This window comes from Phenylobacterium sp. LjRoot219 (genome assembly GCF_964252995.1).
Lineage (GTDB): Bacteria > Pseudomonadota > Alphaproteobacteria > Caulobacterales > Caulobacteraceae > Phenylobacterium.
Genome location: NZ_CAXUQI020000003.1, coordinates 1 through 112,571, shown reverse-complemented (window position 1 = coordinate 112,571; position 112,571 = coordinate 1). Strand labels below are relative to the sequence as shown.

The window sequence follows — 112,571 nt, the reverse complement described above, 5'->3', positions numbered from 1 at the left end:
GGACGCGGAGATGGCCCAGGTGGCCGACTTCGCGGCGTCGCTTGGCGTCGTGGAGCGGGCGGAGATCCTGCCGTTCCACCAGATGGGCCGCTACAAATGGGAGCGGCTGGGATTGGACTACGCCCTGGCTGATACTGCCCCTCCGACGCAGGAGGCGGTGACACACGCCGTGGGAATCTTCCGGGCGGCAGGTTTGCAGGCGCACTAGCGACGGCGAGCGGCCGCGCTCGGAGTCGATAGCGCTGGAGTCGCTCGGCGAGCGCTCGGTAGGCGGCGCGACCTGACGACCGAGAGACGCGACGGCGGCCGCCTTATCGCAACCTGAGCCCGTTCCGACCACCCCTAGTCAGACTTGCGGCCGCCTTGGTGAAGCCTTGCGCCACGACCGGAACTCCCCTCACCTCCAAGATACGAAGGTTCCCGACGCCGATGTCGTACGTACAACACCCCTGCTCACAGGGCAGCGCGCGCCAGGAGCGGACTTGAGGACCGCTCCAGGAACGCGACGCTCCTGGGCGGGCTTCGCCTCAGACCTAAGATGTCGCGAGGTAGTCCTTCTTGCCGAGCTCCACCCCGTTGTGACGCAGGATCGCGTAGGCCGTTGTCAGGTGGAAATAGAAATTCGGCATCGCCTGCAGCAGCAAATAGGGCTGCCCCTTCACCACGCTGGTCTCGCCACGACGCGTGAGCGTGATGTCCCTGTCCGCCGCCCCCTCGAACTGCGACGCTTCGAAGGTGGCGAGAAAGGCCAAGGCGGCCTCAACGCGAGCCGAAAGCTCTGCGAAGGACGTTTCCACATCGTCATAAGAAGGCGGCTCGACACCGGCGAGACGCGCCACCCCGCCCCTAGCGAAGTCCGTTGTGATCTGCACCTGGCGCTGGAATGGGAACATGTCGGGATACAGCCGGGCCTGGAGTAGCGCCGCGGGATCGATCTTGCGCTGCGCGACGTAGGCGTCCGCCTTGGCCAGCGCCTTCAGAAGGCCCTTCAGGCCTTGGGTGAAAACCGGCGCCGAGGCTTGGTACATTGAAAGCGACATTACGACTCCCGTGGGGGATCAAAGGTGGGTCGCTTCTACAGCCCGCGCGAAGTCCTGTCTCAGGATCGTCAGGCGACCGCCGGCGCGCAGGCCGCGAAATTCGAGCCCCGCTAGGTCCGAGCGGCGCCAGAACCGGAAGTCGCGGTGGCTCCCGAATGCGGAACTTGGGAATTCTCTGCGACGGGGCCTCACGGGATTATCCCGCGACTTCCTGCGGTGGCGCTGGCCAGGTCTCGCGCCGGCCGTTTCCCCAGTCCTGCGGCACCTCTACGTGCAGCACCGTGTAGCCTGACCTAACTACGAGCTCGCGCACCGCCTCGACCAGCGCCGGATCGGCGGCGCGCCAGTCGCGGTACTCGGCGAAGGTGTGCAGAGGGCGCGTGCCGAGCGTCGGCCCAAGGTGAATGCTCCCGGTTAAGCCGTCATACTCTTCGAGCAGCTCTACGAAGCGCTCCTGCGCTTCGGCGAAGCTCGCGGCGCGGCTGATCACGCTCGACGGCATGCGGGCGAGCAAGACGCGGAAACGCTGATCGCTGTTGACCTTGCCGACAGGGTGGCCGCTCCAGTCCTTCTCGGCATTGATCGCGATCGCGGCCGTCGCCGCCAATGCGAACGGCTTGTCGAAAGTTGTGCGAGCGAAGACCTCGAGCTCCGCCCAGGCGTCCTCGTCCGGATCCTTGTGCGCGCGGGCAGAGGCGAGCTGCGCCCGTAGATCCGCGACGAGCGCCTGCTGCTCCTTGTATGGCGCGCAGATCAAGTTCCACGCCAACAGCAGCGCGCAGGCGACGAGCAGGTACGCGATCCCAAGCGACGCTGAGGCCCACCATTCCGTCAGCGCGACCGTCATGGCCTGGCCGGATTTGCGGTGCTGGTAGGCGACTGTGGCCGGGCCGCCGAGAAACGAAACGAGGCCGACGAAGACCGATTGCTTCGGGCCGTTCATCACGGCGCGGATGGTGGCGCGAAGGGCTGACTTCAAGTGTCGGAACATCGTGCCAAATGAGCCTGAGTCCTGGGGTCAGCGAAGAGGGCGCAGGTTCGCAAGCCCCGCGCCAGATGCGGAACTTCGACCGCCGCGCCCGAAACGCGAAGTTCACAGCGGCGACCACGACCACGGCAACAGCCCGCGAGACGCGCGGAGACTCTACGATTTGTGAAGATCCTGACGGCAGGATGCACCCCGAGATGAAGCAGGGGGAAATTCGATGCGCGTCTACCTACTCGGCCTTACAGCCGCTCTTGCGCTGGGTGGGTGTGCCTCCGTGAATTCACTGCCCCAATCTGCTGCTCAGGCGAACATCGGTTCTGGGGCCGTCGGCAAAACGGGCTGGTCCGAATATCAGGACGTGATGTTCGTCCGGGGGATCGACCGCGACACTGCGTTCTTAGCTGCAAAAGAGGGCCTTGCCGCTGCGACCTTCACGGTCAAGCGGGGAAGTGCCGGGGAAGGGATGGTAATTGGTTCGCGGGGGATGACTGCATACGACTGGAATGTCGTGGCAGGTGTCTACTTCGCGCCCGAACGGGATGGCTATCTCTTCAAAGTCATCGCCGAGGGCTCCAAAGATGTCGGTTTCTGGGGCGATCACACTTCGGCCAGTTGGCCGCAGGACGTCCTGAGAGGCATCCGTCGTTACATCGCAGAGGAATCCTACATTGGGAATTCGGATCCCGGCGTTTTCCAGGTCCGCTCAAATCCCGCAGCCAACTAAGCCGAGGCCGGCATAGCGATCTGGGCTTCGCTGCAGGTTTCCTGAAGCCGGGGACGAAAGGGGATTCTGTGAGATTGATCGTTCTAGCGGCCACCTGTGCCGCGCCCGTGCTCGCGCATGCGGAGCCGCTGGACCTAGTGTGCAGCGGGACAGCTCTGCACAAGGAAGCGACGCAAACCTACGCCACTGCGACGAACACCTACGGTGATAGCGCTTCGGGTTCAGCGACGACGTTCCGACAGGCGCGCACGACCGAATTGATGCGGATCAGGCTGGACGGCGCGGGAGGTGGAAAGCTTAAGCTGCCCCCTTCCCTCATTCCTCCGATTTAGCATCGGGAAGGAAGGCTGGTGGGACTTCGTCAAACTAGACACGAGCGAAGTGGTCATCAGAGGGCAGATCTCTTTGAACGCGCTCAACAAGCCCAAGATTGTGATCGATCGACAATCCGGCGAGATCGACATGAGAGGCCTTGGGATGTCGTTCCAAGGCACGTGTGAACGCGCGCCCGAGGCAACGGCAGAACGCAAGTTTTAGCTTGGGTCTGTGACACGCGGGCGCTTAGCCGCCGTTGGCGCAGTATGGGGCATCTGGGGGATGGGACATGAACTTCGAATTCCGGGTTGCTGAAGCGGCCGTTGAACAAGCGCAGGGCCTCGCTGCCCGATATGGTCGTAGCTTGCAGGACGCCCCGGACGACACGGATCTCGCGGAGCCGGCCGAGGCCACTCCGGTCCTTCCGACCGCAGTCCACATTGTCTACAAGGGATCGGCTGGCGATAGCGCGAGGGTCGTCACGCTTCTCAGCGCCTGGCGGACTGACGAATTCGTCTACTTCAGGGGTCGGTGCCACCTTCGGCGCGCCGTCCGGACCTTCCGCGCTGATAAAGTGCTCGAGCTCATCTGCCTTGTGACGGGTGAGGCGCCCGACGATGCTGCCCGCTGGATCGCGCACCACGCGCTGTTCGAAGGCGAACGAACAGCCGACTACACGCCTCGCGCGTTGCAGAACTGCCGCGATGAACTCGCCCTCATGGCTTTTGTGGGCGCGTCGGACGGCGTGTTTGACGACGACGAGGTCGAGGTCGCCATCGACTACGTCATGATGTCTACGGAGCGAGAAATCGACCGCGACCGCGCTGCCGCCTACATCCGTCGGCTTTCGCCATCGATCGCAGACCTCGGCGATCATCTGGGGGCGCTCAGCCGACACCCGGAACGCTGGCCTACGCTCACGCGCGCCATGCGGCGCCTTGTCGACGCAGATCGGGTGATGGCAGTCGAAGAGCAGACCGCCTGGGCCGAAATTGACTCTCGCTATCAGGCAGAAATTGACGCGCGTGCGGCGGAAGCCCTGCCGGATCTCGAAGAGCTTATTGCGGGAGGCTCGATCGCAGTCCGGTTCGAGCTGGGAAGGCCGGAAGTTCGAGACATGGTGGCTGCGGCGCTCAAAGGTCGGATTGAGCCCAGCTGCTAAAGGCGTGGACGCCACTAGCGGACTTGAGGAGCGCTTCAGAAATCTATCGTTCGCGGCGGGTACAATTGCCTCGCGCGGGGCGCAGGCCAAGGCTCCCTGACGTGTCCGCGCAGGTCGACGCCTCCCTGGAGGTGGCGATGACATCGTTCAATTGTTGCAGCGGCTTAGCCTCCCGGTTGGCCGGCTAGTGCGCGGCCCTGTGGATAGCGACCACGCCGGCACATGACGAGGCCGTCTTCGAGCGGTACGAGCGTCCACATGACCAACCCCATCGCCACCGTCAGCTTGGAGGGCTCAATTTCCTTCCTCCGGTCCACAAAGCCGGACGCGGAGAGGTGCCAGTGTTGCGTCGGCCCACACATCTTCAGTAGTGCAGTCGAGCTTGAGCGCGGCGTCAGCGTCTCAAAATTCGTGAACGACTTTGCGACGATCAAGCGGGACGGCAAGCCCGTGTTCGAGGGTAAGCGGGTCCGTGTCACCGTGGAGATCATCGAGCCCTGAAGCCGGCTTCACCGTCCAGGTTGCGGCGCCAAGACCGGGAGCAGCAGCATTGGCCAGAGCGCCGGGTACGAACGCCGCGTCCGAGGCGTAGCGACGCGTGGTTCGGCAAAGACCCAACGGCAATCTACGGCACGACGAGTACCCTGACATTGCAGCGGGTTGATGCACGCTAAAGGTGGCGCAGAAAAATCTCGCCACTTCTCGTATAACTCCGTCACCTCTACCATGGATAGGATGCGAGTCGGCGTGACAAGATGCCTAGTGTGATGCGATTGACCCGGTTCCGGGACGTGGATCTGGCCGACCCCTTCTTTGACAGCCTGAAGGCAGCCTACGCCGAGTTTCCGGCCTGGTTCGCCAAGAAGGCGGATGAGCCCGTGTATGTCAGCGAGGGCGCTGCGGGCGTCCTTCAAGGCTTCCTTTACCTAAAGAAGGAAACAGGCGCCGTCACCGACGTAGATCCGCCTTTGCCCCCGGCGGACCGGCTGAAAGTCGGCACGCTTAAGATCGTGGCCCACGGATCGAAGCTCGGCGAACGGTTCATCAAAAAGATCTTCGACAATGCCGTCGAGCAGGGCGTTCAGGAGATTTACGTAACCGTGTTCGAGGAACATGCCGGTCTGATCCGGCTCCTAAAACGGTACGGCTTCAACCAGCACTCGACAAAGACCACGCCAAACGGCACTGAGCTTGTGTTCGTCCGGTCGTTGGTGGCGCTCACTGGCGACATCCGTCGAGACTATCCGCTGATCCACACCAGGGGCCGCAAAAAGCACCTTCTCGCAATCTATCCGGTGTTCCATACGCGGCTCTTCCCGGACTCGATCCTCGACAACGAGAACCCATCGATCGTCCAGGATCTGTCGCAGACCAACTCGATCCATAAGGTCTACATCACCTTCACTCAGGTCGGTAAGCTCAAGCCGGGTGACATCGTGGTCATATACAGGTGCACGGACCACAAGGCTCCGGCGAAGTACCGCTCCGTCGTCACGTCCGTTTGCGTGGTCGAGGAAGTCCGACCTCGGAAGGACTTCTCGAGTTTTGGGGATTTTCTCAAGTACGCTAAGCCTCACAGCGTGTTTACACGAGAGGAGCTTGAGGAAGACTGGTGGAATTCCGACAAACCCTTTAATGTGATCCGCATGACGTACAATGCCGCGTTCGGCAAGCGCACGACTCGCGGCAAGCTGCTCGATGAGCTCGGCAAGAGCCCGCGCGCCTACATCAATTTCTATCCGCTCACCGACACTGAGTTCGACAAGGTGATCGAGATGGGGAGAGTAAATGAAAGTCTTGTTGTCGATTAAGCCCGAGTACGTTGAGCGAATATTTGATGGCACTAAGAGATATGAGTTTCGTCGACGCCCCTACACGAACCGCAACGTGAAAACGGTCGTGGTCTACGCGACGAAGCCCGTCGGCAAAATTGTTGGTGAGTTCGATGTCGACGACATCCTAGGACAGGCGCCGGACGACCTCTGGAGGGAGACCGCGGCGTTGTCGGGCATCTCCCGGGACTTCTTCGACGCCTATTTCGAAGGCCGCGAGGTCGCCTATGCGTTGAAGATAGGCGCGGTGCGCGCCTATGCCGAGCCGATCGCACCGGAAGCGGTGATGGAGAACTTCACCGCACCGCAATCTTATATGTACCTCTCCGATCAGGCACCGGCGGACTGGCGCCCGAGCCAGCCGCAACTTATCTGAGCGCGTGCGCCCAGGACCGACCCTCATCATCTTTGGCATCTCCGGCGTCGGAAAAACGACCGCGGCGCAGGCGATGCTGGACCGTTTTGCCGGGCTCCGCCACTTCCAAGCCAGCAGTCTTTTGAAGGCCGCGCACGCGCAGTCGGGAGAGGAGCTTCGGACCGCCCCCGCCGAGCGCATCGCCGAAAATCAGACGGTCCTTTCGCGAGCGCTCGCGGATGCCCGCAGCGGTTCCCCGGGGGCACCCGCAATCTTGGATGCCCACAGCGTCATCGATAATGATCGCGGTTTGGTCGACTTGCCTCTTCAGACCTTCGCCGCGCTTGAGCCGGACGCCATAGCCTTCCTCCGTGCCGATCCTAACGCGATCGTTGCTCGACGCCTCAGCGACGCACGTCACCGCCCAGCGCGCTCAGCCGCACAACTCGCGGCCTATCAAGACCGCGCGGAAATGGTAGCTGCCGCGCACGCTCGAGCGCTGGGGATTCCATTCCAAGTGGTCGAGGGCGGCGACCATGAGACGCTCGCCAGGTTTCTCGCTGATGCGCTGCATCTAAATACGCCGGAACCGCGGGGCCGCCTCTAAGTCGCGCGTGCTGCCCTTGGGGCCCGTCTGCGGCATCGGGAGCCAAGACGGCATTTGAGGGTTCTCACGGATAAGATGCCGTGGACCCTGGCCATACGCTTGGCCAGGGTTCTTGCAGCGGCCCCGTAAAGTCTAGCTAATGGGCTTGTCCTGCGCGCCGATTCGGGAACCGGCTGATGTCCGCCATCAACGAAATCCAGAAGGTCGGATTGGCGATGGTCGAAGCCGGCAAGCTGCTTGTCGTGCGCAAGAGGGGCACCAAGCTGTTCATCCTCCCCGGGGGCAAGCCAGAAGGCACCGAGGCGGACCTGGACGCCCTCCACCGCGAGCTTATGGAAGAACTTCATTCCCGGCTGGGTCCTACGACTTACGAGGGTGCCTTCGAGGACGTCGCCGCCGAGCGAGCGAATACGCGCGTCGTGGTTCGGCTCTACGTTGGGCAGCTGTTAGACCGTCCGGAACCGGCTTCAGAGATTGAGGAATTCGCCTGGGTTCCGCTGAGCAAGCCCGGTGCGCTACCGCTGGCACCCAGCATCGTGAACAAGATACTTCCGTACCTCTGCGCCCGCGAAAGCGCTAGCGGCCACCGTCGCGCCAGGTCGCAGCGAGGGCGCTCAGATCGGCTTTGAAATCGGCGAGTTCACCGTTGTTGGAAAGCCGATGGTCTGCAGCAGCCAGCACGTCGAGCAGGCGAAACGTCTCACATTCGAGTCGATCGCGGGCGACAAGATCCTCGCGGTCAAGCGGCTTTTCCGGCCGGGACGCCGCCCTCGCGGCCCGCTTTTCGAAGTCGGCCTCGATGGCCAGGATCACGAGACCCCCGCTCAGTTCCCGTCGATAACGATCGGCCTCCTCACGCACGCAGATCGCATCGATAAGCGGCGCTCCGCTGAGCTTGGACTGCCGCAGGCTCTCCAAGGCACGCGCCGCGAAGACGTCAGCCCCCTCACGACGCCGGAGTTCCTCACGGACACGCCGTTCGTTGGCTGGCGTCAGAGTCAGGCCCTGCTGCCTGACAGCCTCATGCACCAAGCGGCCCACATATAGAACGCGGCCGACACCGAGCGCCTCGAGGTGTTCGACCGCCGTCGTTTTGCCCGCCGCGGAGAGACCGGCAACCGCGACGAGCAAGGCCGGCCTAGAGCTCGCCCGGCCGGGCGATGCTGAGGATGCAGTAGTCAGGGTTGAGCGCGCCGTTCGAAAGGGCGCAGGGCTGCTCGGCCGAGGTGACATAGGTCACGTGGACCATTTGGTCACGTCCCGTGTAATCATCGGCGACGGGATCGAATTCGCGCAGCCGAAGGGTATCGCCGACCTGGAAGTCGCGGTCGGAGGCGCGACGCAGGTCGTGCCGCTTTCGTCCCTCGGCGATCGCCTCAAAAAATTGCGGCCAGCACTTCAGCTCATGTTCCTTGGGAGCCCGTTCGCTGGCGCCGACCACCTCGTCACGCGCGGACATCGGTTGAGAGGTCATGGCGTTTCCAGAGCACGGATGTGTGGGGATCGGCAAGCTCATTCGAGGGGCGTGAGATCCGAGTGGTCGAAGTTGAACTGGAAAGGCTGTTTGGTCGCGGGCGGCTCATTCGGCAGGGTTTCGAAGGCTTTAGCCAGGGAGGGACCGAGCGACTCAGCCGCGGCCGCAACGGTTTCGACCCGGGTCAGCTGGACATTCCGGATTCGGTCGTAGGTCTGCGGCGGGGTTTTTTCCAAGCTGCAAACTGCCGTCTGGATGATTCGGCACAGGTGAACGACATCCTCGTCGCCGAGCCAAAAGTCGGCGACCGTGCTGTCGAGGTAGAGCACTCCCGCCACGGGGCTCGGCGTGAAGAAGTTGTCGAGAGGTTGGAGGATGGGGATTGCCAGGACATACCCCACGTCTTTGTTCATCGCCTGAGCTGTTGTGGCACGTTCCAAGCCCTCGGTCGCATCCCGGAGCTCGGGCGGCGAAATGGCCCTTACCGAACGCACCACCCGCCGCGTACGGTAGGCCAAGCCGATCGTCATCGCGGTCGCCTGCAGAGTGCGTCCGGAGCTTGAGCGATTTCGGGGGCCGAGCCCCCGGCCCACGTAGTCGCAAGCCTGCTGCAGGCAAGCGTCTGTGCCGATGCTCACCGACCTGTGCAGCGTCACCCGCAGGCGCCCAGAGTCAGGATGTTTGCCCAACAGAAAACCCGCGACGCTGCCGCAAAGGGTGCGCGCCACGAGAGCTGTCGGCCCCGGCAGATATTCTTTGCGCCAGCTCTTCCGCTGCGCATCGCTGACCTCCTTGAGGTCTGCTTCCTTGCCGTGGAATCCGAAATAGCCGCCCGGCCAGCGGATGTGTACGTCTGGCTGTCTCGGCCGATCCACCTCGAGCTTAATCGGGCTCCAAAGGTCCGTCGAGAGGATGCTACTCACCTGCTTTGCGGCATCCGGCCCATGGCGGCGCACGATCTCGCTGGAGCGGACCCCGATCATCGACGTGAGCTCCTTGTCGACCATCGCCGTCGGGGTGAAGCCGCCGCACCGGTACAAAAGGTAGACCAACAAGGCGTTCTGAAACGATACGCGACTGTGCTCGCCGTTCAGCAGTGACGCGATATCCTTCTTTCTGAGCCTGAGCACGGCGTCGGTGTCGCGGCGCAGGCGCTGACGGAGTGAATCCAAGACGCCACGGAATTCCGTCTCCGCGGTCGCACTGACAGCCGCCAGCGCTTCGAACCGATCGAACAGCGGGATGCCGCGGTTCGCTTCGTACTCGGTTCGCAGTCCATCAATGGCCGCGCGTAGCGCGAGGCGCCGGCCGAATAGCTCGTCAAGAATCCGGTCTTGTCGATACTGGGAGATCCGGACCCGCAAGAGGTCGATTAGGGCGCCGTCGCCACCGCCGGAGATCACCCGCGTGAGCCGCTGGTGGTTGAGGCCGGGCTGGCCGAAGGTCTCGTTGCGCCAGTAGTAGTCTGTTGTGTCGCGCTCGAGTCCGAATCCCACCGTCAGGAAGACGACGTCGAACTCCTCCGAACGCCCCTCTGCATGGGCGTGCGCGTCCGCAGCCGAGTTGCCAGTCTTCGCTTCCCTGCGCTCCCCGACCCACTCAATCTTCAGCGGTTCCCCTGTCGACCCCGCTGATTGGATCTGCAGATGCCGGGTGTTGCAGTAGAGCCGAAGGGTTTCCTCAGACACGTCAGAGTCGTCGAGCAAATTGGCCCAGCTGGCGAGCGTTTGGACGGCCACGTCCGATGCGCGGCCCGCGGTCCAATTCAACACGGGCAGCATCGCTGCGTCGGCTTCGCTCCCCTCGCCCGGCCAGTCGTAGATGCGCGGGTGCAGCCAGCGCGTATCGCTCCCTTGCTGGAGCGGCAGAAGCGTATCACGCTGCTCCAAGATCGTGATCGGCGACGTCACCCCCTTGCTGAGCAGCCCAGCCGCGAGGGTCAGGCCCGCAAACCCGCCTCCGACCACGGCGACGCGTCGCGGCGGTGCCCCGGCTCCCAACAGACCTTCTTCGATCAGGGCATAGGCCAAGTTCAGCGCGCGGATCTGCTGACTCATCACCGTCCCGTTCTTATCGAAACACCCGACGACGTAGAGGTTGGGCGCGGACTTGGTGACGTATTCGTTCAGGATCGCGGCAGGCCCAGGGGATACAGCGGATGTCAAAGCCAGGCTCCCGCCTGTGGCCGGAGGCGCGCAAGCGCGCCGCCATTTTCGTCATAGGTCTTCGCCCCGAAGGGCTTCTCCTCCGGCCCTTTGTTAACGGCCCGCAAGCCGAACTCGCGGGCCAGCAGCCATCCCAACGTGGTCTTGCCACTACCAATCGGGCCGGTGATCTCGTTGCGCAAGGGCTGCTCCGAATGACCGCGCGGTTGCAGAATCGGCCGACAGGTAGCCTCACACGCGGCTCGTGTCACCGCCCGAACACAGGGAGATGTCCTGGCGTCGACGCCAATCTGCGGTTCCTGCGGCGGGTGCCCGCATCGACCCGGGACGAGCCTCACGGCCAGTAGGGGTATGGCGCAGCTTCCGCGGAGCGGACGTTCCCAAGGTCAGCGATGGGGATGTTGCGCACGTTCGATCACGAAGCTGGGCCGGCGCCGGAGGTCACGACCGTCGGCGCGGTGATCCTGGATCCTTGGTGTCAGGGGCGTTCCGACCCGCCCGCGCTCGATCGGTGGCGCGCTGCCTCAGAATCCTGATCGCCTTCACGAGCTGGTTGCGCTGGGTGACCGGCGGCGGCATGGCGGCGACATACGCTCGGACCTGCTCCCCCAGCGCTTGGTCCTTCGCGTCGACCGAACGCATCAGGGCATCTGCCGTGGCCACATAGGCTTCGCGCACAAGGCGCTGCCGCTCGAGAATCCGACGCTCCCATGGTCGCTCGACTTGCGCTCCGTCCACGATCTTCGAGGCGTCTTCGAAAGCCGCCCGGATCACCCGTGGCGGCGGCGCGCCCCCGGCCTCATGGCGCTCGCGCAGCTTTCGCACCGCGATGCGCTCCGCCTTTCGGACGATCCCGCGCGACCTTCGGGGCGTGGCTTCCGCCTCGACGCCGCGATTCCGAAGTTTGCGCGCGAATGTCTGCCGCCATTGTTCAAGGTCCGCTTTCCGTGGGTTGAGCCGCACGCCGTCCTCACCGAGCGATCGGACCGCCAGGTGCACGTGCGGGTGCCCGGCATCGGTGTGCAGCGCGAAGACATAGTCGAAGCGCTCGCCGAAGACCTCCTGCGCGAAGGCGCGGGCGGCGTCACGCGTCCCGACGATGCTGCTGCCCGGCGGCATAGACAGCACGATCGACAGTGACATCGCAGCGTTCTCACGCTTGCGGAAATCCTCGACCGCCCAGTCGGTGGCGAGTTCTTGCACGTCACGGAGGTCGGACAGGAACTCTCCGTCCCGTCCTTCGAGCGGCAGCGCGCCGTCCCGGCTGATGTATTTCAGGTGCGCCTGGAGGTGCGCACCGTCCCGCGTACGCCCCGTGATTTTCACCATCACCTCAGGTGCGCGGGATGCGATCCGCACCAGGCGGGCTTTCGTATCCGCCCCCACTGCCCCGGCAGCCGGCAGAACGCCACGATCGGGAACCCGCCGCGGCCGGGCGACCGGTCGCCAAAGGTCCTCGAACCCACGGACCGTCGCGAAGTCCGTCACGCCTCGCTCTCCCAGAACTCGAGGTTGCCGTCGATCGCTGCACGGACACCCTCAAGCTGCGCGCGGACCTCGCTCTGGAAGCTCTGGATGGCGGCTATGTCCGCGGGCGTAGCGCCGTCCTGCTCAGCCATCTTCCGTGCCAGCTCCCGCAGATTGACGCCGATCCGGCGCAGCTCACGCCGGGTCTCCAGCAAGGCGAGCGCCTGCGCCTCGGAGAACTGCGGCTTCGCGGTAAGCCGGCGCCGCGCGCAGGCGACCAGCCATTCCGTGCGGCGAAGACCGGCCTCAGCAGCGGCTGCATCGAGCGCCGCCAGGTCCTCGTCCTTGAGCCGAAGCGTGACCTTGTTCGATCCGCCGCGCGAGACGCCCGGCCCCTCTCCTTCGCCAGGCGGCGACCTCGTCACGGCCTCCACCATGGCCCGGAGCACCCGCGACTTCCCGCCCCGGGTCGCCGCTACCGCCTCAAACCGGGCGGCCAGCTGATCTGTGACGCGAAAGCCAATGAACGCCATGCCATAAGGCTGGTGTTAAACAACGCTGGCGGCAAGCCTATCCTGCCCTCAACCCAAAATCGCATTCTTCGCGGTCCGCTGTTTGGTCAACCAAACAGATGGGCTGCAGGTCGGCCGGGGTAAGGACCCGCCCTCGCCAGGATGAGCGAGCGAGTCTCAGCCGCCGTAAAGTCGCGTGAGCCCGGCTAGGCGACGCGCAAAAAGAGAGCCTGACGCTCCCCTCAGAATGGTGGAGGTCCGAGGACCTGGTCCGCCGTTCCGGCGTCGAACCACTCGCAGGCGGCCTCCTCCTGGAAACCGGCAAACCCAGCAGCCTGGCCAACGATCTGCGGGACATCTCCGCGAGCCCACCGCGGCATCAGCACCCGATAGTAGCGGTGATAGCCTGCATCTCCCGCGTCGAGGCCCCTGAGGAACGAGCCCCATTCCCGCAGCTGCTCACCGTGGGACAGCTGCATCCAATCGAAATCGAGAGAAGCCATGGCGCGATCTCCGCTCCTGCCGCTCCCGTTGAGCGGCGACGGCTCTTCGCGACAGGCCTGGGCGCCCGTCAGTCACCGGAGCCCTCGACACCGGCGAGGGCGGAGGGAAACGGCGCAGCCGTTGACTTACGGGCTGGCCTGGCACGATGGGGCGACGACGCGCGGCGCCTGCCCCTCCAGCTAGTGCTCCACACGACCCAACCGCGGCGCCGACGTGTGAAGCATGAAAAAACCCCGCCCGGATGACCGGGCGGGGCTCAGCTGAGGCGGCTTCGGCGGCTTAGAAGGGGACCTCGTTGTCGAGGTCCGGCGAATGATCCTCGGCGGCCTGGCCGGTCCCATCGGACTCCGCCGCGTCGCGGCGGCTGGCGAGCTTCTCGATGCGGTGGCCGGCGCCGGTGACGGCGATCTTCGTCGCGCGGCGCGTGGCGCCCTCGGCGTCCTGCCATTCCTCGTTCCGCAGCATGCCGACCACCTGGATCAGGTCTCCCTTGCCGACATATTCCTCGAGAAATTTCACGGTCCCGGGGGCGTAGGTCACCACGCGGTGCCAGGTCGTGCGGGACTTCTTCTCGCCGGAGTCGCGATCCTTCCAGCGCTCCTCGGTCGCGAGGCTGAAGTTCGCGACCCGGTCGCCGCTGTTGAGCGTACGGATCTCCGGGGCGGCGCCAGTGCGGCCGGTGAGGACGACGAGGTTCATGGGACAGTTCCTTCAGGCTCGGCCGGCCAGACCGTTTCTGACCGGCTCGCGGTCATCGCCGCGATCACGGACCGGCACGGACCGAAGCCCTGAGGGCGCGGGGAAAGCCCGCGGCCGCGGAAACCGGCCTGCACGCGCCCGGCCGCAGAGCCGGGAAGGAAGGCCGGAGGGTCCGCGAGAGGCCGCGCCGAGCTGGCGAGGTCGGCTTTCGCCGCGCCCGGCTTCGGTCAGGCACGTGATGGAGAGCGGCGCCCGCGGCCGATCTGAACCGCCGGCCCGAGCCCGCCGGAACAGCACGCCTCGGCCTGCGGCTGCGCCCCGCCACCCCGGACTTCGCCGCGAAGCGCCTCAGCGTCCAGTCAGCCCTGCGCCTATGCGCCGGTCGCGCTCCGGCGACCTCCCGCACGCGCAGCACCTTCGTAGCGATCCGCGCTTCCCGAGTGAGGTTTGGCGCTAACGGCAGGGGCGGGGCCTGCTCTGGCGTGCGGAGATCTTACAAGGGGCGCGACGGCTGGGGGCGCCTCCAGCCGCGCTCCAACACGATCGTCAGACCCGTCCTGCACGAGGCGACACGGGCGGCGAAGTTCAGAGCCTCCAGAGGGCCGGAACGGACGCATCCCATGGCGGGGACAAGGCGGGGCCACCCGCTACGTCGTTCCGGCTGGCGAGAGGGAGCTGCCAGGTCGTTCCGGTGATCAGGCGGATCCGGCCCAGCGCGACGCCTCACGCGACGGGGAGCATACGAGGCGTCGTGAATCGCGGAAAGAGCGGCCGCGACGTCGCGGCCGCCCGCGAGCGGATCAGCCGCCCTTCCGAAGGCTGATGGCGAGATGGCGCACGCCGTCGGCTTCGGCCTTCTGGCCAAGGTTCAGCGCCGGACCAAACGGCCGGGCCTCGCGAGCGCGCGCCGGGTCCAGGCTGCTCGGCAGGGTCAGGGCAAGGACCGGCTCCAGCGCCAGCATCTGATCGTTGGCTTTGAACGGCGCCGCCGCTTCGAAGCGATCGAAGTCGGGCTTGGCGGCGATCAGGTCGACGCCCTTCTGCCGCGCCCACTTCATCGCCAGGCGCTCGGCGCCGTGGAGCCCCGTGGTCGCGAGCTTCATCTGCGGCCATTCGCCCAGCGCCCAGTTCAGCGCGTCGAAGACCCGGCTGGCGTCGGTCGCGGTGTCGGCCTGGGGCGCGCCGCGGAACACCACGACGAAGGCGCCAGGATCGACCGCCGCATGCGCCTTCGCGCGCTTGGCGCGGAGCGCCTCGCGCGCCTCGATCTGCGCCGCAGTGGAGCCGCTACGGCGCGTGCCGCCGCGCCAGGGCGTCCACACCTCCCCGGTGGCCAGGGTGTAGGTCTCGCTGGCGCGGTCGCGGATCAACTCGACGGCCCGTATCGCGGACTCCGCTGCGTGGGCGCGCCGGGTCGCCGCCTGCAGTTCGACGTCGGCCACCTCGGAGCCGTCGAAGTCCCTTGAGAGCCGTTTCACCTCGTCGGCGGCGCGGTCCCAGTCCCGCTGTAACCGCAGCGCGATGGACTGGAAGGCCCCGATCAGGCCCTCGGCAATGGCTGTCAGCTGATCCTCGAGCGCGGTGTCGCCGATGACGTCCAGGGTCTCGGTCATCAGCACCTGGCCGAGTTGCTCAAGCGCGGCGGCTTCCGGGTGATCCCGCTCATCGGCGGCCGCGTGTCGCAGATCGTCGTAGGTGGAGAGGTCGGGCGTGAGATGGGGCATGGGATGGACCTTGGCTGGAGGGCCGGAAAGCTCCGGGAGGCCGGCTCGGCCGCGCCTCGGGACCGCCAGCGCCCCGCCCCAGGACCGGCCGCCGGGGGCCGCGCCAGCGGCTCGCGGGCGACGCTCCGCCAGGAGCGCCCTTGCGGCGGGTTCGGGGGCGGGGCGAGGTCCAGCGAGGGCGCAGGCCGCACGGATCGCGGGCCGGCCCCGGCCGCCAGCCCGCCTGCCCGTGCTCGGCTACATCAACCCCGCGGCGCGGAAGCTCACCACCTGGTCGCCCGCGACCAGGAAATGGTCATGAACCGCCAGGCCCAGCGTCCGGCAGGCCTCCACGACCTGGCGGGTCATCTCCACATCGGCCTTGGAAGGGCTCGGATCCCCGCTCGGGTGGTTGTGCGCCAGGCAACAGCTGGACGCGGCCAGCTCGAGCGCACGACGCGCGACTTCCCGGGGATAGACCGGCGCGTGATCCACGGTGCCTGCGCCCATCAGCTCGTCGGCGATCAGGCCGTTGCGCCGGTCCAGGAACAGCACGCGAAACGACTCCCGGGACTGGCCGCTCAGGCTGATCCGTAAGTAGTCCGCGACCGCCGACCAGGAGCTGAGGATCGATCGCCGGCGCATCGGAAACTCCAGGACTCTTCGGGTAGCGTCCTGCAGCAGCTTCAGCTCCAGCGCGACGGACTCGTCGACCACCTGCAACAGCTCAGGCAGGCTGGCGCCGAGGACGTGCGCGAGCCCGCCGAACCGGACCATGAGACGCTCGGCGAGCGCCGCCGCCCGCCGGGGCGCGGCGCGCGCGACCAGCAGCTGCAGGGTCTCCATCTCGTCCAGCGCCTGCAGCCCGTGCCGGACGGCGCGGCTGCGCAGCTCCCGGGCGGCCACGGCGCAGCCGCTGGCGTCGAAACAAGGGACAGCCTCCTGGAGGCCGGCGCGGCGGCGGCGGGTGGGATGTTGGCTCATGCTCCCCTCCCTCACGCCGGCTGCCGGCGGGATTCCGCCGCGCTATCGCGTTGCGTCGCCGTCCTCGGCGCATGCGCCGCGCGATTGTGTGATGCGCAGTAGGGGCTGCCGGGCCTGGCCGGTCGTCCGCAGAAGCTGAAGTCCGCCGCCTGCGGGTCACCAAGCGGCCACCGGCAGTCGCCACGCCCAAGGCTCCGCAGATTGCGGACCAGGCCATGCTCGACCACGACGGGCTCAGGCGTCTGCGCCGTAGGCCGACCATGGGAGCGCAGCGCCCAGCGTGAAGGGGCTGCGGGCGATCGCTTCGCCGGCCTTTGCTTCGGCGCCGGTCGAACCGCCGCGATCCGCGGACCAGTCAGGCCGAGCCGATGCAGCTTGCCGATCACCGCGCTGCGGCTGACGCCGCCGCCCAGCCGTGCGGCGACCTGGGACGCGCTCAGGCCGTCTATCCAGAGGCGCTTCAGGGTCGCAACCCGATCGTCGGTCCATCCCAAGGATGTCATGGCGGTGCTCCGTTCACGCGCTCCAATCGAGCGCGCCCGACACCGCCCTCCCCTTCCCCTTTCGACCGCTTCGGACGCGGGCGTTTGGTTGACCAAACACCCAGGCCTGCGCTGCACGAGAAGACCCCGCCGGCGTCGCCGACGGGGTCCAGGAGCGCCTTCAGGCGGCGAGATCGGCCTCCGGGGCGTCGCCAGCCTCTTCGGGAGCCGAAGCCGCCTCCTCCGGCGTCCGCCAGCCAACCGCCCGCGGCGCCCACCTCCGTTCCGCCGCAGCCTCCGCAACGAGCTGGACGAGCTCGTCCTTCTTCAGCGTCGTCGCGCGTAGATCCTCCACCTGCATCTCCTCCAACAGGCCGAGCAGTTGCTTGCGCGAATGGACGCGGAGATAGCCGGGGTCCGGGGTCCAGTGCGCCGCTATATCGGCTCCGCAAAGCGCCGCGATCTCCGCCGCCTCCGCCCGCGCCGCGGCTCGGAGACTGGTGGTGCGCGCCTCGCGCAGGTCGAGGCTGATGGCGGTGAGCTCGGCGAGCAGCCCCATCTTCTCGTCTTCGGCCAGGCTTCCGACCCAGGGGATCGGCCGCAGGCCCGAGGCCCTGTAGGCCGCAAGCCGCGCCCCGAGCCTCGCCCGCACCTCCCCGTCGAGCGCAGCGATCGGCGGCCGGCGGCCGCAACTATACGCAGTGGCGGCGACGCTGAGCGCCGCGCCGCCGGCGCCGGCGCGAGCCGACAGCGCCACCTGCTTGAAGAGCTCAGCGACAAGCGCCGTGAGGGCGGCGGCGGGATCATCCGCCAGGTCCCGGATCAGCCCGCGGGTCGCGAGGTCCGTCCGGGTCTCGTGCAGCACGTGGCTCGCGCCCTCGACGTCCACCTCCACGTCCGGGACGGCGATCTCGGACGCCGCGTCGGTGCGCGCCAGCGCCCCCTGATCCGCCGCTCCAGCGTCGTCGGTTTCCGGGGCCGGCGTTGCGAACCAGAAGGCCTGGACCCCGAACTGGCGATCGGGCGCCAGGATGACGGCGCCGATCTCCTGGTGCGTGAGCGCCGCTTGCGCGGCCGCCTTTTCCGCTTCGAACAGCTGCAGCAGGCGGGCCGGCGCGGTCTCGGAGGTCAGACCCTCGGATTCCAGTCCGAGGGCCGCAGCCTCGGCCTCGACGAGCGCCTGCGCGCGAAGCGTCCTGGCCGGCTCGGGAAGGTTCCCGGAATAGACATAGGGCAGGCGCTCGTAGCCCTCCGGAGCGCGGAAACCGCCGTCGCGCCCGAGGTGCGCGGCAAGCCCCTGCGCCTGCAGAGCCGACGCCACAGGCTCGACCCGGGTACGCCAGAGGTCCTGCAGGATTTCCGGATCGAGCAGCCGGTCAGGCATTTCGCCAAACAGGTCCGTCTCCACGCGGCCGCCGGCCGAGGCGTAGCGCTCGAGGCCGACCAGCACGAGACGGGCGTCCTGTGCGTCGACCTTGTCCTGCGAGACGAGCTGCTGCAGCTGGTAGTCGTGGAAGTAGCCGCCGAGCGCGGTCTCCGCGATCTCGCCTTGCGCCTTGCGGTCCGCCAGGCGGGCGAAGAGCCGTACCTGGCGCAGGGTCAGGGAGCCCTGGCGGAACGCCTTCAGCACATTGGGATGAACCGTGGCGAGCTTCTCCAGCCGCCGGATCTCGAGCTCGTCGTAGCCCAGGGCCCTGGCGATCGTCGCCGTGTTCATCTTCAGCTTCCGCAGCTTGCCGATCGCCGCAATCACGTCGGCGGTGTGCACCGGCAGCTGCTCGGTGGCGGTGAGCACCGCTGCGGCCGCCTGCGCTTCCGGGCTCTCGAACAGCTCGCAGCGCACCGGCTGATCCGGGCCGATGGCGCCTTCCGTCATCAGGTCCTCGAGGCAGAAGAAGCGCCGCCGGCCATCGAGCACCATGTACGGGCGCTCTCCGCTCCGGCCGGGCCGCACGCACAGCGGCAGGACGACGCCTGCGGCGCGCACCGTGGCCTTCAGGCCGGCGATCCCCTCGTCCCGGGGCTCCTTGGCCCGCGGGTTCTCGGGCGCGATGCCGAGGTCCTGCAGGGCGACCACGATCGGGCGAGGCTCGGTCTGGACGTGATCTTGGGCGGTCATGGCGAAGTCTCCAGCGCCCGGCAGGGCCCATCCCCGCTCCTGGCGCGCCCTGCCCCGTCCTCACCTTCCCTTTCCTGCAGCCGTCGTCCCGATTGCAGCGTCGTTCCAGTCACCGAAGGGCGAAGGCGGAAGGCGCACCTCGGCGCGTACGCCCGCGCGTCTCAGCCGGGACGCCAGCACCTCGGCGGAAGCCTCGCCGTCGGCGCCGCGATCTGCGGCGATCACCACCCGCCTGACGGTCTCCGGCGCCCACCAGCCGCGCAGATTGCCGGTCGACAGTAGCGCCCAGGCCGGAAGCGCCAGCCGCTCGCTCGCCGACAACGCCGTCACGACCCCCTCCGCCACGAGCAGCTCCGGGCCTGCGGCGTCCAGGCGGACCGCCGAGCCGCGCCCCATCCGTCCGACGGTCTTGCGCGACACCCGTGGCCAACGCGCCCGCATCCCGCCCGCGTCGAGGTAGACGATCTCGATCGCCGTCACGCGACCTGCAGTATCGCGGACGCCGGCCAGCATGGCGGGCTTGGTGAGCGGGCTCGCCGCGTAGACGGCGACCGGCGCCGATCCATGGTGGCGCAAGGCCACGTCTCCAGGCAGCCGCCGCGCCACCTTTCGGATCCGCAGGTAGCTCTCCGAGAGCGTTCCGCCGATCTCGTCGCCGGCGTCCCAAAGCGCGAGGGCCACCGCTTCGCGTTCCCTCTTTGTGAGGTCCGGCTGGGCTGGCGGCCTGGCCACCTGCCGATCACAGGGGAGCCGGCTTTCCTCATCGATCAGGCCGAGTTCGCGCAGACTGGCCAAGGCGTCCCGCCAGTCGGCCCCGCCGAAGGCGTGGGCGATCACTCGCCCTTCGGTCCAGAGCAACGAGATTGAACGATCATGGGCGCTGTGACCGGGCGCCGGGATGTTGGCGCGCCGGCCGCCGGCGTACAGCTCGCCCCCGCAGGCGCGCACGATGGGTCGCAATGTCATGGGAGCTCCAGCAAACCGAGAGGCTATTGCCGGAACCGCCCTCCCCTAGCCTTTCGGCGGCCGAACGCGCCGGATGCTCAGCGTCGCCACGGCGACGGACTGAAGCTGATCCGCTCCCTCGAAGCGCACCCAGGCTTCGCCGTCTCGAAGCGGCGGCCGCCGCAGCTCGAGCAGGCCGGCGCGGCCCTCGGACATAACCTCGACCTGGCAGGCGCCTGCGTCCGTGACGCGCGCCCGTCGGGGTCGCGACTCGCTGTTGCGCTTCGCCGCACTCGCAGAGCCAGGCAGATCCACTGGAGGCGCGGTCATACGGGCGGCGAGATCACGCGCCTCCGCCTGGGTGACGCTCGCGCCCGATCGGCCGCTCAGCCACGCTTCCGTCGCTTCTGCGTCGGCCTTCCAAGCGCCGAACAGGGAGTAGAGCGTCCTGGCTCCAAGCGCCGGCGCCAGCCGCTGAAGCACAGGCGGCATCCGTTTCACCGCCGCCAGCATGGTGATCACGTCCGTCGGCTGGCGAAGCGCGCGTGCGATCTCCGCCTGGCTGAGGCCCAGGCCGAGCAGTCGCTCGACGCCGCGGGCGCGCTCGGCGGTGCTGAGCGCCGTGCGCTGATCGTTCTCCAGCACCTGTTCGATCAGGACCTCGGCCTCGCTGGCGTCGCCGCCGCGGACTAGCGCGCTGACCTCGACCAGGCCGGCGAGGCGCGCCGCGCGAAGACGCCGCGCGCCGAACCGGACCATGTAGCGCCCGTTCGCGTCGGCCGGCCGCACGACAATCGGTTGAAGCAGGCCGTGCCGACGCACCGTCTCTGCAAGGTCGCGAAGCTCGCCCTCGTCGAAGATTTCGCGCGGTTGCTGCGGATCCTCATAGATCAGGTCGGGCGGCAGCCGAAGCACGCCCTCGTCGGCGCCGAAGGCGGCGTTAAGTTCGGCGAAGGCGTCGAGAAAGTCGCCGCTCATGCAGGACCTGGCAAGTTGTCGAGGCGCTGCTTCATCGTCGCGAGCACGCGGCGAATCTCGCGGCCAGCCTCCTGAGCCGCAGTTTTGCGGATCATCCACACCGGCGTGCGCAGGTCCAGCGCCTCGGCGTAGCCCTGGCGCTGGGTAAGCACGCCCTGTCCTGGATACATGATCCGCGCGCCTTGCTGCCGCAGCAGCGCTTGCAAGCTGTCGCGCTGCCGAGGCGACTGGCTCTGGAACCGCGACGGCAGCAGGCCCAGGAAATCGATCGGCCGGCCCTGCCGCGCCGCCTTTTCGACGCTCCCCTTCTGGGCCAGCAGCTGTTTCACGCCCTGGAGCGCGTAGGTCTCCAGGTCGATCGGCGCGATCAGGCTCGTGGCGACCATGAGGGCCGCATAGTTTCGGCCGCTCCAGGTCGGGGGCGTGTCGATGACCACATAATCGAACCCGCCCGCGACCCGGTCGAAGGCTGTTCGGAACGCCGGCACCGTGCGGGTCAGCTGGGCGTCAACCGCATCGAGCTCTCGGTCTCCCGCCAGGATCGTCACACCAGGATGAGGCTCCACCTGCACGTCTGGCTTGAAGAACAGATCGGCGCTGGATCCTCCCGGTCGCGCATTCGACAGCGTGTAGGAAGCGTTCGCCTGCGGATCGAGGTCGATGACCAGCACGCGTGCGCCCGATTCCGCCAGGAACCAGGCCGCATGCACGGCGAGCATGGTCTTGCCCACCCCGCCCTTCTGGTTGTTGATCACGAGCGTCTTCATCCGGATCCCCGGTCGAGCTTGGCCTTGGATCGTGACCAGACTTAGCCGCGGCCGAATGGTCCGTCCCGCAAGCGGCGCTCGTAGAGCTCGCGACCCGGCCGGGGCGGCGGCGCGATGATGGCGCCGAGAAACGCAAAGCCTGCGAACGCGCAGACGATGATGAAGATGGCCTCCATGGCGCAGCCTCCTGGTCGGCGGCGCGGCAGGCTCGACGGTTCGGGGTGGTGGACGCAAGCGATCTGTTTGGTCGACCAAACGCGGCGCGGCTGGGTCTCTATTCCCCCGTGAAATTCTTGAACGACGCCCGCTGCGTTCAGCAGCGGGATTTCTAGATTCCTCGATTCAGATTCAGGCCGGTAAATCTGAAGCCTGTCCAAACGCTTAGCGTCGCTCACCTGACCGGACGGGGGAGTGTTCCTGACCCGTTGGGGGTAAGATCCTGACCGGTTGGGGGCGGATGCCTGACCTGCTGGGGTTATCCTGACTTCTGGGGGCCCAGCGCCGCCAGGTCTGTACGCTGGCCGCCTATCCTGACTTGCCATTCAATCCGAGGTCAGGAAAGATTTTACCCTCACCGCGGGGATTCGGGCTGCAAGAGATCGACGACAGCACAGACGCCGAGGACGGTCCGGAGGAGACTCCGGGGCGGGCGATGCGTGCTGCGCACGCGTTGCAGGCCCGGGACGGCGATGAGTTCGCCAAGCCGGGCACCCTTGTCGAGGTCCGGTTTGTCAGAGGGCAGTCGCTGAGCCTGACCGCAGCCCGGTTGCTCGCGCTGATGATCCTGACAGCCGGCGGCGACGCCTGGCGTCCGGTGGCGCACCGGATGCGAAAGGCGGATATCCGTCGAGGGCATAAGGGCAATGAGCGGATCGCCGACATGCTCGAGGAGCTCCATCGGACGCTCTTCGCCGTGGACGACCTTTCCTGGCGCGGCCGCAAGGCCACCAAGCGCTTTCCGCTGATCCAGTCTTCGCGCGAGGAGGCTGAGGAGGAGGGCGGCGAACGCGGCTGGATCGAATGGGAGTTCACGCCGGACGCCCGGCGACTGATCCGCGAGTCCGAGACCTATGCGGTGCTGAACCGCCAGGCCGTCCTCGGCTTTCGGTCGAGTTATGCGCTGCGACTCTACGAAATGGGCGCCTTGCGGATCCACCGGAGGCAGTCGGTCTGGCGCGGCGACATCACGGCGATCCGCGCGGCCTTCGGCATCGCCCCGGAGCTCTACAAGGACTACGCGCAACTGCGTCGCAAGGTGCTGGAGAAGGCCAAGGCGGAGATCGACCAGCTGGCGCACTTCACCGTTGAGTGGCGGGAGATCCGCCGCGGCCGCGCTGTGGTCGAGCTGGAGTTCAATTTCCAGGCGAAGAGCGCCCCCGCCCAGCTGACGACGGTCGAGGAGAATGAGCGCCATGCGGCGGGCCGCCGCGCGCGCCGCGAGAACGCCGTCGAGGTGGTCGTGGAGGACGCCCCTCCCCGCCTCGCCGCAGGCCCGGCCGCGGCAAAGCCGGCGACAACGCCGCCCAGCAGGACCACGACCAAGGCTGCCGGGTTTCCCGAAGGGAGCCTGAGGTACGCCGAAGGCCCCTTCGGCGATATCGCCCGCGACCATGGCGGCGGTTGGGACAAGGACATCATCGCCCAGGCTTATCGCGAGCAGATGGGCGATCGATTGCCGGGCCTCACCGGGGCAAAGCTCGTGAAGTCCTGGACTGGTTTCTGCCAGGCGTTCGCGACGCGGAGAGGCCGTCCCTAGGCCCGAATTGCACCGGTGCAATTCCGGTCTGTTTCGCCCGGCTTCCCTACGCACCGAGCCCCTGGACACCCGCGTCGGCGTGGCGATTGCACCGGTGCATTTCGTCCTCCCGCCGCGTCGGCTCGGCCATTGCGGAGCGAGCGCGGCGGCGTCGAACTCTGCTTGGTGCCAACCGCTTTCAGCAGCTCCGCGAGTCGCTTGACGGCCCCCGTTACATTGCCGTCTAGCCGATCCTGATGGTCCAAAGCTCCGGTCTGGAGAGGTCAACATGGACGCCGGAGAGAATGGATCGTCAGGTCTTCGGGACACAGCGTGCGAACCGGCCACGGCGAGATGCGTAAAGTCGTGAGGCGGGCCAAGCTTCGGTCGACCGGCGAGCCCGGCGCAATCGCTCGTGAGCTCGCAATTGCACCGGTGCAATTGACGCTGGGTGATACGCCCCCAAATGGTCAGGATAGGCGGCCCAGGCGTCACCTCGATAGTGGTCACGGCCTGCCACGCGCGGATCGCGGACCTTCCACGCGAGCGGGCAACGGAGCGCAATTGCACCGGTGCAACTGCGCCGCCGACCAGTCAGAACAGGCGATCGGCCGGCCGGACGACGTCATGCGGTGATCGCAAGCGTGTGCCGCCGCCGAGAGAAAACGGCGGCTGGCCGGAGCGTATCGGCAGAGCTTGGGGCGCCGGATGAGTTCCTGAAGGCGCAATTGCACCGGTGCAATTTCACCTTCTTGCCTTCGATCGTTGGATAAGGCCCACGCATCCCAGTTCCCGTCGCTGAGACCATGAAACGCGCGCAGTGGACCGGACGCTCGGCGCTGAAAAGCGCCAAGGCGCTACACAGGAGGGCCTGTGCGCTGATCGGGCAGCGGGAATTGCACCGGTGCAATTCCCGGCCCGGCGTCTGCTTGGCGCGACGTGAACCCTGCCCCCAATCGGTCAGGATAGGCGGTCCAAAAGTCGGCCTAGTCGAAATTGGCCAGGGCTTCGCGCGCGTGGATCGATGCCGTCGAGCGAAATGGGCAGCGGTGCGCAATTGCACCGGTGCAATTGCGCCGCCCGGCCTCAAGGGACAGGAGATTGGCCGGAGGACGACATCATGCGACGATTCCTGCATGTCCCGCCGCCTTCAGACAACGAGGCGGGCCGGAGCGTATCGGCAGCGCCTGAGGCTCCGTGAGCGCGTGAAGGTGAAATTGCACCGGTGCAATTTCACCCCCTCCTGGCCTTCCATGGAGATATGGCGCGCGCATCCCCCGGCTTCCGCCGTTGAGAGCACGAGCGCGCTGTGGGCCGGATGCTCGGTTTAATAAGCGCCAATGCACCGCCGAGGGGGCGGGACGCGCGTAACGCAAGCCGACCAGACAAGGCAGGGCAGGGCCGGGTGAGGCGGAATTGCACCGGTGCAATTCCCGGCCCGCGTCCGCCAGACGCGACTTAAACCATGCGCCCCCAAAAGGTCAGGATGAGGCTTCGACGCCATCCATCATGCCTCCAGGGCTGACCATGGCTCCGCCCCGGACGGCGGCCTGGACATAGATCAGAGGTGACGCCCAGCGAATTGCACCGGTGCAATTGCCCTTGGGAGGCGAGCCTGCTGCTAGGCCGTTGGGTATCGGGGAGGGGCTTGACCGCGCCCCCACAAAACGATGGCCAAGGGGACGCTCTAACAGGGCTTAGGCGCCGCGCAGTGGAGTTCCTATGGTCGCAATTGCACCGGTGCACTTCTGGGCCATGCGGCGGCCGCCGGTGAAGCTGTGCGCGGCGATCCGACGACGAATTGCACCGGTGCAATTCGGCAGTGCCCCCCTCGGCGGGGAGCCGCGAATCGTGGTGCGGTTCCTGCTCGGGAAGGCGGCGCGCGCCGCCGCCGCGCAAGGGCGGTCCATGATCGCGTCAAATCCGGCCAACCGCCCCCAGGAGGTCAGGTCGGAGACTCGCCTGGCCCGCAGAATCGCGATCTTGCTGGGCTCGCAGCGTTAACGCGGCCTTTAGGAAGCGCAATTAGAGCCAAGGGGGCGCGACTTTCGAATTTTGCGGCGATGCCGGCGGATTTTCGAAAGTCTGGTTGCTGCGGAAGGAACGAAGATGTCGAACCTCGCGGAGGTGCAGGCCTCCTCGCTCGCAGGTCCGATCGCCCAGCTCTCCCGGAGAGCCTCGGCTGTCGTGGCCAATCTCCGCGACGGCGCGCGTGCGGCGCGCTCGGGAGCGCGTCGTGAGCCCACGTTCTCGATCGGCGAGGCCGCGGATCTCGTGGGCCGGACGCCGGCGGCCATTCGAGAGGCCGAGAAGGATGGCAGGCTGCCGCCGCCGCCACGAACAGAAACCAACCGGCGGGTCGGCTACACCCTGGCCCAGGTCAACGACATGCGCGGCGTGTTCGGCACCCGGCCGTGGCGCGCCCCGGACGACCCTTGCTCGGTCATCGCTGTCCAGAACTTCAAGGGCGGGGTCGGCAAATCGACCCTTTCGGTCCACCTCGCGCAATACCTGGCCATACAGGGCTACCGGGTAGCGCTGATCGACTGCGACAGCCAGGGCTCGGCGACGACGCTGTTCGGGTATGTCCCGGACCTCGATCTGACCGAGGATGACACCCTCTATCCGTTCCTCCGGCATGACGACATGCGCTCGCTGGACTACGCGCTGCGCGACACGCACTTCGATGGGCTCAAGCTGATCCCGGCGAACTTGCGGCTGTTCCAGTCGGAGTATGAGCTGGCCGCGCGCATGGCGCGCGGAAGCGGGCGGCTCCTTGACCGTCTCGCTCAGGGCATCGCCTCGATCGCCGACCAGTTCGACGTGGTGATCCTCGATCCGCCGCCGGCGCTGGGCGCCATCTCGCTCTCGGTGCTGCGGGCGGCCAACGCCCTGGTCGTGCCGGTCCCGCCCACCGTCATGGACTTCTCGTCGACGGCCGCCTTCCTGGCCATGCTTGACGAGACCCTGGCCGAGCTCGCCTCGCATGAGCTTGCGCCCGAGCTGAGCTTCCTGCGGGTGGTGGCCTCGAAGGTGGACGAGAACAAATCCATGCAGCGGGAACTGCTGGCGCTCATGCGCCAGGTGTTCGGCCTGTCGATGGTCCGCACCCCGCTGAAGGATTCCGCGGAGATCGACAACGTCACGGCCCGCCTGATGACCGTCTATGAGCTCGACAGTCCGATGACGAGCAAGTCCGTGCGGGACCGCTGCCTGACCTACCTGAACGGCGTCAACGCGGAGCTCCTCGTCGACATCCGTTCGACCTGGCCGAGCCACGTTGAGCGGCTTCGGAAGGAGGGTCTCGCATGAGCCGTGAAGCTCGAAATTGCACCGGTGCAATTCTGGTTCGGGGGAAGGGACGATGAGTTCCAAGAACCGCGGCTTCGCCGCTGGTCTGGCGGGCGTGCTCGAGGAGGCGGCGCCTCAGTCCGACGCCCCGACCAGGCTGGGAATCGGAACCCTGGCCGGCCGTACGAACCGGCTGGCGGAGCTGGCGTCAGGCGCCTTGATCTCACGCGCTGTCGAGTTGGTGGATCCCGTCCGGTGCCGGATGTGGAGCGAGCACAACCGCGACTACGCCAAGCTCGACGATAGCCGCTGCGCGGACCTGATCGAAAGCTTCAAGGCGCAGGGGCGCCAGGAAGTGCCGGCCATCGTCAGGCGGGTGCGTGGCGATCCCGACTTCGACTTTGAAGTGATCTGCGGCGCGCGGCGCCATTGGACGGTCAGCTGGCTGCGGGCGAACAATTATTCGGACTTCCGCTTCCTGGTGGAGGTGCGCGACCTCAGCGACGAGGAGGCGTTCCGGATCTCCGATCTGGAGAACCGCGCCCGGGAGGACCTGAGCGACGTCGAGCGGGCCCGGGACTACCTCCGGGCGCTGGAGCGCCATTACGGCGGACATCAGAAGTCGATGGCCGAGCGGCTTAATGTCTCCGAGGCCTGGCTCAGCCGCTACCTGGACCTGGCGCGCCTGCCGGCGGAGCTGCTCGGGGCGTTCCCCGATCCGCACGCGCTCAGGATCAAGCACGTGACCCTGATCAAGCCGCTGCTCAAACCGGACGATCGCGCCCGCCGGGTCCTTCAGCGTGCAGCGGAGCTGGCGGCGACGAAAGGGGAGGGGAGTGTTCTCTCGCCTCAGGACGTGATCCGCGACCTCACGGCGGCCGCCGACGGCGCCCCCAGGAAGTCAGGATCCCCCAAGAAGTCAGGATCGGCCCCCGCGCAGGTCATGAGCTCCGCATCTGGGGCTCCCGTCCTCCGCGTCGACGCCCGCAAGCGCAAGGAAGTGACTGTGACGCTGCTACTGGCTGCGGGCGCGACCCGGTCCGAGGCCGAGGCTGTCCTTGGCCAACTCCTCGACGCTCATTGGCCGGCCAACGCCGCCGCGGACTAAGGCCGAGACAGAGAGAGCGGAGGACGCCCCGGGCGCAGTCATTGCACTTTTGCAGTTATTGAGCTATTTACTGCAAAAGTGAGATCGCAAATGCCTGCCGCTCAACCGCAGCATCGACCCGACCTTCGTGACGTCGACCCGGTCAAGGCGTTGGCCGGCGCCTTCCTGATCCTCGAGAGGTGGGGCGTGTCCGCAGAACAGGCGCGCGTCCTTCTCGGCTCGCCAGCCGAGCGGACCTTCTTCTCGTGGAAGTCGGGGAGGGCGGTACGCGTGCCCGCCGACACCCTTCGCCGGATCGGCTACCTGGCCGGCGTCTACAAGGCGCTTCACATCGTCTACTCGGACCGCGAGCTTGCGGACAGCTGGGTCCATCGGCCGAACGCTGTCTTCGGCGGCCAGACGCCGATGCAGCGGATGCTCGCCGGCGACGTGACCGACCTCGCGGCCGTGCGAGCCTATCTGGACGCTGCGCGCGCGCCCTGGAGCTGAGCTTGGTCACCCGTCGTGTAGCGTGGACGCGCGGGTGGCGCGTCATCGCATCCAGGTATCCCCCGATCGATCTTTTCGAGGGGCTGACACAGGACCCTGCAATCTGGGACGCCCTGATCGAGCTGGAGCAACTGACCAATCCGCGCATCCGCGACGAGATCGGCGCCATTAATCTTGTCCCGCCTGAAGACCGGATCGTCGGGCCGGGCGCGAGCTACGTCATGGCCGCGTTCACGCACCTCAATCCAAGGGGCTCGCGCTTCAGCGACGGCAGCTATGGTGTCTACTACGCCGCCCGCGAGCTGGAGGCCGCCATCGCCGAGACCATCCACCACTTCGAGATCTTCGCCCGTGACAGCGGCGATCCGGTTCGGACCGAGGCGATGCGCGTGCTTGTCGGTGAGGTCGACGCGGACTTCGAGGAAGTCGGCTCCGTCCCCGAGCCCGATCGCAGCGCCATACTGCATCCGCAGAACTATGCGGCGTCTCAATCCTATGCCGCGGCGCTGCGCGCCGACGGCGCGATGGGCCTGGTCTATCCGAGCGTTCGTCGCGAGGGCGGAGAATGTATCGCCGCCTTCAAGCCGAAGGCGGTGCGCATCCCGCGGCAAGAGCGGCATCTGCAGTACCGATGGAACGGATCGCGCGTTGATCGTTACTTCGACCACTCGATCGATCAGTGGATCATGCTGTAGCGATCATCGAAGAGCGGATTCGCCGTCCGGCGTTGAAAGCGCGGCCTTACGCAACTTCTTGAAGATTCGTGCGGGGCCTTGGCTTCCTCCGCAGCCAGTTGCTTGATCGAGGGTTGCTGGTCTGTCCCCGGGTGGGCGCGACCGGTTCGGCCCCGTTGAATGCGGTCAAGCGTCCACCTACTAGCGCTGCAATCTCCAGAAAGGGGTTCGCTGTAGCGCCAAACCCTTCCTCCTAAGTAATACGTTGACCAGGTAACCGATTTAGTCGCCTGTCTGGGATATCGTTGAAGCGGGTTGTGTGGAGGTTTTCTACGGTGTCAGAGGACGTTGATCTTCGGAAGTTGGTGGCGGACGTCGCGGCGGCTTATTTCAGCAACAGCCACGTCACGCCGACGGATATCCAGACCGTCATCAATCAAATCGCCAGCAGCTTGTCCGCGGTCGGAACAACGCCTGCCGTTGAAGCATCATCGCCGGAGGCGCCGGAGCAAATCCAGCTCACGCCCGCGCAGGTTCGCAAGTCGATCACGCGGGATGCGCTGATCAGCTTCGAAGACAACAAGCCGTACAAGACTCTGCGTCGCCATCTGGCGGTGCGGGGCCTCAGCGCCGAGCAGTACCGGGAGAAGTGGGGCCTGCCGAAGGACTATCCGATGGTCGCGCCGTCCTATAGCGAGGCGCGTTCGAAAATGGCCAAGGCGCTGGGGCTAGGCGCCCGGCTTAATCAGGCCCGCACGCCGCCGCCGCCCGCGCCGCCGCCCGCTGCGCCGGCGAAGGCCGCAAAAGGCCGGCGCGCCAGCCCAGCGGCGCCCCGCCGAGGCAAGGCGGCGTCGAAGAAAGCGGGCGAGGGGGCCTGACGCCGCCCTGAGCCGCTTCTCGCGCTGTCAGACGAGATGCGGCTCAACGGCTGCGTAGATCTCAGCGTCAGGGTGATGTGCGGCGAGGTCGGCGTGTTCGGCCTCGCGCACGGCCCGCGCAATGTTCAGGCGCGTGAACAGCGCAGCGCCTTTCAGGCGCTCCGCAAGCTGTTCGGGCGCACGGCTGAGGTCATCCGTGACGCCCAGCCCTTCGATCTTCCGGCCGCGTTCAATGACGACCACGAAGTTGCCGGCGATCGGCCGATGCAGACCCGCGCCGGGCCAGCGGCGGAAGCGGTAGGCGGCTCCTGAGGCGCCAGGGACGTCGATGAAATCCATGGCCTCAGCATAGCTGCGCTTGGCCTTCAGACGAAGCCTCACGGCGTGCCGGATTAATCACGTTCGTTCGATGCAAAGAGCGCCGCCCTGTCTAGCGGCGGCCTGGCGATGGAACATCGGCCCTCACCGTCGGTTGGCGTCAGCGCCGCGATGCGCCCATGACCGCCAGCACGCCCGGGAACCACGCGGGCGAGCGGCAAGCCGGCGACGGGTCACTGGCACAGGCAGCAGTAGGAGGTTTCATGGTTGAAGTGACCACGCCCCGCGGCTCCGTCAGAGCGCCGGGCCATCAGGTCGTCAAGGCGCGTGACCGATTGTTCCGCCTGTCTCCCGAGCGCCGCGCCGTCGTCGCAGATCGCGCCCGTGCGGCGCTGGATCGGCGGGACAGCCGCCGCGCCGCGGCCATCGTCGCCGCCGCGGCCGCCTTGGCGGCGCTCGCGGTTCCTGTGGTGGCGCTGTAGCTGGTACGCAGGGCGGCTCGGTCGGCGTTCGGGAGCGACTGCCGCTGGCTGCGCCGCCTGCTCGGCCAGCTGGGGGACCTTCCCCTACCTTGATGTCTCGGCGCCAGGGTCGCTACGGAGAGCGGGGCGTGGGCTAAACCGAACTCCTGTGGAGGCCGCGCGACACCTGGGCTCGGCCCAAGAGCGGCTCTGGTCAGCAAGGGTCGCCCAGTCCTGACGCTCTCGTTCGATTAGAGATCTCCGCTTCGGGTCCAAGGCCCGATTGAGCAAGCCGGCGCAATAGCCGGCGTGCTTGCGATAAAGCATCGTCCGATCCAATGGCGTCTCCATCCCTGTCGCTCGCCCGGGGCGAGTCATTGTTTAGGCGGGATCTTATGCGGCGTTCGCGAGGTGTCTGTACGCTTCCGGACACTCGGCGCGACATCTCAGGACGGTTCAGGCGACGTCGGGGTGGCGCACTTGCAACGGGTCGAAAGCAGAGGTCGTTCGAGGCCGGCAAGCGCATCTTCGCTAAGCGCCGCATCCGGGGCCGCCGCGAAATGGCGAACGATCCATCTGAGAAACTCCCCAAACGTCCGCTGGCCGGGCTTTGACCGTGGAGAAGAGGGAAGCCTGGCGCGCGGGGGCTTTGAGGGTGCGCGCCAGGCTTCGCAGCCGACCGAGGGGGCGGGTGGTCGGGTGAGCCATATGGCTCATATATCGCATACCGCGTTCGCTGACGGTTGATCAAGCAAACAGCGATGCGCAGGCCTTCCCGTGTCAGTCGGGTGGGTTTCGCGAGCGAACGTCCGATTTCGGAAAGACCGTTGGCGCTCGGCGGCGCTGCCTGCGCTAGAGCGAAAAGCCCCCGGCCCCTGAAGGCCGGGAGCTTGCTAGGCGAACGAACGCGCTACCCGCGTGGGAGCGGATCGGGCGGCGGCTCATCCCCGCAAGGCGGCATAGTGCCAACTCAGCAAGCCCGCGGCTACGGTTAGGGTGCTCATAATGCGGGGGCTAAGCCGGCACGTTCCACATGCTGCGGGAAGAGGCGCCGGCAAGGCGCAAGTCGAGCGCGCCAGCGGGCTGGCGGGCCATGGAATTAAGGAGCTGAACTGCCGGGAGGGTGGAGCCAGGCCCGTTCGGCGACGCCTTAGATCCGAAGCGCGCGCCACGTTCGTCGACCCGAGTTCTGTCTGCGCGCGGACAGACGTGGCGTTGGACAAAGTCCACTTTGCTGCAGCGCAACATAGCGTGCCGCTGATCGGGCAGACGCCTTCAGCAGAAAGGTTTGTCGTGCCTGAAAATCCGGTCGAAACCCTGACGGTTCCCAGTTCGAAAACGACAAGGAAGCTCAAGGCCTCGCAGCTTGCGCTTGAACGTGAGGCGGCCAGCTTCGCGTCTCACGCTGCCTCCGCCGAGACGTTGATCCTGCTCGCGAACAAAGGTCCTGCCGCAAGCGATGGCCGAGCGGCCAGCCCGGCGCCATTCACGCCGCTGTTCAATCCCGACCCGCTGAACCTCTGGCCAGCGCTGTGGGACGGGTGCTGCGCGACCTTGACCTCGCCCCAGGCTCTGCAGTCCGTCACGACCGTACTGGTACAGACTGGGCTCGATCTCTGGACCGCGTGGCTCGGCGCGCTGGTCGGCGCTGAAGCGCCGCGCGACCGGCGGTTCAGCGAAGCGGCCTGGACTCAGCCTGGCTTCGACCTGCACCGCAGACTCTACAGCGCCGCGGGGGAGGGCGTGCGGGCGCTCGCCGGCGCGCTGCTGTTCACGGAACCGCTGCACGAGAAGCAGGTGAATTTCTTCGCGAGCGCGCTCGTGGACGCCGCGGCGCCGTCGAACTTTCTGGCGACCAACCCGGTGGCGATTGAGACCGCGCTGAACACGAACGGAGAAAGCCTGCTGCGCGGCGCGCGCAACTTCGCTTCGGATCTCGAACGCGGCGGCGGCAGGCTTGCGATCAGCCAGACGGATGCGAGCCGCTTTCAGCTCGGCGAGAACATCGCCACCACGCCAGGGAAGGTCGTGTTCCGCAACGAGCTCCTGGAGTTGCTGCAGTTCTCGCCGGCCACCGCGCAGGTTCACGCGGTCCCGCTGGTGATCATCACCCCGGTGATCAACAAGTACTACATCATCGACCTGCGGCCAGAGAACTCGCTGGTCCGGTGGCTCACCGAGCAGGGATTCACCGTTTTCGTCACGTCCTGGGTCAATCCCGACGAGGGTCTCGCCGACAAGGGCCTTGAAGCCTACATGCGTCAGGGCGTGCTGACGGCGCTGCTCAAGGCCATGGAGCAGACCGGGCAGCCGAAGGTCAACGCCGTCGGCTATTGCATTGGCGGCACCATGCTGGCCGCGACCATGGCCTACCTGGAGGCGCTGGAGATCGAATCCCCGATCGCCTCGGCGACCTTCTTCGCGGCGCAGCAGGACTTCAGCCGCGCCGGCGACCTTCAGGTGTTCTGCAACGACGCCTGGATCGCCGACGCCGAACGCCTGATCGATCGATCGGGCGGAATCCTGCCGGGACAGGCCATGGCGTCGGCCTTCAACCATCTGCGGCCGCGGGACCTTGTCTGGTCCTACGTCACCAACAACTATCTGCTCGGCAAGACGCCGCGGCCGTTCGACCTTCTATACTGGAACAGCGACGCCACCCGGCTGCCCAAGCGGCTGCATCTCGGCTACCTGCGCGAGTTCTATCAAAAGAACGCGTTCGCCCGCGGCGAACTGGAGATCGACGGCGTTCGCGTCGACCTGGGCAAGGTGAGGACGCCGGTCTACGTGCAGGCCTCCAAGGAAGATCACATCGCGCCCTTCGACAGCGTCTATCGCGGCGCGCGGCTGTTCGGCGGTGAGGTGATCGTGACGCTCGCAGGATCGGGCCACATCGCCGGGGTCATCAATCATCCCGCGGTCGGCAAGTACCAGCACTGGACGAACGCGGCGTTGCCGGAAACCGCGGAGGCCTGGTTCGCCGCGGCGGAGGAGCACCCCGGCTCGTGGTGGCCGCACTGGGCGGCCTGGCTCGCCCCGCACTCCGGCGAGATGGTCCCGGCGCGCGACCCCGCCGCCGGCCCGCTCGGGGCGCTGGCGGAGGCGCCCGGCGACTACGTCAGGGTTCGGGCCTGACGCAGTCCGCGGCGAACCCTTGAGCGGGCCGGCGATCGCCGCTGGCTAATCGCCGGGGCCGGGAACGGGCGCGCTCGTTCGCTGGCGGCTTACCTGACGATCCCCGCGATCGCGCAGCCGCTGGCTGCCAGCTTGATGTGAGCCGGCGATGCCCGACTCCTTCCTCTCCTGTACCCGTGAGGATCAGGCGACGGCGCAGCGCTTTGCGGAAGCCTTCGGGGCGGACTGGCCCGGTGACGGCGAAGCTGGGCGCAGGCTCTCGCGGCGACGGCGCTCACGACGGTGCACGGCGTGGGTGGGGAAACCCCTGGGCTGGCAGGCGTGCGGGGGCCCCGGGGAGTGGCACGTGCCAGATCGGACCTCGTTAGTCCGCCCCGGGCGCCGGACCATTCGCGCCGTAGTATGGACCGATCAGCCGCTCGCGGTTCTCCTCGGACTGGGATTCGATGCCCAACGTCCGCCCTCGCTGCACGGCCGGACGCGCTGAGACAGCGAAGAACCAGCGGGCGACGGACGGAAAATCGTCCAGGTTCTGACCATGCATTCGATGGTACCAGACCCAGCCCCACGAGGCGATGTCGGCGATGCTGTAGGCGCCGCCGGCCAGCCACGCGTTGGAGGCCAGGTGGCTCTCCATCACGCCGTAGAGACGCGCGCTCTCGTTCACGAAGCGATCCGTCGAGTAATCGTTGCCGGGCGGGGCGTAACGGCGGAAATGATGCGCCTGCCCGGCCATCGGGCCCAGGCCGCCCATCTGCCACATGAGCCAGCCCAGCGCCTCCGTGCGCGCGGGACCCGCGGGCGCGAGGAAGCGCCAGGCTTCTCCGCCAGATAGATCAGGATGGCGCCGGACTCGAAAACCGGCTGCGGACCGTCCGGCGCGTCGTGATCGACGATCGCCGGGATGCGGCCGTTGGGATTGATGGCCAGGAACTCGGGCTTCTTCTGATCCCCCTCCATGATGTCCACGGGGATGACCCGGTAGGGCAGCCCGCACTCCTCGAGCATGATGCTCGCCTTCCAGGTATTGGGCGTCGGCGCGTAGTAGAGGTCGATCATCAGAAATCCAGCGGCAGGTTGACGTGGCGCTGGTACACGCGGTCGCGGTGCTCCAGCAGGATGGGATCGAGCCCCGCCGCGAGTTCGGGCGTCAGATGGGTGTAATTCTCGCGCATGAAGTCCGGCATCAGGCACCGTTCCGGCTCGAGGGGCGAGACGAACAGCGACAAGGCCGCCCAGTGGATGTCGCAGGCCGAGAGCCGCCGGCCGACGAGATAGTCGGATCCGGCGGCCTTCTGATTGTGCAGTTGGGTGGCGAGCCCCTTCATGATGGAGACCATTCGCGGGCGCGCAAGCGATCGCCGCAGGGGTCACGCCGCGGTCGGTCAACCGGCTGCGCCCGAACATGTGCGCAGTGGTCGCCGACCTGCTGGATGAATGGGCTCCGAAGGGCGCCTTCGACTTCGTCGAGTTCGCCGGCCAGTTTCCGATCCGGGTCATGTTCGGCCTGATCGGCGCGGATCCGGCGGTGATCCCGAGCATCCAGAAGTCGATGGAGATCCATGGCGGCAGCTTCGATCTGGACCCGACCAGGATGGAGGAGATTGAAGGCGCCAGCATCTGTGGGGTTTTGTGGACGGATTGATTGTCGAGCGCGGCCCGAACGGATCGAACGACGATTTGCTCGACCAGCTCATCGCCGCGAACACCGCGGGCAGGCTCAGCGACACCGAGCTGCGGCAAATGCTTATCCTGCTGTTCGCCGCCGGTTTCGACACCACCAAGAACACCTTGAGCCTGATGCTGCACGCCATGATCGACCATCCGCAGATCTGGGCGCGCTGCGCGCAGGAACCAGCCTACTGCGCCAAGGTGATCGAGGAGAGCCTGCGCTTCGCCAGTCCGTCATGCACCTACCGCGTGGTGACGGAATCTATCGACTACCGGGACATCAGTCTGGCTGTGGGCGACATGCTGATCTTCCCGGTCAGCATCGCCGGGCGGGACCCCACCGCCTTCCCGGAACCGATGACGTTCGACCCGGAGCGCTCGCTCTCAAACCGGCATCTGGCGTTTGGCCGCGGCATGCATATGTGCCTGGGCCAGTTCATGGCCCGGGCCAATATCGAGGAAGGCGTGCACCTGATCGCCCAGCGGATCACAAATCCGCGGCTCGACGGCGAGGTGACGTGGCGGCCTTTCCCTGGAACCTGGGGGCTCAGGAGCCTGCCGGTGTCCTTCGACCCGATGCCTGGCAAGCGGCGACCGGAGCCCGAGGTCGCGCACGGCTGAGGCTAAGGCCTCTGTGGGCCGGGCGCACAGACTGGGCCCCGCGCTGGATCCGTGAGGATAAGCTGTTGACGCGGCTCAAACGCAGCAAGCGCCGCAGAGCGCCACCGGTTATGCGGTCTCGGAACGCCGCCCGAAGAGGCCGAGGCGACCCGGAATCCTAGCCCGAGCCGGTTTCGTTGCCGCCGCCGGTTCCCCCAACAGCGCCGGTGGCTCGGCCTCCCGCACCTCGGTCGGCGCCCGACGAGGTGGTTCGTGCGACGGCTCAATGGACGACGCTGCGGCCGTCGGCGTTGCCGCGTTCGTCGGAGCGCCGCTGGGTGCGGCCTTCTTGCCAAATCCAGAGCCGATTGCGGCGGCCGAGCGCGCGGCCGACAAATTGGCCGCCACCATCGGATAGTCCGGAGGCAGGCCCCATTTGGCGCGGTAGTCGTCGGGCGTCATCCCCCGGGCGGTGAGATGCCGCTTTAGTTGCTTATAGGGCTTGCCGTCCTCAAAGCTGATGAGAGCCTCAGGCGTCATCGATCGCTGGATCTGAGCGCTGGTCAGCGTTTCGACCGAGGTTGTCGGCGATGCGGGCGGCGGTCCTACGGCCTCCAAGTTGGAGCGCATGGCCATCGTGCCGGCCTCGCGTTGGATGGGGCTAACCGACGCCTGGGCGTAGGCCGCGGTTGGGGCGGCAGACAGGGGCGCCGCCTCGACGGGGCGAGCCGCGTTCCCTTCGCGAACGGTCGGCGGCTTCGTCGGGGCTGAAACGCGGCTCCCCAGGCCGATCGACCGAGCCATCTCCGCCCGAGCCTCGCTGTAGCTGGGCGCCGCCATGGGGTAGTCTTTCGGCAGCCCCCACTTTTCGCGGTATTGCTGCGGCGTGAGGCCCTTCGCAGCGAGATGCCGCCGCAGCGTCTTGTAGGGCTTATTGTCCTCGAAGCTGATGAGCGCGTCGCGCGTGATTGATTTGCGGATCTGAGCCGACGTGAGTTTCGGCGCGTCGGCTTCCGGTTCGGCGGGGTGCGTCGTCGCCACCCCGACAGAGCTCAGACTCGTCGCAATCCGGCTGATCACGGTGGGGATTTCCGGCGGTGTCACATGGTTCTTTGCGAAATACGCGGCAGCGACCTCGGCGACGAGGGCTTTAAACTCATCTGACAATGCGGATGCTCCGGTTTTGATAGTCGCCACGAACAGGAATGAAAGCTGTGAGTCAACGCGCCACGCGCTTGCCTCAAGACCTGGTCTAAAAGTGGCCACGGGCGAAAATGGGAGAGGGATGGCGCCAACATGACGGCGTGCGCAGAAACTCAGCCCTGGCCGCCGTCTTGCGTGATCAGCTGCGGGTCGCTTGCCGAGGAGCGGGCCTGCGCTGTAACGCCACGGAGAACTGATGGGGCTCGCCGCAACGATGTCTCGCTGCCAATCCTCTTGGTAAGCCCAGCGTGCCCCCGCGCGCCGGGGCGTTTAGGCAGTTATGGTGCACTGGGCCCCAGAAGAGCCGATGCAGCTCAGCGACGCAAACGTCCTTATCGTCGACGAGAGTGGCGCCGGCCGCGATCGACGGGCTCGCCGGACATCCTGAGAGCCGGTCGTGTTTCATGATCCTCTTCCGGCTTGGTTGGACAAAGCAGAGCGGGCTGCGCGCACGCTGAAGGCGACCACGCGACACGCGAGGGGAGCAGGACATTCGGTCTATGTCCTCCTGTTGTACGACGAGCGACGGGCGGAGCCCTGGGGCCTGTATGTCGGCCAGACGTCCCGCGACCCAGATTTGCGCTTCGACCAGCATAAAGCTGGGTACAAGGCGAGTGGAGCCGCCCGCAGGTTCGGCGTGCGCCTGCTTCCGGACCTCGTTCAGCATTTGAATCCGATGCGTCGGTGGGAATCGCTCGACCTCGAGGCCGCGCTGGCGGAGGCGTTCCGAGCCTTTGGCGTCTCGTGGGTGGAGGGCGGCCACTGAGGGATTATGGCGCAACCTCTGGCCTAAGGTGCGATAAGACCGGGGCACGCTCGGATCTCACAGCCCAAAGCGTCGGCACCTCTGTGCGCTCAGTCCAGCAATGCCCCATAGAGCGAAGGACGCCGCCACAGACCATTGCGATGATGGAGGCGGCGCCCGGACCCGATACCAGGCGAACGCGACGCCGGTCAGCGCCAGTACGCCGCCGAAGACTGCAAGCGCAGCCACATGTCGGATCGATGCGCCGCGCGGCGGCAGTCGAACACCGCTGATCATTTCGTCCTAACGCCAGAAACGCGCCGGGCGTGAAAAAGCCCGCCATCACAGACCTCAGGCGACTTCGCGCGCGGCTTGCGAACCCTGGGAGTCTTCGCCGCCAGCCTCCGCTGGCGGCCTGCCGCCTTGGCCGAGACCCATGCTCATTGCCAACGCTGAACACTTGGCGGCGGCCGCCAATGTAGCTTGTTCCGTGCGCCTGCCGCCGCGCGGCTGTTTGGCGGTGAGGTGACGGTCACCCTCGCTGGGTCGGGGCCCCGTCGCCGGTGTCATCAATCATCCCGCGCTGGGCAAGTACCAGCACTGGACGAACGCGGCGTTGCCGGAAACCCCAGAGGCCTGGTTCGCCGCGGCGGAGGAGCAGCCCGGCTCGTAGTGGCCGCATTGGGCGGCCTGGCTCGCTCAACGCTCCCGCGACATGGTCCCGGCGCGGGACCCCGCCGCCGGCCCACTCGGGCCGCTGGCGGAGGCTCCCGGCGATTACGTCAGGTGCGGCGAAGTTTGCGTTGCCGCCGCGCAGCTTGTCGACGCTCGGACTGATCTCGGCGTCCGTCGTCGAGCGTCCTGAATCGAAACCGCCGATCTGTCCAGGCCGGGACAGACGCGCCCGGGTTCGAGGTTACCTTCTGGGGATGGTGCACGGCGATCGACCTGGAACAGCAAAGGCTGGCTGGCGCGCGGTTCGACGCAAGGGGCCGTTTGACCGCCTGAACCTGCGAGGCGCGTGTGGAGCGCGCAGAAGCTCCCAATCCGCCGTGCGCCGCCGACCCGCAAGGTTTGCGGCGTCTCGGGCGGCAGGTCTCTGGTCGCCTGTTCAAGGCATGTGCACGACACGCGCGGGGTCGCGACACCCAGTCGAGGAGGCGGAGGAGATGCTGGACGCGAAGTCGGATAGGTGGGCCTCACGGTGAGGCTCGACCAGGAAATCGATCCCTGGCTCGACGTCTTGGACGAGCTGCCTGTAGCGGTGACCATCGTGGAGGCGCCCGCTGGCCCCTTCGTCTGGCACAACAAGGCGGCCATCCAGATCCTCGGGCTCGACTCCGTATCCTCGACGAGCCAGCCGCCGCCCCAGCACGGCGCGCTCCATGCCGATGGAAGAGCCTACGAGCTGCATGAGTACCCACTGTGGCGCTTGCTGCTCGAAGGCGCGGTTGTGAACCGCGAACCCATGCTCTACCGCCGCACCGACGGTCGTCTGCTGAGACTGGAGGTCAGCGCGTCACGCGTGCAACCTCAAGGGCGACAGCTCGGCATATGCACATTCCAGGACGTCTCAGCGGAATACGAAGCCCGACGTGACCTGACGGAAGCTGCGGAGCGCGTGGAGCTTGCGCTGCACGCCGGCGCCATCGTCGGCACCTGGATCTGGAACATCCCGGAGGATCTGATCACGGCAGACGAGCAATTCGCCCAGTCGTTCGGCCTCGATCCCGCACGCTGTCGCCTAGGCATGTCCTCCAAGGAGACGCTGGCGAGCGTGCATCCTGACGACTTGGCCGGCGTCGAGGCCGCCGTGGCGGACGCCATTGCGCGGGGTGGTCCCTACCGTCACCGTTATCGGGTGCGGCAGGTTGACGGCCTCTATCACTGGGTCGAGGCCAGCGGCCGGGCGGAACTGGATCCGGAGCGCCGGCCCGCGCGGTTCCCAGGCGTGCTTCTGGACATTGAAGCCTCGAAGCAAGCCGAAGAGACCCGCGATCTGCTCATGCGGGAAGTTGATCATCGGGCCCGCAACGCCCTTGCGATGGTGCAGTCCATCGTGCGCCTCACCGATGCCGCCGATCCCGCCAGGTTCCGCGAGGAAGTCATCGGTCGGGTGGACGCGATGGCCCGGGCCCAGGGGACCTTGTCCCGCAGCAACTGGGAGGGCGGCGTGCTCGCCGACCTCATTCGGGAAGAGCTCTCGACCTATGCGCCGGAGCAGCGGTTCGTCCTCACTGGACCACACCTCTCCTTGCCTGCCGACCAGGTGCAGCCATTCAGCATGATCATGCATGAGATGGCCACGAATGCGGTCAAGCATGGGGCGCTATCCACTGCGGCTGGCAAGGTGGAGGTCTCGTGGCGCAGCGACCCGGGGCGGAAAATCGAGCTTGCCTGGCGAGAGCGCGGCGGGCCGTCCGTTGAGCGGCCATCGCGCACCGGATTCGGCTCCCGTTTGATCGAACGGCTCACCCGGCAGCTGGGCGGCGCGCTTGACCTAGACTGGCGAGCCGATGGCTTGTTGGTGCGGTTGGTGTGGATCCCTTAGCCGATCCCGAGTCCGCAGCCGTCGTCCCCAGCTGCTTCGCCGGCCGCCGCCGCCGGCGGATGACCCTATGAGCGATTTGACATCCCTGGTCAGCTGTCCCATGGTCTCGCCGCTATGGGCGTTCATATGAACAACTTTAAGCGCGCGGACAGCATTCGCGCAGCGGTCAAAGAGTCGTAGCCCCGTACTCTTCCCGGCACGTCCGGACGAGTTCGGGGGCGACCTCTCGCATTCAACTCAAAACATCCCAAACATAACTTGGCGCTCGCTGGGCGGGCGCGGAGTAGGTCTATGTGGAAGACAAGTGACCGTCGCCGACCTTCGGGATCAGCGGGGTCGAGCCGTCAGCGCGCGCACGGCGAGGCGCGACGGCGTGGAAGCGGCGCGGCCGAGGGGCCGAACACGCAGCGCAGCCAGAGCGCGGCCGTCGCCTACTGTCGCGCCGAGACGGGTGAGCCGCGGGTCCTGCTCATCACATCGAAGCGCACCCGCCGCTGGGTGCTGCCGAAAGGTTGGGCCAAATGCGGGGAAGGCTTGGCGGCGGCGGCCGAGCGAGAGGCCTTCGAGGAAGCCGGCGTGATCGGCCGGGCGCTCAGCGAACACCCACTCGGCGAGTACGCGTACGAAAAGCGCCTCGGGCGTGGACTTGTCGGCTGCCGGGTGGCCGTTTTCGCCGTGTACGTCACAGCGATCGCGCCAGTCTGGCCCGAACGCGGGCAACGCGCCCTTCGATGGTGTTCCCCCGAACAGGCGGCGCGCCTGGTGCGCGAGCCCGCCCTTGGGGCGATCCTGGCCAGGTTCGATCCCCCGCACCGCGTCGACAGCCAGGAGCGGCTCCCTTTCGGATCCACGTCGAACTGAACCACGGAGAACCAGATGCCAAACCTCAATGACACGATGTTCGCGCGTCCCACTGTCTACGCGTCCGAGGCGGACGCTCTGGAGCTGCAGGCGTTGGCGAGCCACGCCGGTCTGGCGAACCCCGGGGGCGCCCTTCTGCGCGAGGAGGTCAATCGCTTCTCCGTCGGGGCGCCGGAAGGCCTCGATTTCGTGAAGCTCGGAAGCTGGGCCGCTTATCGCGATCTGCGTAGCAAGCGTGAAAGACGCGTCCGGATCGTTCGTCCTGAGCAGGCGAACCCCGAAGAAAACTACATCTCCGTGCTCTCGCCGCTCGGCGCGGCGCTCATCGGGCTGCCCCAGGGCGCAATCTTTCGCTGGAGCGCGCCGGACGGCCAGTTGCGGGCGGTGAAAGTCCTCGAGGTCCTCCATGAAGATCCCGTCGGCTTCGGGGCATGACCATAAGGCCTGTGTCGTGCGATCGCGGCCGCCGCTGAGTTCACCTGGCCGCTGAGGTTGTGGCTGAACCTTGAAGAGTGACGATGACAGATCTGAGCCTTCCCCGCTTGCCACGCCCGCAGATCCTGGTCTGCGCGCCGGAGCACGAGCGCCTCCTCGACGTCGTCTCGTCGATCGAACCCGCCACCCATGGCATGGCGTTGCTCTGGTGCGAGGTGATGCGGGCAAACGTCATCCCCGAAAGCTGCGCCCCGCGCGAGCTCGTTCGCCTGAACTCCCGGGTGCGCTACCGGGACGTCGTCACGCGCGAGGACTGCGAGGTCGTCGTCGCCCATCCGCGCGAGGCTGCAGGCGAGAGGGCAGTCAGGGTCGACAGCGAGGTCGGCGCAGCCCTCATCGGGCTCCTCCCTGGAGATGTCTTCGGATGGACCGACGCGCTGGGCCGCACCCGGTTGATCCGGGTGGAGAACGTCGCGCCTGCGCAAGCCAGGGTCGGCGCGGTCTCCGCCAGTTCCTGAGGCCAAGCGCGTTGACACCGCGCCGGCTCGACAACAGCATGCGGGCCATGCCGCTCTGCGCCGAAATTCTGATGTTGGAGGCCCGCGCAGGGCGTCTGGTCGCAGGCCAGTGATCCCCGCAGCCATCGGCTGTCGGGGTTGATTTCAAGCTGAACGGAACGTTGCGGGGCGTCCTTATGCGCCATGCGATTCCGCCTTCCCGCCAGATAGTCGGAGCCGCAGAGCCGCGCCGTTCCGGAGGTGCGATGATCAACCGCTATGGCCGGCACTATATCGTCGGCGACGAGACCGGCCGCCCACGGCCTATTGTCTACCTGCACGCCGGCTGGCGCCTGCGGCGCTTCAGGGGCCGACAGGGCGCGTCACGGCGGCTTCGTGTCGTTCTGCCCGGCGCGCTGACTCTGATTGCGGTCTTGTGGATCGCGGCCCGGCTCTGAGGCGCGCATCGACACCGCGGGCTGAGCACGCCGGGCGTGTCGCCGTGAGGGCGGCCGTCCAGGCCGAAGACGGCCGCTCCGTCCAACCCCCTCCCATTGTCTGGGTGGCGCGTACGGAGCCAGGCGCCAGCCGCACCGCAGCCGTGCTGTCGCGCCTCGGCCATGCTCCCGCGGTGGCGCCCGTCCTGCGGGTCGAGGCCCTGCGCGCGGAGTTGTCGTTCGCCGGCGTGGGGGCGCTGGCGTTCACCAGTCCCAACGGCGTCACAGCCTTCGTCGGCCGGAACGGTTTGCGCGACTTGCCGGTCTACGCCGTCGGAGACGCCACGGCCGAGGCCGCCCGAGCCGTGGGCTTTCACCGCGTTCAGTCCGCCGGCGGCGACGTTCGCGCCCTGGCTGAGCGACGTTCGTTTTATGGAGCCGTTCTGCGCCCTGGCGCACTGGAGCCCGCCGGGGACCTTGTCGGCGCGCTGCGCTTGAAGGGGGTGGAGGCCGTCACCGCAGCCCTTTATCGCACGCGTCCGGTCTTATGGACGAGCGACCGAGGTCCCACCGGGTACGCCCCTGCTGGGCGGCTGCGCTGGTGCATTCGCCCAAGGCGGCCAAACAGCTGGCGGCGCACGCCGGCGGCCTCCCGAAAGGACGGGCCTGCGTGTGCATCTCGCAAGCCGCAGCAAAGCCCTTGATGGCCGCGGGATTCGAACGGGTCTGCGTCTCCGCCCCGCCTGGCGAGCCCGCCTTGCTGGACGCGCTGCGGGACGCGCTCGCCGACAGGAGGAGCGAGTAAGCCGTCGTCGCCGCCCCGCCGACGTGCGTCCCGCCGGGCGGCGGCGCAGGCTTCATGCCCGGCGCTTGCGCACCTGGGGCCGCAGCGGCGGCTCGACCCTGTCGATGCGCAAGGTTCGAACCTCGCCGGCCGGGTCGACCCAGCTGAAGACGTCTCCGGGCCGCAACCCCAGCAGCGCAGCTCCGATGGACGAGGTCACCGGCACGAAGACCGGAGTGGAGGCCTCCTCGGGATAGACCAGATGCACCATCCGCGACTCCCGGCGATCCAGATCGGTGAAGTGAACGCGGGATCCCATCCTCACCAGATCCGCGGGCGCCCGCGTGCGGGGCGACAGGGTGGCGCGGCCGAGTTCGCGCCAGAGCAGCGAGAGGCCAGCCGTCGTGCGCGCGGCGCTGCAGATAATATCCGAGAGATCGGTGTATTCATCGTCCAGAACGACAATGCTGGGATTGTCATTTGATAATTCGCTAAGCATGAAGAACCTCAAGGTGCTTCAATCAAAAGATATTGCGCATTGATGAAATGAGGTACGGCGCCCGCAATTGGCAGGCGCCCGCCTAGGGCCGGACAATGAGTTTTTCGGTCAACAAATGGCGGCAGCTAGTCACATCCATAAGGATAGTAATTGTCGGCGGAGTTTCAAGTCGAGGGCCGGCAAACTGATGGGAGCCAGGCGGCCCGGGATGCCGACGGTGATCTGGCGCGCGCGAGCTCGAGTCGTGGCCGCCGAAGCGGCCTTGAGAGCCATTGACTTCCTACCGGGGATTGCCGAGCCTGGGCTCATGCAGCTCCATGATGGCGCCGCGGGCGATCGCCGCCCCGTCTGTCTCATCCCAGGCTCCTAGCCCTGGTCCGATCCTGGCGACCGCGCCGTTCGGGCCAGGGAACGCCAGCGGCGTCGTCCACGGCCGAACTCGGCCGTTAGGTCACTCACCACGCTTTGCTGAAGCGATCGCGGTGCAACCTCGTGCGCGTTGCCGCTGCGCAGTTGCGAGTGCGCGCGATCGCCCTGGAGCTCACGATGGGCAAGAAGAACCGTTCCGGAAACAGAGAACCCCGCAAGCCTAAGCAACCCAAGGTGGTTCAACGGCAGGCGTCTTCGCTTGCAGATCTCGTGAAACCTCGCGCCTCGACGTCCTCTGGCGCGAAGTAGGCCTCAGGTCTCCTGAGGTCCGGACGCCCCTTCCGGCCTTGCGCCCCCTCGGCCGGGAGGGGCGTCATCCTTTGCGTGCGCAGCCCGCCCCTTCGTCCGGCGTCGGCGCGTCGCCGTCGCGGGCGTCGCGGGATCGAGTTCCAGGGGATCCGCAAATATGGCCGCAGGATGCAGCCATTCTATACTTTGCGTTGCGGCCCGCCGTGTTCGACGTTAGCGGCGGCCAGTCACTCGGAACCAAGCGCATGACCCAGATCGACGAGAAGCTAGAACCCATCCTTGCCGAAGTGGTGCGCCGAAACGCCGGCGAGCCTGAATTCCATCAGGCGGTGCGGGAGGTTCTGGAAAGCCTGGGACGGGTCATCGCCAAGCACCCCGACTATGCGGATGACGCGCTGATCGAGCGCATTTGCGAGCCGGAGCGGCAGATCATCTTCCGGGTGCCGTGGGTGGATGACCGCGGCCAAGTGCAGATCAACAGGGGCTTCCGCGTCCAGTTCAATTCTGCGCTGGGCCCGTACAAGGGCGGGATTAGATTCCATCCTTCGGTGAACGTCGGGATCGTCAAGTTTCTCGGGTTTGAGCAGACCTTCAAGAACGCGCTGACCGGGTTGCCCATCGGCGGGGGCAAGGGCGGATCCGACTTCAACCCGCGTGGGCGTTCCAACGGCGAGGTGATGCGCTTCTGCCAGTCCTTCATGACGGAGCTGCACCGGCATATCGGCGAGTACGTCGACGTGCCGGCCGGCGACATCGGCGTCGGCGCCCGTGAGATCGGCTACATGTTCGGCCAGTACAAGCGCCTCACCAACCGCTACGAGGCCGGCGTCCTCACTGGCAAGGGTCTCGTCTACGGCGGCTCGCGAGCGCGCAAGGAGGCGACCGGCTATGGGGCTGTCTACTTCGTGGATCGGATGCTTGGGACGCGGGGCCGCAGCTTCGATGGGCTGCGCGTCGTGGTCTCCGGCTCCGGCAACGTGGCGATCCACACGATCGAGAAGGTCATCGCCTTCGGCGGACGGGTGATCGCCTGTTCCGACTCCGGCGGATATGTCGTCGACGAAGAGGGCGTCGACCTGGCCTTGCTGCAGGAGATCAAGGAGGTCCGCCGCGAGCGCATCTCCGAGTACGCGCGCCTCAAAGGCGCCGGCGTGACCTATGTCGAAGGCGGCTCCATCTGGGACGTACCCTGCGACATCGCCATGCCGTCGGCGACCCAGAACGAGCTCACCGGCAAGGACGCCAGCACCTTGGCGAGCCACGGCGTCGTGGCGGTCGGCGAGGGGGCGAACATGCCCTGCACGCCGGAAGCCGTGCGCCTGTTCCAGGACGCCGGGGTTCTCTTTGCTCCCGGCAAGGCGGCGAACGCCGGCGGCGTCGCCACCTCGGCGCTGGAGATGCAGCAGAACGCCTCGCGCGACAGCTGGACCTTCGAACAGACCGAAGAGCGGCTGGCGGCGATCATGTGCAATATTCACGACGCCTGCGCGGAGACCGCCGAGGCCTATGGCGCCCCGGACAACTATGTGCTGGGCGCAAACATCGCCGGCTTTGTCCGCGTGGCCGAATCGATGCGCGCTCTGGGCGTTATCTAAACTGCTCGTCGGTCCCCAGGCGCACGATCGGGAGCGGTCACGCTGACCACCAGGATCGTCCGCGGCTTCCCGTCGCCTCCCGTCCAGCTGAACACGTCGCCTGGGCAAAGGCCGATCAGGGCGGCGCCGAGCGGGGAGGCGACGGACACCTTGCGCGCGTCGGGGCCGAACGCGTCATGCGTTGCGAGCGTGATGCGCTGGATTTGATCCGAAAGGAAGTCGACGTACTCCACCGCCGAGCCGAGTCTTGCGAAGCCCCGTGGGAACTCCTCGTCGGACAGGACGATCGCGCGCCTGAGTTCTTCCCGCAGCAATGCGGCGGCCGGCGTGAAATCCTCCCGCGCGATCTCGGCCAGCTCGCCGAGTTCCTTCTCCCGGACGAAGACGGTGGGTTGGGCGTGAGGCTGCAAACAAGGAACTCCTTTCGATTGCGGAGCGACGCCCGTTGGCGGCGTTGCCCCGACATGGGGTTTGCTCTGGCGGCGAGTGAGCCTGCTCGCGTCCTGCGCGCGCCTCAACGCAGTCCGGCGTAGGCCTGAACCCTCCCGAGCAGGCGACGCCACACGTTCTGCGGCGGCGGCGCGAGCGGCTGCTGCAGCCGCGGCGCCGCCGCGGGCGAGAGGCTCAGCTTCCGCTGAAGGTCTGCGGCGACAGCGCGCATCAAGCGTCGGGCCGACGGCGAGGCTGCAAGGCGCGGGTCATCCCAGAGCGTTTCCTGCAGAACCCCCTCGCGGTGGATGAGCTGAGGAAACCGCCGGGCCGCGGAGAATGCGTCCTCCTCGTCGGCCAGGACTCGGGCGATGACCGTCCGGCTCAATTCGCGCGCCGCCTCGTCATCCTCGGGGTCTGGCGGGCCCACCTGAAGACGTAGGGCGAGCCGCTGCGCCGTGGACGGCCGGCTTTCTTCGTCGACGAAGGTCGACCAGTTCGCCAGCGGCGGCCGCCCCCAGGAGACGTCGTCCGCCGCCCGGTCGAGAGCCAGGCTCTTGATCTGCTCGAATGCAATCCCGGAGGCGGACAGCTCCTTGGCCTGGATGCGAAGGCGAGCGATCACGCCGGACCGCCCACGCGAGCCGAACAGATCGACGACTTCGTCTTGAACTTGCACAATCGCCGCCGCGGCCGCGCGCGCGACGACCTCGGCCCCGAGGGCCTCTGTGTGTATCGTCATTGGATCAGCCTCTCGCACGAGCTGGGCGCGCCAAGTCATGCAGCGCCCGGCGGCCAATCGTCCTCGAACGCGCGTTTCACCGAGCGCTGCGACGGCAGGCGCACCACCTTCGGCGAAGGTGTGTCGTCGCCTTCCGGCTCGGATCGGCGCCGCTGGTCCTCGTCCCCAGGCGTTGCGCGGCGGCGCTCCTCGTCAGATGTGTTCATGGGGGTCTCCTTCTCGACGCACCGAAGCTTTGATGAGGCCGGCTTGGTCGGACGCTTCCGCGAGCCGCCAGCGGCCGGCCATTTCACCGCCAGCACCGCCAGGCGATCGATCCCGCCCAGCCGGTCCGGCCAGTCGACGGATTGGCCGGCACGAAGGCCGATCAGGCCGGCCCCAAGGCTGTTCAGCACCGAAAGCCGCCCGCGCAACGGATCAGCTTCAGCTGGCGTGACCAGGCGCACCTGTTCCGGCCGGGTCGTCGTCGATGCGTCGCCACGGATGAATGTGACCCAGGCGCCGAGCCCGACGACGTCGGCCGGAACCTGATCGTCCGGCCGGATCTCCGCCCTTCGGAGCGCATCCAGCAGGGCTCCGGCCGCGCGCGGCGCCGACAGCAGCCCGCGCATCGCGATCTCGTCGAGGAGATCGGCGTCCCGTCGCCGGATCAGCAGGCCCGTGTCCTCGTTTGCCTTCGTCCCGCCGCCCTGGCTGGTCATGTCCGGTATGGCGCGAGACGTGCGCCCTCCAGGCCCTGCAGCAGGGTGGCTGCGCCAGATCTGCCGCCCACCCGCAGCTTCCGTATGGCTTCGGCGACGGCGGCCTTCTCACGCTCCCCCGCCTCGATGACAATTCGCCGAAGCGCATCGAACGCGATCTCCAGATCCTCGATGCGTCGTTCATGGTCGTGCAGGCTGAGCGCCATTGCGGATCTCCTGTTTGGGGTGGGCAAGGTTGGTGAAGGCCAGCAGCAGGCGCCCCGCGTTTGGTGGCGAAAGCTCGACAGCCCGGCTCTCGAGCCGGGCGGCGCAGGCGAGCATGGACGCACGCACCGAAGGCTCCGCCGCCAGGCCGGGGTGGTCCCACAACGCGCGGTTCAGGCCGGCCGCGGAGACCAGCCGCGCGGCCACCTCGTCCGGATCGCCGGCTCTTCGCCGAGCGCTGCGGCGTTCCTCCCGAGCCGCGGCGCCGGCGATCAGTTCGCCGTTGTGGTCGCGTCCGGCGGCCAGCACCTGCATTCTGAGCGAAAGCTGCGCAAGCGGGTCCGGCGCGCGCAGAAGGCACCGCAATTCCAGTGCCCGGCAGCTCCTCTCGCCGTGGTCCGCGGCGGCCGCCAGCGCGTGCCGGAGAAGCTGCTCGTATCCGGACGGCGAGAGCGCGAGCCTGCGAGCCTTGCGCCGCAGCCGCTGGGCGACGCTGATCGGCGGCAGCCGGCGGGCGAGATCCAGCCGTTGATGATGAGCGTCGGCCAAGGCGCGTGAGACCCACGCCTTGACGTGGTGTTGGAGCGGGAGGTCCATGCTGGTCCAATCGAGGTGGTCGCGAGACGCGCCAGGACGACCTGGCGCCGGCTCGGCGGCTACCGACGTGGTGGGGAATGGATGGGCTTGTCGTGACCCGAAGACGGGTCCCCCGAGCTCGCGCTCTGCGCGTTAAGCTCGGGGAGGCTAGCCTTCGACGCGCTGTCCCGCGCGGTCAAGAAGGCCGAAATGGGCTCGGCGCATCCACATAGCAAGGCAGAGATTGGTCTTGTTGTCGGGGAAGTCAATGCCGCCGCCGCCGGGCCGTCGTCGCCCGCGAACCTTTTGACGCGTCCGCGGTTCTTCTTCCTTTCATCCGTCCTGACGCGCATGGATGCGGTCGGTGTGTTCACGGACGGGTCGGCGTGTTCAATGAGGAGGCCGTGCCTACACCCCCGAAGAGTCGGCGTCATGGTTGCAGATCGACCCCCGGACCGGCCATGAGTTCGCCCTCCGCGTCGCTCAGGGCGCGATCGCCCTGTCGAACCCGGCGAGGCTGGCGCGATCCTGAGGAAGGCTTTGGGGATGATGAAGCGGACGGCCGCCGCAGAGGTGACGTGCAGGGCTGCTCAGTCGACGAAGAGCTGGAGCAGAGTTTCCCAGCAAGCGACCCGCCATCCTGGACTTTGGGGCGGTCTCGCACCAGCTCGTAGCGTGCGGATTGCGCGCGCGTGGCGCTCGCACAGGGGCCCTCGTCTAGGGTTAGGACGCCAGGTCTTTGGAGCGGGGCCGCATGCCGGAGGGACGATGGAGAGCGGTGTGACCCGGCTGAACGCAAGCGGGTCCGGACTCGTTTCGCCAGCATGGAACGGGACAGGAGCCTGAACTCCGCATCCGGGGCGGCCGAGGCGGAACTCCAGTTCCGCGCTATGGCTGATTTCCTGCCGCAGCTCGTCTGGCTGACGGACCAGCACGGCGGCACGGTCTGGTACAATCGCCGCTGGCACGAGTTCACCGGCGCGACCCTGGAGGAGATGGAGGGCTGGGGCTGGACGACGGCGGTGCATCCTGACCATGCGGTGCGGGTCACCGAAGGCTTCCGTCGCGCCTGGGACGCAGGCGCCGATTGGGAGGACACCTATCCGCTTCGTCGGTTCGACGGAGAATATCGCTGGTTCCTGTCGAGAGCCGCGCCCCTTCGGAACGAAGAGGGACGGCTGATCCGCTGGTTCGGGACGAACACCGACATCACTGACCGCATCGAAGCCGAGCGGCTGCAGGAGCTGCTCACGCAGGAGATCAGTCATCGCGTGAAGAACAACCTCGCCCTGATCTCAAGCCTGCTGACGATGCAGGCGCGGGAGGTCGAGGGGGCGGCGCGCGAAGCCATCCGTGAAGCCGCGCTTCGCGTGAGCACCGTCGCCCAGTTGTACGATCTGTTCTGGCGCAGCACGGCCGCGGAAACCATCGACCTGTCCCAACTCCTCGGCGAACTCTGCCATGGATTGCAGGAAACCTGGCCGGTCCACCCCCTGAGGTGCGAAGCGGAGCCCATCGAGGTTCATGTAAGCAAGGCGATCCCCCTGGCGCTGATCGTGAACGAGCTTGTCACCAACGCCTTCAAACACGCCTACGGTGATACGGAAGGAGGAGAGGTTCGGGTCAGACTAAGGATGACGCCCTCGGGCGAGCTTCGCCTCGAGGTCCGGGATTTCGGTCGCGGCTTGCCGCAGGATTTCGATCTTGCAGATGCTCAGGACAGTCTTGGAATGAGGGTGCTCATCGCCTTGGCGCGTCAGCTCAAGGGAAGTTTGCAGATCGAGAGCGTCGCGCCGGGCGCGTGCTTCGTCCTGCAGGCGCCGAGCGACGCCGTTGTCGAGACCACTTGAGGCAGGACGGTGAGAGGCGCGGCAGCAGTTCAAGCGCATCGCTAACGCCGGTTACGGGACGTTCGACGAGGTGACCTTCGCCGCCTCTCTCTCTCGCGCGCGCGCGGAGTGCCGTGAGGGCGTTCGAGCCTTCGCCGAGAAGCGTCCCCCGGAGTGGGTTCCGACCGCGCTTCGCTCACAAGGTCGCGTCTAGCGGGCGCGCGCGCCTGTCTATTTCAGCCCGGCAGGAACAGCTCTTCGACCCCTAAGGCTATTGGCGGTCACGGACTCCATCGCGCATCTCTCCCATCGGCACGTCGGCGCCCTCGAAGCGGTCGCGGGCCAGGGCGGCGCGCACCACGAGCATCAGGCTGATCGGCGTCGTCAGGGTGAGGAAGACCGCGATCAGGATCTCGTGGAAGACGACCTGGCCGCGGGACACCGAGAAGAACAGGATCGAGCTGCAGAGGATCAGGAACATCCCCATGCTGGCGCCCAGCGTCGGGGGGTGGACGCGCTGGTAGAAGGACTTGAGGCGGACCAGGCCGATCGCCCCGGCCAGGGTCAGAAGCGCCCCGGCGAGCAGCGTGGCGGCCACCACGATCGCGATCGGCAAGGGAATGTCGGCCGCGTGGTTCATTCGATCACCTCGCCGCGCATCAGGAACTTGGCCAGGGCCACGGTGCTCGCGAAGCCCAGCAGGGCGATGATCGCGCTGGCTTCGAAGTAGAGCGTGCTGCCGGTGCGCATGCCTAGGGTGATCAGCAGCAGCATTCCGGCGACGTACAGGGCGTCCAGGGCGACGACGCGATCCTGGGCGCGAGGGCCGCGGATGATCCGGAACATGCACAGCCCCATGGCGGTCGCGAGCAGCAGCTGCGCTGCCGAGATGGCCGTCGCCAGGATCTGGGCGCTCATTCGAATATCTCCCTCAAGGGACGCTCGTACCGCTCGGTGATCGTCCGGATCCACGCCGTCTCGTCGATCAGGTCGAAGACATGGATGAGGAGCACGTTGTCCCGCGAGCGGTAGCTCATCCAGATCGTGCCGGGCGTGGAGGTGATGATGCAGGCGAGGACCGCCAGGCCATAGGGATTGGTCAGTTGTAGCGGGATGCTGACGAATCCGGAGGTGACCTTGCTGGTCCTGCCGCTGAGCAGGACCCACAGCAGGGCGAGATTGGACCGGACGATGTCGCCGAAGACGCGGACGGCGAGACGCAGAAGCAGGCCCCGGCGGCGGATTCGAAGGGGCGGCGGGTCGAGCCTGACGAACAGGAATCCGGCCGCCGCTGCAAGCGCCGCGGCCAGCACCAGGTGCCCGGGCGCCAAGCTCTGGTTGAGCACGAGCCAGGTGGCGAACACGAACAGGCTCATGGCCGGATAGGGCAGCCAGCGTCTCATGTCCCGCTCCCGCGGAGCACCGGCTCGATGTAGCGTGCGGGCTCGAGCGCCTGGTCGGCCGCCCGCCTGAGGAACGCCAGGGGCGGCTCGACGGCGAGGGTCAGGACCAGGCAGGCCAGGAGCAGGGCCGCCACCGGCGCGGCCTCCACCAGTCGGATGGTCGGCGGGACGCGCCGCGGCTCGGCCCACCAGATCTGAACGCCCGCCCGGGTCAGCGCCAGGAGCGCGAAGAAGCTGGAGGCGATCAACAGGCTCGCCAGCACGGCCGCAGCGGCGGGCGTCGGGCCAGCCGGGCCCTGCAGCAGCGGCTGTAGCATCGCGACCTTGGCGAGATAGCCGGGCAGGGGCGGTATCCCGGCGATCAGCAGGGTGCAGATGAGAAAGCCCGCGCTGAGCACGCCGATGGGTGCGGGGATCACGACGGCCGTCTCGTCCTCCTCCGTGAAGGCGTCCTCCGTCTCGGGATCGTAGGCCTCGAGCAGCGAAGGTTCCTCGAATTCGTCGCCGCCGTCGGGTCCGATCAGTCCGCTCAGCAGGTAGAGCGCCGCCGCGCCTAGGGTGGAGACGACCATGTAGAACAGCGCGCCGGCGAGAACCGCAGGGTTGCGGAACACGATCGCCGCGAGCAGGACGCCCGCCGAGACGAGGACGCTGTAGCCGGTGAGGCGGCCAAGGTCCCGGGCGGCGAGCATGCCGGCGATCCCGACGATGATCGTGGTCGCGCCGGCCAGGAACAGCCAAAGGTCGCCGAAGCCGGCCGAGGCGGCGGCCCCGGCGCTGAAGCAGAGCAGCCCCAGGCGCATGATCGCGTAGACGCCGACCTTGGTCATGATCGCGAACATCGCCGCGGCCGCCGGAACCGCGGCGTCGTAGGTGCGCGGCAGCCAGAACCCCAGCGGCCAGGCGGCCGCCTTGACGAGGAAGGCGACGCCGAGGATCGCCGCGCCGACCTGGAAAAGGCTGCGCGTCTGGGCCGGCAGCGTCGCGACCTGCTCGGCGAGCACCGCCATGTTCAAGGTTCCGGTGACGCCGAAGATGAGGCTGACCCCGATCAGGAAGAGCAGCGACGCCGCCAGATTGATGACGATGTAATGCAGGCCCGCGACCACCCGCTTGGCGCCCGATCCATGCAGCAGCAGGCCATAGGAGGCGGCGAGGAGGATCTCGAAGAAGACGAATAGGTTGAACAGGTCTCCCGTCAGGAAGGCGCCGTTCAGGCCCATCAGCAGGAATTGCGAGAGCGCGAGGTAGTAGGGGCCGAGGCGCGACCAGCGGCTGAAGGCGTAGAGGGTGTTGACGAGCCCTAGCACCGCGGCGAGCAGCATCATGACCGCGGCCAGGCGGTCCGCGACCAGGACGATGGCGACCGTGGTCGGCCAGTCGCCGAGCCGGTAGACCAGGGTTAGCCCGCTTCCGCGATCCGTCGCCGCCGCCAGGGCGGCGGCGACGGCGAGCAGCGCCAGGCTGGCGGCGATCGCCAGAGCGCCGCTCAGCCTCTGACGCGGAATCAGCAGCAGGGCGGCGGCCGCGGCCAACGGGATCAGGATCGGCGCTATGATCAGGTGCGCGGTCACGACTCGTCCGCCTGTCCGTCGACGTGGTCGCCGCCGCTGAAGCCGCGCGCCGCCAGGATCACCACCAGCAGCAAGGCGGTCGTGGCGAAGCTGATCACGATGGCGGTTAGGACGAGCGCCTGGGGCAGCGGATCCGCGTAGTCGGCCAGGCCGCCTGAGGCGCCTTTGAGGATGGGCTCCGCGCCCGTCCGAAGACCACCCGTGGAGAAGATGAACAGGTTCACGGCATAGGACACGAGGGTCAGTCCCATGACGACCTGGAAGGTGCGAGGGCGCAGCAACAGCCAGATCCCGCAGGTTGTCAGCACCCCGATGGCGGCGGCGAGCACGATCTCCATCATGGGTCTCCGGGACTGAGTTCCCGATCCGTCGGAGACGGCTGGGAGCGCGGTCGCCGAAGCGACTGATGGGCGATCGCCGTCAGGATCAGGGTGGTCGCGCCCACCACCAGGATCAGAACCCCCAAGTCGAAGAGCATGGCGGTCGCCGCGGGCATGCGTCCCAGCGGACCGAAGTCCAGATAGGTCGAGAAGGAGGTCAGGAAGGGGTATCCGAACGCCCATGAGCCGACGCCGGTCCCCAGGGCGGTCAATAGGCCGAGCGCGATCCAGCGGACCGGCGCGACCCGCACCCGCCCCTCCACCCAGCGCACGCCGTTGGCCATGTACAGCAGGATCAGCGCCACGGCCGCCGTGAGGCCCGCGGAGAACCCGCCGCCGGGCAGGTCATGGCCGCGCAGAAAGAGGTGGACGGCGAACAGCAAGATCACCGGCACCATCAGCTGGATGATCAGGCCCGGCACCCGCAGGTACTCGGCCGCCGTATGCCCCCGCCCGCGTTCCTGGCGCTCCTCGTCCATGGCGTCCTGGACGCGTCGCTGCGCCGGGGGGGTCAGGCTTTCCTGGCTCGGCCGGAAACGGCGCAGCAGCGCGAACACGCTCAAGGCGACGATCGCCAGCACGGTGATCTCGCCGAAAGTGTCGAACCCGCGGAAGTCCACCAGAATGACGTTGACCACGTTGTGGCCGCCGCCTTCGACATAGGCGCGGGCGAGGAAGAACTCCGAGATGGAGTCGTCCACCGGGTGCGTCATCACCGCGTAGGCGAGGCCCGCCATGCCGAGGCCCGCGAGCAGGGCGATCAGCGCGTCCCGCCAGCGCCTGAGCTTTATCAGCAGGGGTCTTGGCTCGTCGATCCTGATGCGGGGCGGGAGCCAGCGCAGCCCGAGCAGCAGCAGGATGGTGGTGACCACTTCGACCAGCAGCTGGGTGGTCGCCAGGTCCGGGGCCGAGAGCCAGACGAAGCTGATGCAGGAGATCAGTCCGGCGCCGGCGACCAGGATCAGCGCGGCGAGCCTGTGGAACTTTGCGGCTGCGGCGCCGGCAAGGGCGCAGGCGCCGCCGATCGTCCACAGGATGGCGAAGGCGGGATCGATGCTCGAAACCGCGGCGTCCGTGTGACCAAGGTGCGCGCCGCCCAGGGCCAGAGCCGCAGCCGCCAGCGTGGCGACCAGGATGAGCATAAGTTGCGGCTGCAGCCGCCCCTCCGGGAACCGGCGTTCCGCCCAGGCGGGCAGGGTGTCGCTGACGAACTGCAGGATGTGGTCGAACACCAGCTTGGCGTTGATGCGCTGGAACGGTGGCCGGCGCATCGCCAGCAGGCGACGGCGGAAAACAACGTAAAGCGTGGCTCCGGATCCGAGCGCGACGAGGCTCATCGCCAGCGCCGGGGTGAACCCGTGCCAGACCGCCAAGGTGAATGCGGGAACGCTGTCCCCCAGGACCGAGCCTGCGGCCCGGTGGAGGAAGGGCCCGATGGTCGCCCCCGGGAGCACGCCCACCAGAACGCAGATCAGCGCCAGCAGGGCGATCGGAGCCACCATCCAGACCGGCGGCTCGTGGGGACGCCGCGGCAGGTCGTCCGGCGCAGGCCCGAAGAACGCCCCGGCCACGAAGCGCAGGGAATAGACGACCGAAAAGGCGGCCGCCACGACGGCCAGGGTGGTGGGCGCAACGTCAATGGCGAGGCCGCGTCGGGCGGCCAGCGTCTCTTCGAAGAACATCTCCTTGGAGAGGAAGCCGTTCAGCAGCGGCACGCCCGCCATCGCGCCGGCGGCGATGGCCGCCAGGGCCGTGGTGACTGGCATGTAGCGCACGAGTCCGCGCAGCCGGCGAAGGTCGCGGGTCCCGGTCTCGTGGTCCACGGCCCCCGCCGCCATGAACAGCGACGCCTTGAAGATGGCGTGGTTGGCGATGTGGAAGATGGCCGCCACACAGGCGAGGGGGCTGTTGAGGCCGAGCAGGAAGGTGATCAGGCCGAGGTGGCTGATGGTGGAGTAGGCCAGCGCGCCCTTGAGGTCGTTCTGGAACATCGCCAGGAAGGCGCCGAGCGCGAGGGTGATGATCCCCGCGCTGGTGACGATCCAGAACCACGCCTCCGTGCCGGAGAGCACAGGCCACAGGACCACGAGCAGGAAGACCCCCGCTTTGACCATGGTGGCCGAGTGAAGATAGGCCGACACCGGGGTCGGCGCGGCCATCGCCTGCGGCAGCCAGAAGTGGAAGGGGACCTGAGCGCTCTTTGAGAAGGCGCCCAGGAGCACCAGCACCAGCGTCGGCAGGTAGGTTGGGCTTGCGCGGATCGCGTCCCCGGACGCGAGGATCGCGTCGAGGTCGGTGCTGCCGGCGATCTGGGCGATCAGCAGCAGGCCGGCGAGCAGGCAAAGTCCCCCGGCCGACGTCACGGTCAGCGCGGTGCGCGCGCCTTCCCGCGCGGCCGCCCCATGATGCCAGTAACCGATGAGCAGAAAGGACAGGATGCTCGTCATTTCCCAGAAAATGATGAGCTGGATGACGTCGCCCGAAAGCGCGAGGCCGATCATCGAGCCCGCGAAGGCGAGCAGCAGCGAGTAGAAGCGCGGCACTGGGTCGGCGGGAGACATGTAGTAGCGGGCGTAGACGCTGACCATCAGCCCGATGCCGCAGACGAGGATCAGGAACATCCAGCTGAAGCCGTCGACGCGGAGGCTGAACTGCAGGCCGAGGCTGGGGGACCAGGGCGCGGTAAACGCCAGCGGGGCGTCCGCCGTGATCAGCCCGGAGAGCGCGATGACGATCGCGAGGCTCGCGGCCATGGCGGCCACGCCGAGGGTGGCGGCGAGGTTGCGGGCGTGCGGTCGCAGGAAGGCGGCGGTCAGGCTCGCGGCGAAGGGGATGGCGAGCACCAGGACAAGCGCGGCTTCGGCGCCGAACATCGAACGGTCGTCTCCTGGGGCTGCCGTGGTCCGGCCGGGCGGGCCGTCTGAGCTTCATCCTTCCGTTTCCGCGCCGACGGTTCAAGCCGTAGCTGCGGCGTTCAGAAAGAAATATCAGAGAAAGTCGCAATCTTTCGACCTTGTGATGCCCGGCGGTCGTTGACGAACGTAAAAGATATACTAGGTCAATGTTTTCCGACGGATGCGTCGGCAAGGCTCAGCTTCTGAAGAGGAGAGTGAGTTTGCCCGAGGTGAACTGGCCGGCGACGCCGCCGAAGAAAATCCTTTTTGCGACTGATCTTACCGGCCTGAGCGATCGTGCGCTCGACCGCGCCGCCCAGCTTGCCAACGCCTGGGGGGCGGAGCTCCTGGTCGTGCACGCCATAGAGGGCCCGGGCCTTGGCCTGCCGGACCACGACGCGCTTCCCTCCTGGAGGCGGGCTCCGCCGACAGCCTCGTTTCTTGAACAGCAGATCAAGGATGATGTGCGCGGCCTGTGCCCGCGGTTTGAAGTCCACGTCGAGCGCGGCCCGGCCGTAAAGGTGGTCCTGGACGCGGTCGAGCGCGAGATGTGCGACCTGGTGGTGCTGGGGGTTGGACGGCACAGGCCGCTCGGGGGCCTGGGGCGAACCATCGAGGAGCTGTTCCGCCGCTCGCCCGTGTCGGTCCTGGTCGCAAAGCGGCGGGCGAACGGTCCGTACCGCCACGTGCTCGTCGGCACGGACTTCTCCGAGGAGGCCAGGTATGGCCTCGAAGCTGCGATGGCGCTCTTCCCCGAAGCGAGCTTTGCGCTCATGCATGCCTACGAGATGCCCTACCGGGCCCTCTTGTCGGACAGCCAGCTCGGTCGGGACTTCGGCCAGATGGAGAAGGACACGATCCGCACCTTCCTCGACGGTGCGAGCCTCCCCGACGCGAAGCGCGCCCAGATCGAAGTCCTCATCGAGCATGGACCGCCCGAGGCGATGCTCGGAACCTATGTGCTGGAGAGGGGCGCGGACCTGACGGTGATCGGCGCCTACGAGCGCAGCCGGCTTTTCCACCTGGTCATCCGGGGGAAGGGGCCGCGGATCGTCGAATCCACCCCCAGCGACGTGCTGGTCGTCAGGGCGGAACGTCCAATCGAGCAGGATTAGCCGGGGCGAACGCGATTTCTGAGCGCGCGCGGCGGCTCATGAGCCGGCGCTCGCTGAGAGCCGCCAGCGCGTTCAAAAGCCACGCGGTCCACTGCGATGATGCCCGAATGGTTCGTGGTCTGTGGGTCCAAGGTTCACTCCGTATCTGTCGCGTCGTGCTCAGGGCTTCGCCCGCCTGGCCTCCCGGTTGAGCCAAAGTGCGACCAGTGTCGCGAGCGCGCCCGAGAGCAGGTAGGCGCCCGAGGCGATCAGGTCGAACCGGGTGGAGAGGACGAGGGCCGCCAGCGGCGCGAAGCCGGCGCCGAACAGCCAGGCGAGGTCGGAGGTCAGCGCCGAGGCGGTGTAGCGATTGGCCGGCGAGAAGCTCGAGGCCACCGCGCCAGAGGCCTGGCCGAACGATAGACCGAGCAGCAGGAAGCCGGAGATCATGAACATCGCCTCGCCGGCCGGACCACCGTCGAGCAGGTGTGGAGCGAAGCCGCTGAAGGCGGCGATCCCGGCGGCGGTGGCCGCCAGGAGGGCGCGGCGCCCGTAGCGGTCGGCGAGCATGCCGGAGCCGAGGATCGCCGCCACGCCGACCAGGGCTCCCAGAAGCTCGATCATCAGGAAGCGGCCGGGCGGCTCGCGGGTGAACAGGAACACCCACGACAGCGGGAAGACCGTGACCATGTGGAACATGGCGAAGGAGGCGAGGGGAGCGAAGGCGCCGATGACGATCTTCCAGCCCTCTTCACGGATCGCCTGGCGCACCGGGGTGGGCCTGAGCTCCGTGGTGGCGAACAGCATCTGGAAGGCGGGCGTGACGACGATCCGCAGGCGCGCAAACAACGCCACGACGTTGATCGCAAAGGCGACGAAGAACGGATAGCGCCAGCCCCAGTCGAGGAAGTCGTCGGCCGACAGCACGTCGAGGAAGTAGGCGAAAAGGGCGCTGGCCACGATCAGGCCGATCGGCGCGCCGAGCTGCGGGATCATGGCGTACCAGCCGCGCCGGTTGGGCGGAGCGCTGAGCGCCAGCAGCGACGGCATTCCGTCCCAGGCGCCGCCGAGCGCGAGACCCTGGCCGATGCGGAAGAGGGCGAGCAGCACCGCCGACCAGGCGCCGATCTGGGCGTAGCCCGGCAGGAAGGCCACCGCCACGGTCGAGATGCCGAGCAGCAGGAGCGCGGCGGTCAGCTTGGTCCCGCGGCCGAAGCGTCGGTCGATGGCGATGAACAGGGCGGTGCCGAACGGCCGGGCGATGAAGGCCAGCGCAAATACAGCGAACGATAAGAGCGTCCCGCCCAACGCCCCGGCGTAGGGGAACACCAGCCTGGGGAACACCAGCACCGAGGCGATGGCGTAGACGAAGAAATCGAAGAACTCCGACGTTCGGCCGATGATGACGCCAATGGCGATCTCGCCGGCGTCGACCTTGCCGTGGCGGGCGGTCACGGCGGCGGCGTCGCGCTCCAGGGTTTCCGACGACGGCGTGGCGCTGTGGGCGGACATGGTCTGGGTGGCTCTCTCGATGGCTCGTGAGGCCGCGAGGCCTCGTTGAGGGTCATTGGCGTCAACTGGCGGCGCGCGGGGATTGGACCGATTGTCCAATGTCCCCCCTTCCCACGGTCACCTAGGGGTCTGGCCAAGGCGGCCTCTGCCGTCTTTCGGCAACCTCAGGACCTGTGACCGTTGCGCCTGCGTCCCCTTTCCCTCGTCCCGCTGCTGCTTGGCCTGAGCGCGTGCAGCTTCGTGGTGCTCGATCCGGCCGGCGACGTCGCCGCCCAGCAGCGCGATCTGCTGGTCGTCTCGACGCTGCTGATGCTGCTGATCATCGTGCCGGTGATGGCGCTGACGGTGTTCTTCGCCTGGCGCTACCGCGCCTCGAACAAGTCCGCCCGCTACGAGCCGGAGTGGGATCACTCGACTCATCTGGAGCTGGTGATCTGGGCCGCGCCGCTTTTGATCATCATCTGTCTGGGCGCGCTGACCTGGGCCGGCACGCACCTGCTTGACCCCTACCGGCCGCTGGCGCGCATCAAGCCGGGGCATGACGCCGCCGCCTCGGCCGAGCCGCTGCAGGTCAATGTCGTCGCGCTCGACTGGAAGTGGCTGTTCATCTACCCGCAATACGGGGTGGCCACGGTCAACGAGCTGGCCGCGCCGGTCGACCGGCCGATCCGCTTCCACATCACCGCGTCCTCGGTGATGAACTCCTTCTACATCCCCGCGCTGGCCGGTCAGGTCTACGCCATGCCCGGCATGGAGACGAACCTGCACGGGGTGATCAACCATGCGGGCGTCTACCAGGGCTTCTCGGCCAACTACTCCGGCGACGGCTTCTCCAACATGCGCTTCGCCTTCCACGGGCTGGATCAGGCGGGCTTCGACCGCTGGATCGCCCAGGCGCGCGAGGGCCGGACGCTCGATCGCGCGCGCTACCTCGAACTCGAACGGCCGAGCGAGAAGGTCCCGGTGATGCGCTTCGGCCAGGTCGACGCAGGCCTCTGGCAGGCCATCGTCGGCCTCTGCGTCGAGCCCGGGAAGATGTGCATGGGCGAGATGATGGCCATCGACCGCCGCGGCGGCCTGGGCCTCAAGGCCGTGCACAACACCGCGCCGCTCGCCTACGACAAGCATGCCCGGCGTGGCTCCGCGGTGTTCGGCGTGGACGACGCCTTCGTGCTGGCGCTGTGCAGGCCCCAGGACGCGCCGCCGAAGGCCGGCAAGGCCGCCGAGGATCGGGCGCCGGCCTTCAGCGCGCCCACGCTGGGCGCTGGCCTCTCCCGCATCTCCGCCCTCGAGCGGTTCGATCTGGGCGCGCTCGCCCCGGCCGCCGCCCCGAACAGCTGACGGTCCTTTGAAGCCATGGCCATCGCCGAAACTCCCGTGTCCCCGCTCCTCGGCCGCCTGACCTGGTCGGCCCTGCCGTTGCACGAGCCGATCCTGGTCGGCACCTTTGCGGTCGTCGCCCTGGGCGGCCTCGCCACCCTGGCGCTGCTGACCAGGTTCAAGCTCTGGGGCTATCTGTGGCGCGAGTGGTTCACGACCGTCGACCACAAGAAGATCGGCATCATGTACATGGTGCTGGGGATCGTCATGCTGCTGCGCGGCTTCGCCGACGCGGTGATGATGCGGCTGCAGCAGGCGATGGCCTTCGGCGGCTCCGAGGGCTACCTCAACGCCCACCACTACGATCAGATCTTCACCGCCCATGGCGTGATCATGATCTTCTTCGTGGCGATGCCGCTGGTCACCGGGCTGATGAACTACGTCGTCCCGCTGCAGATCGGCGCGCGCGACGTGTCCTTCCCGTTCCTCAACAACTTCAGCTTCTGGATGACGACCGCCGGGGCGGTGCTGGTGATGATCTCGCTGTTCATCGGCGAGTTCGCGCGCACCGGCTGGCTGGCCTATCCGCCGCTGTCAGGCATCGGCTACAGCCCCGGCGTCGGCGTCGACTACTACATCTGGGCGCTGCAGGTGGCTGGCGTCGGGACGACCTTGTCCGGCATCAACCTGATCGCGACGATCGTAAAAATGCGCGCGCCCGGCATGTCGCTGATGAAGATGCCGGTGTTCACCTGGACCTCGCTGTGCACCAACGTGCTGATCGTGGCGTCCTTCCCGGTGCTGACCGCGGTGCTGGCCCTGCTGTCGGCCGACCGCTATCTCGGCTTCAACTTCTTCACGAACGACTTCGGGGGCAACCCGATGATGTACGTGAACCTGATCTGGATCTGGGGCCACCCGGAAGTCTACATCCTGATCCTGCCGCTGTTCGGCGTCTTCTCAGAAGTCACCTCGACGTTCTCCGGCAAGAAGCTCTTCGGCTACACCTCGATGGTCTATGCGACGGTGGTCATCACCATCTTGTCTTACCTCGTGTGGCTGCACCACTTCTTCACCATGGGCTCGGGCGCCAGCGTGAACTCGTTCTTCGGGATCACGACCATGATCATCTCGATCCCTACGGGTGCGAAGATCTTCAACTGGCTCTTCACCATGTACCGCGGCCGCATCCGCTTCGAGCTACCGATGAAGTGGACGGTCGCCTTCATGCTGACCTTCGTCGTCGGCGGCATGACCGGGGTGCTTTTGGCGGTGCCGCCGGCGGACTTTGTCCTGCACAACAGCCTGTCCCTGATCGCCCACTTCCATAACGTGATCATCGGCGGCGTGCTCTACGGCCTGTTCGCCGGCATCAACTACTGGTTCCCCAAGGCCTTCGGCTTCAAGCTCGACGAGAAGTGGGGCGAGATCAGTTTCTGGTCCTGGGTAGTCGGCTTCTTCCTGGCCTTCATGCCGCTCTACGTGCTGGGCTTGATGGGCGTGACCCGGCGGGTGCGGGTGTTCGACGACCCGTCGCTGCAGATCTGGTTCGTCATCGCCGGGATCGGCGCGGCGTTGATCGCCGTCGGGATCGTGGCCTTCCTGATCCAGATCGGCGTCAGCATCAAAAACCGCGAGCGCCTGCGTGACACGACCGGCGACCCGTGGGACGGCCGTACCCTGGAGTGGGCCACCTCCTCGCCGCCGCCGGCCTACAACTTCGCCTTCACCCCGCTGATCCACGACAACGACGCCTGGTGGGATATGAAGCGTCGCGGCTATCAGCGTCCGGTCTCCGGCTTCCGCCCGATCCACATGCCGCGGAACACCGGCACGGGGGTGATCATCGCCGGCTTGAGCATCACGCTCTCCTTCGGCCTGATCTGGTACATCTGGTGGCTGGCGGCGCTGAGCTTCGCAAGCATCGTCGTGACCGCCATCGCCCACACCTTCAACTACGACCTCGGCTACGAAATCCCGGCCGAGGAGGTGCGCGCCGTCGAAGGCGAGCGCACCCGCGAGCTGGCCTCGGCCGGAGCCTGACCAATGAACGCAACGACCCTCGAGCCCGCCGACCGCGCGCCGGTCTTCCACCCGCGGGACGAGCCGCACCACCCGGAAGGCTCCAGCACCCTGTTGGGCTTCTGGCTCTACCTGATGAGCGACTGCCTCATCTTCGCGATGCTGTTTGCGGCCTTCGGCGTGCTCGGCGGCTCCTATGCCGCGGGACCGGCGCCGAAGGACCTGTTCGAGCTGCCGCTGGTGGCCCTGAACACCGCCTTCCTGCTGGTCTCGTCGCTGACCTACGGCCTGGCCATGCTGGCGATGGAGAAGGGCGAACAGGCCCGGACCCTGGCCTGGCTGGCGGTCACCGGTCTGTTCGGCCTCAGCTTCCTGACCGTCGAGCTTTACGAGTTCGCCCACCTGATCCACCTGGGCGCGACGCCGCAGCGCAGCGCCTTCCTGTCCTCCTTCTTCACCCTGGTTGGCACGCACGGGCTGCACGTCGCCTTCGGCCTGATCTGGCTGGCGACCCTGATGATCCAGGTCCATCGGCGCGGCCTGATCGCCGCCAACTGCCGGCGGCTGATGTGCCTGTCGATGTTCTGGCACTTCCTCGACGTCATCTGGATCGGCGTCTTCACCTTCGTTTATCTGCTGGGAGTGCTGCGATGAGCGCCGCGACCCACGCGCACGACGCTGCGCACGGCCACACCGCTGGGCATGATCACGACCACGGCCACGCCGCCCCGCACGGCTCGCTGAAGAGCTATCTGATCGGCTTTGCGCTCTCGGTCCTGCTGACCGCGGTCCCGTTTGGCCTGGTGATGGCCGGCGTGCTTTCGCCGGCGGTCACCGGCTACCTGGTGGTCGCCTTCGCCGCTGTGCAGATCGTGGTCCACATGATCTTCTTCCTGCACATGAACGCCAAGTCGGAAGGCGGCTGGACCATGCTGGCGCTGATCTTCACCGTGGTGATCATGGCGATCGTGCTCTCGGGCTCGTTGTGGGTGATGCACCACCTGAACACCAACATGATGCCGATCCACGACATGAGCGACATGCCCTGACCATGGCCCTGACCTCCGCCGCGACGTCGCGGCGCGACACGCCTCGAACCGCCGGCGCCGCCGGCATGACCGCGGGGGCGACGCTCATTGCGGTCATGCTGTTTGCGGTCTTCGTCGCGCTCGGCCTCTGGCAGCTGCAACGCCTCGCCTGGAAGACCGAGCTGATCGAGCGGGTGGAGGCGCGGATCCACGCCGCGCCGGTCCCCGCCCCAGGGCCGGCGCAGTGGCCGGCCGTCACGCGCAGCGCCGACGAGTACCGCCGGCTCCGCGTGCGCGGCGTCTTCCTGACGGGCCAGGACACCTACGTTCAGGCGGTCACAGGGCTGGGCGCCGGCTACTGGCTGCTGACCCCGCTGCGCACGGACGGCGGCTTCATCGTGCTGGTGAACCGCGGCTTCGTGCCGCCGGACCAGCGGTCGTCGGCAGCCGTGCGCCCGCAGAACGGCGAGCAGCAGGTCACCGGCCTGCTGCGGATCACCGAGCCGCACGGGGGCTTCCTGCGCGCCAACGAGGCGGCGGCCGACCGCTGGCGCTCGCGCGACGTGGCGGCGATCGCCGAGCGCCGCGGATTGGGCGAGGCGGCGCCCTACTTCATCGACGCCGAGGCGAACGGGGCGGCGAGCGGCTGGCCGCGGGCCGGGTTGACCGTGGTGCGCTTTTCGAACAGCCATCTCATCTACGCAGCCACCTGGTTCTGCCTGGCGCTGGCCAGCGTCGTGGGCTGGCGCATCGTGCTGCGCCAAGGGTGGGGAGGCGGCCAGTGACCTCCTCTTTCCCGGCGATCATCCGCCTGTTCGGCGTCGACGACCGGCGCGATCGGGCGCGCACGCCGGAGAGCGCCAACCAGCGCAACATGATGCTGCTGATCCAGCTGCGCTGGCTGGCGGTGGCGGGGCAGCTGGTGACGATCGTGGTCGTCGAGTGGGGGATGGGGCTGCGGCTGCCGGTCTGGTGGCTGCTGCTCGCCCCGGCTCTGCTGGCCGTGGTCAATCTCGCGAGCGCCGTGCTGCTGCAGCGCCGTCGGCCGATCGTCTCTGACGCGCAGCTGTTCGCCGCCCTGCTGCTCGACGTCGCGGCGCTGACCTGGCAGCTCTACTGGAGCGGCGGCGCGACCAACCCGTTCGCCGGCCTCTTCCTGATGCATGTGGTGCTGGGCGCGGTGCTGCTGACGCCGCGCAACGCCTGGCTGCTGATCGGCGTCACCACCGCATGCTTTGCGGTCCTGGGCCTCGTCTACCGACCGCTGGTGCTCCCGGGGACGGGCGAAGGCATGCTGCTGGACCTGTATCTGCAGGGCAGTTTGGTCTGTTTCGCGCTCACCGCGGTGCTGCTGGTGTTGTTCGTCACCCGGATTAATAGCAACCTGAAGGCTCGCGACGCCTATCTGGCGGACCTGCGGCAGCAGGCGGCTGAGCAGGGCCACATCGTGCGCATGGGCCTGCTCGCCTCGGGGGCGGCGCACGAGCTCGGCACCCCGCTCGCCTCGCTGTCGGTGATCCTCAGCGACTGGCGGCGGATGCCCGCCTTCGACGATCCGGAGCTGGCTCACGACATGGCGCAGATGCAGGCTGAGGTGGAGCGCTGCAAGGCGATCGTCACCGGCATCCTGATGTCGGCCGGCGAGGCCCGCGGCGAGGCGCCGGTGCGTACGACGGTCCGCGCCTTCCTGGCCGACACCGCCGCCGAGTGGGAGGCCAACCATCCCGGCGTGGTGATCGAGCGCCGCGACGGCCTGGCCCGTGATCCTGCGATCATCTCCGATTCGGCGCTTCGACAGGTGTTCAGCGCCCTGTTCGATAACGCTCTGGAAGCCGGGGCGCGCCGCATTGAACTCTGGACCAGCCTGGCGGACGGAACCTTGGTGATCATCGTGGCCGATGACGGCCGTGGGTTCGATCCCCAGATATTGGAACGGCTCGGGCAACCGTATCAGTCGACCAAGGGCCGACCCGGAGCCGGCTTGGGCCTGTTCCTGCTGGTCAATGTGCTGCGCACCCTGGGCGGCGCCGTGGAGGCGACGGGCCGGCCCGGCGGGGGCGCGGAGCTGCGCCTCACCCTGCCGCTGGCGGCCCTGGCCGCAAAGGAGATCTGAGCCGTGGCCGACGCCCGCCCGACCTTGCTGATCGTCGAAGACGACGCCTCGTTCGCCGCGACGCTGCGCCGGTCGTTCGAGCGGCGGGGCTACCAGGTGATGTCCGCCGCCAACCATGAGGAGCTGGCGGCGCTGCTGGAGACCTGCCGGCCAAGCCGCGCCGTGGTCGACCTCAAGCTCGCCGGCGCGTCGGGCCTGGCCTGCGTGCAGACCTTGCACGCCGCCGATCCGACGATCCGGATCGTTGTGCTGACCGGCTTCGCCAGCATCGCCACCGCCGTGGAGGCGATCAAACTGGGCGCCCGCCATTACCTCGCAAAGCCCGCGAGCACTGACGACATTGAAGCGGCGTTCGAGCGCGACGCGGGCGATCCGGAGATTGCGCTCGCGGCTCGGCCGACCTCGATCAAGACGCTCGAATGGGAGCGCATCCACGAGACTCTGGCCGACGCCGACTTCAACATCTCCGAGACCGCGCGTCGCCTCGGCATGCACCGGCGCACGCTGGCGCGAAAGCTGGCCAAGCGGCGCGTGACCTGAAGCGACCAGAGCCGAACAGGCCGTGTCGTTGGCCACACGCATCGCGGCTAAGCTCAACGACGCACGGAGCCGCGCGCATCGTTCGTAACAGAGAAGCCTCTACGGCCGGTCCCGTTGACCCGGCGTCAGACCGCTTGCCGATCGTGACCGCTTGAGAATAGCTCCGCTGAGTCAGCCCAGGCGCGGATCTGCTCGGCAAGCAGTTGGACAAGTCGTGAAACTTGGACCCGAAGCGGAGCGACGGCGCGCCGGACGCGCTCTGCGACCCTCCGCCAGGCGCTCTGCGGCTCAGTGCTGTAATTCACAGGCTGTGCAGTGCGGACCAGCTCTGGAGGGGTCGGGTCCGCCGCGGGCGGCGGCGGGCGCGGTCCGCCGGAGAGCATGTCGACTGTCTCGACGATGTACTTCGCGTGGATCACGATCCCGATCTCCAGGCGCTCACGGTCAAGCTCGACTTGCTGGATGAGCATGCCGGCGATCGGCGGGCGCGGCGCGCTGTCCGAGGTTTTGGCGAGTCGCGACGTCAGGAAAACGGGGCCGCCGGAGTTTCCGGGAAAGACCGAGAAATCGAGAAGGAAGGTCGGCGAACGACTCGGCGCGATGGGAAACGACGCGACCCGCCCAGCTCGCAAGATCGGGAAGCCGGCCGCGTTTGCGGCCAAGCCGCGCGGGTAGCCGAGGACCAGGAGTTCGTCGCCGGCCGTCAGGTTCCGTTCCACCCAGGCGTCGTCGGCGGCCAGGTAGCTTTGTGGGATCGCCGCACGTGCAAAGGCGGGTGGCGCTTGGATTGTAATGGCGGCGATGTCGTGCCGTGGATGTTTGGTCCAAAGCGGCGCGCCGTTGTTTTCTCGGATCGCCAGCTCAGCTGGGGTGTATGTCCACCCTCCATCGCCGTCGATGGATCGGAAGCCGATCCGGGCCTGCCTCGCCTTCATGTCCTCCAGCACATGATTTGCCGTGACGAGAATTGTGCGGGGCGATCCATCCGCCTTATTCGCCGAAATCAGAAATCCAGTGCCGGCGACGCGGCGTCCGCTATCGTTGTTCTGTTCGATTTGAACAGTGGCCATAATCAGATCTATCGGGGAGTCCAGCAAAGTCCTGATCTCGAAAAAGCACTTGATTGTTTTGACATCAATATGGGTGATCTTGTCCCTGTTTCAGCTTTCGAGGGGGTAACATTTGCGCGAAGAGCCTGCGGGGGGGCCGCCTGCGCTGCGGAGCAGCAGCCTCCGCAAAAGGCTGGCTTCCGCTCTGCTGCGCCAGGCGCGAGCGCCGCCATCCATGTTGTGCCGAGTCCGGCGAGCCGGCTCAGGGACCCAACGGACCAAAGTAGCGGGCGCAGTTGCAGGCCACCAATGGAAGCGGATCGGCAGGGAGAAAAGCAGCGCGACTATAACCGGAGGTTATCGAAGGCGCCACGAGCCGGCATTAGACATCATTCTTAGTGTCCCTAAGCTGGTGACAAGCAGCGCGAGATCCCGCCCTCTCCAAGGAGCGCTCATGGCCACGACCGTCGCCCAACCCACCTTCACGCGCTTTTCCGTGGAGCCGCTGACGCCGAGGATCGGCGCCGAGCTGCACGGGATCGACCTGGTCCGACAGTTGCCGGACGAGACGATCGCCGAAATTCGCCGAGCGCTGTTGACCTACAAGGTGATCTTCTTCCGCGACCAGGACATCACTCAGGAGCAGCACATCGCATTTGCCCGCCGTTTCGGCGATCTCGAGGTGCATCCGATGACGCCTGCAGATCAGCCGAACCCTGAGGTCTTCCACCTGAAGGCCGGCCCCCAGGGCGGACGGGGCGCCGACATGTGGCACTCCGACGTCACCTGGCGTGAGGCGCCGTCGCTGGGCTCCGTCCTGCGCGGCCGCATCATCCCCGAGGTTGGCGGGGACACCCTGTTCGCGGACATGGTCGCCGCCTACGAAGGCCTCTCGCCGGCCATGAAGGCATGGGTCTCCACCTTGACCGCCGTGCATGACGGCGGCGTCTTCGCCACGCTGCAGGGGCGTCCGGTGTCGGATTTCCACGCGAAATTCCCCCCGCAGGAACACCCCGTCGTGCGCACGCATCCCGAGACAGGGGAGCAGGCGCTCTACGTCAACGTCAGCTTCACGACCCACATCAAAGGGCTGAGCAGGAGGGAAAGCGCTTGGCTCCTGGAGCATCTGTTCGCCCAGGCGGCCATTCCGGAATACCAGTGCCGCTTCCGATGGCGGAAGAATTCGGTGGCCTTCTGGGACAATCGCGCCTGCCAGCACTACGCCGCGGGTGACTATTTCCCAGCGATGCGAGAAATGGAGCGGGTAACGATTGTAGGCAATCGGCCGTTTTTCCGCGCGGAAGGATGACCTGACGCCGAAAGTGGCCGGTGAGCGGCGTGTCTACGCCGGTTAGAGATGTCGCGATCGGCGCCGGATAGAAATGTCAGGGCAGGGGCGTTCGGGGTCGGCCGACGGGCGGGCGCGCAGCCCTCAACCCGCGCAGCGGCCGACCGCCCGGCCGGCGCACGGGAGACGATGACGGCGGGTTTTCCGAAGCGCGCCGGCAGGCGCGCGAGGCACGGAGCGGGAAGCCAGGAAGCAGCATTCAGAGGCTTGATCGGGGCAGTAGAGCGGACATTGATAGCTCTGCTGCTATATTGCCGCTTGGAGGCATTGCCATGTCGCGCCGAGAAACGGCAGCCAGCGCATTCGGGGTAACAGGCGCCGTACTTTTCTGGACTGCCACGTTTCTTGAGGCGTGGTGGGCGGGCGAACTGCCGGTCGGCTTAGGCCGCGCGCTGCTTCTAGTCGGTGTTCTGTGCGCCGCAATCGCGGGGTTCTTAACGCGGCGAGGGCACCGTGAAGTTCTTCGATCGAGCCGCATCTACCCGGCTCGCGAAATTACTGCAGTCCTTCTCTTCGTGAGCGTGGCGCTAGCCTGGTTCGCCTGGTTCGCCTGGTTCATCACAGATGAGCGCATGAAAACCATCACGATCTGCGTCGCGTTCGTGTTGTTCATCGCCACCGGAATTGCGGCGAGGCGTCTGGGTAAACGCTCGAGGGCGGAGCTGAGCTAGTTAGCCGACGCTGAACCGGTGTCCGGTCTGGTCGCGCCGCTTCGGCGCCTTGGACGTGCGCTTCGGCGGCGGCTGGGTGTCCTGATAGGCCTTGATCATCTCCAGCAGTCCGCCGAGCCGCTTGTTCTCGACAACGGCGGCCTGGTTGACCCGCCGGATCTTGTCGAAGGTGCGGTAGGCGAGCTCCTCGCCCTGGTAGCGGATGGCGATCCGCCCGTCGGGGTAGTCGACGACGGTGACGCGCCTGCCGATCGCCGATTGGGCCGTCTCCGACGGCTCCACGATGAACAGCACCTTGTCGTACTGGGGCTCACCTCAAGGTTTGCGCCCCAGAGCACGCTAAGGAGAACAACCCACGAACTGTTTGGCGCATAGCCGCGCCTTTGAGATCTGCGGCGCCACTCTCGCCGATTGCTCAGGCAACCCGCGTTAGCTTCTGAGCGGACTCATTGAGCGGCTTGAGACCCGTGGAGGCAGCGGCGTCCGCCCAGAGGTAATCGCCGGTGAGGCCGACGTGGGCCCAGCTCATCGGTGACAGGTGAGAGAGCAGCTCATCAGGCGCGGCCACGCCGCTCGCGCGAAGGTGCGCGACGGCGCGGTCCATGTGGATGGAGTTCCACAAGGCGATGGCGGCGAACACCAGGTTCAAGCCGGAGGCCCGGTGCTCCTGGTTCTGAAGGGTCCGATCGGCGATCCGCCCCTGCTTGTGCACGAAGACCGCTTGGGCGAGGGCGTGTCGGGCTTCGCTCTTGTTGAGCCCGGCTTGGCAACGTCGTCGCAGCTCGGGGCTCTCGAGCCAGTCGAGCGTGAACAGCGTCCGCTCGATCCGACCGACCTCGGCGAGCGCCAGGTCGAGGCGGTTCTGGCGTTTGAAGGCGGCGAGCTTCTTCAGCATCGTCGACGGCGCTACGTGGCCCGCCTTGATGGACGCGGCGAGGCGGACGATGTCGTCCCAGTTCTCCTCGACCACATCGACCCTGATCGGACGTCCCGGGAGCGGCTCGAGAAGGCGATGGCGCGGCTTCGTGCCGACGACCGCGAGGCGCCGGTCATCCAGGTCGCGCAGCCTGGGCGCGAACCTGTAGCCGAGCAGGTGGCAGAGCGCGAAGACGTGGTCGCTGGCGCCGCCGGTGTCGGTATAGTGCTCGCCGGTTCCACGACCGACCAGTCCATCGAGCACAAAGGGCGCCTCGGACGACGTGGCGGAGAGCACCTTGGTGTGGAAGGAGCCGTGCATGTCCGAGAGGTGGGTGTAGAGCCGCAAGCCAGGTTCGGGCCCGTACTTCGCGTTGATCTCGCCGGTGCCGCCGCGCTTTCGACCCGAGCGGAAGAACTGGCCGTCGGACGAGGAGGCCTGTCCATCGCCCCAGTGTCGGGCGAAGGGGAGGGCATGGTGATCATCGATGATCTTGGCCAGCGCGGCGCGGTAGTTCTCCTCGCTCAGGTACCAGCTCTGGGTCCAGGCGAGCTGGGCATAGGTGACGCCCTGGCTTGCGTTGGCCATCCGCTCGAGACCGAGGTTCGTGGCGTCCGCGAGCACCGCCGCGAGAACGCAACTGGGGTTCTCGTGCGCGCGGCCCGACCTGAGCTCGCGAAACATGGTCGAAAACCCGGTGAGCGCATCCACCTCCCGCAGGAGCTCCGTGATCCGGACGCGGGGCAGGAGGTTGTCGACGGCGCGGTCGAGCGCACGCGCCTCATCAGGTGCGGCCGCCTTGACCGGCGTGACGGACAACTGGCCGCCCTGCAGCGCGACGCCGACGAGATCGCCGCGCGCGAGCCGCCGCGCGAAGGTGGCGAGCCGCTGGTCAAGGAGGCCAGCCCGCTCCGCGAGGTATGGGCCCAGCTCCACATTGATTGGCAGGGCTTCAGCCTCGGCCCCCACAGCGGCGGTCGGCGGCAGATAGTCGCTGAAGCGGCGATATGCGCGCGAGCCTTCGACCCAGACATCTCCCGATCGCAGCCGATCGCGCAGCGTCGCCGCGACGGCGGTTTCATAGAGGCGGCGGTCGATGCGGCCGCCTGATCGCACCAAACCCTTCCAGTGCTGTGAGGCGAAGGGCATCAGGGCGCTGGCCGGCACCTCGCGTCGGCCGGAGCGGTTCAGCTCGCGTCTCGATCGCGCTGAGGGTGGGCGCTCCGCCGCCGCTCGCCTTGAACCGGATGTGCTCCAGGAAGGGCGGGAAGAAGCGCCGGAGCGATACGTAACGCTCCGCCGCGCTGACCAGAGGATCCTGGACGGCGAGAGCCGCCAGTTGCTCGATACGCGGCTTGACGGCCTGCACCCTCCACCAGCCTACCTGTGTTTCGAGCCGATCCATCACGTCGGCACCGTCATCAAGCGCACCGTCGACGGCGCCGATGACCTGGGCGAAGAGGCGCATGAGCTGGCTCACCTCGCGGCTGCTCGCCTGGAATTGGCGCTCCCGGCCGCGGCGGCCCCGGGCGAACAGCGAGCCCACCATGCGGTCAAACATCTCGACGGCGGCGTCATTGTAGCGTTGCTCGAGGTCGACCAGGGCCGCGGCAAGCGTCGCTCTGCGACGGCGCACGCTGTAGCCGCTCAGAAGGTACGCGGGCGCGACCGCGCCCTCGCGCGCGAACTGATCGAACCGCTGAGGCTCGATGGCCTCACTGATGCTTGGGTCGATGCCGATCGCGCGGACGAACGCCAGGCGTTCGGTGATGGCGGACATCGCCGTGGCGCTCGGCGTTTCGGGAACGTCCCGCAGCCAGCCCAGCCGCGACATGCCCAAGCCAGGATCGTTCGCCAGCAGCGCCTCGACCTGCTGGAGCTGGTGTTCCATCAAAGCCGCGACCACCTCGTTCGCGGCCGTGTGACGCGCCTCGGCGCGTCCGGCCAGCGCAATGCGCTCCAGTTTGTCTGGCGGTGGGAGCACGAAATTGCGCCGCCTCAGCTCTCGCATGAGAGCCTCCACGATTGGCGCTCCATTCTCCGTGCTGCGGGCGGCTGCCGCAGCGATCCCAATGGCGGCTCGCACGTCGGCCCGGGTGAAGACCCGCAAACCCAGGCGCGCGTGCAGTTCTCGGATGTGTTCTCGGCGAGTCTGACCCCGCCGGGCGTACTCGGGGAGCAGCTCTGGCGAGACCCCGACTTGCATTGCAAGAAAGGTCAGGATCGCAGGCTGGACCTCTTCGCCGCTGCGCAGGCCGAAGCCGGGGTGCCGGAGGAGGGCGAGGTGAACGGCTGCACCGAGCTGGTTCTCGGGCCGCCGGCGCGCCTCGATCCAGGCTAGGTCTTCCGGTTCAAGGGTGTAGCGTTGAGCTATCTCATGCGCGCTCGCGGGAGGGTCGAAGAGCCGGCGACGCTCGTCTGCAGTCAGCAAGCTTCGGCGCGCCATCGATGTCCCCTCCACCGCTTCTGCGGCTGAGGTGACGTTAACCTTTTCGCCAAGGATCGACAGCAACCGATCCCGCAAGCGCGTGGCGGCGGCGGGGTCGAACAGGGTCCGGCGCATCGCTGGCCAGATGGCCGCTGACGCGGCGGTCAGGACCGATCAGCGCCCAGGTGGCGAAGGCCAGGAGCGCGATCAGGATCACCGCGGGCACGAAAACGCCGGAGACCTGGTCGGCCATTCGCTGAATGGGCGCGCGGCTGCGCTGCGCCTGGGCGACCATCGGCGCGATCTGCGAAAGCAGGGTGTCCGCGCCGACTTTTCGATGTGCCCATCGCACTTCCTTGGTGCTGCCGGCGTGAAGCCGCGGCTTTCGTGCTCGACCGGCGGGGCTGGGCGCACAGATGTCCGGAGCCTGGAGGTGTCGCCAAGGTCCACTCCCTTCAGGCTGCTGTGCGGCTAGGCCGTCGAGCCCACTAACGTCGCTCAGCGCCTCGGCTCATTCGCCTGTGATCGCGCGCCGCACTCAATGCGAGGTTGCGCCAAGTCTCAGCGACCGCGAAGAAGACCTCGCGCGCGTCGTCGCTGGTCGCCTTCCGCGCCTCCGCCTCAGCCTGGCACGCGTTCTCGCGGAAGGTCATGACCGGTTGAAGATAATGAATATTATCAGACATGATGCAGATCTCAGCACACGTATTTCTTCAGTTCATAAGTGGTCGACGGCTCTTGCGTCGAGCTGATCCCGCACGCGATACGTGTATTCAATGATACAAGCAGAATTAGCACTTGCGCACGAACTCGGCTCTGAGCACCAAGCCCTTGATGCCTTCGTAGCGGCAGTCGATTTCCTGCGCGTCGCCGGTTAGGCGGATCAATTTGATCACCGTGCCGCGCTTGAGGGTCTGGTTCGCGCCCTTGACCTTCAGATCCTTGACCAAGGTGACGCTATCGCCGTCCGCCAGCCGGTTGCCGACCGAGTCGCGAACCTCAACCGCTGTGGCCGCCGATGTGGCGCCGACATCCTCGGCGCTGACCCATTCGCCAGTCGTCTCATCGTAGACGAAGTCCTTGTCGGCCCCAGGGCTCATCTTGAAACTCCTCAGTGTTGATGGTGGTCGACGAGACCAGCGCGTCTTTCATGACTTCCCATCGGGTGGGGCGCCCTCTTCTTGGTATTCGCCGTCCAGGGCGAGGTCCGGATGACGTCGAACAAGGTCCGAACGGACCTCGGCGAGCTGCTCCCAGGTGGCGGCCATCTCCAGGAGCTGCTCCAACTGGTTCGCGCTCATGCCGTATGCGAGCGCTCGGCATTCCGCCGCGTGCATCCGGTATTCGCAGGCTTTCTTCACGTACGGCATCCTGTTGGCTGACCGGCGATCGGCAGCGGCGTGGCTGATCCTCGGATCATCAACATCCGGCACGGGAAGGGGTTATCTGCGCCACGGGGGCCGATGAGATCACGCCTGTGTCATGGACCCGCTCGGCGCGCGCGCCGGGCGCGCAAGTGCGGCTCGGATGACTGAGGCTGCCGCTCAACATTGGCGGCCTCAAGATCATCATCGCGAGCGGGGCGGCTGCAATGAGCCCGGCGATCGCCACTACGAGCAGCCATCCTGCCTCCGTTAGCACGGTGTTGCTCCATAGGCGCCGCTGGCGGCGTCGAAACAGGCGCATGTTAGGCGCTCGGCGCCGCAGCCAGCGCCCTCGCTGAACCGACGGCCGCGTCCCGCTGCTGGCTCGCAAAGGAGTCCAGCGTCGCCAGGTCGCCGTCGTGGGCGCAGAGGGTGGCCATCTGCAGGATCCGCGAGACCGAGGCCGACAGCGGACAGATCTGCACCGGCTTGGCCAGGCCGAGCAGCAGCGGGCCGATCACGGTGGCCCCGCCCAGCGCCTGGATCAGCTGGGTGGAGATCGCCGCCGAGTGGATCGCCGGCATGATCAGCACATTGGCCGGGCCCGACAGGCGCATGAACGGGTAGTTGACCCGCGCCTCGGGGATCAGCGCCAGCTCCGGCGGCATCTCGCCTTCGTACTCGAAGTCGATGTCGGGCATCTCGTCGAGCATGGCGACCGCCTCGCGCACCCGTTCGGAGCGCTCGCCCATCGGGTTGCCGAAGGCCGAGTAGCTCATGAAGGCCACGCGCGGCGTGTAGCCGAGGTTGCGGACCGCGCGGGCCGCTTCGCAGGCGATTTCCACCAGCTCGTCGGCGTCGGGCAGTTCGGTGACGTTGGTGTCGGCGATGAACAGGGTGCGGCCCTTGGCCAACACCACGCTCATGCCCATCACCCGGCCGCCGGGGGCCGGGTCGATGACCCGCAGCACCTCGTCGAGCACCTGGTCGAAGGCGCGGGTGACGCCGGTGACCATGCCGTCGGCGTGGCCCGCCGCCACCATCGAGGCGGCGAACGAGTTACGGTCCTGGTTGATCAGCCGCTGAACGTCGCGCTTCAGGAAGCCCTCGCGCTGCAGCCGCTCATAAAGGCTGTCGACGAATACGTCGTTCCACTGCGAGACGCGGGCGTTGACGATCTCGAGCTTCACGTCCTTCGGGTCGAGGCCGACCAGCCGCATGTTGTTGTGCACCAGCTCCTCGCGGCCGACCAGGACGGCGTCGCCCAGGCCACTGGACTGGAAGGCGTAGGCGGCGCGGATCACGCTGGGCTCCTCGCCCTCGGCGAAGACCACCCGCTTCTTGGGTCCCGCCAGCACCGCGCCCTGCAGCTTCTGCAGGAAGGCCGCGGTCGGATCGAGCCGCTGGGCCAGCGACGCGCGGTAGGCGTCCATGTCCTCGATCGGCTTGCGCGCCACGCGGGTGTCCATCGCCGCCTGGGCCACGAACGGCGGGATGTAGGAGAGCAGCCGCGGGTCGAACGGGCTCGGGATGATGTACTGCGGCCCGAACCTCAGCTGGGCGCCGTGGTAGGCGGCGGCGACCTCGTCGGGCACGTCCTCGCGGGCGAGCTGCGCCAGGGCGTTGGCGCAGGCGATCTTCATCTCCATGTTCACCCGCCGCGCCCGCACGTCGAGCGCGCCGCGGAAGATGTAGGGGAAGCCCAGGACGTTGTTGACCTGGTTGGGATAGTCGCTGCGGCCGGTGGCGACGATAGCGTCGGGCCGAACCGAGTAGACCTCTTCCGGAGTGATCTCCGGATCCGGGTTGGCCATGGCGAAGATGATCGGCTTGGGCGCCATCGCCTTGACCATTTCCGGCGTCAGGGCGCCCTTGACCGAGAGGCCGATGAAGACGTCCGCGCCCTGCAGAGCTTCGGTCAGGGTGCGCGCGTCGGTTTCGATGGCGTGCGCGCTCTTCCACTGGTTCATGTCGTTCGGGCGGCCGCGCCAGATCACGCCCTTGGAGTCGCAGGCGATGACGTTGCTGGACGTCACGCCCATCGCCTTGATCAGGTCGAGGGTGGCGATGCCCGCGGCGCCGGCCCCGTTCAGCACCACCTTGATCTGCGACATGTCGCGGTCGGTGATGGCGCAGGCGTTGATCAGGCCGGCGGAGCAGATGATCGCCGTGCCGTGCTGGTCGTCGTGGAACACCGGGATGTCGAGCAGCTCCTGCAGCTCGGTCTCGATGCGGAAGCACTCAGGGCTCTTGATGTCCTCGAGATTGATGCCGCCGAAGGTCACGCCGATGTTCTTGGCGACGGTGATGATCTCGTCCGGGTCGGTGGCCGAGCACTCGATGTCGATGGCGTCGACGTCGGCGAAGCGCTTGAAGAGGACGCCCTTGCCCTCCATCACCGGCTTCGAGGCGAGCGCCCCCAAATTGCCCAGGCCCAGGATCGCCGTGCCGTTGGAGAACACCGCCACCAGGTTGCCCTTGGACGTGTAGTCGTAGGCGCTCTCGGGATCCTCGGCGATCTTCAGCACCGGAATGGCCACGCCGGGCGAATAGGCGAGGCTCAGGTCGCGCTGGGTGGCCATCGGCTTGGTGGCCGCGATGGCGATCTTTCCGGGCTGGGGCAGGCGATGGAAATCCAGGGCGTCCTGTTCGGCTCGAGCCAGCCGTTCTTGGGCGTTCATCGCTGCGTCCTTCCATCGACGTGGGATCTTCCGAGCGCCCAAAGGACGCCGATCACCCCGCCTTTGACGATCGGAAGAAAGATTAGAATGAGGGCGGTCAAGCTGGGCAAGACCGTCGCCAAGAGAAGGCTGGCCGGCCAGGTCAAGATAAAGCGAAACGCCAGAAGCGGGGCCACAACCAAGTGGCCGACGATCAGGATCGTAAAGTACGGGGGCGCGTCGTCTGCTGGATATCGGCTGTTGTCATTTCCGCAGGCGCCGCAGGGCGACTTGACCTTGGGGTAGGCGCGAAACAACCGGCCCTGGCCGCAGTTCGGACAACGGCCTCGGGCGCCTCGCCGCAAGCCCGTCCCCACCGCGCGAGGTTCTGCGGCCACGGTCACGACTTCCGTTCTCCGGTCATGCAGCTTCCAAAACGATGAGGCGCGGCTGCGGCCGAGGCGTTGCGACTTGTAATTGCTTCGCCGTGGCCCCTCGCAGCGGTCAGCCATCTCCTCACGATGGGCTCGTCACGGCGGGCCATGACGAACCTCTGAGGCGCTGTTGTGGAATTGCAGCGCGATCAGGATGGCCTTGAACGGCCGCAAGGAGCCCAAGGTCATGATGCAGATCAGTGGCAACCAGACGATCAGCTCCAGCCAGATCGGCCACCTGAGCGCGAACTCGGTGTACAGCAGGCCGCCGCATCCGATGGCGCCGACGATCAGCAGGATGAACACGACCGGACCGTCGCCCGAATCCGCGCGCGAAAGATCCTGCCCGCACGCCTCGCATCGCGGCGCGACGCGCAAGTAGCCATCGAACAGCGGGCCCTCCCCGCAGTTCGGGCAGCGACAGCGGAGGCCCGCCAGAAGGGGATTAACATCGGCTCGGCGATTGGGCTCGGGTGGCGAGGTCATGACGTCACTGGAATCCTGACCGTCTGCCGAGCTTCGCGAAATCTCCGCTGCAGGGCGCTGCGAAGGGCGGGCTTGGCCGCCACCAGGCGGATGTGTCGCGACAGCTTCGCCCCGTCGAACGGTTCGGTCAGCACAGCGAGGCCCGGAGGGCAGGATGCTCCGTCCGATCCAGCCTGTTGGGTGAAGACGATTTCCAGCCTAGGTGCGGCGGTTCGCGCTTGGCTTATGAGTTCTAGAACGGCCAGCGGTTCGTCGTTGGCCTGAGTGACCAGCATGGCCACCGTCGGCGACTGCCGCAAAGCCGTAAGCGCATTTCCGATCCGGTCAAACTCGCGGACCGCCATCCCGTCCTGGCGCAGGCCGGCCGCCCACTGGCGCCGTCGTTCGGGGTCGGCTTGGACAAGCCAAACACAGGGTGAGTCAGCGTCGCTCATGAGGCGCTCCGGCAGGACCGCAGCCTGCATCGCTGGGGGTGTGGCATTTGCGTTGTGATGTTTCAAGCATCATTGGCGGTATCTGGCTAATCAAATATATCGCCTGGGGCTGCTCGGTGACTGTCCGGGGGTGGTTGGGCGGCAGCGGTTCGATGCGTCCAAGTTGGTGCTGGCGCGCCCCCGATCGAGCGGGTATGGCGGCCGGCCGGCCGACGCTGACAGCCTGGGCGAGGCATCGGCCGAGCGACACGAAGGCGGAGGCGGGGTTAGAGCGCGGCGGAAGCCGGGCGCTGGTCAGGATGTCGTGGGGAATGGCCTCGACCTGGCCGCCAGAATCCGCGCTTGCTGATGGCCCATACCTCATTATAGATGGGCTGATGATCACTGGCGCACAAATGAAGGCGGCGCGCGCGCTGCTCGGGATCGACCAGAAGGAGCTTGCCCGGCTCTCTGGCGTGTCACTCCCGACCATCCAACGGATGGAAGCTAGCGACGGGATTGTGCGGGCCGTTGTAGATAGTCTGCAAAAGGTCGTCAACGCGCTCAACGAAGCCGGCGTCGAACTGATCGCCAGCGGCGCCCGAAGCGAAGGGACGGGGCGAGGGGTGCGCCTGTTGGAGCGAAATTAGCGCAGAGCGCATGATGGCTCACACGTCAACTTAGGTGCTTTAAGTCGACGTCAGCCATGCTGCATGCTACTGCCGACGCATGTCTCCCCACGTGCAGCGCCCTCAATCGCCTGTGCTCCGACCGGGTACGCTGGCAAGGAGGGAGGACTGCGCGGAGGGCGCTACCCCAGCGTCCTCAAAGCCGCCGAGCTCCAACACACGGCGGGGGGCCGTTCTGGTTCGGTTCCCAGTGCGGCGATCCGCCCGGCGAACGCGCGTCCTCTTCGTCTGCCGCTCGCACACCGTGTTGAGCCCCATGGCCGGAGGCTTGGCCCGGGAGGCTTATCGGCGGCTGGAGATAGACGTCCGGAGCGCCGGACTGGCAGCTCGCCCAGTGGACCCACGAGCCGTGTTGACCATGGCTGAGGTGGGCATCGATATCAGCCACACGATTCCGACGCTGGTCTGTGACCTCGACCTGGCGGAGTTCGACGTTGTGGTTTCGCTTGGAATGCACAAGCTTGGTCTTGCCCGCCAGCAGACCGCCGTGGCGTGGGATGTTCCGGAATTCACGCGCGTCACGGACGCGACAGCCCTGCCAAGGCTGCGGGATCTTCGGGCGCAGCTGTCGGCGCGGGTGCATGCGCTGGGCGCTATGCTGACCGCCACCCATCGCGCTTAGGGGCAATGCCCGCGTAGACAGGGGTGCCCCTAGGCCGCGGAGCTCAAATCGTCATCGACGGCACGTGCGGCTCCGCGACCGCCGCGAACGGCTGTGTTCTTGCAGACCACCAGGGTGTTGCCGACGTCGCAGTCCAGGACCGACACCGTGGCCGGCGCCAAGCCTTCGCGTTGCAGCGCCTTAACGATCCGACGCGTTTCCCAAGACTGAGGGCTGTCGGCCACGTTCCAGACGATCAGACCTCCTTGGGCCGTACGGCTCGCCAGGAGCGCGCCGATGTCGCTGGTAAGTATGGCCTCGGGAATCTCCGTGCCGTGAAAGACATCCACCGCGATCGCCGACCATTGCCGGGTCGTACCGCGAAGGAACTCCAGAGCGTCGGCGTGCACGCACTCGACTTGCGATGGAAGGTGGAACCATCGTTTGGCGATCTCAAACGCTTGCGGCCAGTTGTCGACGGCTGTGACTGCTGCGCCAGCGCGACTGAGCAAGGTCGCCAACGCGCCGCCGGCCGTCCCGAGCAGAAGAACGTCTTCCGCGCGCGCGAGCACCCGCTGCATGGCTGCGATGTAGTTGAGCAGATTGTTCCCATCTGCATCGACGTGAGTATAGAGCGCGCCGCTATCAAAATAGAGCCGCGAACCGTCCCGACGCTGCTCTAGAACCCGGATTCGACGCGCCCCTTCATCATCCGCGAGCAGAACTTTCATTAGGCTAGGTTCTCCCGTGCTGACTATGGTTGGCGGCGCGCAATGGGCCACCTTCAGGGCTGAGGCGGACTTCGGGCGCGCCGATGCTGGCCGGGATTGGGGCGGCAGGACCGGCGACGATTCTGAACATATGAGTTGATGTAGGAGCCATCAATATACAAGGTGAGATCGTCAGGTAAGAGACTCTAGCGCCGGGCGCGCAGGCCCGGGGCGTGACAAGGATCGGCGTGCTTGGCTCCGTCTGGTAGCCGTTCCGGCCTAGAACCTGCGCAGGGAGGGGATGGATGCCCACCCTGCCAACGGCCACACCCCGACATGCACGGGGGCCGCGCCATGCCTCGGCCCCCGGCGCTGGGGATATTGTCCTGGCGGGCGCGGTGCTCAATTTTTGCTACTACGGCTTTATCATCCACGCTCTGGCGAACCCGGACGGCAAATTTGGCGGCGTCGTTGCGACCTGGGTGCAGAGCGCTCGCGTGATCCTTGCGCCCGCCTACCTCGTCGCGGGGCGCGTCGGCTGTGGCGGGGCGGAGATCCGCCCTTTCGTCGCTCGCGCCTGGGCGTTCGACGTCCATCTGATCGCGGTCAACCTCATCGTGGCGGCGGTTCTGTTCGTCGCCTCGCGCCGGTACTGGACCGCCTGGTCGCAACAACTCCATGGCGACTCAGGCTTGCACATCGGCGACGACCGCCAACGGGTGGCCGGGTCCAGCTTTGGAGCGGTGCTCTGGGGCGCCGTGGCGGCGCTCTGGTGGCTGATCTTGGAGAACGATCTCTTCGACAGCGCCGCCCACTGCAGGTGGCTGCAACCCTGGTTCCTCTTTCGAGAGCCCTTGCTCACCACTTTCGTCCACGGCTGCGCCACCCTAGCCGCCGCTCTGTCCCCCGCCACCAAAAATGTTGGAAAACCCCCGTGATGCCGTAGACATCATGATCGATGTAATTATACTCACTTGAGGCGTGCGACCACGAATGCCGATCTTGGTCTGACGCCTGTCGGGCTTGCCGCAAGGCTGAATGGGTTCAGGGCGCGAGGCCAGCGGACACAACAGGGGAGGACGGCTCTGGGGACGCCCGATCAAGACCTGATGCGGCGGCGCAGGTCTCGCTGACAGCCGATCTCCGGGTGATCCTTCCGATGCCGAGACGGGCATGAACCTCAGTGTCTTGACCGCCGAAATCTGGTCGATTGTCGCCTTGCTGGTGATCGGCGGGGGCGCGGCTGTGGGCGTTCGAACCCGCGCACCCAGCCTGGTGGTCTACCCGCTGTGCGCTCTGGTCACTGCAGCAATGGGGGCCCTGGCGCTGTGGAGCCTGTTGCAAGGGCATGACGAAAGCCTCGTCCTGCCGCTCGGAGTGCCGTGGGTCGGTTCACACCTGCGGCTGGACAGTCTGGCGGGACTCTTTCTGGCCATCGTCGGCTTCGGCGGTTGCGCCGCCAGCGTCTACGCCATCGGCTACGGACGTCACGAGCGATCACCTGAGAGGGTGCTTCCCTTCTTCCCAGCGTTCCTGGCGGGGATGAGCCTCGTCGTTCTGGCTGGCGACGCCTTCACCTTCCTGGTGTCCTGGGAATTCATGTCGGTGATGTCGTGGGCGCTGGTGATGGCGCACCACAAGGAGCCGGGCGCCACGCACGCCGGCTACGTCTATCTGGTGATGGCCAGCTTCGGCACGCTGGCGCTCCTGCTGGCGTTTGGTCTCTTGGCGGGACCACAAGGCCACTACGACTTCGCGACCATCCGCACCGTGGTCGGTCCCCGCCCGCTCGCAGGCCTTGTACTGATCCTGGCGCTGGTCGGGACCGGTTCGAAGGCGGGCCTGGTCCCCTTGCACGTCTGGTTGCCGCTCGCCCATCCCGCCGCGCCCAGTCATGTCTCGGGGCTGATGAGCGGGATCATGACCAAGGTCGCGATCTACGGCTTCATCCGGATCGCCTTCGATCTGCTCGGCCCGCCGCAGTGGTGGTGGAGCGTCGCCCTGCTAGCGACGGGGGCCGTCACCGCCGTCGTCGGACTGCTGTACGCGCTGCTGCAGGATGACCTTAAGCGTCTGCTGGCCTACAGCACCGTCGAGAACATTGGCATTATCTTCCTGGGTCTTGGCCTGGCGCTGGCGTTCAAAGCGAACGGCCTGACCGAAGCCGCGGCGCTGGCGATGACAGCCAGCCTGCTGCACGCGATCAATCACGCCACCTTCAAGACCCTGCTCTTCTTCGGGGCTGGCTCGGTGCTGTCCGCGACGGGCGAGCGCAACCTCGGCGCGCTGGGGGGACTGATCCATCGCCTGCCGCTCACCGCGGCGCTCTTCCTCGTTGGGTCCGCTGCGATTTCCGCTCTGCCGCCGCTGAATGGCTTCGTTTCGGAATGGCTGCTGTTCCAGGCGGTGCTGATCAGCCCCACTCTGCCGCAGTGGGGCCTGAAGTTCCTGGTCCCGGCCGCCGGGGCGATGCTGGCGCTGGCGGCCGCCCTGGCCGCGGCCTGCTTCGTACGCGCCTACGGCGTCGCCTTTCTGGGCCGACCGCGATCGCCTGCCGCCGCTGAGGCGCGGGAGGTGGATGCTTTCCAGACGGGGACAATGATCATTTTGGGCCTCATTTGTGTCCTGGTCGGCGTCCTGCCGGGATTTGTCATCGACGCCTTGGGGCCGATCGTCGGCAGGCTGGCTGGCGGCGGCGGCCTTCCGCCGCAAGCTGCGCAGGCGTGGCTCAGACTCGTTCCCTTGTCGGCCAGCCGCAGCTCCTATGACGGAATGCTCGTCTTTATATTCATCGCCTTCGCGGCCGCGACCTCTGCGGTGCTCGTTCGGACGATCGCGGCCAAGGCTGTGCGGAGGGCGCCGGCCTGGGATTGCGGATACCCCGATGCGCGGCCAGTCACCCAGTATTCGCCGAGCAGCTTCTCGCAGCCCCTGCGGCGAGTGTTCGGCGGGCTGCTCTTTCAGGCGCGCGAGACGGTCGAGATGCCTGCGCCTGGCGATACGGCTCCGGCGCGGTTCTCGCTTCGTGTTCGCGACCTGGTCTGGGAGCTTCTTTACGCGCCGCTCGCCGGGGCCGTCGACTGGACCGCCGAGCGGCTCAATCGCCTGCAGTTCCTGACCATCCGGCAGTACCTGTCGCTGGTGTTCGCCGCGCTGGTGCTGCTGCTGACGACGCTCACCCTATGGCGATGATCGGCGACTACCTGCTCCAGGGCGTGCAGATGTGCCTGGTCCTGGCGCTTGCGCCCCTGCTGACCGGCGTCGTGCGCAAGGTGAAGGCGCGACTACTGCGCCGGCGCGGAGCGTCGGTCCTGCAGCCGTACCGCGATCTGCTACGCCTGATCCGCAAGGAAGCCGTGATCGCGGACAACGCGTCCTGGCTGTTCCGCGCCGCGCCCTATCTCATCTTCGCCGCCACCTGGGTCGCGGCCGCTCTGGTTCCCACCTTCGCCTCGGGTTTGTTGTTCAGCTGGTCGGCCGACCTGATCGCGATCGTCGCCCTGCTGGGCAGCGCGCGCTTCTTCCAGACCCTGGCCGGGATGGACATCGGCACGAGTTTCGGCGGCATCGGCTCCAGCCGGGAGGTGATGATCGCCTCCCTTGCAGAGCCGGCCATGCTGCTGGTGGCCTTCACCGTCTCGCTGCTGGCTCACTCCACGCAGCTGTCGACGATCACCGAGGTGATCCTCTCACCGGCCATCGGCCTGCGGGTCTCCCTCGCCATGGTGCTGATCGCGCTGGTCCTGGTCGCGCTGGCGGAGAACGCCCGGATTCCGGTCGACAACCCCTCTACGCACCTGGAGCTCACGATGGTCCACGAGGCCATGGTGCTCGAGTACTCGGGCCGCCATCTGGCGATGATCGAGTTCGGATCGGCCCTGAAGCTTCTGCTCTACATGTCGCTGATCGGCGCCGTCTTCCTGCCTGTTGGAATGGCCCGGAGCGGCGACAGCTGGCCCGCCTATGCGGTCGGGCTGGCGGCCTATCTCGCCAAACTCTCCGTCGGCGCAGTGCTGCTGGGGGTGTTCGAGACTTCGATCGCCAAGATGCGAGTGTTCCGCGTGCCCGAATTCCTCGGTTCGGCGCTGATGCTGGGCTTCCTGGCGATCCTGCTGCTCTTCGTGTCGCGGGGTCTGTGATGAGCAGTCTCGACTTCGACATCGCCCACCTGATGTCAGGGCTGATGGTGCTGGTGTGCTTCGTGATGTTGTACCAGGACCGCCTCTACAGCCTGCTCAACACTTTCGCCCTGCATGCCGTGGTCCTGGCGCTCGCCGTCGCCTGGCAGGCCTATATCCAGGCCGCACCGCACCTTTACGTCACGGCCGCCATCGCGCTGATCTTCAAGGGGATGGTGATCCCCGTGGCGCTGCACCGGCTGATCCGGCGCATGGACATCCATCGGGAGGTGGAGACGGTGGGGGGCGTCGGCCCGACCATGCTGCTGGGTCTCGCGCTCGTGGCCCTGTCCATTTCGGTGATGCTGCCGGTCACCGCGGCCGCGGGCACCCTGGCGCGCGAAGATCTGGCCTTCGCGCTCTCCGTCGTCCTCCTGGGCCTGCTGATCATGATCACCCGTCGCAACGCGGTGAGTCAGGTCGTCGGCTTCATGTCGCTGGAGAACGGCCTCGTCCTCGCCGCGACCGGCGCCAAGGGCATGCCGCTCGTGGTCGAGATCAGCGTGGCGTTTTCGATCCTGATCGCCTTCATCGTCATCGGCATCTTCCTGTTCCGGATCCGGGAACGCTTCGACACCGTCGATGTCACCGCGCTCGACACCGTCCGAGGAGATCGCCGGTGAACGGGCTGGGAGCCTATGCCTTGGGCGGGGTCCTGCTGATCCCGCTCGTCTTCGCGGCGATCCTGGCCTTGTCGCCGGGGTATCGCTTGTGCGCCAGGCTGAACGTCGTGGCCTCAGGCGCCGGCTTCCTCTGCGCCCTGGTCCTGATCGGCCAGCGGCCGGCGGTGAACGATTTCCTCTTCGTCGACGACCTGAATATCGTCTTCCTGGTCCTGAACACCTTCATCGGGTTCACGACGAGCGTCTTCAGCGCCAGCTACATCCGCCACGAGCTCGAGACGGGACGGCTCACGCCGCTCTACCTTCGCTTCTATCACGCCATGTACCAGGTCATGCTGGCCGGCATGAGCCTGGCCCTGGCGGCCCAGAACGTCGGGCTGATGTGGGTCGCGGTGGAGCTGGCGACGCTCACCACGGTCGTGATGGTGGGCATCTACCGCACCCATGAGGCCCTCGAAGCGGCGTGGAAGTATTTCATCCTGGGCAGCGTCGGCATCGCCCTGGCGCTTTTCGGCACCATCCTGGTTTACCTCGCGGCCCAGCCAGTCGTCGGCGAGGGGCTCAATGCCATGTCCTGGTTGCAACTGGTCGCTCATGCGAGCCGGTTCGATCCCGCCCTGCTCAACCTGGCCTTCATCTTCCTGCTCCTCGGCTATGGCACCAAGGTCGGCCTTGCGCCGCTGCACGCCTGGCTGCCGGACGCCCACGCCGAAGGTCCGACGCCGATTTCAGCGGTCCTTTCAGGCCTGCTTCTGAACGTCGCCCTCTATGCGGTCCTGCGTTTCAAGGTGGTGATGGCGGCGAATGCCGGCGCGCTCGCGCCCGGGCCGCTGTTGATCACCATGGGCCTAGTCTCGGTCGTGTTCGCCGCCTTCATGCTCTATCGCCGTCGCGACATCAAAAGGCTGTTCGCCTACTCGTCGATCGAACACATGGGCATCATCGCCTTCGCCTTCGGCATGGGCGGCCCGCTGGCGAATTTCGCGGGGCTGCTGCACATGACCATGCACAGCCTGACCAAGTCGGCGATCTTCTTCGCCGTCGGTCACGTGGCCCAGGCCAAGGGCACCCAGAAGCTGGCCGACATGGGCGGACTCACCGTGACCCACCCAGCGCTGGGATGGGGCCTCGTCGTGGGCGTGGTCGCCATCCTTGGCGTGCCGCCGACGGGCGTCTTCATGAGCGAGTTCCTGGTGGTGAGCTCGACCTTCGCCCGTCAGCCCCTGCTGGCCATCCCCTTGGTGGTGGGGCTGCTGGTGGCCTTCGGCGCCCTGATCCTGCGCATGCAGCAGGTGGTGTTCGGCGCGCCAAAGGGTGAGAGCCATCCCGTCCAGGCCTCCTACGTTCCGATGATCGTCCACTTGGGAATCGTCCTGACGGCAGGGATCTTCCTGCCCCCCGCCGTCGTCGCGTGGTTCCAGAACGTGGCGAGATCCTTGGGGTGAGATGGTGACAGGCAGCGCCTCGATTCTCGCCCAGCTGGTTCGCACCGGCCACTCGCTTGGGGGTGGCGACCGATGGCCGCGGGTCCGTCTGGGCTATCGGGCCTGGCAACGAATGTACGAAGCCGTCAGCCTCGGAGATCTCGATCTCGTCGCCCTATGGGGCGAGCCTGAGAGCGTCCATGTGGCGGTCCGCGAGGGTACGGACGGGGCTATTTTCACGCGCGCCTGCCCGCGCGGGACTTACCCCTCGCTTGGCCTGCGGCATGCGCCGGCGATCCGCCTGGAACGTGCGGTGCAGGACCTGGTCGGCCTCGTGGCAGAAGGGCTGCCCGACGCGCGTCCTTGGCTCGATCATAGCCGATGGGGCGTTCGCCATCCGCTCGGCGTCGGCCAGCCCGGGCCGGCGGACGGCACGACCTATGCCTTCCTGCCAGCGGAAGGGGAGGGGCTGCACGAAGTCCCAGTAGGCCCGGTGCACGCCGGAATAATCGAGCCCGGCCACTTCAGGTTCACCGTCAACGGCGAGACGGTCGTGCGCCTCGAACAGCGCCTCGGCTATGCCCACAAGGGCACGGCGTCGCTGATGAGGGGCGCCTCCATTCCGCGCGCCGCGCAACTCGCGGGCCGGATCTCGGGCGATAGCACGGTCGCCTACGCCCTGGCGTTCGCGCTCGCCGTCGAGAGCGCGGGGCAGATTCGCGCGCCGGTGCGGGCCCAGTGGCTGCGCGCGCTCATGGCCGAGCTGGAGCGGCTGGCCAACCACCTCGGCGATATCGGTGCGATCGCCAACGATGCGGCCTTCGCCATCCTGCACGCCCACACCGGCGTGCTGCGAGAACAGGTTCTACGGGCCAGCGACGCTGCCTTCGGGCACCGGCTGATGATGGACCGGATCGTGCCGGGCGGCGTCACCCGGGATCTCAAGGCCGATGGTCAGGAGGCGATCGCCGCGACGGTCGCTCGCATCCGCAAAATCTTCCCGAGCCTGGTCGAGGTCTATGACGAGACCAACTCCCTGCAGGACCGGGTGGTCGGGACGGGGATCGTGCGTGCGGAGTGGGTGCAGAGGTTCGCAACCGGCGGGTTCGTCGGCCGCGCGGCGGGCCGCGCGTTCGACGCCCGTCGCTGGGGCCGGTACGCCACCTACGACCGTCTCACGTTCGACGTTCCGGTCTTCGGCGAAGGCGATGTGAACGCGCGCGTCTGGGTCCGAATCCGCGAGGTGGAGCAAAGCCTCGCCCTGATTGATCAGATCCTCGATCAGCTCCCGGCCGGACCCATCTCGACGACGTCCGATGGCGCGCTGGCCGATGGTCCCGCAGAGGGCTCGGCTTTGGTCGAGAGCTTCCGCGGCGACGTGTTCCTCTGGGTGCGCTTGGGGCCCGGCGGTAAGGTCGCCGCCTGCCATTTCCGGGATCCGTCCTGGTTCCAGTGGCCGCTGCTCGAGGCGGCCGTGGACGGCAACATCCTGGCGGACTTCCCGCTGTGCAATAAGTCGTTCAACTGCGCCTACTCCGGGCACGACGGATAGCAGCCATGGCCAATCTTCTCATCCAAGGCCTCCTTCGGCCGCTGACCGAATCCGCCCCCGCGCTGGATGCGGAGGCGCGAGCGGACCTCGCCCGGCTGGCCTCGGAGCTCGGCCGGGCAGGGCGCCGCCGCCTGGGGCGCAGCCTGGCCATCCGGGAGATCGATGCGGGCTCGTGCAACGCCTGCGAGCTGGAGATCAACGCGCTCAGCAACAGCTATTACGACGTCGAGCGCTTCGGGCTGCGGTTCGTGGCCTCCCCACGCCACGCCGACATCCTGCTCGTCACCGGGCCGGTCACGAAGAATATGCGCGAGGCGTTGGAGCGGACCTATCAGGCTGCCCCCAGCCCGAAGTGGGTGGTGGCCGCCGGCGACTGCGCCGGCGGCTGCGGCCTTTTCTCCGACAGCTACGCCTGTGTCGGCCGCGTCTCCGACGTCATCCCGGTGGACCTTCACATTCCCGGCTGTCCGCCGACGCCGCTAGCGCTGTTGAGCGGACTGATCGAGCTGCTGGACCTCCAAAGTCACCGGGCGCGCCATGGGATCTGAGCGTTGCACCCTGGACCTCCAGGCCCGAGTCGAATGCCGCGTGGGTGCGGTCATGACGCGGCTAAGGCGTATGGCGGCGTCAATCTTCCGACGAACGCGCAGGAGATCTGAGTTGTCGCGTAGCAAGTATCTGACCGTCGTCGTCCAGAACAACGAAACCCTGCAATGGGAGGTAATGGTCGAGGACATTCGATTACAGCTCACTCGCGAGCAGGACATCTTGGACCGGATGGGCATTTGGACGGCAAAGCGCGAGGCGGTCTATCCAAAGGAACATTGGCGGGCGTGGACGCAGCTGACCGACATACCGGGACAGTGGCGCACCGCGTTCGCCGCGCAGAATGGGGTCGAACCTCCGCCCTCCACCGTTCGTCCCCGGCATCAGCTGAGGTAGTGATGCAGCGGACTGCACCTTGATCAGGTCGCCCTAACAGCATCGCGCCTTCGGTCCGGGCTGCGGTTCGTCGTCACCGGGCCGGTCACCAACAGCATGCGCGACCTTGGAGCGGACCTATCAGGTGATCCCGCGCGGAGTGGGTGGCCGCCGGCGACTGCGCCGGCGGTTGCGGTCTCCTTTCGGAGAACTGTGGGCGCGTCGGCCGCGTTTCCGACGTGATCCCGATGAATCTGCACATATCCGGTTGCCCGCGGACGCCCGGCCAGCTGCTGGCCAGACTCCTTAGCCTCCTGGACCTCAACGGGCCCATCTCGCGCTGAGTCAGCTCTGAGACGACAAAGCGAGGGCATGACTAGGGTTAGGATTTCCATGGTTGGGCTATTCACGCGGCGTCCCGTCGACCTCAATACGGCAGCTGTACACGTTCTTGCTCGCTTCCCTGGAGTCAGCCCTTATCAAGCTTACGACCTGTTACGTTGGCGGCCGTACCGAAGCTGGGTTGAGGTGGTCGCAGTCCCTGGTTTCGACGAGGCGAAGGTAGCGGCTATGCGAGCCGCCGGAGCGGTCTTGAGCCGACCGCACCGGCCCCGATCTGAGTGGAGCCCAGGCGCGCGAGGGGCGTAGCCCCGGGATGGCCGTTCTTCGTGATCAGGGATCGTGACGGGTCCGAGGGCGGACCGTCCGGGCGGTGGCCAGGCGGCCGCGGGCCAAGCATGCGCGGCTGGAGGCAATTCCGCAGCGTCCATCTTTGCATGGCGGTCATCCGCACTTCATCGGACCCGAGGGGTTCGTTAGGACGTTGCGAGTGGCGAACGAGAAACCTATAGCGATAGGCAGAATCGCTCTCCTGATGTCTCACACTTCACTTTGACCGGATTTCCCTGTGTTCATCACCAAAGCCGCCGGCCTCGATCCGGCTCCGACCCGGCACAAGCGACTCCTCGAATGGGTCCGGCAGATCGCCGCCCTCACCAAGCCGGACCGTGTCCATTGGTGCGACGGCTCGAACGAGGAATGGACCCAGCTCACCGATGAGCTCGTGGCGGCCGGCACGCTCAAGCGGCTGAACCCGGCGAAGCGCCCGAACTCCTTCTATGCGGCCTCCGATCCCCGCGATGTCGCACGGGTGGAAAGCCGGACCTTCATCTGCTCGGAACGTGAAGAGGACGTGGGCCCGACCAACAACTGGGTTGACGCGGCCGAGATGCGCAGCACGCTGACTGGCCTGTTCGACGGCTGCATGCGCGGGCGCACAATGTACGTCGTGCCCTTCTCGATGGGCCCGATCGGCTCACCGATCTCCGCTTTGGGGGTGGAGATCACCGATAGCGCCTATGTCGCGATCTCGATGCGGGTGATGACCCGGATGGGCAAGCCGGCTCTGGACGCGCTCGGCGAGGACGGCTTCTTCGTGCCGGCGGTGCACAGCGTCGGCGCGCCGCGGGAGCCCGGGGAGGCGGACGTGCCCTGGCCCTGCAACGAGACCAAGTACATCGCCCACTTCCCCGAGAGCCGGGAGATCTGGTCTTACGGTTCCGGCTATGGCGGCAACGCTCTGCTCGGCAAGAAGTGTTACGCCCTGCGGATCGCCTCGGTGATGGCCCGTGACGAGGGCTGGCTGGCCGAGCACATGCTCATCCTCAAGCTGACCTCGCCCGAAGGCGCGACTCACTATGTCGCCGCCGCCTTCCCGAGCGCCTGCGGCAAGACCAACCTGTCGATGCTGCAGCCCACCATCCCGGGCTGGAAAGCAGAGACCATCGGCGACGACATCTGCTGGATGCGGTTTGCCGAAGACGGCCGGCTCTATGCCATCAACCCGGAGGCGGGCCTGTTCGGAGTCGCGCCGGGCACCGGCGTCTCGACGAACAAGAACGCGATCGACGCGCTCTACGCCAATTGCGTCTTTACGAACGTCGCCCTCACCGATGACGGTGACGTTTGGTGGGAGGGGCTGACGGACGAGCCTCCCGCGCACCTGATCGACTGGCGCGGCCGCGATTGGACCCCTGCCAGCGCTGAGCCCGCCGCGCATCCGAACGCGCGCTTCACCGTGCCTGCAAGCCAGGTGCCGATCATCGCGCCGGAGTGGGAAGACCCCCGCGGCGTGCCGATCTCCGCGATCCTGTTCGGCGGCCGCCGTGCGACCGCCGTGCCGCTCGTGACCGAGGCCTTCGACTGGAACCACGGCGTGTTCCTGGCTTCCAACGTCGCCTCGGAAGGCACGGCGGCGGCCGAGAACAAGATCGGCGAGTTGCGCCGCGACCCCTTCGCCATGCTGCCGTTCTGCGGCTACAACATGGGCGACTACTTCGGCCACTGGCTGTCGATGGCGCAGCGGACGGACCCGTCCAAGCTGCCGCGCATCTACTTCGTGAACTGGTTCCGCAAGGACCTGAGCGGCAAGTTCGTCTGGCCGGGCTTCGGCGAGAACTCGCGCGTGCTGAAATGGATCGTGGAGCGGATCGAGGGCCGCGCCCAGGCGCTGTCGACGCCGATCGGGCGGGTGCCGACGCGTGATTCCCTCGATCTAAGCGGTCTGAACCTGACCGACGATCAGCTCAACCTGCTCCTGTCGGTGGACAGTTCCGTCTGGAAGGAAGAGGCTTCGCTCATCCCCGCCGCGTACGAGAAGTTTGGGACGCGCCTGCCGCCTGAGCTCTGGGCCGAGTACGACGCTCTCGTCCGGCGTCTCGACCAGCAAATCGCCTGGGACGAGGGGCGGACCGCCACAGTTTAGGGCCGCCGCCAGCTGGCTGGCTGGAGGCTCCGATCCATATCCTTCGAGACGTAGGATTGAGCCTCTCGCCCGTCCAAAGCAGCCGGCCTCAGGCCCGATGTCAATGCGTTCGGCCCGCTGTCACCAGGAAGGAGCCCGTTGCCGAAGTGAAGAAGAAGCCGGCCCTAAAGTCAGAAGGCTCCGACGGACGAGGGGATTCATTCTTCTGGTGGGAGGATGACACGCTCGTCCTGAACATCCTGGGCAAGCCAAGCGCCCGCAGCGACGCGATCGGGAAACCCAAAGGACGGCAACTCAAAGTGAGCGTGACCGCGGCCCCGAAAATGGGGCGGGCGACCGATCACATGGTGCTCTTCTTAGCCGACGTGTTCGGGGTTTCCCCGTCAGCGATCACGGTCGTCTATGGACGTATGAACGTCAACAAGCAGCTCAGGATCACAGCGCCAACTAAACTCCCCGAGGTTTTACAGCAACGGCCGCTTCTGTAGTTCTCATAAAGCGGCGGCAGGCCATCCCGGGCCCAATGGAATTCAAAGAGCTTCGAACGGTGATTGAGAGCCTCGTCGTGGTCCGGAGGCCGCCGCGCCGAGAAGAAGCTAGGAGTCGAGCGGTCGGACGGCGGCAGGGCGACGCGGCGAGCCCGGCCGGGGGACCTGAAGGCCGGCTTACGCCGCTTGACCGCGCCGATACATGGAGAAACTTTGGAAGAGGTCCTAATTGTCCTCGTTCTGCTGGCGGCGGTCGTGGTCAGCGGCGTCCTTTCCCGAGCAACGCAGATCGCGCTGCCGATCGTGCAGATCCTGATCGGCGCGGCGATCGCCCTGTCGCCGCTGGAAACGGTGCTGTTGGATCCGGAACTGTTCTTCGTGCTGTTCCTGCCGCCGCTGCTGTTTCTCGACGGATGGCGCATCCCCAAGAGCGAGCTCCTGCGGGACAAGGCGATCATCATCGAATTGGCGCTCGGCCTGGTGGTGCTGACGGTCGCGGGCGTCGGGCTCCTGATCCACTGGATGATTCCGGCCATGCCGCTGCCGGTCGCCTTCGCCTTGGCGGCCGTCGTCGCGCCGACCGACCCGATTGCGGTGTCGGCGGTGGCCGCGCGCGCGCCGATCCCACGGCGGATAATGCACATCCTGGAAGGGGAGTCGCTACTGAACGACGCCTCCGGCCTAGTGTGCATGCGGTTTGCGGTCGCCGCCATGCTGACCGGAACATTCTCGTTGATCGCGGCGGTCGGGACGTTCGTGTGGCTGGCGCTAGCCGGTGTCGCCATCGGCGTGGCGACGGCCTTCGCCATCATGCGGCTGAAGGCCTGGACTTCGGCGCGCTTCGGGGAAGAAACTGGCGCGCAGATCATCGTCAGCCTGATGATCCCCTTCGCCGCCTACCTGCTGGCCGAGCGCTTCCACTGCTCGGGGATCCTGGCCGCCGTGGCGGCCGGGATCACCATGAGCTTCGCCGAGACCGGCGCGGCCATGGCGGTGACGCGCGTGCGGCGTACGGCCGTTTGGGACACGGTCCAGTTCGCCGCGAACGGCGTGATTTTCGTCCTGCTCGGCGAGCAGATGCCGAAAATCATCGCCGGCGCCGCCGCAACTGTCCGCATGACGGGCCACTCCGAGCCCTGGTGGCTGGGAATCTATGTTCTGGCCATCGTGGCGGCGCTTGCCGCGCTGCGGTTCGCCTGGGTCTGGGCCTCCCTGCGCCTCACCTGGTTCCGCGCGAGGATGCGCGGTGATCGGCGACCGAAGGTCGGCAAGCGATTGGTCCTGGCCATGTCGCTGGCGGGCGTGCGGGGGGCGATCACCCTTGCGGGCGTTCTGACCCTGCCGCTGGCGCTGAACGACGGGACGCCGTTCCCGGCGCGCGATCTCGCGATCTTCCTTGCAGCCGGCGTGATCGTCGCCACCCTGCTGATCGCCACCTTCGCCTTGCCGCCAATTCTCAAAGGCCTCGAGCTGCCGCCCGATCCGTCGGTGCAGGCGAAGGAAGAGGCCGTCCGAATCTCGGCCGCCGAGGCTGCAATCCAGGCGATCGAGGCCGAGCAACACCGCCTGGCCGAGGGACGGCCGGACGCCGACCTGTACGCCGAGACCGCCGGTCGGGTCATGGAGCTTTATCGTCTGCGGATCGACGGTCGCGGGCTCGACGCCGAGAGCACGGTGCACAGGCGGCGTGTCGAGGAGGTGGAGCGAAAGCTGCGCGTCGCGGGGCTTCGCGCCGAACGGGCCAGTCTGTTCGATGCGGCCCGCGCGGGCGAACTTCCCGAGGATTCCGTGCGGCGGCTGGTGCGGGAGATCGACCTTCTCGAAACGCGCTATAGCACAGGCCCTGCCCACTAAGCGTCGCGCCGTACGAGCCAGGTGCCCTGGAGGCGCTCCCTTGTCATGCGGGCGAAAAGCGCCGACACGATGATCGGGCCTGTGACGCCCTCGGCGCGATCCGGCTGGTGGTGTTTGCGCCGTGGCGCTGAGTACCGTCGGACCGCCGCCCGTCGTGCATGACATCGTTCGAGGTCGCTCGGTGAGGCCGCGGGCGCGAGCTTCAGCCTGCTCGAACTCAATGGCCGCTCCTCGCGCTGAACCCGAATTGCTCCAAGAGCCATAACCGACAGCAGCGACCGAGAAATGCACCCTGTCCTCGAGCTGGATAGCAGCCGCTGCCTCACGCAGAGGTGAGGTTCAACTTCTCGGTAGTGATTTAAAAACTATCACCATTGACGTTGACGGCCGCAGGGCAGCGCCTTAGCGAACTCCATTAGCCAAACGGCGATGGCCGTCTGTCGCAATGGAACGTACATGACTCAGGCTTACATCGTCGCCGCTGCGCGCACCGCGGGCGCGCGCAGGTCGGGCAAACTTGCGGGTTGGCATCCGGCCGACCTAGCCGGTGTCGTGCTCGATGCGCTGATTGAGAGAACCGGCGCTGACCCGGCGTTAGTCGAGGATGTAATCCTTGGCTGTGTCAGCCAGATCGGCGAACAGTCCAACAATATCGCCCGAAACGCCGTTCTGGCATCCAAACTACCGGAGCACGTTCCCGCGACGAGCGTGGACCGCCAGTGTGGTTCGTCTCAGCAAGCGCTGCATTTTGCGGCCCAGGCGGTGATCTCCGGCGCGATGGACGTTGTGATCGCCGCTGGCGTCGAGAGCATGACGCGCGTGCCAATGGGTTTGCCCGCAGACCTCCCCGCGAAGAACGGCTTTGGCGTCTGCATGAGCCCGGGCATGGCGACGCGATATCCCGACATCCAGTTCAGCCAGTTCCACGGCGCCGAGCTGGTGGCGAAGAAGTACGGACTCACTAAAGACCAACTCGACGAGTTCGCCTTCAACAGCCATCAGAAGGCGATCGCGGCGACGCGCGGGGGACTCTTCAACGACGAGATCGTGAAGGTCGAGGTCGCCAACGCCAAGGGTGTGATGGAATGCCACGCGACAGACGAGGGGATTCGGTACGACACCACTCTCGACGCCATGAAGGCCGTGAAACTGCTGCAAGACGGCGGCGTGATCACGGCGGCGACATCCAGCCAGATTTGCGACGGAGCAGCCGGCTTACTGGTCGTCAACGCGCGCGGCCTCAAAGCCCTTGGCGTCGAACCCCTGGCGCGTGTCCACCAAATGACCGTGGTCGGTGGGGACCCCGTGATCATGCTCGAGGCGCCGATTCCCGGGACCCAGCGCGCCCTCAGCAAGGCTGGCCTGAAGATCGACGACATCGACCTCTATGAAGTGAACGAAGCCTTCGCGTCGATCCCGGTCGCGTGGCTTCACGCGCTCGGCGCCGATCGGGAGAAACTGAATGTGAACGGCGGCGCGATCGCCCTCGGTCACCCCCTCGGATGCTCGGGTGCGAAACTGATGACCACGCTGATCTACGCGCTGAAGCAGCGCGGCAAGCGATATGGCCTTCAGACGATGTGCGAAGGGGGCGGACTGGCGAACGTCACCATTGTGGAGCGGCTTTGAGCGAGGGACTCGGCGGCCGGACTGTCCCGGTTGGATCGTAGGCGAGGTGGATTTCTATAATTGGTGTAGTCATGAAGCATCCCATTGACCTTAATACAGCGGCCGTGCAGGTTCTTGCTCAGCTTACCGGAGTCGGTCCTTACCAGGCCTACGATCTTCTACTCTGGCGGCCGTACCTAAGCTGGGCTGAGGTGGTCGAAATACCAGGCTTCGATGGGGCGACCGTGGCGGCTATGCAAGCCGCCGGGGCGGTCTTGAGCCGACCTCAAGCTGACCTCGCCCGAGGGCGAGACCTTCCGGCCAGTCACGCTCGCTGGCGTGCTCGGTTTTTTTGAAAACTGATGCGATGCCGGGCGAAGAAGCGGCGAGCGCTTCGAGTAGGTCGGCTCGGGCCTGGCGCTGGGCGCCTTCGGCGTGCTGATAGAGACCGTCAAACAGACCTTCGCCGCCAAGCTGCGGCCCGCGCGGATTCTGCGGCGGGCCGTCCGCCCGGTGCTGGCCCCGGGTGCCGCCGCGCCGGTCTCGCGCGGCGGAGTCCTATGCGAGTATTAACCGGAGGCGCGCGCCCATGAAGATGATCGTCGCGGTGATTAAGACCAGCCGTCTTGACGCGGTGCTCGACGCCCTGACCGAGGCCGGCGCCTCGGGGCTCACCGTCACCGAGGTGCGCGGCTACGGCCGCCAGCGCGGCAAGACCGAAGTCTACCGCGGGGCGGAGTACGAGATAAAGCTGCTGCCGAAGGTGAAGCTGGAGATCGCCGTGCCGTCAGACATCGTAGAGGTGGTGGTCGAGGCGCTGGCGCGCACCGCCAACACCGGCAAGATTGGCGACGGCAAGGTGTTCGTCCTGGATCTCAAGCAGGCCCTGCGCATCCGCACCGGCGACCGCGACGACGCGGCGATCGCAGGCTGAGGGGGCACGCCGCCAGTGCGGCCTGCGCATTTGCCGCACATCGCCAGCTGCCTGTCGCCGCCGCGCCCGCCTTTAGCGCGCTGGTGCCGGCGATCGTCGCCGACACCCACGAAGATGCCGCCGAACGCTTCCTGGAGTTCTTCGCCGCGACCATCCGCAACGCCAACACGCGCGCCGCCTACATGACCGCTGTCGCCGACTTCCTGGCCTTCGCGCCGGTCGCCGGCCTCGGGTCGCTGGCGGAGATCCGCTCGATCCACGTCTCGGCCTACGTCGAGCATGTCGCGGCGCGGTTCGCGCCGCAGACCGTCAAGCAGCGGCTGGCGGCGCTGCGCGGGCTGTTCGACTGGCTGGCCCGCCACGGCGTGCTCGACCACAACCCCGCCGCGCCGGTGCGCGGACCGGCCTACAGCACCAAGCGCGGCAAGACGCCAATCCTGACCGCCGCCGAGGCCAAGCGGCTGATCGAGTCGATCGAGACCGACAGCCTGGTGGGCTTGCGCGACCGGGCGCTGATCGGCGTGATGGTCTACAGCTTCGCCCGGATCTCGGCGGCGGTCGGCATGGACGTCGAGGACCTGGTGCAGACCGCCGGCCGCTCGTGGCTGCGGCTGCACGAGAAAGGCGGCAAGGTGCACGAAATGCCGGTGCATCACCGCCTGCTCGAGCACTTGGACGTCTACCTGGCGGCGCTCGGGCCGCAGGACGCGAAAACCCCCCTGTTCCGCTCCGCGCGGGGCCGCACCGGCGCGCTGACCGCCGAACGGCTGACGCGGTTCGACGCCTACGCCATGGTGCGTCGTCGCGCCGCCAAGGCCGGCGTCGTCGAGAAGATCGGCAACCATTCGTTCCGCGGCACCGGCATCACCACCTTCCTGCTCAACGACGGCTCGCTCGAGCTCGCCCAGGAGATGGCCAATCACGCCTCGCCGCGCACCACCAAGCTCTATGATCGCCGGGACGACAAGATCACCCAGGACGCCGTCGAGCGGATCCGGATCGAATAGCTCCCGTCTACGGTGTCCGTTCCGCTTAGCGTGCGCTGGGGTGCAAACCTTGAGGCGAGCCCTACTTCTGGAGTTGTTGCCAGCTCACGCCGAGGAGATCCGCCAGAATCCACTGCGTCTGACCGAGCTCCTTGCGGCGCGCCTTGATGCGCGCGCCGACGTGAGCGTCGAGACGTCGTCGGTCGGGATTGGTGGCTCTGGTCATGGCGGCTGCTCCACAAGAACGAAAGCAGAACACCGCAAGCGAGTCCACGATCCTACGGTCGCGGTTGTTGGCCGCAGCACGCGGAGGTGGGAGACGGGGAGGGCGGCTCCGGCGCAAGGTACGCAGCGCCAGAGCCGCCGGCGCTACGAGGCGAACTGCCGAGCGCCGAGCCTATTTGGTGACGCTAGCTGGCGATCCAAGTCCCTGCGGCGTTTGAGCCTGAAGAGCATCACGCAGCTGCTCTGAGATCCGGATCAGCCGTTGCGCGTCTTCGGCGGGCAAGGGTTCATGACCGAGGTCTTCATGGTGGAAGACAGCCGCCAGGTCGCGCATGTCGACCGGCTGCTGGCACGCCTGGCAGAGGTAGAAATGCTCTGCTTCATCCGCCGGGTCCCCGCCGACGCGCTGGCCGACAGCCTCGCGGCTTTCAGGGGCGGCCATGTAGGCGGCGAGCACCTCACGCGCGGTCGGAACCTTGTCGCTCATGACGTCCTGACTCGCGGGCCCAGAGAGAGGTTCCCGTGGCCCGGAGGCCGTCGTCGCAGCGCCAGTACGTCCGCCAGCCCATGCCGGGGTTCCTGGAGTTCCAGCACGCGCAGCTTGTGCGCGAGCCACCCAGTGGGGAGGCCTGGATCCACGAGATCAAATTCGACGGCTATCGCCTGCAGGCTCGCATCGAGGCTGGAGCGGTGACCCTTTTCACGCGCCGCGGCTTCCACTGGACGCAGAAACTGCCTCGCCTCGCCGCGGAGCTCTCCGCCTGCCCGGACTGCATCCTGGATGGCGAGCTATGCTTCATCGGCGCTGACGGGCAGCCGACCTTCTCGGGCCTGCGGGCTGCGATCGGCCGGGGCGACACCGACAAGCTGGTGTTCTTCGCCTTCGACATCCTCTGGCGCGCTCAGGACGACCTGCGCCGCTTCCCATTGAAGGACCGCAAGGAAGTCCTCGACGACGCGATCGCGCCGGCATTGGGCGAGACCGTGCGAGCAGTCGACAGCTTCCCGTTGGGCGGCCCGACGTTACTCGCCTCCGCCTGCCGGCTAGGGCTGGAGGGGATCGTCTCCAAGCGCCGTGACAGCCTCTACAGGGCGGGTCGCAGCGACGCGTGGGTGAAGAGCAAGTGCCGCCTCGCGCAGGAGTTCGTCATCGGCGGCTGGGTGCAAGAAGCTGGCCGCCACTTCAAAGGGATCCTCGTCGGCGTCCAGGGACCGAAAGGCCTGACCTACGTCGGCAGCCTCGAGCGGGGCTTCTCGGCCGAGCCTGGCCTCTTGAAGCGCCTGGAGCCCCTGAAGACCAAGATGAACCCCTTCAAGACCGGCGACCCGCCACGCGCCCACGTGCATTGGGTCGAACCGATCCTGGTCGCGCAGGCCGAGTTCCAGGAGTGGACGGCGTCGGGCAAGATCCGGCACGCCAGCTTCAAGGGACTGCGCGACGACAAGGACCCTGGCGAAGTGCGCCGTGAACGGCCTGAAGCAGAGCCTCTATAGGTTCGCGCGAGTCACCGGCCGCCCCGCCATCGCTGGCGGGGCTTGATGGGCGGACTACTTTGCGCGGGGCTTGCGAACCGCAGGAGCTTTCTCCGCCGCCACTGCCTTTGCGGGCGCTCTGCCGCCTTGGCCAAGGCCCATGCTCTTCGCCAGCGCCGACCGTGAGGCGGCGTAGTTCGGGGCGACCATCGGGTAGTCTTTCGGTAGCCCCCACTTCGCCCGGTAATCCTCGGGGCTCATCTCGTACTTCGTCCGAAGGTGACGCTTCATGGATTTGAGCTTCCGACCGTCCTCAAGGCAGATCAGGAAGTCAGGGCTGATTGATTTTCGCACCGAGACAGCGGGCGTCTGGGGCGCGGCAGGAGCTTCGGAGGCACCCGTGCTAATACCCTTTAGAGCGTCGTGAACCTGTCTGATGAAGTTCGGCAGATCGTTGGCCGAAACACTGTTGTTGGCGACGTAGGCGGACACGATGTCAGCCGCCATCCCGATCACGTTGTTCTCTTCGTCGCTCATTCGGGAGTCCTTATGCAATCTGACGCCTGAGGCTTAGCTGCTTCGAGCGTCTCAGACGCTCCCTATATAGTGCTGGTCGAACTTGGACATCCGCCTGGAAGCCTTTCGAGAGCCAGGTCGCGTCTCAAGAGCGGGGATCAGCAACGCACGGAGGTTTCTCGAAGCGCCGCGGCAAGCGGATCGATCACTTTCGTGGGGTGATTGAACCGCGGCCTCATCAGGGCCGGGGAGGGGCGTTTCACGCCCAATCTATTATCTCGGAAATCGCGCCGTCCCGGTGAAGTAAGCCGGTGTGTCAAAATTCGAAATGGATGCGAGTCGCAAATTCGGCAGACATTTCCGTTCGAATTCGATGCGACTAGGACCCTCCGAACGATTGAAGCCTCACGCGGGGTTGGCGCGCTCCGAACCCCGCTCTCGCCGCCTTGCCTAGGTCACAACCCGCAGCCCTGCACTTGCGTCTATCGACGTCTAGTTCACCTGCACCACGGCTCTGAACCCCGCAATGAGTCGCATCGATTGCGTACTAGATCGAGGGGTCAATGCGAACATTCGCATCGATTTCGAACGTGCAGATTCAAGAAGATCAGGCGTTTAGCCGAGGGCTCCAGTCGCATTCAATTCGAATTCTGACACGTGCAGAAGGGCTGGCGCAGGGCCCGTTCACGTCAAATCCCTGGACGCCCATCGGGCTAGCGATCAGAGTCGACCCTCACGAACTGAGCTGCGCCGCTCCGCGAAAAGTACATTGGTTGAGATGACCACTTCGGCTGAAAACCCAGGCGAGGCATGGTTCCTGCGCCTCGGCGGCGCGACCGCCGAACGGATAGCGACCCACGACTGGGCCTCGACACCGCTCGGGCCACCAGCTGCTTGGCCGTCCTGCCTCAAGACCGCCACGGCTATCGCGCTGCGGTCGCCGCTTCCGATGGTGCTGCTCTGGGGCGAGGCCGGCGTAAACATCTACAACGACGCCTATGCGCAGCTTGTCGGCGCCCGCCACCCCCAACTGCTCGGCGCCAATGTGCGCGAAGCTTGGCCTGAGGCTGCCGAGTTCAGCGACCTTATTATGAAGACGGTGCTGAGCGGGACGACCCTGCGGTATCGAGACCAGTCATTCACGCGCCAGTATGCAGGCAAGCGAGAACGCCGCTGGCTTGATCTCGACTATTCGCCGGTGCCAGACGAGAGCGGCCAGCCGGCCGGCGTCCTGGCCGTCGTTGTGGAGACGACCGAGCGCGTGCTCGCGCAGCGTAAGGCGGCCGCCGAGGCGGAGCGCCAGCGGCGTATGATCGAACGAGCGCTCCGGGCCGAGGCGGCGGCGGCGGAGAGCCAGCAACGCCTCAGCGCGGCCGTCGCCCTTGCGCAGCTCGGAGTTTTCGAATGGAACCTGGAGACTTTTGAGGCGACCCTCGACGCGCGAGCGCGCGAGATCTACGGCTTTGGCCCGGACGAGAGGATCACCGTAGGGGACGCACTTGGGCGAATTGATAAGGAGGCGCATCTGACGTTGCGCGCCGATTGGCACGCCGCGAGGCGCGCGGGTGCCGGGCGGCGCCAGTTTCAGTACCGCATCCGGCTGCCCGACAGCTCGGTCCGCGACGTCGCGGGCTACAGCGACTTCATCGCGGGCCCCGACGAGGGCATATCGCGCGTTATTGGCGTCGTCTCGGACGTCACGGAGCGTCGGCGGGCCGAGGAGCGCCAGCGGCTTCTCATCAACGAGCTTAACCATCGCGTGAAGAACACGTTGGCGACCGTGCAGTCGGTGGCGGCCCAAACACTGCGTTCCGCGTCGGACTGGCCGATGGCCCGCGAAGCCTTCGAAGCGCGGCTGGTCGCGCTCGGCGCGACGCATGACCTGCTCACCAGGAAAAGCTGGCGCGGGGCCGATCTGACGGAGGTGGCGGCCTCCGCCCTGGCCCCGTTCGAGGCCGCGCAAAGCCCGCAGATTACGCGCGTCGGCCCGTCCGTGTGGATGACGGCGCCTCGTGCGCTGGCGCTCAGCATGGCGCTGCACGAGCTCGCCACTAACGCCGTCAAGTACGGCGCGCTATCTGCGCCGGGGGGGCAAGTGACGTTCCGTTGGAGCCTGTCCGGCGATGGCGAACTGATCCTATCTTGGAGCGAGCACGGCGGCCCGCCGGTGCTCCCCCCGGCTCGCTCGGGCTTTGGCTCCAAGCTGCTGCAGCGCGGGCTGGCGCGCGAGCTGGACGCCGTAGTCGCCTTGACCTTCGCGCCGGAGGGCCTCCGCTGCGATGTCCGCTTCAAGCTGGAGAGCGGCTACGCCCCGCCCCTTGCGAGGCGGCAGTCCGACGCTCTGGACCAACTCGCGCGCCATAGCCTGAGCGCGGTTCGTTTTTAACAAGGTCCGCAATTGATGCTGTGGACGGCTCTCCACCAGCCGCGGGAGCATAGCTCCTGCAACATTGTGGGTTCCAGGCGTAGTGCTACGAGGGCAGGGGACCGGACGGCGGGCGGTCGCGGAGCCCTCCCGCCGCACAGAGCCCGACGCCGCCGGCGCACAGACGCTCGAGCGCGCCAGCAGGCGCGCGAGCACGAAAGCCGACGTCAGGAAGTTCGGTTCGGGGGGTTAGTCGTCGGAGGTCTTAGCGGTCGAGCTTCCGATCTAGGGCGTTCGCGACCGCCGTCATCCCTTGGAGATTCGGATGATAGGGCGCGAAGCGCTCGGCCCCTGGCGGTGCGATGAACCCAGTCGTCCAAGGATCCTTGCTGCACGCGTCGTGCCTGCGAGAAAGCTCGGAGCCCTTGAGCACTTCGGCCCCCGTACGTTCAGCGACGACGGCAGTGAGTTGCGCCAGCCGCTTGGCTGTTGCGCGCGCCCGCGCCGCCACGTGTTCGGGAATAGGCACTTGGGAGCAGGCGCCGTGCTCCGGCAGGGTCGTCAAGTAGTCGACGAACATCAGGCGGGCGGCGGGCGAGCGCTGCCGAACCTCGCGGGCGATCTGCTCGAGCCCAGCTTCTACCCTGCCCCATGCCTCTTCGGTCGGCGCGGCGAGCGCTCGGCTCCGGGCCTGCGGATCGCTGCTGGTGCGGGACCGACACAGCGACGACTTCTGGGCGCCCTCGGCCACCGCGCAGGACCCAGCTAGCAAGCTGCCGATGTACCCGAGATCATTGCCGCCGATAGTGACGGTCACGAGGCGCGTGTCGGGCGTGAGGGCGTCCACCTGTGGTGGAAGCTCGCCCCAAGGCCCGAGAACATGCGCGGTTGTCGCCCCACCGCAACTCACGTCGATGAGACGCAGATTCCGCTTCCGGGCCAACTGGTGAGCGTAGTTGTCGGCTGAACGAGAACACCGTGTCGGCGGGGCGTCTGCTGACCGGGTGACGCCTGGGCCTGCAGCGAAGGAACTGCCCATGGCGACGTATCGGCTGCCCTCCGGGACTATCTTCCCCGGTTCTGGCAAGCTCCCTGCGCAAGCGTTCAAGAGAGACGCTGCGGCGAAAAGTGCGGCGGCTCTCACTAGGCTCTCCGTACGGCCGGCCTTCAACTTCACTGCTACGACCTCGCTGCCTTGGGTGAAGGCGTCCCCTCTGAAGAACGCCAACCAGATCTTCAATGAGTGGGCCTCGGCTCCATGACCGCGTCGCACCTGCAAGCCGGACCGCGCGCTAAACTTCCTCTACGACGTCCTGCCGGAACGTGGCCATGGCGATGGCGAAACAAGCAGCGGCCAGGACCAGACTCGCAGGTGCGATCAGAAGGGCGAGCCCCAGGGCTCCGGGGCCATATTGGGCGGTGAGCGCGTCGCTGATCATCCCGGTAAGCAGCGGGCCGAGGCCGCCGAGGATCGCCATCCAGAACAGCAGGACCGCCGAAAGGCGGGCCCGCACGCCTGCTGGAGCGAGGCTGTGAACGCAAGAGACCGTGAGGGCCAAGTAAGAGGTGGAGGCGAGATTTCCCAACGCGACGCAGATGAGTGCGACGCGTCCTTCCGCGAAGAGGTAGGCGTAGAGCGCAAACGGACTACTCCCAAGAGCCAGCAGCGTCAGCAGCGCTAACGGCAGACGACTGTCCCGCCGGGCGAGGCGAGCGCCGAGCCAGCTGACGGTCAGCATTCCGATAATGCCGAGGGCTCCGCCGAGCAGGCCAAGCTGAAGCCCGGCGGCGCCTACCGACATGCCCTGCGCGCGGATCAGGAAGGCGGGCGAGAACGCGCCCGAAGCATAGCCGCCGACGGCGATGAAGCCGCTCGCGGCGCAGAGCGCTAGTGCGCTTGGTTTGCGCAGAATGACGCTCAGGTCCGCGGGCTCGGCGCCAGCGGCCGCCGTCGGCAGCGCCTGGCCCGGGCCGAGCGCGATCAGCACGACCGCCGACAGCACCAGGCCGATCGCCCCCATCAGCATGAACGTCGATCGCCAGCCAAGCAGTTCGCCGATGACGCCGCCGGCGATGAGGCTCGCCATGACCCCGATGGGCGCTCCGAGGCCCAACACCGCCAAGGCGCCGGCGCGCTTTTCGGGCGGGAAGTTCCGGGAGATGTAGGCGTGGGAGGCGGGGGTGCTGCCGGCCTCACCGAGCGCGACCCCGGCGCGGGTCGCCGCGAGTTGCCAGGCGGAGACCACCATACCGCCGAGCAGGGTCATCAGACTCCAGCCCGCGAGCGAGGCGCTAATCACGGCGCCGAATCGACCGCTGTCCGCGCGCCGGGCGATCGGTATGCACGCAAGGGCGTAGATCACCAGGAAGCCGAGGCCATTGAGCACGCCGAGGAAGGTGTCGCTGAGCCCCAACTCCCGCTTCATCGGCTCGGCCAGGATAGCCGGCAGGAAGCGGTCGACGTTGTTGAAGATGGTCACCACCATGAGCAGCGCGACCGCCGCCCAGGGGTGTGCGGCGAGCATGCCCGCGCGGAGAGGCGGCTCGAGCGGCTCACTCGAGCTTGAGGCACGTTCGACGATGACGAGTTCCTCCCCTGCGAGGGCCAAAGCCCGCAGACGGCTGTTTGGGCCGCTGCGAGCTCGGTCCGCGCCGACCTTGTTCTAGCGCGTGTGCCCGGACCAGACGCTCGGCCGGACAGTGAAGCGGACCCATACCTCGCGGCCTCGCTCGGCCACGCAGTTGGCCTCGTCGCCTCCGGCCGGTCCGGGCAGCGGACCACCCTGGATCTGTCCGCCGAAGAAGCTGCCGTTCTGCAGGTTGGAATTGAAGCAGTTGGCCGAGGTGATCTCGTTCGTCAGGTTGTTGCCGATCAGCGAAACTTCCCAGGCGTCGTTCGCGCCCCTCAAGGTGACGGTCGCATTCGCCTTGATGTATTCGGGTTGGTAGAAGCCCGGCAGATCGGTCAGATTCAGCGAGTACTTCGACGAGTAGCTCGCGTACGCGCCAAGGTGAAGGACGAGGTCGTCGGTGATCGACCGTTCGTAGTCAGCCCCCAGCGTCGCCATCCAGGCGGGCGCGCGAACCAGGTCGCGGCCTTTCATGTCCTGCGCCGAGAACCTGCCGGTCGTCGGGTTCAGCAGTTGATCGCACCCCTGGGAGATCGTCTGGCCATTGCCGCACGGCGCATTGGGGAACGACGTGTAGTACGCCTGATTGTAGTTCACCGCCGTCTGAACGCTCAGGCCCGGCGCCGCCGCTGGCGCGTAGGCCGCGTCGAAATCGAGGCCGTAGACATTGGCTGAGGCGGCGTTCAGCGTCCGGTTGATGATCACCGCGCCGCGGATCTCGCCCGCCCCAACCTGCAGGTCCGAGTACCGGTAGTAGTAGGCGGTTGCATTCATGGCGAGCTGGCGGTCGAACAACCGGCTCTTGACGCCGACTTCGCCGCCCTTCGCCTGCTCGTCGCCAAATGAAGCCGGCGTGGTCGGGCTCGCGTAGATGGTTCCGTTGAAGGAGCCCGACTTATAGCCGGTCTTGTAGGCAGCATAGACGGTGAGATCGTCCCGCGGCCTGTAGGTCAGGGTCACTTCAGGCGAGACATTGTTCGAAGACACATACGGGTCGAGCAGCGTCGAACGCCCGACCGGACCGCTCGCCGGCAGGTAGTTGTACTGTCGATGGTCGCGCTTCTCACGGGTCCACCGCGCGCCGGGTGCGAACTCGAGCTCGGGCGTGATCTTCCAGATCAGCTGGCCAAATGCGGACCAGGACTCGATGCCGATTTTATGCCGGTTCGACTGCGAGACCGCCGGGAACCCTAGGGCCGGATTGCCTTTGAGCAGCACGTCGGTGGTCTGGCCGGCGTTCTGGTAGAACGCGCCTGCCACGAAATTGACGGGCCCAGCGTAATCTGACGCGAGTCGAAGTTCCTGGGTCCACTGGTCGCTCGCGAAGTCGCTGTCCGAGACCAGCGGGATCGCCGTGCCCATCGCCGCCAGGTAAAGGTACTCCTGGCTGACGGTGTAGAAGCCAGACACCGAGGTCAGCGTGAGAGCATTGCCGAGTTCGATGTTCTGTTCGAGCGACGCCAGGGCCTGTTTCAGGTGGTTGAACGGCTTGCCGTTGTTACGCAAGCCGCTGAACGCGATCGGGTCCGGCCAGGCCGCATACATGTCGCGGTTCATCTTGCAGTCGCCGCCGATGAACTGAATGTTGAGTGGCGGCACACCGCCCGTGCCCTCCGGGCAATAGCGTGGCTGAAGCGCCGGCCACGTGCCTTGCTGGTCCTGATCCTGGTAGGACAGCTTCAAGCGCGCGTTGTAGCCAGCGTTCGGGCGGTAAAGCGCGGTCGCGCGCAACATCAAGTCCTCGGTCGGCGTCACCCGGCGGTTGGTCGGATTGACGCTTCCCGTCCCGGGGAGCGCCTGCACCGTGTTGCGGAAGAAGCCGTCCTGGTCCGAAAATCTGACCGCAAAGCGCAGCTTGAGCGAGTCGCTCACCGGCCCCGACAGGATCAGTTCGCCGACCCTCTCTCGAGCCTCAAACTCGTAGCCGAGGCGGCCGATCACCTCGGCCAGATCCGACGGATCGGCGCTGCGCAGCGAAATCACGCCGGCCGGGCTGTTCTTCCCGAAGAAGAGCGCCTGGGGTCCCTTGAGGACCTCGACCTGGCCAACGTCGAACATGCCCAAGCCGTACGCCAGGCCCTGGCTGAGTTGCAGGCCGTCGATGTTCAGGGAGATCGAGTTGTCGACCGTTGCGTTGTTGGCCGTGGTCCCGATGCCCCGCATGGACACCTGCAGACCATTGGCGGCGAGGGAAGCGCCGACCAAAAGGCCGGGCACGCGGTTGGCGACGCTGATCAGGTCGTTGGTCGCGTAGGCTTCCAATTGCTCCTGGGTGACCGCCGTCATTACGACCGGCACGTTGAGAATCGATTCTTGCCGTTTGCGGGCGGTGACGACGATTTCCTCCGCCACCGGATCGAGATTGGTTTCTTGAACCTGCGCCGAAGCGGCCTGGGCTGAGGAAACCATCAGCGCGCCAAGAGCCGCGCCGCACATGATCGCGGCGCTCCACTGCTTACTCAAAATACCCCCCCTTTTGGGGCCAGCCTCGCGGCCGCCGCCCCCTCACAGAAACTCGAACGGTGACCGCGGCGGCGGACGGGCCGCGCACAACTTCGCTTTGATTGAGACAAATCGCGCTGAACCGAGCGGTGCTCGGTCCGCTCAGGCGATCGACTCTTCGCCTTCCAGCGTGGTGCGGCTCATCATCCGCCCGCTTTCCGGATCGTACGGGTCGACCTTGTGCATCGTGCCGGTGTTGTCCCAGATCAGCAGGTCGCCGACCTGCCACTCGTGGCGGTAGACGAACTGCGGCTGGGTCGCCCATTCCTGCAGCTTGCACAGCAGCATGCGGCCTTCCGCCGGGGCCATGCCCTGGACCTCCCAGGCGGTGGACCCCAGCACCAGCGACTTGCGGCCCGAGCGGTGGGTCCAGACCAGCGGGTGCACCTTCGGCTCGTACTTCTGCCACAACGTCAATTCTTCGACCGTCGGGGTCGGGTTGACGTAGCGCTGCGAGATCTCGAACGAGTGCTGGACCTTCACGCCGTACAGCTGCAGCTGCTCCGCCTCCGGCAGGTCGTCCCACGCCGCGTAGGTGTTGGCGAACGAGGTCGCGCCGCCGGTCGGCGACAGCACATGGGCGTTCAGCAGCGCCGCGAAGTTCGGGATGTCGTCGCTGGCGCCGTCGATGTGCCAGTAGAACGAACCCTTCAGGTACTCGGCGACCCAGGAATTGATCGTCTTGTCGAGGGTGATCGGCATGATGCCGCCCTGCGACTTGCCTTTAACGACGCCCAGGGTCTCGGCGAAGGCGATCTGTTCAGGCTTGGTCAGGTGCAACTCGCGGAAGACGACCACGCCGCGCTGCTCAAGCGTCTCGCGGACCTGGGCCGCATGCTTACCGCTCAGCACATCGTCCTTGGTCGCCAGGAACTCCGTGCCGATGCGCGGGGCGAGTTCCACGGTGTCCAGCGTGGCCGCGTCTGAGGTCACAATCATGAATTCTTACTCCTCCCCCCGCCGCCGGGGTGATGACGTGAGCGCCGGCCCGGCCGGGCGGAAACACGAGCGGCCCCGCGGCGAAGCCGCGGAGCCGCATCTGCATTTTCCAGACCGTTAGGGTTCGAAGCGGACCCGAAGGCGGACGCCGTACATGCGCGGTTCGCTGTAGAACCGGGCGACGAAGCCCGAAGTCGTCTGGTCGTTGACCGCGTAGAACGACTTCTCGTCGAACAGGTTGGTGACGAACAGGGCGGCGTCGACCGGTCGGCCGCCGATGTTGTCCCAGTTCAGGTTAGCGTTGACGAGCTCCACCGAGGGGATCTTGCCGGCGCTCGTCTGGAACGACGAGAACATGCTGCCCGTGTAGGTGTAAGTCATCGAGGCGGTGACGTCGCCGATGCTCTCTGCCAGCGGCAATTGGTAGGCCGCGGTGACCGAGAGCTTGTTCTCCGGCGTGTAGATCAGCGGGCGACCGGCGACCGAGGTCGGGATGACGGCGTCGTAGAGGCTGCCCGGCGGGATCACCACCGGATCAAGCTCCTTCAGCTTGGTGTTGAGGTAGGCGTAGCTGCCGCTCAAAGTGACGCCTTCATACGGCGAGATGGTGGTCTCGACCTCCACGCCGTAGATGCGCGACTTGCCGGCGTTAACGATGCCGGTGTTCGGCGCGACCGCGTTCGTCGAGGAGCGGAAGCCGACCTGGACCTGCTGGTCGGTGAAGTCGTTGTAGAAGGCGGAGATGTTGAAGTTGCCGCGGATCGCGCCGCGCCAGCTGGTCTTGGCGCCGATCTCGTAGGTGTCGACCTGCTCCGGCTGGAAGGTCTCGAAGCCGTTGGCGCCGAAGGCGTTAGTGCTGCCCTGGCGGTAGCCGCGGCTGTACTTGCCATACAGAAGAACGTCGTCGACCGGCTTGTAATCCAGGCCCAGCATCCAGGTCGGCGCATCGGACTTCTGGCTGAAGGTCTGGGCGCAGGCGGTGTCGACTGTGCCGAGCGGCAGCGAGTTGGCGTAGCTCAGCACCCCGCCCACCAGCACCGGTCCGTTCGGCCCGGCGGTCGGGTCGAGACAGTACAGGCGGGCGTCGTTCGCCGCCGGGAACCGGTAGACCAGCTTCTGCGCGTGGCTCTTGGTGCGGTCCCAGGTGTAGCGATAACCGGCCGTGAACTTCAGCTGGTCGGTGAGGTCGTAGGTCGCCTGGGCGTACAGGCCGAGGTTCTGGAAGGAGGTCTCGGCCACCTGCCGCGACATGCTGCCGAGCTGGCCCTCACGCCCGAGCAGTCGGCCCAGCACGTCGGTGCACTGCAATAGGTCCGAATTGCTGCACGACATCAGCGTCGGGTTCTGGTTGCCGTAGCGATCGATCGGCTTGCTCTGCTCGAAGTAGGCGCCGCCCTGATAGGTCAGGCGGTTGTCGCCGGTCCGCCCCTGGACTTGCAGCTCTTCGACAAAGGTCGACTGGTTGTTGCTGGTCAGGCCCGCGGCCGCGCGGATCGGCACGAAGGTGGTCAGCATCCCGGCCAGCGCGCCGGTCGGCCGGCCGAGATAGATCGGCGGCACCGGCCAGAACGTGCCGAACGACTCGTTGCGGCTGATGTTCTTCAGCTCCGCGTAGCTGACGATGTTCTTCAGCGTCACCGTATCGCTGAGCGACCAGGTGGTGGTGTTAATCGCCTGCCACTGCTTCATGTACTGGACGGCGTCGGGTTGGGTGTTCGCCACGTCGAATACGCTCGTGCCCTGCTCGCGCGCGACCTGCGCGCAGGCGAGCGGGCCCGCCGGCAGGACGTTCGGGAAGCAGTTGGTCACCTTCGGGATATGGCCGTTCACGTCCGAGCGCGTCCACGAAAAGATCGTGTAGTTCTCGAGGTTCGGCGTGATGTCGGCGACCAGGCTGGCCCGGAACGAGTCGTAGTTGATGTCGTTGAAGCGCCGCGGCCCGATCCCGCTGAGGTTCTTTTGGTAACCGTCGCGCTCCTGCGTGTCGCCGGCCAGGCGCAGGCGGATATTCTCGTTCAGCGGCAGGTTGATCATCCCCTGCAGTCGCCGCATGTCGTAGTTGCCGAACGACACCTCGAAATTGCCGTCGAAGTCGGCGGTCGGCTTTTGCGGCACGAGCAGGATGGCGCCGCCGGTCGTGTTGCGGCCGAACAGGGTGCCCTGCGGTCCCTTGAGCACCTGGACGTTCTGCAGATCAAAGAACGATCCCGGCCCGGCGCCGTCGCCGGCGGTCGTCGAGCCGCCGCCGCGCGGCGCCACCACGTCGGCGAAGTAGACCGCGACCGAGGCCGTGGTGCGCAGTTCCTGCTGGAAGCCGCGGATCGAGAACGAGGTGCTGTCAGCGCCGAACCGCGCATTGGCGGTGAGCGACGGGGTGTAGGTGGCCAGGTCGCGCCCGGAGAAGACGTTGCGGTCGTCCAGCTGCGCCTGGTTGAACACCGTCATCGAGATCGGGACGTCCTGCAGACGTTCCTCCACGCGGCGGGCGGTGACGACGACGTCTTCGAGAACCGTCTCGTTCGCCGCCCGGGCGTGCTGCTGCTGGGCGAACGCGGGCAGGGCGAGGCCCAGTCCCAGGGCGGTCGAGATAAACAGGATTCCTTTGGCGCGCAGCAATGCGAAGCCCTCCCCGAGGCGATGTTCATTGGCCGGCGCTTCCACGCGGAGGAGCTGCCGGATGTTTCAGCGCGGAAAGCATAAGTCCATCGAGAAGCGCGGATACGCGGATTTACAGCTAGCTCCCATTGGGCGGGCCTATAGCTCAGCTGTCGTGGAAGGACCTGTGGTTGCCGCGAAGCCGAGGTTCTATGGCCCGGCGACAGGCGATATTGGGGTTTCCTATCGCTCCAAGTCTGGATTCGAACGTTCTCAGTGGGCGCCACGTCGCGTATCGCCTCTGTCCAAATTTGGAGAGCGCAATGGCGATTTCGCTGCTGCCGGACAATCCCGGCGCCTGGACCTACCGTCGCTTTGAAGACCTCTACGCGATCCCGCGTGAGGAGCGCGAGAAGCTGCAACTCGAAGCGGTGCGCATCAATTTTGCACGGCTACGCAACCGCATTCCGGCGCTGAAGAAGCTCGCCGACCGGCAGGGCGTCGAGCGCATCGAAAAACTCGAAGACGTGCTGCCGGTCTGCTTCGACCACCGGGTGCTGAAGAACTACCCGATCCAGATCATCGAGAACCGCGACTTCGCCAAGCTCACCAGCTGGCTGGGCAAGCTGACGGCGCACGACCTGAGCAAGGTCGACCTCGCTGGCCTGACGACCATCGAGCAGTGGCTCGGCCGGCTGGAGGCCTACGGCATGCTGGTGACCTATTCGAGCGGCACCACCGGCAAGCTCAGCTTCGTGCCGCGCTCCTACGACGAGTTCGGCGCTTGGCGGGCGCACTTCTTCAGCGTCAACCGCGCCTCCAGCGGCGTCGATCCGCACACCACCAAGCTGGAGACCTTCTTCCCCGGCTACCGCGGCGGCTATCAGACGATGCTCAAGATGATGAGCCTGTTCAACGTCGAGATGGCCGGCGGGCCGGAGCACTACCACACCCTCTACGACACCCACATCCCGGCCGACCTGATGGCGCTGTCCGGCCGTCTGCAGGCGGCCGAGGACAAGGGCGAGGTGGCCAGCCTGGGGCTGGATCCGGCGCTGCTCGACCAGCGCCGCGCCATGCTCGAACAGGGCCGGCGTCGCGACCAGGACATGGAGGCCTGGTTCGGCAAGCTGATCGACCAGTTCCGCGGCCAGCGGGTGAAGGTCGGCGGCACCTTCGCCGACCTCTATCGGGTGGCCAGGGCCGGCCTCGACAAGGGCATGCGCTGCGAGTTCGCGCCGGGCTCGATCCTGCAGGGCGGCGGCGGCATGAAGGGCTACAAGGACGCGCCCGCCGACTGGGAGGACCAGGTCAAATACTTCTTCGGCGTCGAGACGCTCGGCAACCAGTACGGCTTCTCCGAGTGCATCGGCAACGCGCCGCTGTGCAAGTGCGGC

The 112,571-nt window shown here is 66.8% G+C and carries 109 protein-coding genes and 3 pseudogenes (1 of these 112 running past the window's edge); 57 read left to right on the top strand and 55 right to left on the bottom strand.

Going from position 1 to position 112,571, the window contains the following annotated elements; all coding sequences use genetic code 11:
• Positions 1-208, top strand: partial view of a pyruvate formate-lyase-activating protein gene (gene pflA / locus ACSQ14_RS25380; RefSeq protein WP_436017840.1) — the end only. The gene continues 641 nt to the left of window position 1, outside the view; the window shows 208 of its 849 coding nt (coding positions 642-849); its start codon lies beyond the left edge, outside the window; it ends in the stop codon at positions 206-208.
• A gap of 325 nt (positions 209-533) precedes the next feature.
• Here the strand turns inward: pflA and ACSQ14_RS25375 are convergent, their stop codons facing one another.
• Together ACSQ14_RS25375 and ACSQ14_RS25370 are read right to left on the bottom strand one after the other, a co-directional pair.
• A complete protein-coding gene (locus ACSQ14_RS25375) occupies positions 534-1,040 on the bottom strand; it encodes a DUF1993 domain-containing protein (RefSeq protein ID WP_436017838.1) in 507 nt (168 codons plus the stop codon).
• 196 nt (positions 1,041-1,236) lie between these two features.
• A complete protein-coding gene (locus ACSQ14_RS25370; RefSeq protein WP_436017836.1) occupies positions 1,237-2,019 on the bottom strand; it encodes a hypothetical protein in 783 nt (260 codons plus the stop codon).
• Between the two features lie 283 nt (positions 2,020-2,302).
• Between ACSQ14_RS25370 and ACSQ14_RS25365 the strand changes: the two genes are divergently transcribed.
• From ACSQ14_RS25365 to ACSQ14_RS25335, 7 genes are all read left to right on the top strand, one after another.
• Positions 2,303-2,752 (top strand): hypothetical protein, encoded by a 450-nt coding sequence (locus tag ACSQ14_RS25365; protein ID WP_436017834.1) that lies wholly within the window; start codon positions 2,303-2,305, stop codon positions 2,750-2,752.
• A gap of 604 nt (positions 2,753-3,356) precedes the next feature.
• Positions 3,357-4,229, top strand: coding sequence for a hypothetical protein (locus tag ACSQ14_RS25360; protein WP_436017833.1), 873 nt, complete (start codon positions 3,357-3,359; stop codon positions 4,227-4,229).
• Between the two features lie 258 nt (positions 4,230-4,487).
• Entirely contained in the window at positions 4,488-4,730 is a 243-nt protein-coding gene (locus ACSQ14_RS25355; protein ID WP_436017832.1) for a hypothetical protein, read from the top strand.
• Positions 4,731-5,020: 290 nt separating this feature from the next.
• Positions 5,021-6,040, top strand: coding sequence for an N-acetyltransferase family protein (locus ACSQ14_RS25350; protein ID WP_436017831.1), 1,020 nt, complete (start codon positions 5,021-5,023; stop codon positions 6,038-6,040).
• Positions 6,018-6,437: an ASCH domain-containing protein gene (locus tag ACSQ14_RS25345; protein WP_436017829.1), complete on the top strand. Its 420-nt coding sequence runs from the start codon at positions 6,018-6,020 to the stop codon at positions 6,435-6,437. The genes ACSQ14_RS25350 and ACSQ14_RS25345 overlap by 23 nt, the downstream gene beginning before the upstream one ends.
• Positions 6,438-6,441: 4 nt before the next feature.
• Positions 6,442-7,023: an ATP-binding protein gene (locus tag ACSQ14_RS25340; RefSeq protein ID WP_436017827.1), complete on the top strand. Its 582-nt coding sequence runs from the start codon at positions 6,442-6,444 to the stop codon at positions 7,021-7,023.
• A 176-nt stretch (positions 7,024-7,199) separates the two neighbouring features.
• The gene (locus ACSQ14_RS25335; RefSeq protein WP_436017825.1) at positions 7,200-7,652 is read left to right on the top strand and encodes an NUDIX hydrolase; all 453 of its coding nucleotides are present in this window, start codon (positions 7,200-7,202) and stop codon (positions 7,650-7,652) included.
• Here the strand turns inward: ACSQ14_RS25335 and ACSQ14_RS25330 are convergent.
• The 16 genes from ACSQ14_RS25330 to ACSQ14_RS25255 all read right to left on the bottom strand — a co-directional run bounded on the left by ACSQ14_RS25330 (position 7,600) and on the right by ACSQ14_RS25255 (position 21,998).
• The gene (locus ACSQ14_RS25330; RefSeq protein WP_436017823.1) at positions 7,600-8,154 is read right to left on the bottom strand and encodes an AAA family ATPase; all 555 of its coding nucleotides are present in this window, start codon (positions 8,152-8,154) and stop codon (positions 7,600-7,602) included. The two genes, ACSQ14_RS25335 and ACSQ14_RS25330, sit on opposite strands and share 53 nt — an antisense overlap.
• Before the next feature lie 7 nt (positions 8,155-8,161).
• Positions 8,162-8,497, bottom strand: coding sequence for an ASCH/PUA domain-containing protein (locus ACSQ14_RS25325; RefSeq protein WP_436017821.1), 336 nt, complete (start codon positions 8,495-8,497; stop codon positions 8,162-8,164).
• A 38-nt stretch (positions 8,498-8,535) separates the two neighbouring features.
• On the bottom strand, positions 8,536-10,662 hold the full coding sequence (locus ACSQ14_RS25320) for a hypothetical protein (protein WP_436017819.1): 2,127 nt from the start codon (positions 10,660-10,662) through the stop codon (positions 8,536-8,538).
• Positions 10,659-10,844 carry a hypothetical protein gene (locus ACSQ14_RS25315; protein ID WP_436017817.1) on the bottom strand — a complete coding sequence of 62 codons (186 nt, stop codon included), beginning with the start codon at positions 10,842-10,844 and terminating at the stop codon, positions 10,659-10,661. Before ACSQ14_RS25315 ends, ACSQ14_RS25320 begins: the two co-directional genes overlap by 4 nt.
• A 259-nt stretch (positions 10,845-11,103) precedes the next feature.
• Entirely contained in the window at positions 11,104-12,150 is a 1,047-nt protein-coding gene (locus ACSQ14_RS25310) for a relaxase/mobilization nuclease domain-containing protein (RefSeq protein WP_436017815.1), read from the bottom strand.
• Positions 12,147-12,662 (bottom strand): plasmid mobilization protein, encoded by a 516-nt coding sequence (locus tag ACSQ14_RS25305; protein ID WP_436017813.1) that lies wholly within the window; start codon positions 12,660-12,662, stop codon positions 12,147-12,149. Before ACSQ14_RS25305 ends, ACSQ14_RS25310 begins: the two co-directional genes overlap by 4 nt.
• 221 nt (positions 12,663-12,883) lie before the next feature.
• The gene (locus ACSQ14_RS25300) at positions 12,884-13,144 is read right to left on the bottom strand and encodes a hypothetical protein (protein WP_436017811.1); all 261 of its coding nucleotides are present in this window, start codon (positions 13,142-13,144) and stop codon (positions 12,884-12,886) included.
• Between the two features lie 280 nt (positions 13,145-13,424).
• Entirely contained in the window at positions 13,425-13,844 is a 420-nt protein-coding gene (gene ssb, locus ACSQ14_RS25295) for a single-stranded DNA-binding protein (protein WP_436017809.1), read from the bottom strand.
• 800 nt (positions 13,845-14,644) lie between these two features.
• The gene (locus ACSQ14_RS25290; RefSeq protein ID WP_436017807.1) at positions 14,645-15,568 is read right to left on the bottom strand and encodes a DUF2493 domain-containing protein; all 924 of its coding nucleotides are present in this window, start codon (positions 15,566-15,568) and stop codon (positions 14,645-14,647) included.
• Positions 15,569-15,805: 237 nt separating this feature from the next.
• Entirely contained in the window at positions 15,806-16,531 is a 726-nt protein-coding gene (gene radC, locus ACSQ14_RS25285) for a RadC family protein (protein ID WP_436017805.1), read from the bottom strand.
• An 11-nt stretch (positions 16,532-16,542) separates the two neighbouring features.
• A complete protein-coding gene (locus ACSQ14_RS25280; RefSeq protein ID WP_436017803.1) occupies positions 16,543-17,034 on the bottom strand; it encodes a GcrA family cell cycle regulator in 492 nt (163 codons plus the stop codon).
• Between the two features lie 160 nt (positions 17,035-17,194).
• Entirely contained in the window at positions 17,195-19,132 is a 1,938-nt protein-coding gene (locus tag ACSQ14_RS25275; protein WP_436017800.1) for a ParB/RepB/Spo0J family partition protein, read from the bottom strand.
• Positions 19,133-19,192: 60 nt separating this feature from the next.
• Positions 19,193-19,969, bottom strand: a complete 777-nt coding sequence (locus ACSQ14_RS25270; protein WP_436017798.1) for a toprim domain-containing protein — start codon at positions 19,967-19,969, stop codon at positions 19,193-19,195.
• 174 nt (positions 19,970-20,143) lie between these two features.
• A complete protein-coding gene (locus ACSQ14_RS25265) occupies positions 20,144-21,055 on the bottom strand; it encodes a ParB/RepB/Spo0J family partition protein (RefSeq protein ID WP_436017796.1) in 912 nt (303 codons plus the stop codon).
• The gene (locus tag ACSQ14_RS25260) at positions 21,052-21,822 is read right to left on the bottom strand and encodes a ParA family protein (protein WP_436017794.1); all 771 of its coding nucleotides are present in this window, start codon (positions 21,820-21,822) and stop codon (positions 21,052-21,054) included. The genes ACSQ14_RS25265 and ACSQ14_RS25260 overlap by 4 nt, the downstream gene beginning before the upstream one ends.
• 41 nt (positions 21,823-21,863) lie before the next feature.
• Positions 21,864-21,998 carry a hypothetical protein gene (locus ACSQ14_RS25255; RefSeq protein WP_436017792.1) on the bottom strand — a complete coding sequence of 45 codons (135 nt, stop codon included), beginning with the start codon at positions 21,996-21,998 and terminating at the stop codon, positions 21,864-21,866.
• Between the two features lie 359 nt (positions 21,999-22,357).
• Between ACSQ14_RS25255 and ACSQ14_RS25250 the strand changes: the two genes are divergently transcribed.
• From ACSQ14_RS25250 to ACSQ14_RS25220, 7 genes are all read left to right on the top strand, one after another.
• A complete protein-coding gene (locus ACSQ14_RS25250; protein ID WP_436017790.1) occupies positions 22,358-23,578 on the top strand; it encodes a replication initiation protein in 1,221 nt (406 codons plus the stop codon).
• Between the two features lie 1,701 nt (positions 23,579-25,279).
• Entirely contained in the window at positions 25,280-25,561 is a 282-nt protein-coding gene (locus ACSQ14_RS25245) for a hypothetical protein (RefSeq protein WP_436017788.1), read from the top strand.
• A 105-nt stretch (positions 25,562-25,666) separates the two neighbouring features.
• Complete coding sequence (locus ACSQ14_RS25240) at positions 25,667-26,869, top strand: AAA family ATPase (protein ID WP_436017786.1); 1,203 nt, start codon at positions 25,667-25,669, stop codon at positions 26,867-26,869.
• A 94-nt stretch (positions 26,870-26,963) separates the two neighbouring features.
• Positions 26,964-27,956: a ParB/RepB/Spo0J family partition protein gene (locus tag ACSQ14_RS25235; protein WP_436017784.1), complete on the top strand. Its 993-nt coding sequence runs from the start codon at positions 26,964-26,966 to the stop codon at positions 27,954-27,956.
• Positions 27,957-28,046: 90 nt separating this feature from the next.
• Entirely contained in the window at positions 28,047-28,445 is a 399-nt protein-coding gene (locus ACSQ14_RS25230) for an MbcA/ParS/Xre antitoxin family protein (RefSeq protein ID WP_436017782.1), read from the top strand.
• A gap of 2 nt (positions 28,446-28,447) precedes the next feature.
• A complete protein-coding gene (locus ACSQ14_RS25225) occupies positions 28,448-29,140 on the top strand; it encodes an RES family NAD+ phosphorylase (protein WP_436017780.1) in 693 nt (230 codons plus the stop codon).
• A 314-nt stretch (positions 29,141-29,454) separates the two neighbouring features.
• Entirely contained in the window at positions 29,455-29,997 is a 543-nt protein-coding gene (locus tag ACSQ14_RS25220) for a MucR family transcriptional regulator (protein WP_436017778.1), read from the top strand.
• Positions 29,998-30,024: 27 nt separating this feature from the next.
• On the opposite strand, the gene ACSQ14_RS25215 is transcribed toward ACSQ14_RS25220, so the two are convergent.
• Positions 30,025-30,336: a hypothetical protein gene (locus tag ACSQ14_RS25215; RefSeq protein ID WP_436017777.1), complete on the bottom strand. Its 312-nt coding sequence runs from the start codon at positions 30,334-30,336 to the stop codon at positions 30,025-30,027.
• 158 nt (positions 30,337-30,494) lie between these two features.
• Here ACSQ14_RS25215 and ACSQ14_RS25210 point away from each other — a divergent pair, with 158 nt between their 5' ends.
• A complete protein-coding gene (locus ACSQ14_RS25210; RefSeq protein WP_436017775.1) occupies positions 30,495-30,797 on the top strand; it encodes a hypothetical protein in 303 nt (100 codons plus the stop codon).
• 1,194 nt (positions 30,798-31,991) lie between these two features.
• A complete protein-coding gene (locus ACSQ14_RS25205; protein ID WP_436017773.1) occupies positions 31,992-33,911 on the top strand; it encodes a PHA/PHB synthase family protein in 1,920 nt (639 codons plus the stop codon).
• Between the two features lie 364 nt (positions 33,912-34,275).
• On the opposite strand, the gene ACSQ14_RS25200 is transcribed toward ACSQ14_RS25205, so the two are convergent.
• From ACSQ14_RS25200 to ACSQ14_RS25190, 3 genes are read right to left on the bottom strand one after another with little or no spacing between them, the layout of a single operon-like run.
• Entirely contained in the window at positions 34,276-34,578 is a 303-nt protein-coding gene (locus ACSQ14_RS25200) for a glutathione binding-like protein (protein ID WP_436017771.1), read from the bottom strand.
• Positions 34,575-34,970: a glutathione S-transferase N-terminal domain-containing protein gene (locus tag ACSQ14_RS25195; protein ID WP_436017769.1), complete on the bottom strand. Its 396-nt coding sequence runs from the start codon at positions 34,968-34,970 to the stop codon at positions 34,575-34,577. The genes ACSQ14_RS25200 and ACSQ14_RS25195 overlap by 4 nt, the downstream gene beginning before the upstream one ends.
• Positions 34,970-35,251 carry a hypothetical protein gene (locus ACSQ14_RS25190; RefSeq protein WP_436017767.1) on the bottom strand — a complete coding sequence of 94 codons (282 nt, stop codon included), beginning with the start codon at positions 35,249-35,251 and terminating at the stop codon, positions 34,970-34,972. Before ACSQ14_RS25190 ends, ACSQ14_RS25195 begins: the two co-directional genes overlap by 1 nt.
• Positions 35,252-35,325: 74 nt before the next feature.
• Here ACSQ14_RS25190 and ACSQ14_RS25185 point away from each other — a divergent pair, with 74 nt between their 5' ends.
• Together ACSQ14_RS25185 and ACSQ14_RS25180 are read left to right on the top strand one after the other, a co-directional pair.
• Entirely contained in the window at positions 35,326-35,556 is a 231-nt protein-coding gene (locus ACSQ14_RS25185; protein ID WP_436017765.1) for a hypothetical protein, read from the top strand.
• A complete protein-coding gene (locus ACSQ14_RS25180; protein WP_436017763.1) occupies positions 35,553-36,203 on the top strand; it encodes a cytochrome P450 in 651 nt (216 codons plus the stop codon). The genes ACSQ14_RS25185 and ACSQ14_RS25180 overlap by 4 nt, the downstream gene beginning before the upstream one ends.
• A gap of 108 nt (positions 36,204-36,311) precedes the next feature.
• Here the strand turns inward: ACSQ14_RS25180 and ACSQ14_RS25175 are convergent, their stop codons facing one another.
• On the bottom strand, positions 36,312-37,349 hold the full coding sequence (locus ACSQ14_RS25175; protein ID WP_436017761.1) for a MucR family transcriptional regulator: 1,038 nt from the start codon (positions 37,347-37,349) through the stop codon (positions 36,312-36,314).
• A gap of 1,973 nt (positions 37,350-39,322) precedes the next feature.
• On the opposite strand from ACSQ14_RS25175, the gene ACSQ14_RS25170 reads away from it, so the two are divergent.
• The 6 genes from ACSQ14_RS25170 to ACSQ14_RS25145 all read left to right on the top strand — a co-directional run bounded on the left by ACSQ14_RS25170 (position 39,323) and on the right by ACSQ14_RS25145 (position 43,615).
• A complete protein-coding gene (locus tag ACSQ14_RS25170) occupies positions 39,323-40,681 on the top strand; it encodes a sensor histidine kinase (RefSeq protein WP_436017759.1) in 1,359 nt (452 codons plus the stop codon).
• Between the two features lie 291 nt (positions 40,682-40,972).
• The gene (locus ACSQ14_RS25165) at positions 40,973-41,542 is read left to right on the top strand and encodes an NUDIX hydrolase (protein ID WP_436017757.1); all 570 of its coding nucleotides are present in this window, start codon (positions 40,973-40,975) and stop codon (positions 41,540-41,542) included.
• Positions 41,543-41,557: 15 nt separating this feature from the next.
• Positions 41,558-41,977 carry a GreA/GreB family elongation factor gene (locus ACSQ14_RS25160; RefSeq protein ID WP_436017755.1) on the top strand — a complete coding sequence of 140 codons (420 nt, stop codon included), beginning with the start codon at positions 41,558-41,560 and terminating at the stop codon, positions 41,975-41,977.
• 83 nt (positions 41,978-42,060) lie between these two features.
• Positions 42,061-42,495, top strand: a complete 435-nt coding sequence (locus tag ACSQ14_RS25155) for a hypothetical protein (RefSeq protein WP_436017753.1) — start codon at positions 42,061-42,063, stop codon at positions 42,493-42,495.
• A gap of 245 nt (positions 42,496-42,740) precedes the next feature.
• Positions 42,741-42,932, top strand: coding sequence for a hypothetical protein (locus tag ACSQ14_RS25150; protein WP_436017751.1), 192 nt, complete (start codon positions 42,741-42,743; stop codon positions 42,930-42,932).
• The gene (locus tag ACSQ14_RS25145; protein WP_436017749.1) at positions 42,911-43,615 is read left to right on the top strand and encodes a uroporphyrinogen-III synthase; all 705 of its coding nucleotides are present in this window, start codon (positions 42,911-42,913) and stop codon (positions 43,613-43,615) included. The genes ACSQ14_RS25150 and ACSQ14_RS25145 overlap by 22 nt, the downstream gene beginning before the upstream one ends.
• A gap of 153 nt (positions 43,616-43,768) precedes the next feature.
• Here the strand turns inward: ACSQ14_RS25145 and ACSQ14_RS25140 are convergent, their stop codons facing one another.
• Positions 43,769-44,194 carry a GreA/GreB family elongation factor gene (locus ACSQ14_RS25140; protein ID WP_436017747.1) on the bottom strand — a complete coding sequence of 142 codons (426 nt, stop codon included), beginning with the start codon at positions 44,192-44,194 and terminating at the stop codon, positions 43,769-43,771.
• A gap of 716 nt (positions 44,195-44,910) precedes the next feature.
• Here ACSQ14_RS25140 and gdhA point away from each other — a divergent pair.
• On the top strand, positions 44,911-46,467 hold the full coding sequence (gdhA, locus tag ACSQ14_RS25135) for an NADP-specific glutamate dehydrogenase (protein WP_436017745.1): 1,557 nt from the start codon (positions 44,911-44,913) through the stop codon (positions 46,465-46,467).
• Here gdhA and ACSQ14_RS25130 read toward each other — a convergent pair.
• The 5 genes from ACSQ14_RS25130 to ACSQ14_RS25110 form a co-directional block, all read right to left on the bottom strand.
• On the bottom strand, positions 46,464-46,877 hold the full coding sequence (locus tag ACSQ14_RS25130; protein ID WP_436017743.1) for a GreA/GreB family elongation factor: 414 nt from the start codon (positions 46,875-46,877) through the stop codon (positions 46,464-46,466). The two genes, gdhA and ACSQ14_RS25130, sit on opposite strands and share 4 nt — an antisense overlap.
• 104 nt (positions 46,878-46,981) lie before the next feature.
• Positions 46,982-47,638, bottom strand: a complete 657-nt coding sequence (locus tag ACSQ14_RS25125) for a hypothetical protein (protein ID WP_436017741.1) — start codon at positions 47,636-47,638, stop codon at positions 46,982-46,984.
• Between the two features lie 35 nt (positions 47,639-47,673).
• On the bottom strand, positions 47,674-48,339 hold the full coding sequence (locus ACSQ14_RS25120; protein ID WP_436017739.1) for a GreA/GreB family elongation factor: 666 nt from the start codon (positions 48,337-48,339) through the stop codon (positions 47,674-47,676).
• Positions 48,336-48,545 carry a hypothetical protein gene (locus tag ACSQ14_RS25115; protein ID WP_436017737.1) on the bottom strand — a complete coding sequence of 70 codons (210 nt, stop codon included), beginning with the start codon at positions 48,543-48,545 and terminating at the stop codon, positions 48,336-48,338. The genes ACSQ14_RS25120 and ACSQ14_RS25115 overlap by 4 nt, the downstream gene beginning before the upstream one ends.
• Positions 48,520-49,140 (bottom strand): hypothetical protein, encoded by a 621-nt coding sequence (locus ACSQ14_RS25110; protein ID WP_436017735.1) that lies wholly within the window; start codon positions 49,138-49,140, stop codon positions 48,520-48,522. Before ACSQ14_RS25110 ends, ACSQ14_RS25115 begins: the two co-directional genes overlap by 26 nt.
• A gap of 803 nt (positions 49,141-49,943) precedes the next feature.
• On the opposite strand from ACSQ14_RS25110, the gene ACSQ14_RS25105 reads away from it, so the two are divergent.
• Positions 49,944-50,969, top strand: coding sequence for a sensor histidine kinase (locus ACSQ14_RS25105; protein WP_436017733.1), 1,026 nt, complete (start codon positions 49,944-49,946; stop codon positions 50,967-50,969).
• A gap of 250 nt (positions 50,970-51,219) precedes the next feature.
• Here ACSQ14_RS25105 and mnhG read toward each other — a convergent pair whose 3' ends face one another.
• From mnhG to ACSQ14_RS25075, 6 genes are read right to left on the bottom strand one after another with little or no spacing between them, the layout of a single operon-like run.
• Positions 51,220-51,588 carry a monovalent cation/H(+) antiporter subunit G gene (gene mnhG, locus ACSQ14_RS25100; RefSeq protein ID WP_436017731.1) on the bottom strand — a complete coding sequence of 123 codons (369 nt, stop codon included), beginning with the start codon at positions 51,586-51,588 and terminating at the stop codon, positions 51,220-51,222.
• The gene (locus ACSQ14_RS25095; RefSeq protein WP_436017729.1) at positions 51,585-51,866 is read right to left on the bottom strand and encodes a K+/H+ antiporter subunit F; all 282 of its coding nucleotides are present in this window, start codon (positions 51,864-51,866) and stop codon (positions 51,585-51,587) included. The genes mnhG and ACSQ14_RS25095 overlap by 4 nt, the downstream gene beginning before the upstream one ends.
• Entirely contained in the window at positions 51,863-52,351 is a 489-nt protein-coding gene (locus ACSQ14_RS25090; RefSeq protein WP_436017727.1) for a Na+/H+ antiporter subunit E, read from the bottom strand. The genes ACSQ14_RS25095 and ACSQ14_RS25090 overlap by 4 nt, the downstream gene beginning before the upstream one ends.
• A complete protein-coding gene (locus ACSQ14_RS25085) occupies positions 52,348-53,925 on the bottom strand; it encodes a monovalent cation/H+ antiporter subunit D (protein WP_436017725.1) in 1,578 nt (525 codons plus the stop codon). Before ACSQ14_RS25085 ends, ACSQ14_RS25090 begins: the two co-directional genes overlap by 4 nt.
• Positions 53,922-54,263 carry a Na+/H+ antiporter subunit C gene (locus ACSQ14_RS25080; protein WP_436017723.1) on the bottom strand — a complete coding sequence of 114 codons (342 nt, stop codon included), beginning with the start codon at positions 54,261-54,263 and terminating at the stop codon, positions 53,922-53,924. Before ACSQ14_RS25080 ends, ACSQ14_RS25085 begins: the two co-directional genes overlap by 4 nt.
• Positions 54,263-57,178, bottom strand: a complete 2,916-nt coding sequence (locus ACSQ14_RS25075) for a monovalent cation/H+ antiporter subunit A (RefSeq protein ID WP_436017721.1) — start codon at positions 57,176-57,178, stop codon at positions 54,263-54,265. The genes ACSQ14_RS25080 and ACSQ14_RS25075 overlap by 1 nt, the downstream gene beginning before the upstream one ends.
• 251 nt (positions 57,179-57,429) lie before the next feature.
• Here ACSQ14_RS25075 and ACSQ14_RS25070 point away from each other — a divergent pair, with 251 nt between their 5' ends.
• Positions 57,430-58,314: a universal stress protein gene (locus tag ACSQ14_RS25070; RefSeq protein WP_436018128.1), complete on the top strand. Its 885-nt coding sequence runs from the start codon at positions 57,430-57,432 to the stop codon at positions 58,312-58,314.
• Positions 58,315-58,473: 159 nt separating this feature from the next.
• Here ACSQ14_RS25070 and ACSQ14_RS25065 read toward each other — a convergent pair whose 3' ends face one another.
• Entirely contained in the window at positions 58,474-59,805 is a 1,332-nt protein-coding gene (locus tag ACSQ14_RS25065; protein ID WP_436017719.1) for an MFS transporter, read from the bottom strand.
• A gap of 180 nt (positions 59,806-59,985) precedes the next feature.
• On the opposite strand from ACSQ14_RS25065, the gene cyoA reads away from it, so the two are divergent.
• From cyoA to ACSQ14_RS25030, 7 genes are read left to right on the top strand one after another with little or no spacing between them, the layout of a single operon-like run.
• Positions 59,986-61,146: a ubiquinol oxidase subunit II gene (gene cyoA, locus ACSQ14_RS25060; protein WP_436017717.1), complete on the top strand. Its 1,161-nt coding sequence runs from the start codon at positions 59,986-59,988 to the stop codon at positions 61,144-61,146.
• Between the two features lie 15 nt (positions 61,147-61,161).
• A complete protein-coding gene (gene cyoB / locus ACSQ14_RS25055) occupies positions 61,162-63,168 on the top strand; it encodes a cytochrome o ubiquinol oxidase subunit I (RefSeq protein ID WP_436017715.1) in 2,007 nt (668 codons plus the stop codon).
• Positions 63,169-63,171: 3 nt separating this feature from the next.
• Positions 63,172-63,801 carry a cytochrome o ubiquinol oxidase subunit III gene (gene cyoC / locus ACSQ14_RS25050; protein ID WP_436017713.1) on the top strand — a complete coding sequence of 210 codons (630 nt, stop codon included), beginning with the start codon at positions 63,172-63,174 and terminating at the stop codon, positions 63,799-63,801.
• Positions 63,798-64,196, top strand: coding sequence for a cytochrome o ubiquinol oxidase subunit IV (cyoD, locus tag ACSQ14_RS25045; protein WP_436017711.1), 399 nt, complete (start codon positions 63,798-63,800; stop codon positions 64,194-64,196). Before cyoC ends, cyoD begins: the two co-directional genes overlap by 4 nt.
• Positions 64,197-64,198: 2 nt before the next feature.
• Positions 64,199-64,960: an SURF1 family protein gene (locus ACSQ14_RS25040; RefSeq protein WP_436017709.1), complete on the top strand. Its 762-nt coding sequence runs from the start codon at positions 64,199-64,201 to the stop codon at positions 64,958-64,960.
• On the top strand, positions 64,957-66,288 hold the full coding sequence (locus ACSQ14_RS25035; protein ID WP_436017707.1) for an ATP-binding protein: 1,332 nt from the start codon (positions 64,957-64,959) through the stop codon (positions 66,286-66,288). The genes ACSQ14_RS25040 and ACSQ14_RS25035 overlap by 4 nt, the downstream gene beginning before the upstream one ends.
• A gap of 3 nt (positions 66,289-66,291) precedes the next feature.
• Positions 66,292-66,828: a response regulator transcription factor gene (locus ACSQ14_RS25030; RefSeq protein ID WP_436017705.1), complete on the top strand. Its 537-nt coding sequence runs from the start codon at positions 66,292-66,294 to the stop codon at positions 66,826-66,828.
• Positions 66,829-66,953: 125 nt separating this feature from the next.
• Here ACSQ14_RS25030 and ACSQ14_RS25025 read toward each other — a convergent pair whose 3' ends face one another.
• Positions 66,954-67,898 (bottom strand): trypsin-like serine peptidase, encoded by a 945-nt coding sequence (locus ACSQ14_RS25025; protein WP_436017703.1) that lies wholly within the window; start codon positions 67,896-67,898, stop codon positions 66,954-66,956.
• A gap of 433 nt (positions 67,899-68,331) precedes the next feature.
• On the opposite strand from ACSQ14_RS25025, the gene ACSQ14_RS25020 reads away from it, so the two are divergent.
• Both ACSQ14_RS25020 and ACSQ14_RS25015 read left to right on the top strand, forming a co-directional pair.
• Positions 68,332-69,186 (top strand): TauD/TfdA dioxygenase family protein, encoded by an 855-nt coding sequence (locus ACSQ14_RS25020; RefSeq protein WP_436017701.1) that lies wholly within the window; start codon positions 68,332-68,334, stop codon positions 69,184-69,186.
• A 311-nt stretch (positions 69,187-69,497) separates the two neighbouring features.
• Positions 69,498-69,896: a hypothetical protein gene (locus tag ACSQ14_RS25015; protein WP_436017699.1), complete on the top strand. Its 399-nt coding sequence runs from the start codon at positions 69,498-69,500 to the stop codon at positions 69,894-69,896.
• Here the strand turns inward: ACSQ14_RS25015 and ACSQ14_RS25010 are convergent, their stop codons facing one another.
• The 9 genes and pseudogenes from ACSQ14_RS25010 to ACSQ14_RS24970 form a co-directional block, all read right to left on the bottom strand.
• Positions 69,897-70,190 (bottom strand): hypothetical protein, encoded by a 294-nt coding sequence (locus tag ACSQ14_RS25010; protein ID WP_436017697.1) that lies wholly within the window; start codon positions 70,188-70,190, stop codon positions 69,897-69,899. It abuts the gene before it with no gap.
• Between the two features lie 121 nt (positions 70,191-70,311).
• Positions 70,312-73,258 (bottom strand): annotated as a pseudogene (locus ACSQ14_RS25005) (Tn3 family transposase).
• Between the two features lie 133 nt (positions 73,259-73,391).
• A pseudogene (locus tag ACSQ14_RS25000) lies at positions 73,392-73,574 on the bottom strand (hypothetical protein); the annotation flags it as partial.
• Between the two features lie 457 nt (positions 73,575-74,031).
• Positions 74,032-74,241, bottom strand: a pseudogene (locus tag ACSQ14_RS24995) (alkylphosphonate utilization protein); the annotation flags it as partial.
• A 147-nt stretch (positions 74,242-74,388) separates the two neighbouring features.
• Positions 74,389-74,601: a hypothetical protein gene (locus ACSQ14_RS24990; protein WP_436017695.1), complete on the bottom strand. Its 213-nt coding sequence runs from the start codon at positions 74,599-74,601 to the stop codon at positions 74,389-74,391.
• 326 nt (positions 74,602-74,927) lie between these two features.
• Positions 74,928-77,285 (bottom strand): NADP-dependent malic enzyme, encoded by a 2,358-nt coding sequence (locus ACSQ14_RS24985; protein ID WP_436017693.1) that lies wholly within the window; start codon positions 77,283-77,285, stop codon positions 74,928-74,930.
• Complete coding sequence (locus ACSQ14_RS24980) at positions 77,282-77,776, bottom strand: DUF983 domain-containing protein (RefSeq protein WP_436017691.1); 495 nt, start codon at positions 77,774-77,776, stop codon at positions 77,282-77,284. The genes ACSQ14_RS24985 and ACSQ14_RS24980 overlap by 4 nt, the downstream gene beginning before the upstream one ends.
• A gap of 18 nt (positions 77,777-77,794) precedes the next feature.
• Complete coding sequence (locus ACSQ14_RS24975) at positions 77,795-78,184, bottom strand: DUF983 domain-containing protein (protein ID WP_436017689.1); 390 nt, start codon at positions 78,182-78,184, stop codon at positions 77,795-77,797.
• Positions 78,181-78,618: a hypothetical protein gene (locus ACSQ14_RS24970; RefSeq protein WP_436017687.1), complete on the bottom strand. Its 438-nt coding sequence runs from the start codon at positions 78,616-78,618 to the stop codon at positions 78,181-78,183. Before ACSQ14_RS24970 ends, ACSQ14_RS24975 begins: the two co-directional genes overlap by 4 nt.
• A 377-nt stretch (positions 78,619-78,995) precedes the next feature.
• Here ACSQ14_RS24970 and ACSQ14_RS24965 point away from each other — a divergent pair, with 377 nt between their 5' ends.
• Both ACSQ14_RS24965 and ACSQ14_RS24960 read left to right on the top strand, forming a co-directional pair.
• Positions 78,996-79,247, top strand: a complete 252-nt coding sequence (locus tag ACSQ14_RS24965; RefSeq protein WP_436017685.1) for a helix-turn-helix domain-containing protein — start codon at positions 78,996-78,998, stop codon at positions 79,245-79,247.
• A 79-nt stretch (positions 79,248-79,326) separates the two neighbouring features.
• On the top strand, positions 79,327-79,908 hold the full coding sequence (locus ACSQ14_RS24960; protein ID WP_436017683.1) for a low molecular weight phosphatase family protein: 582 nt from the start codon (positions 79,327-79,329) through the stop codon (positions 79,906-79,908).
• Between the two features lie 29 nt (positions 79,909-79,937).
• Here ACSQ14_RS24960 and ACSQ14_RS24955 read toward each other — a convergent pair whose 3' ends face one another.
• Complete coding sequence (locus ACSQ14_RS24955) at positions 79,938-80,618, bottom strand: spermidine synthase (protein ID WP_436017681.1); 681 nt, start codon at positions 80,616-80,618, stop codon at positions 79,938-79,940.
• Positions 80,619-80,902: 284 nt separating this feature from the next.
• On the opposite strand from ACSQ14_RS24955, the gene ACSQ14_RS24950 reads away from it, so the two are divergent.
• The 15 genes from ACSQ14_RS24950 to ACSQ14_RS24880 all read left to right on the top strand — a co-directional run bounded on the left by ACSQ14_RS24950 (position 80,903) and on the right by ACSQ14_RS24880 (position 97,950).
• Positions 80,903-81,535 carry a hypothetical protein gene (locus ACSQ14_RS24950; protein ID WP_436017679.1) on the top strand — a complete coding sequence of 211 codons (633 nt, stop codon included), beginning with the start codon at positions 80,903-80,905 and terminating at the stop codon, positions 81,533-81,535.
• Between the two features lie 235 nt (positions 81,536-81,770).
• Positions 81,771-83,789, top strand: a complete 2,019-nt coding sequence (gene hyfB / locus ACSQ14_RS24945) for a hydrogenase 4 subunit B (protein ID WP_436017677.1) — start codon at positions 81,771-81,773, stop codon at positions 83,787-83,789.
• Entirely contained in the window at positions 83,780-84,736 is a 957-nt protein-coding gene (locus tag ACSQ14_RS24940; RefSeq protein ID WP_436017675.1) for a respiratory chain complex I subunit 1 family protein, read from the top strand. The genes hyfB and ACSQ14_RS24940 overlap by 10 nt, the downstream gene beginning before the upstream one ends.
• Positions 84,736-85,398 carry a hypothetical protein gene (locus ACSQ14_RS24935; protein ID WP_436017673.1) on the top strand — a complete coding sequence of 221 codons (663 nt, stop codon included), beginning with the start codon at positions 84,736-84,738 and terminating at the stop codon, positions 85,396-85,398. The genes ACSQ14_RS24940 and ACSQ14_RS24935 overlap by 1 nt, the downstream gene beginning before the upstream one ends.
• Positions 85,395-86,843, top strand: coding sequence for a hydrogenase 4 subunit F (locus ACSQ14_RS24930; RefSeq protein WP_436017671.1), 1,449 nt, complete (start codon positions 85,395-85,397; stop codon positions 86,841-86,843). Before ACSQ14_RS24935 ends, ACSQ14_RS24930 begins: the two co-directional genes overlap by 4 nt.
• 112 nt (positions 86,844-86,955) lie before the next feature.
• On the top strand, positions 86,956-88,374 hold the full coding sequence (locus ACSQ14_RS24925) for a hypothetical protein (RefSeq protein WP_436017669.1): 1,419 nt from the start codon (positions 86,956-86,958) through the stop codon (positions 88,372-88,374).
• A 5-nt stretch (positions 88,375-88,379) separates the two neighbouring features.
• On the top strand, positions 88,380-88,922 hold the full coding sequence (locus tag ACSQ14_RS24920; protein WP_436017667.1) for an NADH-quinone oxidoreductase subunit B family protein: 543 nt from the start codon (positions 88,380-88,382) through the stop codon (positions 88,920-88,922).
• A gap of 112 nt (positions 88,923-89,034) precedes the next feature.
• Complete coding sequence (locus ACSQ14_RS24915; protein WP_436017665.1) at positions 89,035-89,316, top strand: hypothetical protein; 282 nt, start codon at positions 89,035-89,037, stop codon at positions 89,314-89,316.
• A gap of 351 nt (positions 89,317-89,667) precedes the next feature.
• Positions 89,668-89,943, top strand: a complete 276-nt coding sequence (locus ACSQ14_RS24910) for a ComEA family DNA-binding protein (RefSeq protein WP_436017663.1) — start codon at positions 89,668-89,670, stop codon at positions 89,941-89,943.
• Positions 89,944-90,202: 259 nt separating this feature from the next.
• Entirely contained in the window at positions 90,203-92,059 is a 1,857-nt protein-coding gene (locus tag ACSQ14_RS24905) for a phosphoenolpyruvate carboxykinase (GTP) (RefSeq protein ID WP_436017661.1), read from the top strand.
• A 146-nt stretch (positions 92,060-92,205) separates the two neighbouring features.
• A complete protein-coding gene (locus ACSQ14_RS24900; RefSeq protein WP_436017659.1) occupies positions 92,206-92,547 on the top strand; it encodes a DUF167 domain-containing protein in 342 nt (113 codons plus the stop codon).
• Positions 92,548-92,733: 186 nt separating this feature from the next.
• On the top strand, positions 92,734-94,401 hold the full coding sequence (locus ACSQ14_RS24895; protein WP_436017657.1) for a Na+/H+ antiporter: 1,668 nt from the start codon (positions 92,734-92,736) through the stop codon (positions 94,399-94,401).
• Between the two features lie 456 nt (positions 94,402-94,857).
• A complete protein-coding gene (locus ACSQ14_RS24890; RefSeq protein WP_436017655.1) occupies positions 94,858-96,030 on the top strand; it encodes an acetyl-CoA C-acetyltransferase in 1,173 nt (390 codons plus the stop codon).
• 568 nt (positions 96,031-96,598) lie between these two features.
• Positions 96,599-96,943: a P-II family nitrogen regulator gene (locus ACSQ14_RS24885; RefSeq protein WP_436017653.1), complete on the top strand. Its 345-nt coding sequence runs from the start codon at positions 96,599-96,601 to the stop codon at positions 96,941-96,943.
• An 83-nt stretch (positions 96,944-97,026) separates the two neighbouring features.
• A complete protein-coding gene (locus ACSQ14_RS24880; protein ID WP_436017651.1) occupies positions 97,027-97,950 on the top strand; it encodes a tyrosine-type recombinase/integrase in 924 nt (307 codons plus the stop codon).
• A 61-nt stretch (positions 97,951-98,011) separates the two neighbouring features.
• Here ACSQ14_RS24880 and ACSQ14_RS24875 read toward each other — a convergent pair whose 3' ends face one another.
• Together ACSQ14_RS24875 and ACSQ14_RS24870 are read right to left on the bottom strand one after the other, a co-directional pair.
• The gene (locus tag ACSQ14_RS24875; RefSeq protein WP_436017649.1) at positions 98,012-98,155 is read right to left on the bottom strand and encodes a hypothetical protein; all 144 of its coding nucleotides are present in this window, start codon (positions 98,153-98,155) and stop codon (positions 98,012-98,014) included.
• A 171-nt stretch (positions 98,156-98,326) separates the two neighbouring features.
• Complete coding sequence (locus ACSQ14_RS24870; protein ID WP_436017647.1) at positions 98,327-98,641, bottom strand: hypothetical protein; 315 nt, start codon at positions 98,639-98,641, stop codon at positions 98,327-98,329.
• Positions 98,642-98,676: 35 nt separating this feature from the next.
• Here ACSQ14_RS24870 and ligD point away from each other — a divergent pair, with 35 nt between their 5' ends.
• The gene (gene ligD, locus ACSQ14_RS24865; protein WP_436017645.1) at positions 98,677-99,648 is read left to right on the top strand and encodes a non-homologous end-joining DNA ligase; all 972 of its coding nucleotides are present in this window, start codon (positions 98,677-98,679) and stop codon (positions 99,646-99,648) included.
• A 54-nt stretch (positions 99,649-99,702) separates the two neighbouring features.
• On the opposite strand, the gene ACSQ14_RS24860 is transcribed toward ligD, so the two are convergent.
• Positions 99,703-100,164: a MucR family transcriptional regulator gene (locus tag ACSQ14_RS24860; protein WP_436017643.1), complete on the bottom strand. Its 462-nt coding sequence runs from the start codon at positions 100,162-100,164 to the stop codon at positions 99,703-99,705.
• Between the two features lie 757 nt (positions 100,165-100,921).
• Here ACSQ14_RS24860 and ACSQ14_RS24855 point away from each other — a divergent pair.
• Positions 100,922-102,529: a sensor histidine kinase gene (locus tag ACSQ14_RS24855; protein WP_436018126.1), complete on the top strand. Its 1,608-nt coding sequence runs from the start codon at positions 100,922-100,924 to the stop codon at positions 102,527-102,529.
• Positions 102,530-102,773: 244 nt separating this feature from the next.
• Here ACSQ14_RS24855 and ACSQ14_RS24850 read toward each other — a convergent pair whose 3' ends face one another.
• The 5 genes from ACSQ14_RS24850 to ACSQ14_RS24830 form a co-directional block, all read right to left on the bottom strand.
• Positions 102,774-103,547, bottom strand: coding sequence for an SGNH/GDSL hydrolase family protein (locus ACSQ14_RS24850; protein ID WP_436018124.1), 774 nt, complete (start codon positions 103,545-103,547; stop codon positions 102,774-102,776).
• Between the two features lie 253 nt (positions 103,548-103,800).
• A complete protein-coding gene (locus tag ACSQ14_RS24845) occupies positions 103,801-105,033 on the bottom strand; it encodes an MFS transporter (protein ID WP_436017641.1) in 1,233 nt (410 codons plus the stop codon).
• Between the two features lie 138 nt (positions 105,034-105,171).
• Entirely contained in the window at positions 105,172-107,601 is a 2,430-nt protein-coding gene (locus tag ACSQ14_RS24840; protein ID WP_436017639.1) for a TonB-dependent receptor, read from the bottom strand.
• Positions 107,602-107,742: 141 nt separating this feature from the next.
• A complete protein-coding gene (locus tag ACSQ14_RS24835; RefSeq protein ID WP_436017637.1) occupies positions 107,743-108,579 on the bottom strand; it encodes a TauD/TfdA dioxygenase family protein in 837 nt (278 codons plus the stop codon).
• A gap of 117 nt (positions 108,580-108,696) precedes the next feature.
• Positions 108,697-111,195, bottom strand: coding sequence for a TonB-dependent receptor (locus tag ACSQ14_RS24830; protein ID WP_436017635.1), 2,499 nt, complete (start codon positions 111,193-111,195; stop codon positions 108,697-108,699).
• 302 nt (positions 111,196-111,497) lie between these two features.
• Here ACSQ14_RS24830 and ACSQ14_RS24825 point away from each other — a divergent pair.
• The coding region (locus ACSQ14_RS24825; protein ID WP_436017633.1) for a hypothetical protein at positions 111,498-112,571 on the top strand (1,074 nt) is incomplete at its 3' end.

What these genes read in the sequence shown, in the direction of transcription:
- ACSQ14_RS25375 (WP_436017838.1), bottom strand. Translation starts at nt 1,040, where the DNA reads ATGTCGCTTTCAATGTACCAAGCCTCGGCGCCGGTTTTCACCCAAGGC.
- ACSQ14_RS25360 (WP_436017833.1), top strand. Translation starts at nt 3,357, where the DNA reads ATGAACTTCGAATTCCGGGTTGCTGAAGCGGCCGTTGAACAAGCGCAG.
- ACSQ14_RS25355 (WP_436017832.1), top strand. Translation starts at nt 4,488, where the DNA reads ATGACCAACCCCATCGCCACCGTCAGCTTGGAGGGCTCAATTTCCTTC.
- ACSQ14_RS25345 (WP_436017829.1), top strand. Translation starts at nt 6,018, where the DNA reads ATGAAAGTCTTGTTGTCGATTAAGCCCGAGTACGTTGAGCGAATATTT.
- ACSQ14_RS25335 (WP_436017825.1), top strand. Translation starts at nt 7,200, where the DNA reads ATGTCCGCCATCAACGAAATCCAGAAGGTCGGATTGGCGATGGTCGAA.
- ACSQ14_RS25325 (WP_436017821.1), bottom strand. Translation starts at nt 8,497, where the DNA reads ATGACCTCTCAACCGATGTCCGCGCGTGACGAGGTGGTCGGCGCCAGC.
- ACSQ14_RS25305 (WP_436017813.1), bottom strand. Translation starts at nt 12,662, where the DNA reads ATGGCGTTCATTGGCTTTCGCGTCACAGATCAGCTGGCCGCCCGGTTT.
- ACSQ14_RS25300 (WP_436017811.1), bottom strand. Translation starts at nt 13,144, where the DNA reads ATGGCTTCTCTCGATTTCGATTGGATGCAGCTGTCCCACGGTGAGCAG.
- ssb (WP_436017809.1), bottom strand. Translation starts at nt 13,844, where the DNA reads ATGAACCTCGTCGTCCTCACCGGCCGCACTGGCGCCGCCCCGGAGATC.
- ACSQ14_RS25290 (WP_436017807.1), bottom strand. Translation starts at nt 15,568, where the DNA reads ATGCCCCATCTCACGCCCGACCTCTCCACCTACGACGATCTGCGACAC.
- radC (WP_436017805.1), bottom strand. Translation starts at nt 16,531, where the DNA reads ATGAGCCAACATCCCACCCGCCGCCGCCGCGCCGGCCTCCAGGAGGCT.
- ACSQ14_RS25280 (WP_436017803.1), bottom strand. Translation starts at nt 17,034, where the DNA reads ATGACATCCTTGGGATGGACCGACGATCGGGTTGCGACCCTGAAGCGC.
- ACSQ14_RS25275 (WP_436017800.1), bottom strand. Translation starts at nt 19,132, where the DNA reads ATGACCGCCCAAGATCACGTCCAGACCGAGCCTCGCCCGATCGTGGTC.
- ACSQ14_RS25265 (WP_436017796.1), bottom strand. Translation starts at nt 21,055, where the DNA reads ATGAGCGGCGACTTTCTCGACGCCTTCGCCGAACTTAACGCCGCCTTC.
- ACSQ14_RS25260 (WP_436017794.1), bottom strand. Translation starts at nt 21,822, where the DNA reads ATGAAGACGCTCGTGATCAACAACCAGAAGGGCGGGGTGGGCAAGACC.
- ACSQ14_RS25255 (WP_436017792.1), bottom strand. Translation starts at nt 21,998, where the DNA reads ATGGAGGCCATCTTCATCATCGTCTGCGCGTTCGCAGGCTTTGCGTTT.
- ACSQ14_RS25245 (WP_436017788.1), top strand. Translation starts at nt 25,280, where the DNA reads ATGGTCGCAATTGCACCGGTGCACTTCTGGGCCATGCGGCGGCCGCCG.
- ACSQ14_RS25240 (WP_436017786.1), top strand. Translation starts at nt 25,667, where the DNA reads ATGTCGAACCTCGCGGAGGTGCAGGCCTCCTCGCTCGCAGGTCCGATC.
- ACSQ14_RS25230 (WP_436017782.1), top strand. Translation starts at nt 28,047, where the DNA reads ATGCCTGCCGCTCAACCGCAGCATCGACCCGACCTTCGTGACGTCGAC.
- ACSQ14_RS25215 (WP_436017777.1), bottom strand. Translation starts at nt 30,336, where the DNA reads ATGGATTTCATCGACGTCCCTGGCGCCTCAGGAGCCGCCTACCGCTTC.
- ACSQ14_RS25210 (WP_436017775.1), top strand. Translation starts at nt 30,495, where the DNA reads ATGACCGCCAGCACGCCCGGGAACCACGCGGGCGAGCGGCAAGCCGGC.
- ACSQ14_RS25195 (WP_436017769.1), bottom strand. Translation starts at nt 34,970, where the DNA reads ATGATCGACCTCTACTACGCGCCGACGCCCAATACCTGGAAGGCGAGC.
- ACSQ14_RS25190 (WP_436017767.1), bottom strand. Translation starts at nt 35,251, where the DNA reads ATGGTCTCCATCATGAAGGGGCTCGCCACCCAACTGCACAATCAGAAG.
- ACSQ14_RS25165 (WP_436017757.1), top strand. Translation starts at nt 40,973, where the DNA reads ATGTGGAAGACAAGTGACCGTCGCCGACCTTCGGGATCAGCGGGGTCG.
- ACSQ14_RS25160 (WP_436017755.1), top strand. Translation starts at nt 41,558, where the DNA reads ATGCCAAACCTCAATGACACGATGTTCGCGCGTCCCACTGTCTACGCG.
- ACSQ14_RS25155 (WP_436017753.1), top strand. Translation starts at nt 42,061, where the DNA reads ATGACAGATCTGAGCCTTCCCCGCTTGCCACGCCCGCAGATCCTGGTC.
- ACSQ14_RS25150 (WP_436017751.1), top strand. Translation starts at nt 42,741, where the DNA reads ATGATCAACCGCTATGGCCGGCACTATATCGTCGGCGACGAGACCGGC.
- ACSQ14_RS25140 (WP_436017747.1), bottom strand. Translation starts at nt 44,194, where the DNA reads ATGCTTAGCGAATTATCAAATGACAATCCCAGCATTGTCGTTCTGGAC.
- ACSQ14_RS25125 (WP_436017741.1), bottom strand. Translation starts at nt 47,638, where the DNA reads ATGACGATACACACAGAGGCCCTCGGGGCCGAGGTCGTCGCGCGCGCG.
- ACSQ14_RS25120 (WP_436017739.1), bottom strand. Translation starts at nt 48,339, where the DNA reads ATGACCAGCCAGGGCGGCGGGACGAAGGCAAACGAGGACACGGGCCTG.
- ACSQ14_RS25115 (WP_436017737.1), bottom strand. Translation starts at nt 48,545, where the DNA reads ATGGCGCTCAGCCTGCACGACCATGAACGACGCATCGAGGATCTGGAG.
- ACSQ14_RS25110 (WP_436017735.1), bottom strand. Translation starts at nt 49,140, where the DNA reads ATGGACCTCCCGCTCCAACACCACGTCAAGGCGTGGGTCTCACGCGCC.
- ACSQ14_RS25105 (WP_436017733.1), top strand. Translation starts at nt 49,944, where the DNA reads ATGGAACGGGACAGGAGCCTGAACTCCGCATCCGGGGCGGCCGAGGCG.
- mnhG (WP_436017731.1), bottom strand. Translation starts at nt 51,588, where the DNA reads ATGAACCACGCGGCCGACATTCCCTTGCCGATCGCGATCGTGGTGGCC.
- ACSQ14_RS25095 (WP_436017729.1), bottom strand. Translation starts at nt 51,866, where the DNA reads ATGAGCGCCCAGATCCTGGCGACGGCCATCTCGGCAGCGCAGCTGCTG.
- ACSQ14_RS25090 (WP_436017727.1), bottom strand. Translation starts at nt 52,351, where the DNA reads ATGAGACGCTGGCTGCCCTATCCGGCCATGAGCCTGTTCGTGTTCGCC.
- ACSQ14_RS25080 (WP_436017723.1), bottom strand. Translation starts at nt 54,263, where the DNA reads ATGGAGATCGTGCTCGCCGCCGCCATCGGGGTGCTGACAACCTGCGGG.
- ACSQ14_RS25075 (WP_436017721.1), bottom strand. Translation starts at nt 57,178, where the DNA reads ATGTTCGGCGCCGAAGCCGCGCTTGTCCTGGTGCTCGCCATCCCCTTC.
- ACSQ14_RS25065 (WP_436017719.1), bottom strand. Translation starts at nt 59,805, where the DNA reads ATGTCCGCCCACAGCGCCACGCCGTCGTCGGAAACCCTGGAGCGCGAC.
- cyoB (WP_436017715.1), top strand. Translation starts at nt 61,162, where the DNA reads ATGGCCATCGCCGAAACTCCCGTGTCCCCGCTCCTCGGCCGCCTGACC.
- cyoC (WP_436017713.1), top strand. Translation starts at nt 63,172, where the DNA reads ATGAACGCAACGACCCTCGAGCCCGCCGACCGCGCGCCGGTCTTCCAC.
- cyoD (WP_436017711.1), top strand. Translation starts at nt 63,798, where the DNA reads ATGAGCGCCGCGACCCACGCGCACGACGCTGCGCACGGCCACACCGCT.
- ACSQ14_RS25040 (WP_436017709.1), top strand. Translation starts at nt 64,199, where the DNA reads ATGGCCCTGACCTCCGCCGCGACGTCGCGGCGCGACACGCCTCGAACC.
- ACSQ14_RS25025 (WP_436017703.1), bottom strand. Translation starts at nt 67,898, where the DNA reads ATGGCCACTGTTCAAATCGAACAGAACAACGATAGCGGACGCCGCGTC.
- ACSQ14_RS25020 (WP_436017701.1), top strand. Translation starts at nt 68,332, where the DNA reads ATGGCCACGACCGTCGCCCAACCCACCTTCACGCGCTTTTCCGTGGAG.
- ACSQ14_RS25015 (WP_436017699.1), top strand. Translation starts at nt 69,498, where the DNA reads ATGTCGCGCCGAGAAACGGCAGCCAGCGCATTCGGGGTAACAGGCGCC.
- ACSQ14_RS24985 (WP_436017693.1), bottom strand. Translation starts at nt 77,285, where the DNA reads ATGAACGCCCAAGAACGGCTGGCTCGAGCCGAACAGGACGCCCTGGAT.
- ACSQ14_RS24980 (WP_436017691.1), bottom strand. Translation starts at nt 77,776, where the DNA reads ATGGCTGACCGCTGCGAGGGGCCACGGCGAAGCAATTACAAGTCGCAA.
- ACSQ14_RS24975 (WP_436017689.1), bottom strand. Translation starts at nt 78,184, where the DNA reads ATGACCTCGCCACCCGAGCCCAATCGCCGAGCCGATGTTAATCCCCTT.
- ACSQ14_RS24970 (WP_436017687.1), bottom strand. Translation starts at nt 78,618, where the DNA reads ATGAGCGACGCTGACTCACCCTGTGTTTGGCTTGTCCAAGCCGACCCC.
- ACSQ14_RS24965 (WP_436017685.1), top strand. Translation starts at nt 78,996, where the DNA reads ATGATCACTGGCGCACAAATGAAGGCGGCGCGCGCGCTGCTCGGGATC.
- ACSQ14_RS24960 (WP_436017683.1), top strand. Translation starts at nt 79,327, where the DNA reads ATGTCTCCCCACGTGCAGCGCCCTCAATCGCCTGTGCTCCGACCGGGT.
- ACSQ14_RS24955 (WP_436017681.1), bottom strand. Translation starts at nt 80,618, where the DNA reads ATGAAAGTTCTGCTCGCGGATGATGAAGGGGCGCGTCGAATCCGGGTT.
- ACSQ14_RS24950 (WP_436017679.1), top strand. Translation starts at nt 80,903, where the DNA reads ATGCCCACCCTGCCAACGGCCACACCCCGACATGCACGGGGGCCGCGC.
- hyfB (WP_436017677.1), top strand. Translation starts at nt 81,771, where the DNA reads ATGAACCTCAGTGTCTTGACCGCCGAAATCTGGTCGATTGTCGCCTTG.
- ACSQ14_RS24940 (WP_436017675.1), top strand. Translation starts at nt 83,780, where the DNA reads ATGGCGATGATCGGCGACTACCTGCTCCAGGGCGTGCAGATGTGCCTG.
- ACSQ14_RS24935 (WP_436017673.1), top strand. Translation starts at nt 84,736, where the DNA reads ATGAGCAGTCTCGACTTCGACATCGCCCACCTGATGTCAGGGCTGATG.
- ACSQ14_RS24925 (WP_436017669.1), top strand. Translation starts at nt 86,956, where the DNA reads ATGTACGAAGCCGTCAGCCTCGGAGATCTCGATCTCGTCGCCCTATGG.
- ACSQ14_RS24920 (WP_436017667.1), top strand. Translation starts at nt 88,380, where the DNA reads ATGGCCAATCTTCTCATCCAAGGCCTCCTTCGGCCGCTGACCGAATCC.
- ACSQ14_RS24910 (WP_436017663.1), top strand. Translation starts at nt 89,668, where the DNA reads ATGACTAGGGTTAGGATTTCCATGGTTGGGCTATTCACGCGGCGTCCC.
- ACSQ14_RS24890 (WP_436017655.1), top strand. Translation starts at nt 94,858, where the DNA reads ATGACTCAGGCTTACATCGTCGCCGCTGCGCGCACCGCGGGCGCGCGC.
- ACSQ14_RS24885 (WP_436017653.1), top strand. Translation starts at nt 96,599, where the DNA reads ATGAAGATGATCGTCGCGGTGATTAAGACCAGCCGTCTTGACGCGGTG.
- ACSQ14_RS24875 (WP_436017649.1), bottom strand. Translation starts at nt 98,155, where the DNA reads ATGACCAGAGCCACCAATCCCGACCGACGACGTCTCGACGCTCACGTC.
- ACSQ14_RS24870 (WP_436017647.1), bottom strand. Translation starts at nt 98,641, where the DNA reads ATGAGCGACAAGGTTCCGACCGCGCGTGAGGTGCTCGCCGCCTACATG.
- ACSQ14_RS24860 (WP_436017643.1), bottom strand. Translation starts at nt 100,164, where the DNA reads ATGAGCGACGAAGAGAACAACGTGATCGGGATGGCGGCTGACATCGTG.
- ACSQ14_RS24855 (WP_436018126.1), top strand. Translation starts at nt 100,922, where the DNA reads ATGACCACTTCGGCTGAAAACCCAGGCGAGGCATGGTTCCTGCGCCTC.
- ACSQ14_RS24850 (WP_436018124.1), bottom strand. Translation starts at nt 103,547, where the DNA reads ATGGGCAGTTCCTTCGCTGCAGGCCCAGGCGTCACCCGGTCAGCAGAC.
- ACSQ14_RS24845 (WP_436017641.1), bottom strand. Translation starts at nt 105,033, where the DNA reads ATGCTCGCCGCACACCCCTGGGCGGCGGTCGCGCTGCTCATGGTGGTG.
- ACSQ14_RS24835 (WP_436017637.1), bottom strand. Translation starts at nt 108,579, where the DNA reads ATGATTGTGACCTCAGACGCGGCCACGCTGGACACCGTGGAACTCGCC.